We start from the raw sequence: 115,343 nt of genomic DNA on the forward strand, positions 1-115,343 counted from the left end.
TCCGAACCCGGAAGTTAAGCTCTTCAGCGCCGATGGTACTGCACCGGGGACGGTGTGGGAGAGTAGGTCGCCGCCGGACAATCTTTTGTGGGGGGGTCATCCTTTCGGGGTGGCCCCCCTTTTTTTGTTGTTTTTCAGGGGTGCGTGCGTAGGTGGGGTGGCTGGGGGCCGCCCCCCGTTTTTTGTGTGTGGCTGTTGGGGTTGTTTCCTGGGTGTGGGGTGGCGAAGGCCGCCCCTTTTTTGTGTGGGGTTCCCCGCGGGGTTGGTTCTGGGTTCCCTGGGGTTTTTGGTGTGGTGGGGTTGTGTTCCAGGCAGGGCGTGGAGGTGACGGGAGCTGCCCTCCTTTTTTGTGTATGCCTGGCTTTGGGGTGCGTGTGGGTGTTTGAGGGGCGGCGGTAGCTGCCCCTTTTTTTGTTTCAGGAGCGGGGCGGGAGGGCGTGGAGTTCGCCGGACAGGACGGTTACCGCTCGCCCGGCCAGCTCCACCCGGTCTCCCCGTACGGTCGTGCGAACCAGGCCGCCACGCTCGGACAGCTGGGCGCCGAGCAACGTGTCCGAGCCGAGCCGGCTCGACCACCAAGGCGCCAGAGCACAGTGGGCCGAACCGGTCACCGGGTCCTCCGGGATGCCGACCCGGGGGGCGAAAAACCGGGAGACGTAGTCCACGCCAGGCTGCGATGCTTGGGCCGTGACGATGATCCCTCTCGCGTCCACGGCCTCCAGCGCGCGGAGGTCGGGAGAGGCGGCCCGTACCGCCTCCTCGGACTCGACCTCGACCAGATAGTCCCAGACGTTCTTACCGACCCACCGGGGCTCGACCCCGAGTGCCTCCAGTAGCCCTTCGGGAGGGGAGACCTCCTCAAGGGTCTTACCGGGGAAGTCCATGCTGATCAGGCCGTTGTTCTCCCTGGTCGTGGACAGGATTCCGCTCCTGGTGCTGAACCTGAGGGTGTCCGGCGCGGGCCCGGTGGAGTAGAGCACATGCGCCGCGGCCAGCGTCGCGTGACCGCAAAGATCAACCTCGGTCTTCGGCGTGAACCAACGCAGGGAGTACGGCTCGCCGGGCTGCCCGCCGAGCAGGAACGCGGTCTCGGAGTGCCGCATCTCCGCGGCGAGGTCCTGCATCCAGCCGTCCGGCGTGGGGTTATCGAGTATACAGACCCCCGCCGGGTTGCCCTTGAAAAATTGATCAGTAAACGAATCAACTGTGTATATATGCATGGCGTAACTCTAGCCATGTGGGAGATAAGCAGCCCAAAGCGGGTAGAGAGGCCAGACAGGACCGGTGCGCTAGCCGTACAAAGTGGGAATATGCGCTGGGCGTGTCGCGCGGCGAACCTTACTTCGTCGGTTAACGTCCAAGGTTGTAGGGACAGGCCGAGTACGGCGCGGTCCTGTAGGAAAGGACAAGCCGATGGGGGCAGTGCGTAAGGTGGCGAGCTACCTGGGGCTGGGTGGAGCTGAGGACTACGACGAGGCCTACGACTACGAGGACGAGGTCGAGGGCGAGGACTGGCAGCCGGCCTCGGAGCGTGCGGCCAAGCGCTGGCGTGCCGTCGTCGAGCCCTCCCGCATCGTCATGCTCACTCCGCGTAAGTACAACGACGCTCCGATCATCGGCAAGCACTTCCGTGAAGGCCAGACCGTCATCATGGATGTCAATTGCATGAGCACCGCGGAAGCCACAAGAATGGTGGACTTCGCGGCGGGGCTGGCCTACGGCTGCGAGGGGCACATCGAGCGCATCGCGGAGAAAGTCTTCCTGCTGGCCCCCGCGGATGTGGAGATCACCACCGCCTGATCCCCGAAGTCACAGCGGTGCCCCGGGTCGTGTGAGGCCGTACGGCTAGGCGGCCCGGGGGCCCCTGCGCAGCAGGCGGGTGAGTTCCGCCAGGTCGGAGGTGGCTCCCTGGGCGCGTTTGTCGGCCTCACGGGCGTACTCGTGCAGGGCCCACACCGCGCCGTCGGCCAGTTCCCGCAGCTCGGAGAGCTGCTTCGTGACATATTCGGCGTCCGCCCGCTCACGTCGGCGGCGCGACCAGAGCTGGTGCGCCCCTCCCGCGGCCAGCAGTAGCGCCAGCACGGCGGAGGGCAGCGTGGCCGGGGTGACGGCCGCGACGACCAGGGCGGTCACCGCCAGGGCCAGCAGGGAGTAGGCGAGCCAGGGCTTGCCCAGGGTCTGCACGCCTTCCACGGCGATGTGCCGTTCGGCGGCGGCCAGGGATTCGGGGTCGGGACCCGAGGGCCGCAGGATCACCCGGTGACCGAGAAGCGGGATGGAGACCGACTCGGGCGGCGCCACCTGCGTGGCCCTGGTCAGGCTCTCCGCGGCGGTCCGTACGATCGGCGCGGCGACGTGCAGCGCGATGGCCGCGAGGGCCGGGTCGGAGGAGGGTCGCAGGTCGTCCAGCAGGTGCTCGGTGAGCGGCTTCTCCGGCCGCTGCGGCCCCTTCACGACGCGCTCCGGCCGCACCAGGCCACGCAGTACGGTCAGGGTCTCCTCCGCCGACCACAGGGCGCGTGACGTACGGCCCGTGCCGGCGGCCCTGGTCGTGGTGATCTCGGTGCAGCGGCCGAGCAGGCGGGTGAGCTGGGCGGAGGCCTGGACCGGCTGCGCCAACTCGGGGAACTCGGCCAGTTCGGGGAAGTCGACCAGCGAGGGCGGCACGACCATCGACGGTTCGTGCGGGGTCAGCGCGCTCAACCATCTGGCGGGTTCGGATCGTGAGGGTACGGCGACCGCGTCGAGTTTGCGGAGCACGAAGATCTTGCCCGCCGGGCCGTACGCCCCCTGGGCGGCGGCGAGCCAGAGCGCGCGCTGGCCGTGGGACACCGGACGGTCGAGGGACAGTTCGCCGAAGGCGGTGCCCATCCAGGAGGCGTGGATGCGTTCGCCCTGCCCGCACAGGGCCAGGGAGAGACACAGGAACAGGGCGGTGCGCCGATCGTCGAGTTGGGCGGCGCGGCCGAGCGGTTCGACGGCGTCCTGTCCCCGCAGGAGGAGCAGCAGGGCCTCGACGGCGGGGGACAGCCAGTAGCCGGGAACGTTCGTCGAGCTCGTGGGGGCGGGAATCGTGGAGCAGGTGGCGTCGGCGGCCAGGTTCGTCAGGAGCGCCTCGGCGTAGCGGTGCAACTCCGTCTTGGCGTGAGGGTTCGCGGTCAGGTCCATGCTCAAGGCAGAGAACTCTCCGAAGTTGTGACCGATGACCGCGCCAGCGTAGTGCGATTCGGTCATCCCCCTCGGGAGGCGCGCCGAATCGAACTTTGCCGGATGATCACCTCGATTTGCCGAATCGAGGTGATCATCCGGCGGAACGGCTCACATACGGTCGGGTACCGGGACGCCGAGCAGGCCCAGACCGGTGTCCAGGACACGCAGGGTGAGGGCGCACAGGGCGAGCCGGGAGGCGCGCACGGCCGGGTCGACGTCGCTCTTCAGGACGGGGCAGTTCTCGAAGAACGTCGTGAAGGCGCTGGCGGTGTCGAAGAGGTAGGCGGCGAGCTTGTGCGGAGCGGAGCTTTCGGCCATCTCCGCGACGGCGGCACCGAACCCGAGCAGTCGCAGCGCCAGGGCCCGTTCGGCCGGGTGGCCGATGACGATCGGACCGGTCGCCTGCGCCGGGTCGACCTCGCCCTTGCGGAAGATGGAGCGGATCCGCGCCTGGGCGTACTGCAGGTAGGGGCCGGTGTTGCCGGTCAGGGCGAGCATGCGGTCGAAGTCGAAGACGTACTCGCTGTCGTGACTGACCGACAGGTCGGCGTACTTGACCGCGCCTATGCCGACGGCGTGGGCGATCTCCCTGCGCTCCTCGTCGCCGTAGTCGCTGTCGCGGATGACCTCGGCGGCGCGGACCTCTGCCTCGTTGAGGAGTTCGAGGAGTTTGACCGACTCGCCGCTACGGGTCTTGAACATCTTGCCGTCGCTGCCGAGCACGCTGCCGATCTGGACGTGCTCCGCGTGGACGTGGTCGGGCAGCCATCCGGCGATCTTGGCGGAGGCGAACAGCATCGACATGTGCTGGGCCTGGGTCGCGCCGATCACGTAGAGGAGCCGGTCGGCCTTGAGGTCCTGGACGCGGTAGCGGATCGTGGCCATGTCGGTGGTGGCGTAGCCGTACCCGCCGTCGCTCTTGCGGATCATGAAGGGGAGCGGCTGGCCCTCGCGCCCGGTGAAGCCGGGCGGGAAGACGCACAGCGCGCCGTCGCTGACGACGGCGATGCCGCGCTCCTGGAGCTCGTCGCAGACCTGGGCGAGCACGGGGTTGTACATGCTCTCGCCGGCGATGTCGTCGTCGGTCAGCGTGACGCCGAGCTGGGTGTAGACCTTGTTGAAGTAGCGGACGGTGGCGTTCATGAAGATGTGCCACAGCCGCATGGTCTCCGGCTCTTCGGCCTGGAGGGTGACGACCCGGGAGCGGGCGCGCTGGTTGAACTCCGGGTCGGAGTCGAACTTGGCCCTGGCCGCCTGGTAGTAGGCGTTGCCCTCGCCCGCCTCCAGCTGGGCGACGGCGGCCTTCTCGCCGATGTCGAGCAGGTGCTCGATGAGCATGCCGAAGGGGGTGCCCCAGTCACCCAGGTGGTTCTGCCGGACGACCCGGTTGCCGATGTGCTCGTGGACACGGGCCAGCGCGTCGCCGACGATGGTCGTGCGCAGGTGGCCGACGTGCATCTCCTTGGCGGCGTTCGGCGCGGAGTAGTCGATGACCACGGTCTGCGGGGAGCCGGTCAGGGCCACGCCCGTGCGCGGGTCGGCGAGCGACTCGTTGGCCTGGGCGGTGATCCAGTCGTCGGAGAGGGTGATGTTCAGGAAGCCGGGGCCGCTGACCTCGACGGTGCCGGGGAAGTCGGTGAGCCGGTCGGCGATCTCCTGGGCGACCTCCCGCGGGGCTCGTCGCAGTCGCTTGCTCAGACTCATCGCGACGTTCGCCTGGTAGTCGGCGAACTGCGAGGGACGGATCAGCGGGTCTGCGTCGGTGTACTCAGCACCGAAGGCGGCGCCCAGCGCCTGCTGGACGCGCTCGGTGAGCACGAGTTGCGGGTCGGTCATACCTCAAGGGTATCGGTTGGTCTGTCCTGAACCGGCGATTTATCGACCGGTCGCATGACCCGGAAGACGATCGTCAGGGCGAGCGCGGCGACCACGCTGATCGCGATCGAGACCACGTCGTCGGCGGGGTCGCTGAGGGTGAGCGCGAAGAACTCGCGGGTGAACGGTACGGCGAGGGACAGCGCGAACAGCACCATCATGGCCCCGACCAGTGTGACGCGCCACCACAGGTACGGCCTGGCGATCAGGACCAGCGCCCACCAGGTCACCAGGAAGAGGGTGATGACGGCCGCGGTACGGCTCTCCTCCGGGGTCGCGCCGCGGGTCTCGGCCAGGAGGTACGACAGGTGGACGGCCAGCGCGCAGACCACTCCCCAGGGGATCGCCAGGCGGAGCACCCGGGGCACGAACCCCGGTTTGGCCCGTTCGCTGCTCGGCGCGAGCGCGAGGAAGAAGGCGGGGACACCGATGGTCAGCGCGTTGACCAGCGTGGAGTGCCGGGGGGTGAACGGGAAGGCGAGCCCGAAGATTCCTGCGAGCAGCGACAGGACGAGCGCGTAGAAGGTCTTGGTGAGGAAGAGGCTGGAGACGCGTTCGATGTTGGCCAGCACCCGTCTGCCCTCGCCGACCACGGAGGGCAGGCTGGTGAAGTCGTCGTCCATCAACACGATCTGGGCGACCGCCCTGGTCGCGCCGCTGCCGGAGCCCATCGCCACACCGAGGTCGGCGTCCTTGAGGGCCAGGACGTCGTTGACGCCGTCGCCGGTCATCGCGACCGTGTGGCCCCTGGACTGCAGGGCGCTGACGAAGAGCCGTTTCTGGTGCGGGGTCACCCGGCCGAAGACGGTGTTCGTGTCGAGGATCTCGGAGAGTTTGTCCGGGTCGTCCTCCGGCAGAGTGCGGGCGTCGACCGCGTCGCGCCCGCCGGGGACGCCGAGAGCGGTGGCGATGGCGGAGACGGACTCGGGGTTGTCCCCCGAGATGATCTTTATGGCGACACCCTGTTCGGCGAAGTAGCGCAGGGTGTCGGCGGCCTCGGGGCGGATGCGCTGTTCGAGCACGACGAGGGCCCGGGGCTCGACGGAGCCCACGGGGTCGTTCAGGGTGGCGACCCTGCCGAGGGCGAGCACGCGCAGGCCGGTCGCGGCCAGGTCGGCGGCCTGGCCGTACCCGGGGGTCTCGGGGGTGAGCAGGACGTCGGCGGCGCCGAGGACCCAGGCGCCCTTGCCGGCGAACTCCGCTCCGCTCCACTTGCGGGCCGAGGAGAAGGGGACGGTCGTGGTCGCGTGCCAGCCGGACGGGGCGGGGTGGGCGACCCTGATGGCCTGGACGGTCGGGTTGGGGGTCTCCTCCAGGTTGGCGAGCGCGGCCAGGGCCTCAGTGGTGAGCGAGGGGGTGAGCGGGTCGTCGGCGAGGGAACGCACCTCGGCCAGGTTCATGCCGCCCGCGGTGAGGGTGCCGGTCTTGTCGAGGCAGAGCACGTCGACCCGGGCCAGGATCTCGATCGCGGGGAGTTCCTGGACCAGGCAGCGGCGGCGGCCGAGCCGGACGACGCCGACGGCGAAGGCGATGCTCGTCATCAGCACCAGCCCTTCGGGGATCATGGTGACGATGCCCGCGACGGCGCCGGTGACGGCCTGGCCGAAGTCCTCCGCCTTGTTGAGCTGGCTCCAGGTGAGCAGCATGCCGATGGGGACGACCAGCCAGGTGATGTACTTGATGAACCTGGTGACACCCGCGCGCAGTTCGGAGTGCGCCAGGCCGAAGGCGCTGGCCTCCTGGGCGAGTTTGGCGGCGTAGGCGTCGTCACCGACCTTGGTCGCGACATAGGACCCGGTGCCCGCGACCACGAAGCTGCCGGAGAGCACCTGGTCGCCGACGGCCTTGTGCACCGGGTCGGCCTCCCCGGTGAGCAGGGATTCGTCGATCTCCAGGCCGCCGGAGCCCGTGATCTCGCCGTCGACCAGCAGGCGGTCGCCGGGGCAGAGCAGGATCAGGTCGCCGAGCACGACCTTCCTGGGCGGGATCTCGGTCTCCGCGCCGTTCCTTCTGACCCTGACCGGGGCCTCGTTGACGACGGCGAGCCGGTCGAGGGTGCGCTTGGCCCGTAACTCCTGGACGATGCCGATCGCGGAGTTGGCGACGATCACCAGCCCGAAGAGGCCGTCCTGCCACTGTCCGAAGATCATGATCAGGACCCAGAGCGCGGCGATCACCGCGTTGAACAGGGTGAGGACGTTGGCGCGGACGATCGCCGACAGCGACCTGCTCGACCGCCTGCTCACCTCGTTGACCTGTCCCCGGGCCGTGCGTTCGGCGATTTCGGCCGTGGTCAGCCCTCGGTCGGCCAGCTGCTCCACGTGTCGTCCCCCCGAGGTCGGTGCGAATCCCACCATACGGGGATGAGGAACGCCTGGGGCGTCACCACAGACGATGGGGACGGTGCGCGGCCAGGCGTTCGCCGACGCGGCCGACCACGCCGGTTCTGGCCAGCTCCGCCGCCAGCACGCACGCGGCGCTCACGCCGGTGGCCTGGGAGGCGCCGTGCGCGATGACCACCGTGCCGTTCAGGCCGAGCAGTACGGCGCCGCCGTGCACCTCGGGGTCGAGACGGCGCTGCAACCGCTTGATGCGGCCGCGTTGCAGCATGCCGCCGACCCTGGCGACGGGGCTCTCCTGGATCGTCCCGCGCAGTTCGGCGAAGGCGTAGCGGACGCTGCCCTCCATGGTCTTGAGCGCGACGTTGCCGGTGAATCCGTCGGTGACGATGACGTTGACGGTTCCGGTGAGCAGGTCGTGGCCCTCGACGTTGCCGGTGAAGTTCAGGCCGGGGGCGGCGGAGAGCAGTTCGTGGGCCCGTTTGACGAGCTTGTTGCCCTTCTCCGGTTCGCTACCGATGGTCAGCAGGCCGATCCTGGGGTCCTCGATCCGCAGCGCGGTCTCGGCGTAGGCCGCGCCGAGGTGGGCGAACTGCACGAGCATCTCCGGCTTGACCTCGGCGTTCGCCCCGGCGTCCAGCAGGATGGTCGGGAAGGGCAGGGTCGGCAGGGCGACGGCGATGGCCGGTCTGAGCACTCCCTGCTGGCCACGGAGCCTGAGCTTGCCGGTGGCCACGATGCCCGCGGTCGATCCGGCGGAGACCACGGCCGACGCCTCGCCGCGCCGTACGAGGTGGCAGGCGACGGCGATGCTGGAGCGGGGGCGGCGCAGGCTGGCCAGGGCGCCCTCGTCCATGGCGAGCGCCTCCTCGGCGCGGACGATCGGGATCTCGGCGGTCGCGTCGTGGAGGGAGAGCGCCTCCTGGAGGGGGCGCGGCGCGCCGACGAGCACCACGCCGATCCCGTGCTCCCTGACGGCCTGTACGGCTCCCGCCACGATCTCGTGGGGAGCGTGGTCGCCGCCCATCGCGTCGAGGGCTATGGGCGCCATGTCCTGCGAAGCGGCATGTGAGGAGGCGTGCGGGGCGGCCGCTGCGGCGCGGGGAGCCTCGGTTTCGGGCAAGCGGTCACCTCGTGCGGGATGGTTTGTCCGCATCGTAGGCGTGCTCCGTGGTGAACGACGCAGTCGGGGGGACCGGGGCGTGTTTCCCAGGCCTCTCACGGAGGGGCTAGGGCCTGTCCGGGAGGTTCCAGTCGCTTCGCTCCCTGGAGACGATGATCTTACCGAAGGTCGCCTTGCCGGTGACCCTGATGACGGGGCCGTTGCCGGAGCCGACCCCGCCGGAGATGCCGCGCTTGGCGAACAGCGCGCCGACCTCGTCGATGACGTGGGCGTTCTCGGGAACCCTGACGATCAGCTTGCCGAACAGGGAGGTGACCTCCAGGGTGATCTCCCGGCCGGGCAGTACCGCGTCGGACAGGTCGACGATCAGCGCGCCGAAGGTGGAGGACAGCTTCGTGTGGCGGCCCGCGATCCACCGGCCGCTCCTGACGACCTTGCTGAAGACCGCGCTGACCTCCTGGTTCTGGGCGCCCAGACCGCCGGACGGGGTCGTGACCTCCGGCAGGTCGTGGATGATCGGGGCGAGTTCGCCGACCGTGACGGCGGAGTAGGTCGCCTCAAGACGGTCGGCGTGCTCGACGCTGGTGAGGCGCCCCGAGGCGAGGGCCTCGGCCAGTACGGTCGCCACCTGGTCGCGGTCGGCGTCTGAGGCGCGCAGGGTGGGGCCGGCGCCGTTGGCGCCGTTGAGGCCGGGGTCCCGTGACATGGGGGACAGGGGAGCGAACCGAGATGTGGGTTCTGGGGAGGTCATGGGGCGATTGTACGACTATTCGAGATATATCGCGATGGTGGATGGCAAAGAAATGACGAACCGGGGAACCGGCCGCTGAGCTGGTTACGTCCGGGTATATAAGCGCCAACGACGCGCGAGAAGCGGGAGAGGTTTACGTCAAAAGCAACAAAAATCGGAGGTAAAACTTAGTGAGCGTACAAGAGAGCGTGGTGCGCGGGTTTCGCGCCTACACCGCGAAACACCTCGACGGCCTGTTGCGACGGGCCGGACTCGACGAGGAGAGCCGGATCCGGGTCAGGGCGGTCGCGACCGTGCTGCCCTTTCGCACGAACGCCTACGTGGTCGACGAGCTCATCGACTGGGCGGCGGCGCCCGACGACCCCCTCTACCGGCTGGTCTTCCCCCAGCCGGACATGCTGCCCGAGGCCGACGTCTCCCGGCTGGCCACCCTGCTGAGGGAGGAGGCTCCCCAGGGAGAGGTCCAGGCCGCGGCGCACGAGGTCAGGCAGCGGCTCAACCCGCATCCCGCGGGGCAGCTCAACCTCAACGTCCCCCGTGTCGGGAACGACCCGGTGCCTGGAATGCAGCACAAATATCCAGAGACCGTCCTCTTCTTCCCCAAACAAGGACAGACCTGCCACGCCTACTGCACCTACTGCTTCCGATGGGCCCAGTTCATCGGCGAGCCCGACCTGAAGTTCGCCTCGGGTGACGTCGCGAGCCTGGTCGGCTACCTGAAGGAGCACCCCGAGGTGACCGGGGTGCTGATCACCGGCGGCGACCCCATGATCATGGGGGAGCCGGTGCTCAGGCGCTATCTGGAGCCGTTGCTCGACCTTGAGCAGTTGGAGTCGATCCGCATCGGCACCAAGTCGCTGGCCTACTGGCCGCAGCGCTTCGTGTCCGATCCGGACGCCGACGACACGCTGCGCCTGTTCGCCTCCGTGGTCGAGGCCGGCAAGAACCTGGCCTTCATGGCGCACTTCTCGCACCCCCGCGAGATGGAGCCGCCCGTCGTCAGGACCGCCGTCGAGCGGATCCGTGCGACGGGCGCGGTGGTGAGGACCCAGGCCCCGCTGATCAGGTCCATCAACGACCACCCCGAGACCTGGGCGTCCATGTGGCGTGCCCAGCAGACGATGGGCATGGTGCCGTACTACATGTTCGTCGAGCGGGACACGGGGCCCCAGGACTACTTCGCGGTTCCCCTGGCCAGGGGGTACGAGATCTTCAGGGACGCCTACGCGAGCGTCTCGGGGCTGTGCCGTACGGTGCGGGGGCCGTCCATGTCGGCGACGCCGGGCAAGGTGTGCGTGGACGGTGTCACGGAGGTCGAGGGCAGGAAGGTCTTCGTGCTCCACCTCATCCAGGCGCGTGACCCCGGTCTGGTCGGACAGCCCTTCTTCGCGGAGTATGACCCGAAGGCGGTCTGGCTGACCGATCTGCGCCCCGCGTTCGCCGACCGCTTCCCCTTCGAACCCTCACTGGCCGAGCGCGTGCCCCTGGCCCGGCGGTTGACGGCCTGATCGGTCGGCCGGAAGGGGTTTCCGGCCGGTGCGTTTCCCGCAGCCCTCCGTGTTGATCGCTTTCCGCGGTGGATCAGAGGTTCTGCGGGTCCTGGGGGCGCGGGGGGCGGACGGAGGTACGGCGGGCGATCTGGGCCTGGAGCCTGGCCATCTGCCAGTGCAGCTCGATGAGCTGCTCGGCGAGTTGCAGGCGTGGAATCTCGGACGGGTCCTCTGTGGCCAGGTGGTCGATCGCGGCCGACAACTCTCGCATCGCGCGCTCCCACTCCATGACGACTTCCTCGGATCGAAACAACGTTCGAATCATAGCGGAACGTCGATCACGATGTCCGTCAATTGCCGTCCGGTGTGGCTCGTCCCGAGGTGGCGCGCCGCCGACCAGGCGGGACGCCGGCGGTCGTGACGCGACACGCCGGTGCCCGCCTGGGGACGGGTCAGTTCTCGTAGACCGGGGCGATGTAGCCGCGGGCCACGGTGTGGGCGGTGATGTTGAAGCCGACGACCGCGGGCGGGGAGTCGGGGCTCACGTCGAGCTTCTCCACGTCCAGGGCGTGCACCGCGAAGACGTAACGGTGCGGCCAGCCGGGCGGCGGGGCGGCGCCGCCGTAGGCGTTGATGGAGTAGTCGTTGCGGCCGTGCACGCCGAAGGTGGTGTCCGGGCCACCCGCGCCCGCGGGCAGCTCGGTCACGTCGGCGGGGATGTCGAACAGCAGCCAGTGCCAGAACCCGCTGCCGGTGGGGGCGTCGGGGTCGAAACAGGTCACCGCGTAGCTGAGGGTGCCCTCCGGGGCGCCCGACCAGCGCAGGTGCGGAGAGACGTTCTGCCCGTTGGACCCCCACCGGTCGAACACGTGGGTCAGGGACAGGGTCTCGCCGTCGCGGACGTCGTCACTCTCGACGGTCAGCGCGGGAACCTGGGGCAGGAACTCATAAGGAATCGGTGGCCGCGAGGACACGGATTCACCTCCGATGGGAGCGTAGTTCTTGGTCGCTCCTCATCCTGCCCTGTCAGGTGATCACATAGGTGTCTCAGGCGTTGTAGGCGGCGAGGACCGTCTTGGGGTCGCCGTCCATCTTGATCTTGCCCTTGTGCAGCCAGATGACGCGGTTGCAGGTCTCCTCGATCACGTCGAGGTTGTGGGCGACGAGGAAGACGGTGCCCGCCTCCTCGCGCATCTGCATGATGCGCTCCTGGCTCTTGCGCTTGAACTCGCGGTCGCCGGTCGCCAGGGCCTCGTCGATGAGCAGCACGTCGTGGGCCTTGGCCGAGGCGATGGCGAAGCGGAGCCTGGCGCCCATGCCCGAGGAGTAGGTGGACATGGGGAACTGGACGAACTCTCCGATGCCGGAGAAGTCGACGATGTCGTCGTACCTCTCCTTGACCTGGGAGGGGGTCATGCCCATGGCGTAGCAGCCGAGGACGATGTTGCGCTCGCCGGTCAGTTCGCGCATCAACGCGGCGTTGACGCCGAGCAGGGAGGGCTGGCCGTCGGTGTAGACCGCGCCCGAGTGCGGCGGCAGCAGTCCGGCGATGGCGCGCAGCAGTGTCGACTTGCCCGAGCCGTTGCGGCCGATGATGCCGATGGCGTCGCCGTGGTAGGAGACGAAGGACACTCCCCGTACGGCGTGCACCTCCTTCATCTCCGGCCTTCCCTGGCGCTTGACCAGGCGCATCAGGGCGTTGGCGGCGTTGCCCTTCTCGCTGTCCGAGGCCGCGCCGTACACGCGGTAGATGATGTGCAGGTCGTCCACGATGACCGTCGGGGTGCCCGCGCGGGGGTGTGGAGCCTTCTCCGGAGCGGGATGCACTCTGACGTCCGTGCTGGGGACGGCAGGCTTGTCGGCCTTCACTTGGGGCAGCTCCTCGGTCAACTCAGCCACGGCCGTACTTCTCCTCGGCTCGCCAGAAGTACCAGAAGCCACCGATCAGGGCGAACAGTGCCCAGAATATGCAGGTGAACCACACCCAGGGGCGGGTGGGGTGGAACTGGATGAGCAGGTCGCGCATCAGTTCGATGTAGGAGGCCGCCGGGTTGAAGTACATGAGGTCGGCGATCCACTGGGGCATGTGTCCTTGGGCGACGACCCTGTCCTGGATGGAGAAGAACACCCCGGAGGCGTAGAGCCAGGTGCGCGTGATGAAGGGCAGCAGCTGGTTCAGGTCACGTGCGGTCGAGCCGACCCTGGCCAGGACCATGCTGGCGCCGATGTTGAACATCGTCTGCAGCAGCAGGGCGACCGGGATCAGCAGCCACATCCAGGTGATCGGCTGGCCGGTGACCAGCACGAGCACCATCAGCACGCCCATGGAGATCAGGACCTGCTGGAACTCCTGGATCGTGTAGGCCAGGGGAAGCGCGGCCCTGGGGAAGTGCAGGGCACGGATGAGCGACAGGTTTCCGGAGATCGACTTCGCACCGCTGGTCACCGAGCGCTGGGTGTAGGTGAAGACGAACACCCCGGTGACGAGGAAGGCGATGTAGACGTTGGGGTCCATGTTGCCCCGGGCGCCCAGGATCACGCCGAACATCAGCCAGTAGATCGCCGCGTTGAGCAGGGGCGTCAGGACCTGCCAGAGTTGGCCCAGGGCTGAGGTGCTGTACTTCGAGACGTTGCGCGAGGTCGCGTACGTCATGACGAAGTGCCGTCGTTCCCACAGTTGGCGTAGGTAGACGGTCAGACGAGGGCGTGCGATGGCACGCCGAAGTCCGTAACGCTCGGCGAGCTTGGCCAGCGGCTCCTGCGGCTTGGCAGGGGTGCCGTTACTCGGGCCGCCCGCCTGGGCGTCCGCGATCGCGGATTCCGGCTGGCTCATGGCAAGGACTCTATTGGATGCGGGTGGATGGGGTGCCTGCGGCGGTGGTCCGCCGCACACATTGGACGGGATCTCCGAGAAAGAGGTTCCAGGGCAATTGTGCGGTTCGCCGCCGGAGCCTCGAACCCCCCGCGACCTCGCCAACGTTAGCCCAGCCGCGGCCCACCCGTGGGCGATGAACGCGAGCATCCTGGACGCGAGGGTATTTTTGCGTGACCCTTCCCGTATCGCATATGACTCTATGTCGGCTTTATATCCTGCTGTGAAGTTGGGCTGGGCCAGTTGGCGGCCGTACGGCATCCGCCGGACGTGTACGTGACCGAACTGCAACATCACAGAGACAACTCGGTGTGGAGCGGTACGGGATAGTCGCGTCCGACCGGTGTGACGTCGGCGCGTCAGCCGGGACGGCGGGAGCGGAGGGCACGAGATCCTCCGCCGGTCGCGCGGGCTTCGGTAGTCCGCGGCGGCGCCGCCTGCAAAGGGAGGAAACACCGTAATGCGCGTTACTAAGGGCGCACAGGTCATCGCTGGTATCGCGCTGCTCGCTCTCGGCCTGGCCGCGTGTGGCGGACAGGGGGCGACGGGCACGGCGGCGGGCGATCCGCCGGTACGTATGCGGATCGCCGAGCCACAGAAACCGTTCTACCCGGGCGACACCATCGAGACCGAGGGCGCCGAGGTGCTCGGCGCGGTCTTCGCCCCGCTGGTGAGCTACAACGACGACAAGCAGGTCGTCAACAACGTCGCCGACTCCATCAAGACCAGCGACAGCCGGGTCTGGAAGATCGTGCTCAAGTCGGGCTACACCTGGCACAACGGCGAACCGCTGATCGCCGAGAACTACGTCGACGCGTGGAACTACGCCGCCAACCGCGACAACGCCCAGGGCGCCAACAGCTTCTTCAGCCGCATCGAGGGCTGGGAGGACCTGAACCCGCCGGAGGGCAAGCCGGTCACCGTCAAGGCGATGCGGGGCCTCAAGGCCCTTGACGAGCACACCCTCCAGGTCACGCTGAGCAAGCCGTTCTCCCAGTTCAAGACGATGCTCGGCTACGTCGCCTTCTACCCGTTGCCCAAGGCCGCCTTCGACGACAAGGGCAAGGTCACCGAGACCTACGCCAAGCAGCCGATCGGCCAGGGCTACTTCAAGATGGACCGGCCGTACAACAAGGGCGTCGACCAGACGATCGACCTGACCCGCTACGACAGCTTCCCCGGCACGAAGCCCAAGTTCGACAAGCTCCAGTTCAAGATCTACGCGGACTCGGAGACGGCCTTCAACGACCTGCGCTCCGGCGGGCTGGACATCCACGACGCGCTGCCGCCCGCGGCGATCGCCAGCGCCAAGGCCGAGCTGGGTGAGCGCTACATCGACCAGGCGGACGCCGGTATCGGCTACATCGGCTTCCCGCTGCAGTTCAACAGCACCTACTCCAACATCAAGGTCCGCGAGGCCATCTCGATGGCGATCGACCGCAAGACGATCACCGAGACGGTCTTCGCCGGGACGCGCTCCCCGGCCGACGACTTCATCAACCCCCTCCTGGACGGCTACCGCCCCGGCATCTGCGCGGCCTGCACCTACGACCCCGCCAGGGCCAAGATCCAGTACGAGGAGAACAACGGCCCCAAGCTGATCGAGCTGGGCTACAACACCGACGGCGCGCACAAGGAGTGGATCGAGGCCATCGCCAACAACCTCCGCGCCAACCTCGACGTCGAGGTCAAGGTCAAGACGTTCGAGAAGTTCGCCATCCTCCTCGACGGCCTGGTCAAGAAGGACTACGGCGGCATGTTCCGGATGGGCTGGTTCATCGACTACCCCTCGGTCGAGAACTACCTGACCCCGGTCTTCTCCACCAACGCCATCAAGACCGGTTCCAACTACGCGGGCTGGTCGAACAAGGAGTTCGACGACCTGCTGACCCAGGGCGACGGCGCGACCTCGCTGAAGGACGGCCTGAGGTACTACCAGCAGGCCGACGACATCCTGGTCAGGGAACTGCCGTACATCCCGATCTTCTACTACCGCACCAACGCGGCCTACTCCCAGCGCATCAGGGGACTGAAGATCAACCTGATCAACCTGGTCGAGTGGAACAAGATCGAGAAGGTCGGCTGAGAGAGGGCGGGGCCGTTCCCCGGCGCCGGGAGCGGCCCTGACGGGTCCCGGCGCCGTGTGAGCGACCGGCCCGGGAAGAGCGTCCCCGACGTGGTACGTACCGGAGGCTGAATGGGCCGCTACATCATCAGGCGCCTGGTCCAGGCGATCCCTGTCCTGCTTGGCGCGACCCTGCTCGTCTACGCCGTGGTCTTCGCGCTGCCCGGTGACCCCGTGGAGGTGCTCGCCGGGGACAAGCGGATGGACCCGCACATCGCCGCCGTCCTGCGGGAGAGGTACCACCTGGACGACCCGTTCCTGCTGCAGTACTGGCACTACCTCACCGGCCTGTTCCACGGCGACCTGGGCGTCACGGTCTCCGGCGGGTCGGTCTCCGACATCCTGGCGGGCCGGTTCCAGGTGACCGCCAACCTGGCGATGACGGCCCTGGTCATGGAGGCGCTCGCCGGGGTGGGCCTCGGCCTGTACGCCGCGCTGCGCCACGGCAGGGCGCAGGACTCGCTGGTCCTGGCCGCCACGCTGATACTGATCTCCATCCCGCCCCTGGTCACCGGCTTCGTGCTGCAACTGCTGCTGGGCGTCAGGCTCAAGCAGGCCGGGCTCGACCTCTTCCCCGTCGCGGGCCTGGCCGAGGGGTGGCGCGGCTACCTGCTGCCCGGCCTCGTGCTCGCCGGGACCTCGATCGCCTACCTGACCAGGCTCACCAGGACCAGCCTCGTGGAGACGCTGCGCGCCGACTACATCCGCACCGCGACCGCCAAGGGGCTGCCCCGGCGCCGGGTCGTCGGCAGGCACGCGCTGCGCAACGCGCTGATCCCGCTGATCACCTATCTCGGCGCCGACTTCGGCACGCTGATGGGCGGCGCGGTGATCACCGAGACGGTCTTCAACCTGCCCGGCATCGGTCAGCAGCTGTTCACCTCGGTCTCCCTGCGCGAACAGCCCGTCGTCGTGGGCGTGGTGACGCTCCTGGTGCTGATCTACGTCCTGGCGAACCTGGTCGTCGACCTGCTCTACGCCGTGCTCGACCCGAGGATCCGCTATGAGTGAGACCGCGGCCGGGCGCAGGGGGCGAGGCGGGTCGACCGGCGGCAGGCACGCCAGGGACACACCCACGGGGCCGGCGGGCGGGCCGTCCAAGCCCGCGAGCCTGTGGAGCGACGCCTGGCAGGACCTGCGGCGGCGGCCGATGTTCGTCGGCGCGGCCTTCGTCATCGCCGCCTTCCTCCTGATGGCGGCCTTCCCCTGGCTGTTCACCTCGATCGACCCGCACAACGCCGCGACCTGCCACCTGTCGGACGCCAGGCAGGGGGTGGGCGACCTGCACTGGTTCGGCACCGACAACCAGGGCTGCGACGTCTACGCCCGCAGTGTGTACGGCGCCCGCAACTCGGTGGTGATCGGCGCGACGACCGCCGCCCTGACCGCGCTGGTCGGCGGCCTGCTCGGCCTGCTGGCCGGGTTCGCGGGAGGGGCGCTCGACGCCCTGCTGTCCCGGGTCACCGAGATCTTCTTCGCGATCCCCTCGGTCCTCGGCGCCCTGCTCATCCTGTCGGTCTTCCGCACGGGAAGCGTCTGGACGGTCGTCCTGGCGCTGGCCGTACTGGCCTGGCCGATGACGTTCCGCATCACCCGGGCGGCGGTGATCACGGTGAAGGGGCAGGAGTACGTGCTCGCCGCGCGGGCGCTCGGCGCCTCCGCGGGGCGGATCATGTTCCGGCACATCATGCCCAACGCGATCGCCCCCGTGATCGTGGTCGCCACGATCAACCTCGGGACGTTCGTCGCGGCCGAGGCCGGGCTCTCCTTCATCGGGGTCGGGCTCCAGTCGCCCGACATCTCCTGGGGGCTCATGATCTCCGACGCCAGGAGGCGCTTCCTTGAGGCCCCGGAGCCGTTGCTGTTCCCGGCGCTGTTCCTGAGCCTGACCGTGCTGGCCTTCGTCATGCTGGGCGACGCCGTACGCGACGCCCTCGATCCGAAACTGAGGTAGGGAAGCCGTGTGGAGGTCCTCGACGGCCGAGCGGGACGGGCACGTCCCCGGCGGGGAGGCGCTGCTGGCCGTGGACGGCCTGCAGGTGGAGTTCGTCACCAGGCAGGGCGTGGTCAAGGCGGTCAACGGCGTCAGCTACCGGATCGATGCGGGGGAGACGCTCGCCGTACTCGGTGAGTCGGGCTCGGGCAAGTCGGTCACCGCGCACGCGATCATGGGGCTTCTCGACACGCCGTCCGTCCGTGTCCCAGCCGGAACGATCCGTTTCCACGGCACCGACCTGCTCGCGCTGCGGGAGGACGACCGGGCCAGGATCAGGGGACGGCGGATCGCGATGGTCTTCCAGGACGCCCTGTCCGCGCTGAACCCGGTCTTCACCGTGGGCGCGCAGATCGGGGAGATGTTCCGGGTGCACGAGGGCGTGTCGTGGCGGGAGTCGGAGCGCAGGGCCGTCGAACTGATGGACCGGGTCCGCATCCCCGCCGCCGCGCAGCGGGTGCACGACTACCCGCACCAGTTCTCCGGCGGCATGCGCCAGCGCATCATGATCGCGATGGCGATCGCGCTCGGTCCCGAACTGCTCATCGCCGACGAGCCGACCACGGCGCTCGACGTGACGGTCCAGGCCCAGATCATGGACCTGCTGGCCGAGCTGCGGCGGGAGAGCGGCATGGCGATGATCCTGATCACCCACGACCTCGGCGTGGTCGCCGACACCGCCGACAGGATCGTCGTCATGTACGGCGGTCGCGTCGTCGAGACCGCTCCCGTGCACGAGGTCTACCAGGCGCCCGCGCACCCCTACACCAGGGGCCTGCTGGAGTCGATCCCCCGCCTCGCCCGCAAGGGCAGGGCGTTGCCGGCGATCGAGGGCACCCCGCCGGACCCGCTGGCCATGCCCTCCGGCTGCGCCTTCCACCCCCGGTGCTCCTACCGTCAGGACAACTGCGTCACCGACGCGCCGCCGCGCTACCGGATCGGGCCGACACGCGACAGCGCCTGCCACTACTGGAGAGAGGTCCTCGATGGCAGCCACGGGTGAACCGATCCTGGAGGTCGGCGGCCTGGTCAAGCACTTCCCGATGTACCAGGGCGTCGTCATGCGGCGGCGGATCGGGGAGATCAGGGCGGTCGACGGGGTGTCCTTCACGCTCAGGCGCGGCGAGACGCTCGGCATCGTCGGTGAGTCGGGCTGCGGCAAGTCCACCCTGGCCAGGCTCCTGATGGCCCTGGAGAGGCCGACCTCGGGCTCGGTGCGGATCAACGGACGCGAGATCACCCGGGCCAGGGGCTCCGAGCTCAGGCAGGTCCGCCGCAACATCCAGATGGTCATGCAGGACCCCTACACCTCGCTCAACCCCAGGATGACCGTCGGCGACATCGTGGGAGAGCCGTACGAGGTCCACAGGAAGGTCGTCCCCAAGCGTGAGCGGCGCCGCATGGTGCAGGAACTGCTTGAGGTGGTCGGTCTCAACCCCGACCACGTGGACCGCTACCCGCACCAGTTCTCCGGCGGTCAGCGGCAGCGCGTCGGCATCGCCAGAGGGCTGGCGCTCAGGCCGGAGATCATCATCTGTGACGAGCCGGTCTCCGCACTCGACGTCTCGATCCAGGCCCAGGTCGTCAACCTGCTCGAACGGTTGCAGGACGAGTTCGGCCTGGCCTACGTCTTCATCGCCCACGACCTGTCGGTCGTCCGTCACGTCTCCGACCGGATCGGCGTGATGTATCTCGGCAAACTGGTCGAACTCGGCGCGGAGGCCGACGTCTGCGAGCGGCCGGCCCACCCCTACACCCAGGCGCTGCTGTCGGCGGTGCCGGTGCCCGACCCCCGGGGCCGCGAGACACGGGGGCGGATCGTCCTGCAGGGCGACCCGCCCTCACCCGCGAACCCGCCGTCGGGCTGCCGCTTCCGCACCCGGTGCTGGAAGGCCAGGGACGTGTGCGCGGAGCAGGAGCCGCCGTTGCAGGCGCGGTTCAGCACCGGGCACGCCGTCGCCTGCCACTTCGTCTGACCCCTCCTCAGAGGGATTCGAGAGGGGTACGGCGGGGGCCCGAGGACAGGCGCACGTGCGCGCCCGGCGGCAGCGCGAGCCGCTGGGAGGCGTCCCCGGCGTTGACCGCGAGCGCGACCAGCCCCGCCGAGTCGGTGAAGGCGACCAGCTCGCCGGGAGACACCGCGGCGAAGGTCTCCCTGAACGGCACGGCGGCGTGCCTTCTGCCCAGCCAGACCACCAGGGAGCCGCCGGGCCGTACGCCCACGACCGCCAGGTCGGCCGCGCTGACCGACAGCTGGACGTTGCCGTGGCCGTCGACCGAGAGGACCTCGCCCTCGACCTCGTCGTCACGCACCAGCGACGTCGGCGCGCGCAGCGCGACCAGCCGCTCCGGCGGGATCGGCGGTCCCAGCTCCGCGAGGGGCAGTCCGGTCGCCACCCGCGCCGCCACGGGGGCGAAGACGTCACGGCCGTGGAAGGTCGGGGAGACCGGCTTCCTGAACAGGTCCTCGTTGGTGAGCTCGTAGGCCGTCCGCGCCCCGCCCGCGGCGGAGACCGCCCATGAGAGCACCCCGTTGTCGGGGCCGAGGAAGACGTGTTCGCCGGCCTCGATCGCCACGGCTCTGCGCGAGGCGCCGACCGGGCTCACCGCGGCGACGTGGACGCCGGGCGGGAGATGGGGGATCGTCTGGGCCAGGATCGCCGCGGCGCGCCGTACGTCTCCGGTGGGGACCAGGTGGCACACGTCGATGATCCGGGCCTGCGGCGCCGTCAGGACGATCACACCGTGGCAGGCGGCGACGTAGCCGTCCGCCAGCCCGTAGTCGGTGAGAAGGGTGATCACTGGAGTCACATCTGGTGACTGTACGTCTCCGAACCGGCCATGAACAGCAGGAAATTCCCGACTATCCTGGCATCGCGCGGAGCCGTACGGCCTGCGGGGGCGCGACGGGAGGCGACAGCGATGGACGATGTGCCACCTCCCGGCGAGGGGACGGGACCGGAGAACGCTCCCAGGCCCCTCACCGAGAAGGAACGGGAACTGCTGGCCTTCGAGCGCCGCTGGTGGCGCCGTCCCGGGGCCAAGGAGCAGGCGGTGCGGGAGGCCTTCGGCATCTCGGCGACCCGCTACTACCAGCTGCTCGCCGAGCTGATCGACCGGCCGGAGGCGCTCGCCCACGACCCGATGCTGATCAAGCGCCTGCGCAGGCTCCGCGAGACGCGCAGACGCGAACGCGCGGCCAGGAGGCGGGGACTACGTCCCTGACGTCCGGGGTAGAGCCGGTCATGCGCGCCTGACGCCGCGCCGTACGATCCTGGCCTGACGACGAGCGGGAGAACACCCCATGGAGACCCCCGAAGGACTGCGCGCGATCCTGGCCGACCCCGCCGGAGCGGTGATCGGCCTCGACTTCGACGGCACGCTCTCCCCGATCGTGCCCGACCCCGACGCGGCCAGGATCCACCCGCGCGGCCCGGAGCTGCTGGCCAGGCTGGGCGGACGGGTCCGCGCCGTGGCGGTCGTGACGGGCCGTCCCGCCGCGACGGCCGTCGAGTACGGCTCGCTGGCCGAGGTGCCCGGGGTGGTCGTGCTCGGCCACTACGGTCTCGAACGCTGGGAGGCGGGCACGCTCACCGCCCCGCCCGTCCACCCCGGCCTGGACAGGGCCAGGGCCGAGCTGCCCCGGCTGATCGAGGGTGTCGCGGGCGCCAGGTTCGAGGACAAGGAGCGCTCGGTCGCCGTGCACACCCGGGGGACCGCCGAACCGCAGGCCACGCTTGAGGCGCTGCGCGACCCGGTCGCCAAGCTCGCGGCCGAGGTGGGGCTGGCGGTCGAGCCGGGCAAGTTCGTGCTGGAGCTGCGGCCTCCGGGGACGGACAAGGGGGCGGCGCTCGGCGCCTTCCTCGCCGAACGCGGGGCGCGCTCGGTGCTGTTCGCCGGTGACGACCTGGGGGACCTGGCGGCCTTCGCCGCCGTACGGGCCTCGGGGTTGCCCGGCGTGACGGTGTTCAGTGGTTCGGCCGAGGCGAGCGCGGAGGTCGCCGCCCAGGCCGACATCGTCGTGGACGGCCCGGAGGGGGTGATGGACCTGCTGGCGTCGATCGCCGATGCCATTGAACGTTAAGTGACCGACAAGTGGGGACGGTTAACGTCCCCGGCATGAGAAAACTCGCCTTCGCCGCCGCCGTGCTCGCCGGCGCCACCCTGTTCACCGTTCCCCAGGCGGCCTCGGCCTCGACCGCGCAGGCCTCGGGAACCCTCACCTTCCGCGGCATGACCCTCAAGCTTCCCTCGGGCTGGCGGGTCTACGGCGGCGCCGACGGCGTCAAGGTGGTCACGGGAAGGTGTGCGAAGCCGCACTCGGCGTATTTCACCCCGAACTGTGAGGCGTTCTGGGTCTTCGGCCCCAAGCAGATCAAGTACGGGCGTGAGCTGTTCTCCGCCTACCGGGGGGACCAGCCGTACTACCCCGCCACCGACGTGCAGCGCTGCCCGTTCGACGCCAAGAGCGGCCAGACGTTCGGCAACGCGTACGCCTCGGGGCTGCGGCAGGTGGGACGCGGGCACAAGGCCGCCTTCAAGGGCTGGCGCGGCGAGTGCTACAGCTACAACGGCAGCAAGCGGACCGGGACCTTCCACCAGCGTGAGTGGTTCCTGCCCACCTCGAAGATCCTCGTCGTGGACGTGTGGGACAACCCGCGCCTGGCGTCGGTGCTCGCGGCGGCTACCTGGAGCTGACCAGGATGCCGCCGACGGCCAGCACGATCATCACGGGCACCATGAGGAAGGCCTGCTGGGTGCCGGACACGTCGGCGAGCGCTCCCAGCAGGAAGGGCCCGACACCTGTCGCCGAACTCGAATAGAGGGAGGCGACGCCCGTCGCCCGCTCGGGATGTCCGGCCGTGGCCGTCAGCACCCGTGAGAGCGCGAGCGGGAAGTGCAGCGAGACCCCGACTCCTGAGACGAGCAGCCCCGCGTAGGCCGCCGGCGGGGCCGTACTCGTCCAGAACAGCAGCCAGCCGACGAAGGTGAGCCCCAGCGCGCCGATGAGCAGCGGGGAGGGCGGGATCCGCAACGCCAGCCTGGCCCCGCCGAAGCGCCCGAGCGCCAGCCCGGCGGTGAAGGCGGTCAGCGCGCTCGCCGCGACCGCCGCGGACAGGCCCGTGTTGTCGCTGACCAGCTTGGCCGCCCAGAGGTTGAACGAGAACTCAAGCCCGACGCAGCAGAACAGCACCGCCCCCGCCAGGTGGAAGCGCATGCCGAGCCCCGGGGAACCCGCGCTCCCGGAGGGCGCCGCCTGCTCCTCCCGGGCGGGCGTGGGAACCCACACGCGGCCCATGGCGAGCGCGAGCAGCACGGTCAGCAGCGGGGTGAGCAGCAGCGCCGTCCGCCAGCCGAGCGCGCTCTGCGCCGCGAGACTGACGACGAACGGGGCGAACAGGCCGATGGTCCCGCCGACCGCGTTGGCCTCACTGATCGCCGACGGCCCCGCGGGACCGTGGTGCCGGCCGAGGACGGACATGCTCGTGTAGAGACTGATCGAGCCCATCCCGCCCGCCAGGCAGTACGCGAGGAGCGTGACCTGCGGTGTGTGGCCGAGGACGACCAGCAGCACCCCCACGTTCATCCCGGTCAGGCCCGTCCAGACGGTGACGCGCGTGCCGAGGCGGCGGGTCAGCCGGGGCAGCGCGAGGCCGGTCAGGACGCCGCCGACGGCCATCATGGTGCCGTGCAGCCCGGCGACCGTCTGCGAGAGGCCCAGTTCGGCGCGGAGCATGGGCAGGGCGGCGCTGAGGCCGTACAGGTAGGTGGCGAAGACACCGAGCTGCAGGTAGACGAGCCAGGTCGGACGGTCACGGGTGAGCCTGGCGGTCACGGGTTCCCCCGAACGTCAATGAAGCGCGAAGTCCCCTGAACTATCTCATATCAGGGCAAAATCTCAGCCGAGTGCGGCGAGCTGGTCAGCGAACCAGCGCTGCGGGGGAAGGGCGGTCGCCAGACGGGCCAGCCTGTCCCCCCGGACGGCGCGCTCGTGCTCGGGCATGACGAGGCCCTCGTGGATGGCCCGCGCCGTGGCCGAGACGTCGTAGGGGTTCACCAGCAGCGCGTCCGCGCCCAGCTCGGCCGCGGCCCCCGCCTCGCGCGACAGGACCAGCGCGCTGTTCGGGGACAGCACCGGCCCCTCCTTGGCCACCAGGTTCATCCCGTCGCGGATCGGGTTGACCAGCATCACGTCGGCCAGCCGGTAGGCGGCCAGCGACCGGGGATAGTCGTCCTGGACGTTGAGGATCAGCGGATCCCAGTCCTCGGTGGCGTACTCGTCCTCGATCTCCGAGGCGCAACGCTGCACCGCCGCGGTGTACTCACGGTATTCGGGCAGGTCGTGGCGGGAGGGGTAGGCGAAGGCCAGGTGCACGACCCTGCCGTGCCACTCGGGGTGCGCCGCGAGGAACTCCCGGTAGGCGATCAGGCCCCTGACGATGTTCTTCGACAGCTCGGTCCTGTCGATGCGCACGATCAGCCTGCGGTCGCCGACCAGCTCGCGCAGGGCGGCCATGTGGGACTCGACGTCGGGCTCGCGGGCGCGTTCCCACAGCGCCCGGCCGTCCACGCCCAGGCCGTGCACGCCGATCCGGGTGGTCCGGCCCGCGTGGGTCACCGTACGGCCCGCGCGCTCGACCCGCGCGTCCAGGACGCTCTCGCAGCAGTCCATGAAGGCCCCGGCCCAGCGGTCGGTCAGGAAACCCGCCTGGTCGGCGCCCAGGATGCCCTCAAGCAACTCGGCGGCGACCTCGTCGGGCAGCAGGCCGAAGTACTCGGGAGGGGCCCAGGGCGTGTGGGAGAAGTGGGAGACGCGCAGGTCGGGCCGTTCGCTCCTGAGCATCGCCGGGACCAGGGCCAGGTGGTAGTCCTGCACCATGACCTTGGCGCCGTGCGAGGCCTCCTCGGCCAGCGCCATCGCGAACGCCTCGTTGTAGGCCTGGTAGGACTCCCACTCCCTGCCGAACCTGGCGTCGAAGTGCGGCCTGTTCGGGGTGTCGTAGAGCAGGTGGTGGACGAACCACAGGGTCGAGTTGGCGACCGCGTTGTAGGCCCGCTGGAAGGTCGCCGGGGGGATGTCGAGCATCCGCAGCGCCCCGGTCTCGTATCCCGCCTGGTCGAGCCGCCCCCCGGGAGCGAGCCGTACGGCACCGCGGTCGCCGTCGGACAGGGCGGCGCAGACCCACAGGACGTCGAGCTCCTTGGACACCTCGGACAGGCCGGAGACCAGGCCGCCGCCGCCCCTGCGCATGCTCAGCGCGCCGCCCTCCGACATGGTGAAGGAGACCGGGCCGCGGTTCGAGGCCACCAAAATCCCACTCATCTGACCTCCTCGCCCGGGAGGACGTGGCTTGTCCCGAAGGTTAACCAAACGATAACCGGCGACCATAGGATGTCGAGCGACCGTGACCGTTGATGGGAACCCGTGATGGCGCTGGACGAGACGACCGAGGAACTTGCCCGTGCGGCCGCCGGAGGCGACCACCGGGCACTGGGCGAACTGCTGAAGCGGATCGAGCCCGAGGTGCTACGGCACTGCGGGCGGATCCTCCCCTACCGGCAGGACGCCGAGGAGGCCTGTCAGGACACCCTGCTCGCCGTGGCCCGCAACATCGCCAGGTTCGAGGGGCGGGCGCGGTTCAGCACGTGGCTGCACATCGTGACCGCCAACTGCGCGCGCACCACCTACCGCTCGCTCAAACGGCGTTCCGCCGAGCAGAGCTCGGAGGAGTTGCCGCTGCACAACAAGCCCGACGTCGCCAGGGTGAGTGTGATCGCGGGCTCCCGCCTCGACCTGCTCGACGCGATGGAGGCCCTTGAGGCGGACAAGCCCGACCTGGCCCAGGCGCTGGTGCTGCGCGACATCTGCCAGCTCGACTACAACGAGGTCGCCGAGCAGCTCGGCATCCCCCTCGGCACCGCCAAGTCGCGCATCCACCAGGCCCGCAAGTACGTCCAGGGAGCGCTCGGCGACGCCTACGGCTTCTGAGGTTTGTCCGGTTAATGACACACTTCATCTCGTTTGGTGAGACAACTGGTCAGGAGGGGCACAAGGCGAGGTAGAGTGCTTGAGACCTGCATGTCAGGTCCACAACTGAACATTGCTCATCCAGAGGGGTGGAGGGACCGGCCCTGCGAAGCCCCGGCAACCCTCCCGGTTCAAGACTCGCGATCTGGCGAGGGGTCGACCGGGACAGGTGCCAATTCCGGTCTGTGACCAGGGTGGTCGCAGACGAAGATGAGGGAAAGGCCTCGCTTCATGGCGCTCGCGAACACCGCAACCACCACCGCTCTTGACTTCGGTCCCGCCGTCGCTCTCTCCTGTCGTGAGTGTGGTGCCCGCTACGACCTCGGTCCCAGCTTCGCCTGTATCGAGTGTTTCGGGCCCCTTGAGATCGCCTACGACTTCGGGAACGTCACCCGGGAACAGATCTCGCAGGGGCCGGCCAACATCTGGCGCTACCGCTCCCTCCTGCCCGTCCCGGCGGACGTCGCCTCCAAGCCCAACACCGAGCCCGGCTGGACCAGGCTCGTCAAGGCCGACAACCTGGCGCGTGAGCTGGGCCTGCGCTCGCTGCACGTGAAGGACGACTCGGGCAACCCCACGCACTCCTTCAAGGACCGCGTGGTCGCCATCGCCGTCGAGGCGGCCAGGAACTTCGGCTTCCACACCCTGTCCTGCTCCTCGACCGGCAACCTGGCGGGCGCGGTGACCTCCGCCGCCGCCAGGACCGGGCTCGACGCCTGCGTGTTCATCCCCGCCGACCTCGAACAGGGCAAGATCGTCATGGCCTCCGTGTACGGCGGCAAGCTGATCGGCATCGACGGCACCTACGACGACGTCAACCGCTTCTGCTCCGAGCTCATCGGTGACGAGCTCGGCGACAAGTGGGGCTTCGTCAACGTCAACCTCAGGCCCTACTACGCCGAGGGCTCCAAGACCCTGGCCTACGAGATCGCCGAGCAGCTCGGCTGGCGGATCCCCGACCAGATCGTCATCCCGGTCGCCTCCGGCTCCCAGCTCACGAAGATCGACAAGGCGTTCAAGGAGCTGATCGCCCTCGGTCTCGTCGAGGACACGCCGTACAAGATCTTCGGCGCCCAGGCCGAGGGGTGCTCCCCGGTCTCCGCGGCCTACAAGGCGGGCCACGACGTGATCCGCCCCGTCAAGCCCGACACGATCGCCAAGTCGCTGGCCATCGGCAACCCGGCTGACGGGCCCTACGTGCTCGACATCGCCAGGCGCACCGGCGGTGGGGTCGAGGACGTCACCGACCCCGAGATCGTGGACGCCATCCGCCTGCTCGCCAGGACGGAGGGCATCTTCGCCGAGACGGCGGGCGGTGTCACCGTCGGGGTGCTGCGCAAGCTGGTCGAGTCGGGTCGGCTCGACCCCGACGCGGAGACCGTGGTCCTCAACACAGGTGACGGCCTGAAGACCCTTGACGTGGTCGCTGACCAGGCACGTCCCACCGCTGTCATCCGGCCCTCACTCGACGCGTTCCGCGCTGTCGTCGCCTAGAGCTCTGAAAGGTACTGAATTATGAGTGTTTCTGTACGGATTCCGACGATTCTCCGTACGTACACCGGCGGCGCGGCCGAGGTGAACGGCGAGGGCGGGACCCTGCGTGAGGTTCTGCAGAAGCTCGACGCCGACTTCCCCGGGATCGGTGCCCGTATTCTCGATGAAACGGGCAAGATTCGCCGTTTTGTGAACGTCTATGTCGGTGATGAGGATGTCCGTTTCGCCGACAACCTCGACACGGTGACGCCGTCCGGCGTTCAGGTCTCCATCATTCCGGCGGTCGCCGGAGGCTGATCCCGGCGGAGGCCGCGCGGGGCCCTGGGCGGGCCCTGGACGGCCTCCCGGGTCCCGGTGTCGTCCACTGTCATGGAACGGCGCCCCCGGAACACCCTCACGACACCCGCACCGGCCTGGCCGCGTGCGGGTGTCGTCTTTTGTGATGCAAGCTCACATTTTTGTGCGAAGACATAATGTAATATTTAACTAACTAGTAGTGATAGCAAAACTATGTTGGCGTGTTGAATGCGTCCGTAAAGCGGTAGTTTGCTGGTTGACTCTGTTGCCCCACGGGCTCTCACAGGTATGGTCGAGGGCGATCGACGTAGGCGATGTCTCCGCCTCGGAGATTGAGGACCTCGCGAGAGGAATGGGCGACGTCCTCAAGCCCAGTAAGAGGAGTCGGAAGTGGCGCAAGGCACCGTCAAATGGTTCAACGCGGACAAGGGCTACGGCTTCATCGCGGTAGACGGTGGTAAGGATGTTTTCGTCCATTACTCCGCGATCATGATGGATGGCTACCGTGCGCTCGAACAGGGCCAGAGGGTCGAGTTCGAGATCACGCAGGGACAGAAGGGACCTCAGGCGGAATCGGTCCGGACGGTCTGATCTCGTCCTCCGTCAGCTCGTCGGGAACCCGCTGGCGCATCCCGCGGCAGCGCAGTTCGCGCGGATCGCCCTCGGCATGTCGGCCCGGCTCGTCGCTCCCATCGGCGGGCCGGGCCTTCGCCTAAGCTGACACTCAGGTCAAAGGTCCTTGGCTTGCACTCGTCGGGGGAGAGTGCTAAACAGTGGTTAGCACTCCTCATTGGAGAGTGCCAAACCTGGATCGAGACGATGGGGCCCGCCGAACGGAGTCGCGGGCCCGTATGCCGTCGCGGGCGTCGCCTCGGTCTGGTGCAAGCCACCCTGTGTTTGGGAGGTCTAGCCGTATGGCAGCCAAGATGATCTCGTTTGACGAGGACGCCAGGCGCGGTCTCGAGCGTGGCATGAACCAGCTCGCGGACGCTGTCAAGGTGACCCTCGGCCCCAAGGGCCGCAACGTCGTGCTGGAGAAGAAGTGGGGCGCCCCCACGATCACCAACGACGGTGTCTCCATCGCCAAGGAGATCGAGCTTGAGGACCCGTGGGAGAAGATCGGGGCCGAGCTCGTAAAGGAAGTCGCCAAGAAGACCGACGATGTCGCGGGTGACGGCACCACCACGGCCACCGTGCTTGCTCAGGCGCTGGTCCGCGAGGGCCTGCGCAACGTAGCCGCGGGCGCCAACCCCATGTCCCTGAAGAAGGGCATCGAGGCCGCCGTCGAGCGTGTCTCCGAGGAGCTCTCCAAGCTGGCCAAGGACGTGGAGACGAAGGCACAGATCGCCTCCACGGCCTCCATCTCCGCGGGTGACCCGCAGATCGGCGAGATGATCGCCGAGGCGATGGACAAGGTCGGCAAGGAAGGCGTCATCACCGTCGAGGAGAGCAACACCTTCGGCCTTGAGCTTGAGCTCACCGAGGGCATGCGCTTCGACAAGGGTTACATCTCGCCCTACTTCGTGACCGACCCGGAGCGCATGGAGGCCGTCCTCGACGACCCCTACGTCCTCGTCGTCAACTCCAAGATCTCCGCGAACAAGGACCTGCTCCCGGTCCTCGACAAGGTCGTGCAGGCCGGCAAGCCGCTGCTGATCATCGCCGAGGACATCGAGGGCGAGGCGCTGGCGACCCTGGTCGTCAACAAGATCCGCGGCCTGTTCCGCTCGGTCGCCGTCAAGGCTCCGGGCTTCGGCGACCGCCGCAAGGCCATGCTGGGCGACATCGGCATCCTGACCGGCGCCCAGGTCATCAGCGAGGACCTCGGTCTGAAGCTGGAGTCCACCACGCTCGACCAGCTCGGCCGCGCTCGTCAGGTCATCGTCACCAAGGACGAGACGACGATCGTCGACGGTGCCGGTGACGCCGAGCAGATCGCGGGCCGGGTCAACCAGATCCGTGCCGAGATCGACAACACCGACTCCGACTACGACCGCGAGAAGCTGCAGGAGCGCCTGGCCAAGCTGGCCGGTGGCGTGGCGGTCATCAAGGCCGGTGCGGCGACCGAGGTCGAGCTCAAGGAGCGCAAGCACCGCATCGAGGACGCCGTGCGTAACGCCAAGGCGGCCGTCGAGGAGGGCATCGTGCCCGGCGGTGGCGTGGCGCTGCTGCAGGCCGGCGCCAAGGCGTTCGACAAGCTCGAACTGGCCGGGGACGAGGCCACCGGTGCTGCGATCGTGCGCAAGGCTCTTGAGGAGCCGCTGAAGCAGATCGCGGTCAACGCCGGCCTTGAGGGCGGCGTCGTGGTGGAGAAGGTGCGCAACCTGACCCCCGGCGAGGGCCTGAACGCCGCCACGGGCGAGTACGTCAACCTGTTCGAGTCGGGCATCATCGACCCGGCGAAGGTGACCCGTTCGGCGCTGCAGAACGCCGCCTCGATCGCGGCGCTGTTCCTGACGACCGAGGCCGTCATCGCCGAGAAGCCCGAGAAGGCCGGTGCCGCTCCCGCCGTTCCCGGCGGCGGCGACATGGACTTCTAGTCCGGAGCTTTCCCAAAAGAGGCGACCCCGAGGTGTCGGGGTCGCCCCTTTTTGTTTTCCACCCGATTTCTCACCGGCCCGTAAGGCGGGCCTTTCCGGTCGGCCAGGTGTTTTACCCGGGCCGGGCGTGCGTTTCACGGCCGCCGCGTTCGGAGACCGGACGTTTCCGGCTGCCAGGGCCTTCGGGAGGGGTGGCCTTTTCGGCCGGACGGACTTTCACGGCCCGCCGGGGGAACCGGTCAGCGGAGCTGGGCGGGCAGGTCGCCGGTGTGCAGGACGGTCAGCGAGGTCACCGCCCTGGTCAGAACCACGTAGAGACGGGCGAGGCCGCGTGGTTCCGCGGCCACGATGTCGGCGGGCTCGACCACGATGACGTGGTCGTACTCCAGGCCCTTGGCCAGGCTCGCGGGGATCACCAGGAGCCGGTGCTCCTCGATCGCGTCCTGGCTCAGCACCCGGTGCTCCACGGCCTTCAGGATGGCGGAGACCTCGGCCACCGCGGCGTCGGGGGCGATCACGCCGATCGAGCCCTCGCGGGAGAGCGTCTCGCCCACCACCTCCCTCAGGGACGCGGCCAGGTCCGCGGCGGGCCGTACGGTGAGGGAGCCGACGCCGGGTCGCAGCGAGCGGGGCGGGGCGAGGTCGGGGGCGACGGAGGGCAGCAGCCTGGCCGCGTAGTCGAGGACCTCACGGGGAACGCGGAAGCCGAGGGTCAGTTCGGTGACCACGCCCTCCTCGAACCCCAGGTGGGCCAGGACCTCCTTCCACGAACGGGCCGACCAGGGGGTCGTGCCCTGCGCGAGGTCACCCAGGACCGTTGCCGACCCCGTACGGCACCGCCGTCCCAGCGCCCGCAACTGCATGGCCGACAGGTCCTGGGCCTCGTCGACGACCAGGTGACCCAGCGGGGCGGTCCGCTCGATCATGTCGCCGAGCTCGTCCATCAACGCCCCGTCGGCGGCCGACCACTTCGCGGAGCGGAAGGTCTTCGACGGCTTGGCCCACAGCAGCACGGCCTGTTCCTCGGCGGTCAGGTCGTCCCTGGCCGAGTCGGCGAGGAAGGCGGGGTCGCTGAACAGCCGGTGGAGGACCTGCTGCGGGGTCACCTTCGGCCACACCGTGTCCACCAGCTGCTTGACCGGCTTGGACCTGGCGACGGCGTCCTGCACCCGGTCGTCGGGGGACTCGCCGCGCTGTTCCATCCGGACGAGGACCGCGTGGGCCAGCCGCTGGGCCAGGGCCGCGCGGCCCGGGGCGTAGCGGGTGGTGCCGCGCAGGGAGGCGACGATCTCGCGAACCTCGTAGTCGGCCACCCGGTAGCGGTTGACCCCCTTGGTGAACAGCACGCCCTCGGTCGGCTTGACGATGTACGCCCACAACGCGCGGTTGAGCACGGGCACCATCCGGGCGTCGCCCTTGATCGCGCTGACCGCGGGGTCCTCGGGCGTCGCGTGGTCGCCCAGGATGTCGGCGACGGTGGTCTGGTCGACCTTGACCTCGCCGAGCGCCGGAAGCACCGAGGAGATGTAGGACAGGAAGGCCCGGTTGGGGCCGACGATCATCACACCGGACCTGGCCAGCCGTTCCCGGTGGGTGAAGAGCAGGTAGGCGGCCCGGTGCAGGCCGACCGCGGTCTTGCCGGTGCCCGGCGCCCCCTGGACGCACACGGTCGTGCCCAGTTCGGAGCGGACGATCTCGTCCTGGTCGGGCTGGATGGTCGCGACGATGTCGCGCATCGGCCCCGAGCGGGGCCGTTCGATCTCCTCGGTGAGGATCCTGCTGTGCCCGGCGCCACCGTCGGGGGAGTCGCCCTGGTCCAGACGTTCGTCCTCGTAGGCGGTCAGGTCCCCGCCGTGGTAGCCGAACCTGCGGCGACGTCTGACGCCCATCGGCTCGGCCGGGCTGGCCTGGTAGAACGCACGGGAGATCGGCGCCCGCCAGTCGATGACCAGGGGGCGGCTGCGGTCGTCGTGGACGTGCCTGCGGCCGACGTGGACGGTCGCGGGCAGGTCGTCGTCCGTCGCGCGGTCCAGGCGGCCGAAGAACAGCGGGGTGCCCGCATGGTCGGCCAGCGCCGCGACCCGCTGGTCGAGCAGCGCCTGGAGGATCTGCTGGGACACCCAGTCGCCCGCGGCGTCGGAGGACAGGGACTGGGCGTGCTCGCGCATGGCGCGCAGGGCGGTCCGGGAGAGGGCCAGGTGCTCGCGCTCGGCGGCGAGGATCTCGTCGGGGTCCGTGGGTTCCGCGGACCCTGAGGACCCCGAGGATTCTGTGAGGTCGGTGGGCTCTGTGAGGGGGTCCAGGGATATGTCGGGGGACAATGGATGTCCGGACACGGGAAAGCGCCTCCTGTTCGGTAAGCGGTGGTGGCCATCAGGCAGCGAATCCACCAGCCTAGCGACGCGCCTCGACGGCTCAAACCGATTAACGGCCGCATCCCTTGCGTGAGCGCGTTACCACCGTCCGTGTTTGTGCGTCCAAATCGCTAAAAAGGCGGGAAAATCCAGTGACGCGCGCAGATCATGGGGGTATGTCGCCAGTGGCCGTCGAGGCCTAGCGAGGGGGTGGTCGCTTTGGAGAAAGCCTGCGGAATCTCGTGGACCTGACACGAACGACGGCGTGTTCGCCATGGGAACGCTAGTCGTCAGCGAGCACGTCGTCAGCGTCGATGATCTGGTAGGCGTATCCCTGTTCAGCCAGGAAACGCTGCCGGTGCGCGGCGAAGTCCTGGTCCACCGTGTCACGGCTGACCACGGAGTAGAACCGTGCCCCGCCACCGTCGGCCTTCGGGCGCAGCACCCGGCCAAGCCGCTGGGCCTCCTCCTGCCGTGACCCGAAGGTTCCCGACACCTGTACGGCCACCGCCGCCTCGGGCAGGTCGATGGAGAAGTTCGCCACCTTGGAGACGACCAGCACCTGGATCTCCCGGTCGCGGAACGCCTGGAACAGCCGCTCCCGCTCCTTGACCTTGGTCTCCCCCTTGATCACCGGAGCGCCCAGGTGCTCGCCGAGCTCGTCGAGCTGGTCGATGTACTGACCGATGATCAGCACCTGCTCGTCGGGATGGCGCCGGACGAGAGCCTCGGTCACCCGGGTCTTCGACGGGGTGGTCGCGCAGAACCGGTAACGCTCCTCGGCCTCGGCCATCGCGTAGGCGAGCCGTTCCTCGTCGCTCAGGGTGACCCGCACCTCGACGCAGTCGGCCGGGGCGATCCAGCCCTGGTTCTCCATCTCCTTCCACGGCGCGTCGTAGCGCTTGGGGCCGATCAGGGAGAACACGTCGCCCTCCCTGCCGTCCTCGCGCACGAGCGTCGCGGTCAGCCCGACCCGCCGCCTGGCCTGCAGATCCGCGGTCATCCGGAAGATCGGGGCGGGCAGCAGGTGAACCTCGTCGTAGACGATCAGACCCCAGTCACGGGCGTCGAACAGCTCCAGATGGCGGTAGACCCCCTGCCTGCGGGTCGTCATCACCTGGTAGGTGGCGATGGTGACCGGGCGGATCTCCTTCTTCGTCCCGGTGTACTCGCCGATCTCGTCCTCGGTCAGCGAGGTCCGCCTGATCAGCTCCTGCTTCCACTGGTGGGCCGAGACGGTGTTGGTCACCAGGATCAGCGTCGTCGCCTTCGCGTGGGCCATCGCCGCCGCGCCCACGATCGTCTTGCCCGCGCCGCAGGGGAGCACGACCACGCCGGAACCGCCGTGCCAGAACGCCTGCGCGGCCTCCCGCTGGTAGTCGCGCAGCAGCCAGCCGTCCTCCCGCAGCGTGATCGGGTGGTGCTCGCCGTCCACGTATCCGGCGAGGTCCTCGGCGGGCCAGCCCAGCTTGAGCAGATGCTGCTTGATGTTGCCGCGCTCACTCGGGTGGACCGCGACGGCGTCGGCGTCGATGCGCTCACCGAGCAGCGGCTGGATCTTCCTTGAGCGCAGGACCTCCTCAAGGACGGCCCTGTCGGTGCTGGTCAGGACGAGCCCGTGGACGGGGTGCTTGTCGAGCCTGAGCCTGCCGTACCTCGCCATGGTCTCGGCGATGTCCACCAGCAGGGCGTGCGGCACCGGGTAGCGGCTGTAGCCGATCAGCGCGTCGACGACCTGCTCGGCGTCGTGCCCGGCCGCCCGCGCGTTCCACAGCGCCAGCGGGGTCACCCGGTAGGTGTGCACGTGCTCGGGGGCGCGTTCGAGCTCGGCGAACGGCGCGATCGCCTTGCGGCACTCGTCGGCCCTGTCGTGGTCGACCTCAAGCAGCAGGGTCTTGTCCGACTGGACGATCAGCGGTCCGTCACTCACGGCTTCTCCCTCGTTGTACGGCGGGCGAGCCCATGGTCGCACTCCCCCGGGGAACTCGCCCACCGCCTCCCCGACCTCGTATGTCCAACGGCGCCGAGACCCGGGACAATCCCGGAGGGTTCAGTCGAAGGCGCCGTTCACTCCGGCGAGGATGATGGCGCCGACCCCCAGAACGACCAGCCCGACGTTGATGCCGATGCTGATCCAGGTCCATTTGAGCAGTCCCTTCGCCCCCTGGGGGTCGCGCTCGACCTTGCCGAGCGCGACGCCGGCCAGGACGGCTCCGGTGATGCCGCCGATGCTGACGTAGCAGGTCAGGCCCATGAGGATGCCGACGACCAGCGCGATGATCGCGTGTGTCCTGACGCCGTCGACGTTCTGCGGGGGACCCGGGTAGGGGCCGGGGCCGTAGGCCGGGGGGTACTGCCCGTACGGCGACTCGCCGTAACCCTGGACGGGGCCGTAGCCGGGCTGGCCGTAGCCCTGCCCGTAGCCCTGGTCGTAGCCGGGCTGCTGGCCGTAGCCCTGGTCGTAGGAGGGCTGCTGCTGACCCGACCCCTGGCTCGGCTGGGTGTTCTGCAGGCCGTACGCGGGAGGCTGGCCGTAGGCGGGAGGCTGGTTGTACGTGGGGGCGTCGTAGCCGGGGGTCTGCCCGGGGCCGGTGCTGTAGGGGCTCTTCCAGTCGTCGGGGTTCGCGCTGGGGCCTTCGGGGGGACCACTGCTCACGGGAGCCTCTCACTTCCTTCTTTCGTGCGCCAACGATCCCACCGTAGGGGAAACCCGGAAATCCGGGCGTTCACTCGACGTCGGAGATCCCGGTGATCCCGGTGATGCGGTGCAGGGCGAAGCGGTGCACCGCCGCCCGGGTCTCGTCGTAGGCGGTGAGGTAACCCCCCTCCATCCGGGCGGGTTCGAGAATCCTGCTGGTCGCGTTGCCCTGGGAGTCGAGATAGCCGATCCAGACCTGGGACCCCTGCCGGATGGCCTCCCGCAGGGCGTTGATCGTCGCGGTCGCCGGGGAGCGCGGGACCTGCCCGGTCGGGGCGTCGACGGGCGCCCTGCGGGCCAGGTGCGCCGCGTCACCCGCCCTGACCGCCCGTACGGCCGCCGCGACGACCTCGGCCTCCGGGCCGGTGAACGTGACGACCTGACGCGGGAGGGGCTGCCCCTCGGTCCTGCGGACGTCGAGCTGCGCGATGATCACGTCACCGTCGAGCGACTCGGCGGCCGGGGCGTATCCCATCGCGCGCAGCGAGTCGACCAGCGTCCCCCGCGAGGTCTTGGAGGCGATCACGGTGGGGGCGAGCCTGCGCAGCCGCAGCGGGACGGCCCGCCGGTCGGCCATCACCTCGTCGAGCAGGGAGGAGTCGTCACACCTGATGTACGCGCTTGCCGTACCGACGCGCATGCGGCCGTGCCTGCGGGCCACGTCGGTGACCAGGTAACTCAGGGGCTGCGGCACGGGCGTCGTCGAGTGGCGCTCCAGCATGGACAGCATCTCGTCGGCGCCCTGCCCGGCGTCGAGAGCCCGCCTGATGGACTGCTCGCAGAACCGGTAGACCGTCGCGCCGCCGGTCGACTCGACGTCGGCGGCCAGCGCCAGCCAGCGCCTCAGGTCACCGGTGAGGGGACCGGGCGCCACGGCGGTCAGGTCGGCCTGCAGGAGCACGTGGTCGAGCGGCTCGGGCAGCAACGGCGCCAGGGCCAGGGCGACCGCCCCGGAACGGCCGCCGCAGGACAGTAGGGCGCGGCCGTGGCCCGCGAGCGCACCGAGACCGGTCACCCCGATCTGCTCCGCCTCACGCAGCGTGAACTCGACCAGCTGGTCGCGCCTGCCGCCGCGACGGCGCGGCTGCTCCCACGTCAGACGCCCGAGCACCGACTCAAGGCCGGGCGCGACCCCGGGGCCCGCTGCGGCGAGCAGGCCGAGCGTGGTCGCGCGCACCTCGGGGGCCGAGGAACGCCGCAGGTCGGGGTGGAGGGCGTTGAGCAGCCGGTCACGCTCGTCACGCTCGCCGATCACCCCGGGAACCCGGTCCGTGGACAGCCAGCCGGACGCCAGCGCCACCCAGCGGTCCTCGGTGCTCTTGATCCGCCAGGCGTCGTAGAGCGGGGTCGGCAGCCAGTCACCGTCGACCGAACCGCTCGCGGCGATCAGCCCGACCGTGTGGGCCACCTCGATGACCAGCCCCGTCGCCCACTCGGGCAGGTCGAGCAGGCCGGAGGTCCGCTTCAGGTCGCGTACGGCCAGCCCTCCGCCGCGCAGCACGCCGGGCGGGTCGGCGCTCCAGCGCTCGCACAGCTCCTCGACCGCCCGCACGAAGGTGAAGGCCTGCCCCGCCGCGGTGCGGTCGACCAGCGCCTGGTCACGGCCTGCGCCGTCCAGCGGGGGCGGGACGGGCGAGAGGTCACGGTGTATCCGGCCGCCGCGCAGGAACAGGCCCACCTCGCGGGGCAGGGTGACGCTCTCGTCGCCGGTGGCGGCCAGCAGCGCGCGGGAGAGCAGCTCCTCGATCGGGGAGTGGGCGTTCGCGGCGCGCACCTGCCTGCGGGCGTTGGGCACCCGGCCGCTCGGCGGCCCCCAGGCCAGCTCGTTGAGCGCGGACCTGGCCTGCGGCGAGACGCCCTCGACGAGCCGCGCGACGACCTCACGGTCACCGAGCAGCTCGGCCAGGGCCTGCCTGGTGTCGCCGCTCTCACCACCGGCGTCCCGGATCAGCTCGGCCAGCCGCTCGGCGGGATGGTGCCTGAACGCCTCGACCGCGGGCGGGCCGAGCCCGGCGGGCGTCTCCAGGATCTCCCGCACCCCGGGTGCGGGCAGCAGGGCGTTCTGCGGGCCGTACACCAGGGCGAGGGTCCGCAGCCGCTCGACCGTCTCCTTCAGGGCGGCCCGCAGCGCCGTGGCGGTGACCCCCTCGGGCAGCGCGCGGGCCATCTGCTCGCGCAGCGCCCGCTGGTCGGCCGGGGAGGGCAGCACGACGAGCGTCTCGACGACCGAGAGCGTGAACCGGTCGAGCCGGTCGAGCACGCGCCCGACGGCGGAGGGACTGCTCGCCCGCCCCGCCAGGCCCTCGACGTGGGCGGGGACCGGCGTGATGAGTTCGGGGCGCACCGTGACCAGCGCCCGCAGCTGCTCGTCGCTTCGGTCGCGCAGCCACTCGGTGAACTCCGTGCTCATTCCGTCAATGGTAGGAGCCCTGACCGACAAAGCTAGGTTTGGGAAAGTTCGGGTTCACGTGGACATCCTTGGGCCACGGGCAGCAGGCCGAGTGCGAGGGACACCCAGGAGGTGACGAAACGCTCGCGTTCCGTCCGGCCGGGGGGTTCGCCGACGGTCTTCTCGAAGAGGAGACAGTGGACGAGGGAGCCGCCGAGCACCGCGCCGACGGAGGACCGGTCGAGGCCGGCTCCGGCGTACTCGGGCTGGGCGCACAGCCAGGAGCCGATCGCGTCGAACATCGGCTGCAGCAGCCTCGCCCGCACGACCTCGACCAGCTCGGGGAAGCGCCCGAGATCGCGGAAGAAGACGCGGACCAGCTCGTCCTCCTCACGGATCACGGCCAGCCCCGCCTCGCACAGGCCCGTCAGCCGTTCCGTGACGGGGGCCGCGGGGTCGGCGGCGCCCATCGCGGCGACTCTGGCCTCGACCCGCACGACACGTTCGTTCACCGAGGCGGCCAGCACCTCGTACTTGGACCTGAAGTGCCGGTAGAGCCCGCCCGCGCCGGGGGACAGCCCCGCGGCTGACTCGATCTCGGCCACCGAGGTCGCCGCGTAGCCTCGCTCAGCGAACAGGCGCAGGGCCTCTTCGAGGATGCGCTCACGCGTCGATCTGGTCATCTCTGTGCAGACACCTCCACCGCGACCCTATCCAGCGAAAATACGAAGTGCGGGTTCTGCCGGGCGGGGATTTGGCATCCTGCCGGGAGCGCCGCACGGAGGACTCCATAGGGTCTTTCCGCGAGGGCCTTCGGCAGGAGAAGGCCTTTTCGTGAGAGCTCTCACGAGGGCTTCGTGGGCTCCATGGGGCTCTGTGGGGTTTTCGCGGGCGGGAGCGGGCGGGAGAGGAAAGGGCGTGGGCGGGGCGATGGACGCGGTCGGGTTCGACCTGGACATGACACTGGCCGACACGCGCGCGGGCATCGCCGCGGTCTACGACGAACTGGCGTCGCGCGTCGGGGTGCCCATCGACAGCGCCGTCGTGGTCTCCAGGCTCGGGCCGCCCCTGGAGTGGGAGCTGGCCAACTGGCTGCCCGCCGAACGCATCCCCGAGGCCGTCGCGCTCTACCGGGCGCTCTACCCCTCGATCGCCGTCCCGGTGACCACCCCGATGCCCGGAGCCGCCCAGGCCGTCGAGGCCGTACGGCGCGCGGGCGGCAGGGTCATCGTGGTGACGGGCAAGAACCTCCCGGACGCCCAGCGGACGGTCAGAGCCCTGGGACTCGACGTCGACGAGGTCGCCGGATCGGTCTTCGGCCCCGCGAAGGGGCCCGCGCTGGTGGCCTTCGGCGCCGCCGCGTACGTGGGGGACCACGTGGCCGACATCGAGGCGGCGAAGGCGGGCGGGGCGTTCAGCGTCGGGGTCGCGACCGGGCACCATCCGGTGGAGGAACTACGCGGCCACGGGGCGGATGTGGTGCTCGCCGATCTGACCGAGTTCGCCGAGTGGTACGGCGGTTGGCGCAGCCCAACCGTATTCGTGTAATTCAGGGCTGAATACACGGTCGCTCCCAGCCCGCGCTGGGCATAACCTACATCCATTCCTTTTCACGACAGTCTGAACGAGGTCACCCCTGTGCCGAGTGGCAAGGTCAAGTGGTACGACGCCGACAAGGGTTTCGGCTTCCTCACCCGCGACGACGGCGGTGAGGTGTTCGTGCATTCTTCCGCGCTCCCCGGTGGCGTGGAATCCCTCAAGCCGGGACAGAAGGTCGAGTTCGGCGTGGCCGAGGGGCGCCGTGGACAACAGGCGCTCTCGGTGCGTGTGATCGACCAGCCCCCGACTCTCGCCAAGACCGCCAAGCCCAAGGGCAAGCGCAAGAAGCCCGACGAGATGGTGGTCATCGTGGAAGACCTGATCAAGCTGCTGGACTCGGTGTCGATGTCCTACCAGAAGGGCAAGCACCCCGAGGCCGTGCACGCGAAGAAGATCGCCGCGGTGCTGCGCGCCGTGGCCGACGACCTGGAGGACTGACCGCCTCCCGCAGGCCTGTTCCGCCCGCCTCTCCCCGCGTGAGAACCGCCTCTCCCGCGTGTGGAGGGGCGGGCGGCGGTCCATCCGGCGGGGGTCAGCCGTGCGGGTTGGTCAGCGGCTTGGTACGCCTGTCCGGCGGAGGGGCGTCACGCCGGACGACGGTGGTCGTCGTGTGGCCTGAGCCGTTCCCCGCAGGGGAGGCCGGCCGCTCCTCCGGTCGCTGTTCGGTGTGTTCCTCGGGGTCTTTCCCGGGTTCCTGTTCGGGGCGGGGCCGGGCCGCCCTGGCCGCCTCGACCCTGGCGTCCCGGGCGTCCACCCTCCTGCGGCGCCGTACGAGGAGCCAGCCCAGTGAGCCGGCGAGCACGACGGCCATCACGGTCAGTCCGGCCGAGCCTTCGGTGAACAGCGAAAGCAGCAGTCCGACCAGGCCGCCGCCCACCCAGGAGACCTGGAGGAACGCCTCGACCACTCCGAAGGTGGACGAACGCACCTCCTCGCCGATCTCCCGCTGCACGATCGCGTCGAGCGCCAGCTTGCCGAGCCCCTGGGCGAACGCGGCGACCAGCGCCACGGCGACCGCGGCCCACAGGGTGAAGAAGACGGCCGCCACGACCGTGGTCACCAGTGAGAGCGCCAGTGTGAGCAGCACGATCACCTGCGGGGAGCGTCCGCGCGTCCACGAGGCGACGGCCGTACCCGTCAGGCCTCCGACGCCCGCCGCCACGGCCAGCAGGCCGATCGTGACCGGAGGGGCGAGCCCCGGCAGGTTCCTGTCCTGCACCAGGAAGAGCAGATAGAACAGCAGGAATCCCGAGTAGAGACGGACGGCCACGTTGGCCGCCATCGCCTCGGTCACCACCGGCCCGACGTTCAGCAGCGTGCGCCAGCGGGCGGGCCGCTCCTGACCCTCCTCGTCGGGGTCCCCGTCGAGCACGTCGAGGTCGGGGGAGTCGACGTGCCGCGGCAGCCGTACGGCCAGCACGCCCAGCAGCAGGAAGAGGACCAGGGCGGCGCGCAGGGTCCACTCGGCGCCGAGCCAGGCGCTGACACCCGCGCCGACCGGCACCGCCACACCCGCCGTGACCAGGGCGAACAGGGCGACCCTCGCGTTGGCCGTGACCAGCGCGATGTCGGCGGGCAGCACGTTCGGCATGATCGCCGCCCGGGAGACGCTGTAGGCCTTGGACAACACCAGCACCGCCAGCGCCGCCGGGAAGATCGTGAACACGTCACCGGGGACGATCGCGGCGGCCATCGCGAAACAGAGCAGGCCCCGGCCGAACAGGGTGCCCGCCATCACGAAGCGCCTGCCCGAACGGAACCGGTCGAGGACCGGCCCGACGAACGGCGCGACCACCACGAAGGGGATCATCGTGATCAGCAGGTAGAGGGCGACCTGCCCCCTGGCCTCGTTGACCGGCAGTTTGAACAGCGTCCCGGCCAGGGCGGCGGTGACCAGCGCGTCACCGGCGCTCTCCAGCGCGGTCAGCTCGATCAGCTGGCCGAGCCCGGTACGGCCCGCGCCCTGGGCGTGGGTCAGCCGCCGGGAGGCCGCGCCGACCCGGCGGGTCCCGCTCGCCGCCCCCCGCCCGGCGCGGACGGTCATCCGGCCCGCCCCCCGGCCCGCGCGCGCCGTCGCCCGGCCGGCGCCCACCGCGGAGCGTCCGATCCGGCGGGAGACGTCGCCTGCCGTCCTGCGTGCTTGTTCCCAGCCACCTGCCACGCATCCAGTCTTACCCATAGGGCGGATGGGATGTATGTGGCGGTCCGTCCTATCTAAGCCTTGAATGGTCAGTGAACAACGGGACAGGTTGCCGGTCGAGGGGAGAGCGCGTTACGGTCCGTTGGCGGCGACCCGGCGCGACCCCGCCCGGGGCCGGTGAAGGTGCTGTTCGCTCCGGGCATGGGTGAGAATGAACTGTGAGTCAGCGTAGCGAGCTAGGCAGTGGGGACAGCGGCCGTCAGGTCGCGAGGCCTGCGGAGGAGGACTCGTGACCCGTCCGAGAACCCGTGCCGTCGTCGTCGACGAGGCCTGCGCCGCCGCCGTCGACCTGGCCCGCTCCGCGATCGAGGAGAACGTCAGACCGGAGGAGATCGGCGACCACCTCGGCGTCGAACCCGAGGGCGACCGCGTCGTCACCCACTACTTCACCTGCCTCGACCGTGCCTACCGGGGGTGGCGCTGGGCCGTCACCGTCGTCAGGGCCTCCAGGGCGCGCAAGGTGACGGTCAGTGAGGTCGTGCTGCTGCCCGGCACCGGAGCGCTGCTGCCGCCGGAGTGGGTGCCGTGGAGCGAACGGCTGCTCCCCGGCGACCTCGGCGTCGGCGACCTGCTGCCGACCTCCGCGGACGACGTACGCCTCGCGCCCGGCTTCACCCAGACCGAGGACGACGTCGACCGACAGATGATCTTCGAGTACGGCCTCGGCAGGGCCAGGGTGCTCTCCCCGACGGGCAGGGACCGCGCCGTGCGCCGCTGGCACTCGGGTGAGTCGGGGCCGCACACCCCGCTCGCGCACGCCGCGCCCGCCCAGTGCTCGACCTGCGGCTTCTACTGGCCGCTCGCCGGTGCGCTGGGCATCGGTTTCGGGGCGTGCACCAACGAGTACGCCCCCGACGACGGCCGTGTCGTCGCCGCCGACCACGGCTGCGGCGCGCACTCCGAGGCCGCCGTGCTTCCGCACCAGGTCGAGCCGACGTCGCCGATCCTCGACGACCTCGCCTACGACATCGCAGAGGAGTCCTCGGAGACGGACCTCGCCGGCTCCGTGGACGACACCGCCGCCGAGCCGCTGGGTCACTCCTGATCCGACGTCATCACAGGCACGCCGGAAGACCCCGGCGTGCCCCGATGCGACGTGACCTGTGGGGCCCCCGACCTTTGGACTCATCGCTGTGACTGACATCTTCGGCACCGACCGAATGCGCTCCGCCGTACTCGCGGCCTGGACCGCCTCGCCCGCGAGGTTCCGCGAGGACGCCAACGCGGAGGAGGACTTCGCGCTCGGCGGTTACCGGGACCGGCTGATCGTCGAGCTCGCCCAGAACGCCGCCGACGCGGCGCTGCGCGCCGGGGTGCCCGGACGGCTGCGCCTCTCGCTGCGCGAGGGGGTGCTCTCGGCCGCCAACACCGGCGCCCCGGTCGACGCCGCCGGGATCGAGAGCCTGTCCACGCTGCGCGTCTCCAACAAGCGCGACGACTCCGGCGCCGCCGGGCGGTTCGGCGTCGGCTTCGCGGCCGTGGTCTCCGTCTGCGACGAGCCGGTGATCGGCTCACTCGGCTCCGGCGTCGTGCGCTGGTCCCGTGACCAGACCGCCGTGCTCGTGGCCGCCGAGGTCGCCCTCTCCAAGGAGTTCGCCGAGCGTGGCGGGCACGTGCCGCTGCTGCGCCTGCCCTTCCCCGCGGGGCCGGTCGAGGTGCCCGGCGGCTTCGACACCCTCGTACGGCTGCCGCTGCGCGACAAGGCCGCCGTCGACGCCGTGCGCCGCATGCTCCAGGAGACCAGCGCCGCGCTGCTGCTCGGCCTGCCCGCCCTTGAGTCCATCGAGATCGACCTTGAGGGCGAGACGCGGACGATCCTGCCCGACGGCTGGAAGGTGGTCTCCACCTCGGGACGGTTCTCCCCCGAGGAGGCCGCCGAACTGTTCGCCGACCGGCCGACCGAGGAGCGGGCCAGGCCGTACTGGCTGGTCCGCTGGGCGGTTCCTGTCGTCGGCACGGCGACGGGGCAGGAGGAGCCCAGGCCGCTGCCCGCCCGGGTGCCGCCCGTCGTGCACGCGCCGACGCCCAGCGACGAGCCGCTCGACCTGCCCGCGCTGCTGATCGCCTCGTTCCCGATGGCCACCGACCGGCGGCACGTGGCCATGGGGCCGCTGACGGACTTCCTGGTCGAGCGCGCCGCCGACGCCTACGTCGAACTGCTGTCCGGCCTCGCCCGTACCTCCAAGCTGCTCGACCTCGTCCCCGGCCTGATGGGCAAGGGCGAGCTGGACGCCCACATCCGCAGGGCCATCCTGCGCAGGCTGCCCGACGCCGCGCTGCTGCCCGCCCTCTCTCCGCCCGCCGACGCGGAGAGCCGGCAGGACACGGGTGAGGAGTGGGTCGTGACCGGGCGGCAGGCGTCCGTGGTCTCCGCCCCCGGCGAGCTGCTGCGCAAGGTCGCCCCCATGGTCCCCGGCCTGCTGCCCGCGGGATGGCCGTCCAGGCACCCGGCGATCACCTCGCTCGGGGTACGGCGGGTCGAGCTGGCCGACGTGGTGGACATGCTGTCCGGCGACGTCGTCGCCGACCGGGAGCCGTCCTGGTGGCGGTCGCTGTACGAGGTCCTGCCCGCCGACGACCCCGAGGCGCTCGGCGCGCTGCCGGTGCCGCTGGCCGACGGCCGCCTGGTCAGGGGGCCGCGCGGCACGCTGCTGCTGACCGAGGGCTCCTCCCTCGACCCGGCCGTGCTCGCCCCCCTCGGGCTGCGCGTCGTCCACCCGGACGCCGCCCACCCGCTGCTGCTGCGGCTCGGCGCCGCCGAGGCCACGCCGAGGACGGTCCTTGAGGACCCGCTGACCCGTACGGCCGTCGCCGAGTCCCTGGACAGCGCGGACGCCGAGCCGGTCGCCCAGGCGGTGCTCGCCCTGGTCGACGCGGCCGGGCTGGTCGCCGGTGAGGCCCCCTGGCTGTCCAACCTGGCGCTGCGCGGCACCGACGGAGAGCTGTACCCCGCCGGTGAGCTGCTGCTGGCCGACGGCTCGCTGGCCGGGCTGCTCGACCAGGAGACCCACTTCGGCACGGCCGCCCCCGAACTCGTCGACCGGTACGGCCCGCGGGTCCTGGCCGCGGCCGGGGTGCTCGACGGCTTCGCCGTGGTCAACGACACCGACGTGATGATCGACCCCGACGACTGCGACCACGACCTGGACCGCGAGGACGAGTGGCTCGAAGCCGTGCTCGACCTGCTGCCCGAGGTGGACGTGCCGCCGGTCGCCAGGGAGTTCTCCGCGGTCCGCGACCTGGAGTACGTCGCCGACTGGCCCTCCGCGCTGGCCCTGCTCTCCCGCCCGCCGCTGCGCGCCGTACTGAACCCGCTGCGGCTGCTGGTCGCCGGCGAGGTCGTCGAGGTGCCTTCCTACACGGCGTGGTGGCTGTCCACCCACCCGGTCCTCGGCGGGCGCCGTCCCACCCAGCTGCGGTTGCCCAACGCCGACCCGCTGCTGTTCGGCCTGTACGGCGACGCCCCGGCGGTCGTGGACGAGGCGGCGCTGTCCATGATCGGCGTCCGGACGACCCTGACCGACCTGCTGGCCTCGCACGGCGGCCCCGACGAGCTGCTCGAACTGCTCGGCGACCCCTCCGTCGAGGTGGACCGGGCCCAGCTTCGTGCCCTGTGGGTGGCTCTGGCGGGGGTTGACCCGGTTCGCGTCGCCCCGCCTCGGGCGGTGCGGGCCGTGCTTGACGGGGAGATCGTCGTCGCCGACGTCGAGGACGGTCACCTGCTGTCGTCCGGGTCAGAATCGGACTCCGAATCGGATCCGGCGGCGGGGGAGCCGGTGGTCGTCGAGGCGCCCGACCTGCTGCCCCTGGTGGCCGACCGGCCGTTGGTGCTGGCGCCGTTCGACCTGGCCGAGGCGCTGTCCGAGCTGCTCGACCTGCCGCTGGCCGGGGAGGAGGCCGCCGGGGAGGTGACCTCGGAGGGCGCGGTCCGCGAGGTGCCCGCCGCTGTGCGGTCCCTGCTGCCCACGGCGCCGACGACCTACGTGGAGCACGAGAAGCTGCTCGTGGACGGGGTCGCCGCCACCTGGCGCTTCCACGAGGGCACCGTGCACGCCTCGGGGGTCGAGGGCCTGGCACGCGGGCTGGCGTGGGCGTCCGGCCAGTGGGGTGACCGGCTCGCCGTGGCGGCCCTGCTCCGTGACCCGGCCGCCGTCCCGCTGCTGCTGGCCGAGGCCGACCTCGACAGCTGGACCGCCTCGACCTGACCCTTTTCCGGCCGGTCGTCCGGGCCGCTCAGGGTCGTCCAGGAGTGTTCAGGGGCGTTCAGGGTTTCAGGGGAGGGGGGCGGGTTCGTCCTCCTCCCGGGACGCCTTGGAGGCCCGCCGGTCGCGGCGCCGTACGAACCACAGGCCGAAGAAGCCGCCGCAGATGCCGGACACGCAGGTCCACATCCACCACTGTTGCTCGGGGGCGGGCCGTACGACCAGGAGCACGACCAGGGCGACCGCCCACAGGACGGTCCCCACGAGGATCGTGGCCGTGTCGTTGGTCCGCAGCGGTCGCAGGTCCTGCGGGCGAGGCTGGTTCACGGCTCCAGCGTAGGCGACGAGCCCTTCCCCCAGGCAAAGCCGTACGGGGTCATCCTCGACCGAGGTCCCGCAGGGCGCCGGTGGGAAGCGCGATCCACCCCTCGGAACGCGCTGTGGGAGCCTGCTCCTGAGTGGGGGTCGTCACGCGGCCCAGAGCCGCGGCGCGGGCGGTGATCGCGGCGACGACGGCGTCCGTGGCGTCGTCGGAACGTCGGCACAACTGTTCGTGCGTCCCCAGATCCAGCCAGGAGGCCGTCTCCTGGAGCTGGTCGACCAGCAGTCCGAGCGTGCCGAGGTTCGCCGCCCGCTTGTAGCCGTTGGACGTCAGTCCCCAGCACCTGAGCGACGCCGCCGGGTAGACCTCGACGACCACACCGTTCCCGGCGCGGTCGACCGGCCGTCCCCGCCGGGCCAGTTCGGCGAGCAGGGCCGCGCAGCGCATGGCGGTGTGCCCGATACGGTCGGCCGAGACGCTCAACGGCCTCTGGCCGGTCGACTCGACGACCACCCGGTCGGTGACCCGGTAGGTGAGGTCCCCGCGCCAGGTACGGCCCGCCACCTCGGCGGGCACCTCGACGTGTCCGTTCCTGTGGGCCGTGACGAAGTCGACGAACCTGTCCGGCCAGCCGAACGGGCAGTCCACCCCGGCCTTGTCCGCGCCCATGAGCGCCTCGACGATCAGATCGTCGTCCGCGCCGACCACGACCTCACGGACCCGGGCTCCGCCATCGGACCAGTCGAGCCACGCGACCGCCGTACGGACGGCTTCAGCGGCGAGGTCCACCCCAACTGTGATCACTTCCTCACGATAAGGCGCCACCGGCGTGAGGTTCGGCGCACGGCTACCCCGTGGGGCGCAGCCGTATCCGGCCACCGTGGGGCACGTGCGGGAACATGCGGTGAATTCTCATGTCGTACGGCTGTCCGCTCCATGAGACCATGCGAATCTGCCATACAAGAGTCGAAAGGCCTGCAAGCTTGGCGCTCTGCCGTCCACCTGACCATCGGCCGGCGTAGTTTCCCCCCAGGAGTTCAAGGCATGACCCGCTACACCTCTGTCACCGGTGGCGCCGTGGCCTGGAAGGCGTCGCTGTCCGCCGCCTTCGGGGCCCTTCTCGGCCGTCCGCTCGCCGGGTACGACCGCGGTGCCGAGTACGCCGCCTACTACCACGGGCACTTCTTCCACGAGACACGCATCGACAGGGACCCGATCTGGCTGAACCCGGCGATCCTGACCGGAGGCGAGCCGATCGAGGTCGGAGACCTCTACCTGTACGACATGGGGGAGCCACCCCTGCGCTTCGACGCGGGCCGTTCGCTCTTCCAGTTCTCCAGTCACGGCCTGACCGACGCCTTCGCCGCGGACCTGGCACGGGCCTGTCTCGCCCCCGACGTCGTACGGGGCGCCGACCTGGCACCGGTGCTGTGGCGTCATGACCTCGACCTCGCCGACCCGATCCTGGCGGAGAACTGGCACGTCTGCTACGCCAGGATCGCCTCGGACGGCTCGCTCCTGGACGCGATGCGGGTCGCGACCGGCATCGGCGACGGCCCCGGCAGTCTGATCCCCTTCGAGGGCAACGCCGACGAGACGTGGACCCCGGCCCTCGACGCCGTGGCCGACCCCCGGTTGCGCGCCCACCTCAGCCTGGGCTGTTGCGACGTGGCCGAGGCCGAGGGCCTGACCTACCTGGGCGCCGACGCCCCCCTCGGTCCTCTCCTTGAGGAGGGCGGCTGCTCGGTGGTCGCGGGCTGGAAGGACGGCCACGGCCAGGTGGACGTCACGGTCCTCCAACTCGGCGCCGCCGTCGCCGGTCTGTCATGACCACCAATCGATGAGGCAGACACTGACGCTGTCCGAGTCTTCCGATTTGTACTCCGACCAGTCCGCGTCACCCGCGTAACGGGCCCACTCGGCCTTGCTGATCTCCGCGCTGTAACGGTCGCAGGACGCCTGCTTCGGGTCGGCGACGATCTCATCGAGGCCGGTGAGGTTCCAGAAGTAGACCCCGCTGGAACCGGCCATCAGGGCGAGGTGGCCGTCGGTGCCGAGGGCCACCGATTCGACCTCCGGCATGTGCCCGTTCAGCGTGGCCAGCCGGGCCGGTTTGGCGGGGTCGGAGAGGTCCCAGAGGGTGCCGGAACCGCTCGGCCCGGCGACCAGGACGCGCTTCCCGTCGGGAGTCAGGGACATGTCGTATGTGCCGTACAGCTTGTCGAAGGACAGGTCGAGCGTGGTGTGGCGCACCGGGCGCGCTCGGTCGTTGAGATTCCAGATCTCGATCTGCCCTGCCCTCTGGACGAGGACGACGCGCCCGTCCGCGCTCATCGCCGTCCTCGTCGCGCTCTGCGAGAACTTCATGGACAGGTCCAGATCCGCCGCCTTGACCGGGTGCTCGGCGACGGCGGGGTCCCAGACCGCCACCTTGTTGTGATCGTCCACGGTGACGACGGTCCGGCCGTCCGCGCTGAGCGCGAAGTCGCGGATGGGGACGGTGTCCGATCCCGTTGCTGACAGGCGTTTCGGATGGGACCGGTCGGCCAGGTCCCACACGGTCATGACACCGTCGTGGTCGACGATCACCGCCGTACGGCCGTCGTGTGACAACATCACCTTTTTCACGCCGTTGGTGGACTGGGCGGTCCGGTCGGCCTCCATCGTCGCCAGCCGGACCGGTTTGGCCAGGTCGGTGAGATCCCACACGGTCGTGGTATTGCCGTCGTCACCGGTGAGCGCTGTCCTCCCGTCGAAGGACAGCGCGGTCGTGTTCACGGATGCTCCCTTGTGCCCCCTCAAGGTGGGGACTCGGTCGGGCTTTTCGATGACCTTCGGATCGGTCCAGGGTTTGAGGTCCCAGACGTTCGCCTCGCCTCCGTCGTTGCTCAGGGCGACCCGCCCGTCGCCGCTCACCGTCACCTCGCGGGACGCCTCCTGCAGGAGAGGGGAGAGGGCTCTGCCGTATATGTCGACCAGTGTGTCGACCAGCCCGGCCCGGGTCTGCTCGTCGGAGTGGATCCCGACCGCGGCCGTGCCGAGCTTCCTGGCCGCGTCGAAGTCGGTGTCACGTAACTCCGCGGCGTGCAGCGCGAGCCCGTACGCCAGCGCGACGCGCTCCTGGGCCAGCGCCCTGCCGTGTTCATGATTCCACGCGAGTCCGGCCGCGACCAAGGAGCCGGCCAGGAGCACGGCAAACAGAATCGCACGTGTTTTCCAGCGTGTGCTGTCGTGCGCGTCCGTCTGCCGGGCTCCGGCCAGGTCGTTCATCTCGTTCTCCAAACCGTTCGGCTCACAATGGTGCGTACTGCGTTCTCACGACGTGCTCGTTCTTCGGAGAACAATCCTGGCCCGATGAGGTGTATTTCGAGGGGTTCTTGGCCACACAGTTACTGGTCGTGGTGCTCATCTGAAGACCACCCTCCTCGGCGTGTTCCGCGCTTCCGGCGATCGCGGAACTGATCACGTCCTTCCGGATCTCCTCGATGGTGGAACCGATGATTTTCGCCACTCCGCAGACACCCGCGACCTGCGGAACGGCGCCACCGACGGCCGTGCAGACATCGAGTCCGGCGAACACGAACACCATGGTCAGGCCACCACCCTGTTGGACCTTTCCGATGTCCTGCCCGCTGACGTAGCTCACGCATCCGTGGCCTTGTGCGCGCTTCTCGCAGATGGAGTATGTGACGTCCTGCCAGCTTTCGCCCTTGGTGCATTTCTCCCCGTAGGAGCCACGTGAGCCCTGGCATTCCTTGAGGAAGGTATTCCATGCGTCGCCGCAGGTGCTCTTCTTGTCGAAGAACCCTCTGTTCATGCTGTCACGGCAGTGGGCCAACATGTTCGCGCCGAAGGCGCATTCGTTCGCCGAACCTCCTCTGCCCTTCTTGTAGCACGAGAGGAACTTGTCCTCCAGATCGTCACATCGGACGTCGCGGTGCAGCGAGCACTTGTATTTCACCTCGGAGAAGGAACTGCACCCCTGGTCGTCGCCTCGCTTGTCCGCGCGGCACGAGTAGTAGTCGAAGCGCACGTTTCCGCAGGCCCCGGTCGACTCTCCGTATCCCCTCTTATTGCTGTCGAGTTCTCCGTATTGGCAGCGGCGAACCTCTCGACCGGCACCGCTGCAGACGTCGTCGCTCTTTTTGCTTTGGTAGTCGCTTCCCTTCCGGCACACGAGATACTGGTCTGCGAAATCTGAGCAGATGTCGGCGTTGCTCTTGGAGTTCCCGGCCCGCTTCTCGGTTCGGCAGCCGACGTAGTCGTCTTTCATGTCCTGACAGACTCCGTTGCTGTACTTGTCTCCCTTGCACTCCCTGTACTCGCCGGCCGCGTCGCTACAGATTGAGTTGTTGCCCTTCTTGGTGCCCTTGGGGCACTTGATGCTCTTTCCGGGCTTTATGGACGACGTCTTCGTCTTCGTCTTCGACTTTTTCTTCGTAGTCGCTCTGGCGGCGTGGCCGTCCGGGTCGATGTTGGTGAGGGGGTTGTCGTTGGCGTAGATGTAGCGGTTGAGCTGGGCCGAGGGGTCGGGGTTCTGGGTGAGGGTGTCGCGGGAGACGAAGCTGCCGGTGGTCGGTTGGTACCAGCGGGCGGCCATGTTGACCTTGCCCGTGCTCGGGTCGGTGTAGCCGCCCTGGTAGCCGAGCGTGTGGGCGTTTCCGGTACGGGTGATCACTTCGCCGAAGGGGTCATAGGCGGTGGAGTCGATCAGGGAGGTGCCGGTCGCGGTGAAGACGCCGATCAGGTCTCCGTGCAGGTCGGAGAAGGCCAACTGGGCACCGGTGCCGTCGTTGATGCCAAGGGTACGGCCGAGGGCGTCGCGGCCGAAGGCCGCCTTCCTGACGTTGTTGGCGTCGGTGACGGTGACCAGTTGGTTGGTCAGACCGTCGTAGGTGAAATGGGCGGCCTGCTGGCTCTGGGTGCGGGTCTCGACGCGGTCGAGGGCGTCGTAGTCGTACTGGACGGCGTCGTCGTTGATGAGCCGGTCGAAGGCGTCGAACTTGGAGAGGTGGACCTGACCGTTGGTCTGCTCGGCCAGGGTGCCACGCGCGGTGTAGGTGTAGGTGTAGCCGTCACCGGAGGTGAGACGGTTGCGTTCGTCGTAGGTGTAGGTCTTGGTCCCCGCCCGGGTGCGGTTGCCTGAGTCGTCCCACTCGTAGTCGGTCTTGGCGCCGCCGGGGGCGGTCCACGAAGTGAGCCGGTTGGACCAGTCGTAGGTGTAGGTGTTGGTTCCGGCGCCTGCCGTACCCGCGGTGGTCTTGGTGGTCAGGTTGTCGTCGAGGTCGTAGCCGTACTCGATGGAGGCGATCGGACCGTTCGCCGACGTGGTGAGTTCGTCCTTGGTCAGGCGGTTCAGCGGGTCGTAGGTGTAACTGCGCCTGGCTCCTCCGGCTCCGTAGGTCATGCCGGTCAGGCGCGAGGCCTGGTCGTAGGCGTAGTCGATCGTGGTGGCGCTGACGGGGTCCACCGACTGGGTCAGCCGGTCGGCGTTGTCCCAGGTGAAGGCGGAGGTGCCGGTGGCGTCGACGCGCTGGGTGAGCCGCTGGTTGGCGTCGTAGGCGTAGGCGCTGATGTCGCCGCCCGTGCCGGCGGTCTTCAGCAGCAGGCCGCGGTCGTTCAGGGTGAAACTCAGGTCGTTCGCGCTGGTGAGCCTGCCGGCCAGGTCGTAGCCGAAGACCTTGTCCTCCGTCGCGGCCTCCGCTCCGCTTCCGACCTGCTTGACCAGCCGGTTCAGTTCGTCGAAGGTACGGTCGATCCGCACTCCGCCGGGGACGGCGGTGGCGACGGGGTTTCCGCCGGCGTCATAACCGGTGGTCCAGGTCCGGTCCGACAGGTTCGGATGCGCGGCGGTGCTGGGCTCGATCACCGACTCGATCAGGCCGAGGCTGTTGTAGGTCGTGAAGGTGGCATTGCCACGACCGTCGGTCGAGCGGGTCCGGGCCCCGGAGGCGTCGTAGCCGAAGGTGCTGATGATCTTCTTGGTGGCCGAAACCGGTTCCCGGAGCTCGACCAGCCTGTTCGCGGCGTCGAATATCCGAGTGGTGATGTGACCTTCCGCCGAAGTCTGGCTGATCGGGTTACCGGCGAGGTCGTAGTCGACCTTCTCCGTCCGCAGGACGGTTCCGGCGGCGTTCAGCTCCTGTGTCTGGATTCTCCGCCCGGCGAGGTCGTAGCTCGCCGTACTGGAGACGCCCAGCGGGTTGGTCGTCTTGACGGGGCGTCCGGCCAGGTCATAGCCGAACGTCGTTGTGTTGCCCAGAGGGTCGGTCTGCCCGATGAGCGCTCCGGTCGCGTCGTAGGCACGGGTGCTCGACTCTCCGGTCGGCCGGGTGCTCTTGACGAGCCGGTCCGCGTCGTCGTATTCGAGCTTGGTGACGTAGGCGGCCTGGGTGGGTTTGCGTTCGACGGTGGTCAGGGTGATCTGGCGGCCCAGGTCGTCGTAGGTGGATTCGGAACGGGCTCCTGTGGGGTCGGTTGTCCACAGCGCCTCGCCCAGGAGGTCGTAGCCGTAGGTCCAGACTCCGGCCGCGGCCGTACCGATCTTGGGGGCGGTGACCTGTACCTTGCGGCCCAACGCGTCGTAGACCGCGGTGGTGGTCTGGCCGCGCCGGTCGACAGCGCTGATCAACTGGCCTGCGGCGTCGTAGGCGCCGGTGGTCCTGGGAGTGATCGGTTGCCCACCGGGCGGTGTGTAGGCGGGGAAGGTCTGCTCGACGGGCCGACCGGCCTTGTCCAGGGTCGTGGTCGTGGTGCGGCCCTCGGCGTCCACCTGCTGGGTCTGCTCACCGAAGGTGTTGTAGCCCAGCTTGGTCGTGGGACGCTGGCCGGCCGGTGCCGTTCCAGGCCTTTCCACGGTGACCGTGGGCAGCTGAACCTGAGTGGCCAGGCCTGCCGCGTTGTAGGTCATGTTGGAGGTGAAGGCGGCCGGATCGGCTCCGGGGGCGTTTCCGCGCGCGTCGGTCATGGCGGTGACCAGGCCGCGATCGTCCACCGTGAGTGTGGTGATCAAGTCCTCGTCGCCGTTGCGCGTGACCTGGCGAATGGGCTGGTTGTCCGCGTTGTATGCGTATTCACTGATCTCGGTGCGATCGGTGCCGGCCGCGGTCTGAGTGACCTTGGTCACGTTGTTGTTGGCGTCGTAACCGGCGGTGGTGACCACGTTCCGTCCCGCCGGATCCGTGGCCTGCGAGGTGACACGCCCGGCGGCGTCGTATACCGCGTCCACGCGCAGCGTGCCGTTACCGCTGGTCTTGCGGATGGGGTTGCCCGCCGCGTCGTACACCAGCGAGTCCTGCACCACGTCCCGGGCGGTGGCCGAGCCGTTCAGCTTGACGCCCTTGGCGATCCGTTCGAAGAGCAGGTTGTCGGTGTAGTAGGTGTAGGCGGTGGTGCGTCCCATCACGTCCGTCTGGGAGGCCAGCCGCCCGGCGGGGTCATAGGCGGACGACAGCATGACCACGTCCGTGGCCGGCTGCGGGCTGAGCGGACTGCCGGTCCAGCCCTTCAGAGTGGTTTCGGCCAGTTCGCCACGGGTGGTGTAGCCGTAGGTGTAGGTCGTGCCGCGCTCGTCGGTGAAGCTGACCTTCTGGCCCTTGTGGTTGTAGGCGAACCGTTGGACTCCCCCCTCGGGGGCGGTGACGGTCTCCACCCGGCCGTAGGAGTCATAGGTGTAGGTGGTGGTGCGCTGGGGGTCGCCGCCTGTCAGGTCCGCCTGCGACTCGGTCAGCGGCAGGCCGTCCGCGTCGTAGGTATGGGTCGTCTGGGCGGTGTGTGTCACCCCGGTGACGTCGTTCTTGACGCCGCTGTCGGTTCGGGAGACGACCCTGCCCAGTGCGTCGTAGACGATGGCCGTGGCGACTCCGTCCGGGTAGGCGCTGGAGACCACGGTCTCCTTGGAGACCCGTCCCAGCGCGTCATGCTCGTACTTCTTGACCAGACCCGTCGGGCTCGTCTCGGTCGCGCGGTCGCCCGCGGCGGTGTAGGCGTAGGTGGTCTCGTTGCCCTTGAAGTCCTTGGCGGACTTCAGCAGGCCCGCCGGGGTGAGGCCGCCGCCGATCGCGGGTTCGGTGCCGTCGGTGTAGACGTTCGTCGTCGAACGACCCTGTGGGAAGTCAGGGGTGACCGGTGTCGTCTGCTTGGTCTCCTCGCCGAAGGCGTTGAAGGTCCAGGACGTCTGGTAGGTCTCGTCTGTGGGAGAGGCCGACCTCGCGTCACGGTGAGTGACCCTCAGGTCGTTACGCGGGTCGAAGGGGTTGTCGACGTCCAGACGGTAGGTGAAGTACTCGCTGGAGCAACTGCCGGCCGTCCGACAGGTCTTCTTGGCCAGCAGATTGCCACGGACGTTGTACGCCATCTCGATGGCGTTGCCGTTGGGGTCGATGACCTTGGCAGGGAAACCACCGGTGTCGTAGGTGTACTTGGTGGTCTTGCCGAGCTGGTCGGTCTGGGAAACGGCGCGGTTTCCGTGAAGTGAGTCGCTGACGTAGGTCAGAGTGCCCGAGTGGGGGTCCGTGACCGTGACCGTGGCGCTGGTCAGGGTGCTGGACTCCTTGACGTACACGGGCGAGGACAGCGTCCAGGCCCCACCGTTGTTGTCGGTGTGCGTGGTCAGGCGGCCACCGTCGGCGGCGTAGACGTTCTCCGCCACCGTCCGGCCCGACGGGGCGACGACCTTGGTCACCTGCGGTTGCGGGAGCCGCGCCGCGTAGTGCGCCTTCACCACCTGGGCGCCCAGCGGCTTGCCGTACACCGCGACCTCGTCGATGTCACCGGCGAACGGGAAGGCCGCGGTGGAACTGGTCGTGGACGGCCAACTGGGGGAGCCGTAACCGTAGCCGATCCTGGTCTCCCACTGATCGACATGCATGATCGTTCCTGACAGGGTGCCGACCGCCTGGCCGTCCAGGAACAGTGTCTGGGTGTTCTCCGCGCCGGACAACACCACGTGGTGCCAGGCGCCGTTGTTCACGGGTGTGGCCGAGGTGATCGGAGTGGGCTTGCCGTTGTAGAACTGGCCGCGCAGTTTGCCGTCCTTGCCGACGTAGACCACGGGAGTGAAGGCCGAGGGGACGTCGGTGGCCGAGTTCTGGTAGCCGATCACGGTGCCCGAACCGGTCGTCTTGAACCAGGCCTCCACCGCGAGCGAGTTTCCCTGGCCACTGATCATTGTCGACGGCACCGAGACATAGGCCGAGTTCACCGTTCCCTTGAACCGGATGGCCGTGTTCGGAGAGCCGGTGAGTGCTCCGGGAGTCGCGGCGGTGGCGTCAGGAAGGACACCGGCAAGTTTGGCGTCGTCCGTCTCCGTCTTCCAAGCCGTCGCGCTGGGGATCTTCGTACCGAGGGCGGTCGCCGTCTCGTTCAGCCGCCAGTAGCCCACCGGAGCGGCGTCAAGCACCAGACTGCTGTAACGGGAGGCGTCACCGTAGGTGTAGACGGTGCAGGCGCCGCCGGTCGCCGGGGGACAGACCTTCGTCAGCTTGTCGCCGTCATAGGTGTAGTTCCAGGTGATGGGAGTGCCGTTCACCGGATCGGTCGACACACTGGCGATGTGGCCACCGCTCCAGGTGAAGGTGAGGGACCTGCCACCGGTCGCGGTCGCCTTGGCCAGCTTGCCGTCGGTTCCGTAGGTGAGTTCCTGGGTGCGACTCCGGTGATCGGTGATCTTGGTCAGTCGGCCGGAGGAGTCGAACCAGTAGGAAGCGGCGGACTTGTCCATCAGCCGCCAACCGCCCTCGGGAAGTACGGCGAGTGTCGCGTACGTTCCCAGGGGAGCCGCGTAGGTGCCGTCCCCCTTGGCGGCGAACCGTAGCTGCTCTCCGTCGGGATAGGTCACAAGCAGCGTCGCCGTCTGTGGTTCGTTGTCGATCCGCATGTCCCAGCGGGTCGTCCAGCCGGATCCGAACGCGCCGTCGGTACGCGGGTCCAGGCTGTTGTAGGTGCGTGCAACCGTCAGAGGCGGTCCCGCCACGGCGACCGCGAGGTCGGTTTCGGTGTGCGTGTAATTCCCCGACGCGTGGTTGAACTCACGCCCTTCGGTGCCCGAGGTCAACAGCGAACTGAGCGTTCCCTGTTCGGGGACGGGAGTGAAGGCCCGCCACGCTGAGGTGACGGTGGCGCTGCTGGTCGCCGCCTTCGCGTACCACCAGTAGGTCTCACCCCACTTCAGCTTCTGCTCGGGAACCTTCCACGCGCCGGACTTGGTCCACTCAGGGGAACTCTCACACCATGTCCAGTTCGGCTTCGTTCCGGCGCAGACCTGGAACCAGTAGGTGACGGGAGCCTCGTTCATCGGCTGCGCGTGCGTGGACAACGTCGGCGTCAGCGTGCCGACCTGCATGTTGTTGTCCGGAGAGAAGACCGTGAACGGCAGGCCGGCCACAGTGGCGAACTGCCAGTCCGACCACGGACCGTTCACAGCCGTCGTGGTGACACCCCTGACACGCCAGCGGATCTTCCAACCCTCGAACAGTTTTCCCGACGGAACCTGTACCCAGGCGTTGGTTCCCGAGGGGGACGACGCTGTGCCCTTTCCCGCCCAGATCTGTCCGGAGCCCTGGTCGGGCACCGAGGGGTCGTGCTCCATCTCGACGCCCAGATACGACGCCCGGCCCTGCGGATCGGTCACCTTCGCATACAGCCATGGGACCAGTGACGCCGATGTCCACGACACCGATCCCCGCGTCGCGGGGTTCATGCCGACACCCTCGACGGCGGGTTCGTTCAGGTCGACTCTTGCGGTTTGCCAGTCTGACCATGGGCCGTTGGTGCCGGTGGTGGTGACGCCTCTGACGCGCCAGCGGATGAGCCAGCCGTCGGACAGTTTCGCGGTGGGGACCTGTGCCCAGGCGTTGGTTCCCGAGGGGTATGAGGTTGTGCCCTGCCCGGCCCAGATCTGTCCGGAGCCCTGGTCGGGCACCGAGGGGTCGTGCTCCATCTCGACGCCCAGGTACGATGCCCGATTCTCCGGGTCGGTGACCTTTCCATATATCCATGGAGTCAGTGAGACCGTTCTTGACAGTCCCGCGGATATGGTCCCCGGCGTCACTCCCAGAGCGGTCACGGACGGCTTCTTCAGGTCGACTCTCGCGGTTTGCCAGTCTGACCATGGGCCGTTGGTGCCGGTGGTGGTGACGCCTCTGACGCGCCAGCGGATGAGCCAGCCGTCGGACAGTTTCGCGGTGGGGACCTGTGCCCAGGCGTTGGTTCCCGAGGGGTATGAGGTTGTGCCCTGCCCGGCCCAGATCTGTCCGGAGCCCTGGTCGGGCACCGAGGGGTCGTGCTCCATCTCGACGCCCAGATAGGAGGAGGCGCCGCCCGAGGAGGTCACCTTGGTGTAGAGCCACGGTGTCAGGGACGACAGGGTCCACGCCCCGGCCGCCTGCATACCCGGCAGGACACCGAGGCCGGTCCCCGCGGGGTTGTTGATGCTCACCCTCGCCGTCTGCCATTCCGACCATGGGCCGTTCACGGCGGTGGCGCTACCGGTGTAGGTGGTGCCTCTGACGCGCCAGCGGATGAGCCAGCCGTCGGTGAGTGGGTCTGACTGTGCTGTTTGTACGGTGGTGCCTGAGGTGCCTGTCCATCCGGTGCCGTAGCTCCAGATGTATCCCGTGCCTTGTGCGGGTACGGAGGGGTCGTGCTCCACCTGGACGCTCAGTCCGACCTTGCGGCCGTCGGGGTCGGTGACCTTGGCCTCGAACGCCGGTGTCGATGATGAGATCACGGTCAGTCCACCGCCCTGGTACGTCCCGGGGGTGGCGCGCAGCGAGGTCACCGCAGGCCTGCTGACTTCTATCCTTGCCGTCTGCCATTCCGACCATGGGCCGTTCACGGCGGTGCTGCCACCGGTGTAGGTGGTGCCTCTGACGCGCCAGCGGATGAGCCAGCCGTCGGTGAGTGGGTCTGACTGTGCTGTTTGTACGGTGGTGCCTGAGGTGCCTGTCCATCCGGTGCCGTAGCTCCAGATGCGTCCCGTGCCTTGTGCGGGTACGGAGGGGTCGTGCTCCACTTCGACGCTCAGTCCGACCTTGCGGCCGTCGGGGTCGGTGACCTTGGCCTCGAACGCCGGTGTCGATGATGAGATCACGGTCAGTCCACCGCCCTGGTACGTCCCGGGGGTGGCGCGCAGCGAGGTCACCGAGGGTTTGCTGATGTCGACCCTTGCCGTCTGCCATCCTGACCATGGGCCGTTCACGGTGACGCTGCCGGTGGTGTAGGTGGTGCCTCTGACGCGCCAGCGGATGAGCCAGCCGTCGGTGAGTGGGTCTGACTGTGCTGTTTGTACGGTGGTGCCTGAGGTGCCTGTCCATCCGGTGCCGTAGCTCCAGATGCGTCCCGTGCCTTGTGCGGGCACCGAGGGGTCGTGCTCCACCTGGACGTCCAGTCCGACGTTACGGCCTTCGGGATCGGTCACCTTCGCCTCGAACCACGGCCTGGGCGAGGAGAGCGTCCACAGACCCGCCCCCTGGTTGGTCCCGGGTCCGGCGTTCGGAAAGGTCACCGTGGGTTTGCTGATGTCCACTTTCGCCGTCTGCCACAGTGACCATGCGCCGTACAGACTTCCATGGTCGGCTGTCATGACCGATCCCCGGACACGCCAGCGGATCAGCCAGCCGTCCTTCAACTCGTCCGAGGGCATTTCCGCCCAGACGTAGGAGCCAGAAGGATCCGACACCCCGGTTCCGTAACTCCAGATCCGCCCCGTTCCCTGGCCTGCTGCCGAGGGGTCGTGTTCCACCTCGACGCTCAGCCCGACGTTACGGCCGTCGGGGTCGGTCACCTTGGCCTCGAACCACGGCTCCAGCGACGAGAGCGTCCACAGGCCGTCGCCCTCGGTCCCCGGGCCCGCGTCCAGGGACGACACCGAGGGTTTGCTGACGTCGACCTTCGCTGTCTGCCATTCCGACCATGGTCCGTTCACGGTGGTGGCGCTACCGGTGTAGGTGGTGCCTCTGACGCGCCAGCGGATGAGCCAGCCGTCGGTGAGTGGGTCTGACTGTGCTGTTTGTACGGTGGTGCCTGAGGTGCCTGTCCATCCGGTGCCGTAGCTCCAGATGTATCCCGTGCCTTGTGCGGGTACGGAGGGGTCGTGCTCCACCTGGACGTCCAGCCCGACCTTGCGGCCGTCGGGGTCGGTGACCTTGGCCTCGAACCACGGCGTCGGTGAGGAGAGGATCCATACTCCCGAACTCTGCGTACCAGGTCCGGCTCTCAGGGCTGAAACGGTCGGTACCGACGCCGTCGCGGACGTCGTCGGAATTCGCGTTTTCCTCGCACCGGCGGTCAGCGCGCGTACAGGGGATCCAGCGGCTGGAGCGTGTCCTTTCGAGGGCGCTTGCTTCTTGAAGCCGGCACTCTGGGCATGAGTTTCCGACCGTTTCTTACCTTCGGTTTTCCTGCTTTTCTGCTCGGGTGCTTTTGACGCCCACGGCAAGGGCGGTGGGGATTTCAGCCCACCGGTGGCCGGTTCGTCCGTCATTTGATAAGGCTTCTGCACCGGTAGCGCATCCTTGGGGCGCTTCCATTTGCCCGTGGCGGGGCCACGGGCGGCCTTGAGCGGGCGCGTCGCCTCCGGGCCGACAAGATGGGGGAGTCCTTTGGCGGTTCCCGAGGACTGAACGGGAAGCTTGTCAGCTGCGCCTGAGCCTGGTGGGGCGGGAACGCTCAGATGGTGCGGAACGGGGTCCGCCGCCACGGGCCGTCCCTGCAACTGGATGAGTCCCGGGATCGCCGCGATCAGGAAGACCAGTGCCATGCGAACCATCCAGCGACCTGGCCCGGATGCTCCCATGCCGAATCTGCTGCTACGTATTACGCCGGCCTTGCGAATCCGTGCAGCCCGCATCGCCACGCCTGACCACTCCCGCCCGGTTAAGGGCATGCGGGGGAGACCGGCTTGCCCTGGTTATGGATATAAGGAGGAAATAAATATCCTTCGCCATCTAACTCGGCGAGTGATCACTTGGATAGATCGCCTGTGGGGCGACTTTTCTGATGTGATTGGCGGGTTTGTCATAATCTGGTATTCCGTCTGGTTAAGTTGGTATGTTTGAGGCTTTCATTGGCCTATGTGATGCAAGTCATATTTTTCCTTGCTACGGAGCGTGTTATCTGGGTCGCGTTGCGGAGTTGGGATGATCATCCGTGACCGGTCGGTCGGTGTCGCGACCGAGAGCTCTGGCAGGCTCTGTACGGCTCACATCGAGAAAAGTTCGCGCGGAGGGAATCACATGAGCGGGTATATAGTTAGCAAAGGTAATGACTTATGCTAACGAACCCTCCCAGGAAGGACCCCGTCGCGAGCCTGCGCAGCGACGCCGGTCTGGCTTCGGCACTGCGCGTGTCGCTGGCACGCTTGAACAGACGCCTTCGCAGGCAGGCAGGGGGACACTCGTTGACCCCCACCCAGGTCGCGACGCTCGTCGCGGTGGAACGGCATTCCGGGATAACCCCCGGCGAGTTGGCCGAGCACGAGAAGGTGCAACCGCCCTCGATGACGCGCGTGATCGCCGCGCTGGAAGAGCGGGGGCTGGTGTCACGCACACCGCACCCGTCCGACCGGCGGCAGGTGAGCGTGAGCGTGACCGAGCGGGGCTCGGCCCTGCTGAGGGAGGAACGCCGCCGCAAGGAGGCGTGGCTGACGCAGCGGCTGAAGGAGCTGTCACCGGAGGAGAGGGCCGTGCTCAGGCAGGCGGCTCCGATTCTGGAGAAGCTCAGCCGGAACTAGGCGACCCCGAGGAACCCAGGGCCTCGGCCGTCCGGCAGGACGCCGAGGCAGCCCCCGCGGCGACCCCCGAGGTCGCCGCTGAGACCACTCAGGAAGAGGCCGCCGGGACGGTCTCCAGGCCCTCTCCTCGCAGGCGCCTCGTCGGGGTGCTCGCCGTACCCGTGCGGAAGCTCAGCACGCGGGCCCGCCGCGGGCGGATCGCGCGGGCGGCGGCGGCCAGCGAGGTGCAGGCCGTCGAGACCGGGTCCGCGCAGGAGGTCCCCGAGACGCGGGGCGGGATGTTCCGCTCGCTGCGCGTCTACAACTACCGGCTCTTCGCCATGGGCGGCGTGGTCTCCAACGTCGGCGGCTGGATGCAGCGCACCGCGCAGGACTGGCTGGTGCTCGACCTGACGAAGGGCAGTGCCACCGCGCTCGGCGTGACCACCGCGCTGCAGTTCCTGCCGCAGCTGCTGTTCGGGCTGTGGGGCGGGATGATCGCCGACCGCTACCCGAAGCGGCCGGTGCTGATCGCCGCCCAGTCGATCATGGGTCTGCTCGCGCTCACGCTGGGCGTGCTGACCCTGACGGGGAACGCGCAGGTCTGGCACGTCTACGTGATGGCCTTCGCGCTCGGTCTCGTGCTGTGCGTCGAGGTGCCGACCAGGCAGTCGTTCGTGGTCGAGATGGTCGGCCGCAAGGACCTGCCGAACGCCATCGCGCTGAACGCCTCCAGCTTCAACCTGGCCCGCGTGGTCGGCCCCGCCCTCGCGGGTGTGCTGATCTACGCGCTCGGCGGCACCGGCCCGATCTTCGTGCTCAACGCCCTGTCCTTCCTCGCCGTGCTCGGCGGGCTGGCGCTGATGCGGACCTCGGAGCTGACCACGCCGGAACCGGTGGCCAGGGCCAAGGGACAGCTCCGTGAGGGGCTGCGCTACGTCATGGAACGCCCTGACCTGCTGTTGCCCGTTCTGCTCGTCGGGTTCGTCTCGCTGTGCGCGCAGTCGTTCTCGATGTCGATAGCGCTGATGGCCCGCGAGGTCTTCGGCGCCGGTGCCTCGTCCTTCGGACTGGCCTCCAGCATGTTCGCCGTCGGCGCGCTCGTCGGCGCCCTCATGGCGGCCCGGCGCGTACGGCCGAGCAGGAAACTGCTGATCGGCGGCGCGCTGTCGTTCGGCCTGTTCCAGGTCGTCACCGGACTGGCCCCGTGGTACCCGCTCTACCTGCTCCTGCTCGTCCCCGCGGGCGTCGCGCTGATCTCGGTCAACACGACCGCGAACACCAGCGTGCAGCTCGCGGCCTCTCCCGAGATGCGCGGCCGGGTGATGGGCATCTACGTACTGGTGTTCACCGGAGGCGCCCCGATCGGCGCCCCCGTGCTCGGCTGGATCGCCGAACTGGGCGGCCCCCGCACGGGCGTCGCGGTCGGCGGGGTCCTCACGATGCTCGGTGTCGGCGCGGCGATAATGCTGACCAAGGCGATCGGCAGGAGGTCCCGTGCGGTTGTTCGTGGGGGTGCTGCCGCCCCGGCGGGCGTGTGACGAACTGGCCCGCGCGCTGCGTCCCCTCAGGGGGGCGTGGCCCGAGCTGCGCTGGGTCGACCCCGCCAACTGGCACCTGACCCTGGCGTTCCTGGGCGAGGTGCCGCCGGAGGTGCTGCCGGAGCTGGAGACGAGGCTCGCCCGCGCCGCCTCGCGCCACACGTCGATGACGCTGGCGCTGACCGGCGCGGGCGCCTTTCCCTCCGTCCGCCGGGCCAGGATCCTCTGGTCCGGACTGTCCGGCGTCCACCTCCCGCTCACCCGCCTGGCCGACTCCGTGGCGGCGGGGGCGCGGCGGGCGGGAGCCGTACGGGTCGACGACCGCAAGCGCTTCAGAGCGCACCTGACCCTGGCCAGGACACGCGCGGAGACCGACGTGAGCGACCTGGTCGAGGCACTCGGACCCTTCGCCGGAACCCCGTGGGAGGTGGGCACCGTGCACCTGGTGAGAAGCCACCTGGGATCCCCGGTCCGCTACGAGACGCTCGCGGAGTACGCCCTGGCATCCCCGGCACCCGGTGAGCGGAGCTGAGCGCCGGAGCCTGGCTCGTTCCCGTCACCGGTTCCTGCCCGTGGTGCTCGTGCTTCTCGGGACCCCGGTCTTCTGAGGTCCCCGCGTGCCCGGCTCAGCACCCCTGGGAAAGGGGTGCTCCGCCCGCCATGACTAACAGCTCAGGCCCTGAATGAAGCCGTCCGCCTGGCCGACGCCGTGACCGGCGGCCCAGCCGCCGGCGTTCCACCAGTAGTCCAGGTAGAAGCCTCCGCCCGCGGGGACCAGGTAGAGGGCCGTTCGTCCGGGGGCTGAGTAGACCCACGTGTCCTGCTGCACGTGGCAGAGCATCTGCGCGTGCGCCGGTGTGACGCCGACCAGGGTGGCCGCGGCGACGGCGGCCGCGAGAGTGAGGGCGATCCGCTTCGGGGTGGAGATCATCGCGGTGCGCAAGGTGAGAGCCTCCGGGGTTCCGAAAAAGGGGGCCTGGCCAGGGCTTTTATTTAGGAAACTTTCCTGTCTGGAACATACCTGACCAGTCGCGCACGTCAAGGGATCCCGGACCGGTGATCCTTCCGGCACTCCGGGCGTCGACCTCCCGCCGCGCTTCGCCGCCTTCTCCACCGGAATCCCGGGCCCGCGGTCCGCTACGAGACGCGTGAGGTACGCCCTGGCGGCGTCGGCACCCGGTGGGCGGAGCTAAGCTCCAGAGCGTGGACCGTCCCCGTCGCTGGCTCCTGCCCGTGGTGCTCACCCTGCTCGTACTCCTCGTGGTGATCGGCGCCCTCGTCACCTGACCTCGTGCCCTCCTACATGAGGGCCGCTAATGGCTGCCGTAGTTGATGGTGAGGATGGCCACCACCCTGTGCTCGTCGCCGTCGGACGATGTCTTGTAGCTGTCCGAATACTGATAGTCGATGCGACCGGCGCCGCTTATCTCGTAGTGCACGGTCCTGGACCACCCTTCACCCTGCGGCCTCCCGGCCTTGCCTCGCAGGAAACAGGTCGAGGCGATCGGGTCGGACTCGCCAGGGGTCCGGCTCACGTGGTCCCAGAACTGCTGAGCGGCTTTGAGGCCCACGTTCGCCACGAGTTGTTCCCAGTGGCCGAGGAACTTGCGATGGACCAGGACCCTGTACACAGGACGCGCTTCTGGTCTGCCGCCTGGCCGCCTGGCGGGTGTGTACGGCCGGTAGGCGCTACCGCTGCCTGTCATCCACCTGTCCCGGTCTCTGAACCGTTCATGGCGTCCGGGCTCTCGGCTGGAACGTACTCATCGGAATGGTGCGCTCCCAGGAGAACCGATCGGCGTAGGGGGTCCGAGAGCTGACGCGCTGTCGCCTTCCATGCGCGAACGCACTCATCCAGGATCGCTGTGTCCTCATCGGCCTTGGCCGCGACGATGGCGTCCTGTAGTTCGGTCAGGAACTCCTCCATGTCCTCCCGGTCGAGCGACCGTAGCCATGCCAGTTCGCCGAGCTCGGACGTGCTGGGGATGCCTGTGCTTCTCCGTAGAAGAGTGCTGAGTTTGGCGTAGGCTCCGCCCCATTTGGCGAGGGCTTCGAGGCGGGACAGCGTACGCTCCGGCAGCATCACCAGACTTGTGCCGTCCGTGGCCCGTAGACGGGCGCGATCGCGCCGCGCCTCGTTGAGGAATTCCACTCGTTTGCTGCCTGTCAGGTCGGTCGCCTGGTAGATGATCTCGCTCATCGTGATGCACCTGCCTTTTGCGTACCTGCATTCATGCCCACGATCGTACCTACGATCCTACTAGGATGTCGCCTCGGAAGTGGTGGTCTGAGGTAAAGCATGGGGGAACTTCGAGTGCCCGACCGATGGCCTTTCGACGCTCAGGAGATCTATCTCTCCGACCGATCCAAGGAAACAGGTGGATGGCGGACGGTCAGCCTTGTCGTGGCCCTGCGCGAGATGCTGAAGGACGACCGGTTCAGGGGCGTGGCAACCGTGGAGAGGGCCGAGGTCTTCGAAGGGGCCGCACGAGAACTCACCCGACGAGGCCTGGATGCTGTCGCCCTGGTCCGCCATGGGCTGTACAGGGAGGTGGCCGGTGCCCTGATCGCGGGTATCGCCGCGACGAGCCTGGCCTCGGAGCGGTACGAGGGCTTCGATCATGAGTCCTGGGCGGAAGTCCTGAGGCTGCCGAACCGCATCCCGACCATCGCGGGACAGAGCCCGAGCGAAGCGGCCGACGCCTTCGGACACGTGATCGCCCCGCTTTTCCCTCAGATCATCTCCTGGATCTCAACCGCCTCGCTGCGGGACATGGTCGAGCTGAGGGCGCCCGAAACCATACGGGAGATCTCGGACAACGAGATAAATCAGTTCTTCGAGCTCCACACTCCCTATCGGTGGATGATCGACTACTTCTCCAAGACGTTCTACCGTGAGTGGACGACGGAGTCGCTCCACCTGACGCATCGCTGGCTGCAGGGATTCGAAGGACCGCCGTGCTCCCCTGAGCTGATGGACGATCGGCGGATCGATCCCGGGACTCCGGCGTTCGAGATCGCCGATCGTGCCGCTTCCAGGGATGATCGCGGATCTCACAAGGTGTCGCTCCGGAGAGTGTCACCGGCGCGCGGCAAGGAGGCGGCCGCCCTGGTGATGGGGAGCCTCGCGGGGGAGATGAGAAGGCACGCCGTGGGTCTACTGCGCCAGGGACGGACGAAAGAGGCGGCGGCGCTGTTCGAGTTCGGCGTGAAGGGAGCACCTGACAACGCCGAACTGTACAACGACTGGGGTTTCTGTCTTATCCCGGTGGAGCCGCACAGAGCGCTGAAGCTGCTCATCGAGGCGCAGGCGCTGGGGTACTTCTTCAAGCCCCTCAACATCTACAACCAGATGTGCTGCCTGGTTTCGCTTGGACGGCATCAAGCCGCGCTTTCCTTGGCGGCGAACAGCTGGGACTCGGTAAGGGCATGCCCACCGAGGTGCGGAAACATATGGCGCCTGGACGGGTTCTCCTGGGCGTTGGAGCACACGAAGAACGTATGTCGAGAAGTTGCCGATCTCGCCGTCTCGGTCGCCACCCGTCATGGTCGGCACGACCAGGTGAAGATCTGGAGCGAACGGATCGTCGCTCTGGGTGCCTCTTGAGGGGCGGGCGCCGACTGCCGGGGAGGGGTGAGAAAAACCCCTCGCCCGGGGTCAGGGGTTTCTACCAGGCGTAGTCCTCCGGGGCCGTCTTGTGGCCGGGGAAGATCTCGTTGAGGGTGGCCAGGGCCTTGTCGTCGAGGTTGATCTCCAGGGCCCTCGTGGTGCCGTCGAGCTGCTCGTGGGTGCGCGGGCCGATGATCGGGGCGGTGACGACCTTCTGGTGGAGCAGCCAGGCCAGGCCGACGTTGGCCGGGTCCTCGCCGAGCTCCTCGCAGAACGCCTCGTAGCGCTCGATCTTGGCGCGGTGCTTGTTCAGCTCCTCGACCATGCGCTCCGACGCGGAACGGCCCTTGTCGATCTTCTTGAGGATGCCGCCGAGCAGGCCGCCCGCCAGCGGGCTCCACGGGATCAGGCCCAGGCCGTAGTCCTCGCACGCGGGGATGACCTCAAGCTCGGGGGCGCGGACGATCAGGTTGTAGTGCGACTGCTCGGAGACGAGGCCGAGCGTGTTACGGCGGGCGGCGGCCTCCTGGGCCTTGGCGATGTGCCAGCCCGCGAAGTTGGACGACCCGACATACAGGATCTTGCCCTGCTGCTTCAGGACGTCCATCGCCTCCCAGAACTCCTCGAAGGGGGTGTTCCTGTCGATGTGGTGGGCCTGGTAGACGTCGATGTAGTCGGTCTGGAGCCGCTTCAGCGACGCCTCGGCCGCGCGGCGGATGTTCAGCGCGGAGAGCAGGTTCTCGTTGGGCCAGTCGCCCATCGCGCCGTAGAGCTTGGTGGCGATGACCGTCTTCTCACGACGGCCACCTCCCTGGGCGAACCACCGGCCGATGATGTTCTCGGTGATGCCCTCGCCCTGCTTCCAGCCGTAGACGTTGGCTGTGTCGAAGAAGTTGACACCCAGCTCGTGGGCGTGATCCATGATCGCGAAGGAGTCTTCCTCCGAGGTCAGGGGACCGAAGTTCATGGTGCCCAGGCAGAGGCGGCTGACCTTCAGGCCGGTACGGCCAAGCTGCGTGTATTCCATATGTCCACCCTAGGCACCTGGAGTGCGCTCCAGGCGAGACCTTGATCCGTGTCTCCCCCCGATCCGGTGCCCCACAGGGCATGATGGCGGGATGGGGAGTAGACCGGGGTATGTCGTGATTCGCGTGCTGGCCGCCGCCGTCCTGGCCGGGGCGACGCTGGCGCCGGGACTCGCGGCGGCGGACACGGACGAGGAGGGGCACCGGCTGTTCACCTTCAAGGACAGCCGGATCACCGAGTCGAGCGGGCTGGCCGTCTCGCCGACGCACCCGGACATCTACTACACCCACAACGACAGCTCCGACGGGCCGATCTTCTTCGCGGTCGGCCCGGACGGGCGCACCAGGGCGAAGTTCACCCTCCAGGGAGGGTCGGCCCGTGACTGGGAGGCGATGGCGGCCTCCAAGGACCCGAAGACCGGGCGGGGGGTGCTCTGGTTCGCCGACATCGGCGACAACTTCGACGGGGCGTGGCCCGACGTCTCGGTGTACCGGGTCCCCGAGCCGGCCACGATGCGCGACGCGGTGATCCCCGCGACGCGCTACCGGTTCAAGTACGAGGACGGCGGCCACAACGCGGAAGGGATCATGGTCAATCCGGCCACCGGCCGCCTGTACGTGGTGAGCAAGGCGTTCGTCGGGGCGGTCTACGCGGCGCCGAAACGGCTGCGCACCGACAGGACCAACGTGCTGCGCAAGGTCGGCTCCGCCCCCATCATGGCCACCGACGCCGCCTACGCGCCCGACGGGTCGAGCTACGTGATCCGCACCTACTTCTCGGCGACCGTGTACCGCCCGTCGGGGGACCAGATCGCCCGGTTGTCGATGCCGCAGCTCGAACAGGCCGAGTCGATCACCTACACGCCGGACGGCAAGGCGGTGCTGACCGGCAGCGAGGGCAGGAACAGCCCTGTCTACCGGGTACCGCTGCCCGAACGTGTCCTGCGGGAGACAGCACCCTCCCCGGCGCCGACCCCGACCGGTCAGGCCGCTCAGGCTGTGAGGCCCACGCTCGTCGCCGACGCGCGGGAGGCCGACGACCGTGAGGCGGGGGTGCCGGGCACGGCCGTGGCGCTCTGGCTGGCGGCGGCGGCCGGCGCGACCGGTCTGATCACCTTCATCGCGCGCCGCGTCCGATAAGTACCTAAACGAGATTGAGTACGGCTCCGCAAGCGGTTCGCAACCTGGGCTGGGCATCCTTCGTGTCATGCACGACCAGACAAGGCCCGGCTGCCCCGGGTGCGGCCTGCCCGTCACGGGAGCCTTCGAGCGCTGCCCGCGCTGCGCGCTGACGCTGAAAGGGCCCGCGGCGGCCGAACTGTGGCGGCTCGATGTGGAGCTGGCCGGGCTGCGGGCCAGGCAGACGACCCTGCTGGCCCGCAGGAACCACCTGCTCACCCTGCTGCGCGCGGAGAGCGCCCGCCCCGCGGCTCCGGTGGGACCCGGGGCCCCGGCGGGGCCCGCCGCTCCTGTGGAGCCCGCGGCTCCCGTGGGGCTCGCGGGGGAGGCCGCTCCCCGCAGGGACTTCTCCCCCAAGGCGGTGCAGAACCTGCTGCTCACCCTCGGTGGGCTGCTGCTGATCGTCGCGGCCGTGGTGTTCACCGTGGTCAGCTGGGGGCACATCGGCATCGGCGGACGAGCCGCCATCCTGGCCGGGGTCACCGCCCTCACCCTCGCCGCGCCGAGGTTCCTCACGAGCAGGAAACTGGACGCGACCGCGGAGACGATCGCGATGTTCGGCGTCGCGCTGCTCCTGCTGGACGGCTACGCGGCCCGGCAGGCGGGGCTGTTCGGCGCGGACGGCCCGCAGGCGCGCCACTACGCCGCCGCGCTGGTCGGACTGGTCGCGTTGTCCATGGCGGGATACTCCCGGCTGCTGCCGTTGCGGCTGCCGCTCCCCGTGGCCGTCGTGTTCGCCCAGATCCCGCTGCCGTTGCTCGCGTTCGACACGACGGCGCCGTGGTTCACCGCCTCCCTGGCGGCGGACGCCGCACTCGACGCCGCCCTCCTGCTGCTGCTCAGGACATCGGAGGGGAAGACGAAGAACGGGTGGGCGACGGCCAGGGTCTGCTTCGGAGTGACGTGGACGCTGGGCGTGCTCTACGGACTCCTGGACTCGGTGCTGGAGTTCACCGGTGGGGGACCGGCCGTCGCCCTGGTCAGGGGCGTGCTGCTCGTCGCCCTGGCCGCCCTCGGGCTCGTCGTCGCCGGACGGGCCGGGCGGGTCGCGCTCGGGTTCCTCACCGCCGGGTCGGCGCTCGCGCTGACCATGGGCCTGGCCGCCCCGGTCTGGCCGTCGCTGCCCTCCGGGTGGCGGGGCGTGCCGTACACCCTGGGGGCGCTCGTGGCCGTCGCGGTCGCGCTGTACCTGCCGGGCCTGAACGCGCGGATCCGCCGGGCCGGAGCCGTCTCGGCGGGGGCCGTGGCAGGGCTCACGGCGCTGCCCGTCGTGCCCTGGGTCGCCGCCGAGGTGCTCATGCCGTTCGGGCTGCTGGAGCGGGTGTGGGCGTGGCCCGCCGTCCTCGACGACGGGTGGGCCGGACCGCTCGCCTCCGCCGCGGTCGTTCCCGCCCTGCTGGCCACGGCCCTGGCGGTCGCGGCCGTGCGGTGGCCGGTCACCGGTCCTCGCGGGGAGAGCACCCGGCGGTCGCTGGGCCTGTCCGCCGTGGTGACGGGTGCGGTCGCGGTGCTCGCCGTTCCCGGTGCCTTCGCGCTCGGCCGCCCGGCCGCCCTCGTCGTCCCGTCGGCCCTGGCCGTGGCGCTCGTGGCCCGCATGACCCTGACGGGCGGGGTGTGGTGGGCGCGGACCCTCGCGGCGACAGCCGTACCGGTGACGCTGATCGGGGTCGTCACCGCGCTCGCCGGGCGGACCGAGACGTACGCCGCGCTGGCCGTGGCGCTGGTGGCGTGGGTCGTGGCGACGGTCGCGGGCCGGGAGCCGGGGGTACGGGCTGTCGCGCTGGTCATGGCGGTGCTCTCGGCGACCGGCCTGATCTGGGCGGTCGCGGTGGGGACGGGCCTGCAGCCGGCGGCCGAGGGCCTCGCGCTCGCCCTGGCGGCCGGCTCCGTGCTCGCGGTGGCCGCCTGCCTGGTGTACGGCGTCGCCGTCACTCCGGAGGCTGTCATCCCGGAGGCCGCCACTTCGGAAGCCGTCGAGGAGGCGCCTTCCGACTCCGAGGAGGACGGCGCCAAGGAGGAGCCCAAGGGCGGGAGTCCGGTGGTCCGGCGTGACCCCAGGTGGGGGGCCGGGCTGGGGCTGGGGGCGACACTCGGCGCGTGCGCGGTGTCGTCGATCGCCGTTCCCCTCGCCGGGATCGTCGGCTTCTACCGCCCGTTGTTCTTCCCGTGGACGGGGCAGCGGTTCCTGCCGGCTCACCTTCCGATCCTCGTGGTGGTCGCGGCCCTGCTCACGGTCACGGCGGTCACGGTCTCCTGGCAGGTGGCGGGGCGCGGGACGGCGTCCAAGGCGGCCCTGGTCGCACTACCGGTGCTCCTGGCGACGCTGCCGCTCTCGGTCGGCCTGCCGTACCCGGTGGAGGTCGGGCTGTTCGTCGTGGGGCTGGGGCCCGCGGCGTGGGCGGCGGCGCGTGGCCGTACCGGGTGGAGGTTCGGCGCGGTGACCGGACTGTGGACGGCGTCGCTGGCGCTCTCCTGGTCGCTCGTCGCGCAGACCGCCACGCTGGTCACACTGCCGGTCGTGGCACTGGTCGCGGCGGCGACCGCGTTCCTCGGGCGGGAGCGATGGGTGCGGGCCGGGGGCGCCTGTACGGCGACGCTGCTCGCCGGGGCGCAGGCGCTGGCCGTGGGCCTGGCGCTCGACTGGCCCGCGCGGACGGCGGCGTTCGGCGTGCTCGCCCTGGCCTGCGTCGCGGCGGCCGTCGCGGGCCGCTTCAGAAAGGAGACGTTCGCGGCCGGGACGGAGGCGGCCGGATACGCCCTGGCCCTGGCCGGTCTGGCGCTCGCCGCCGACGGCCTCGCGACGGCCTCGCTGGCCTGCGCCGTCGCCGGGGTGATGATGACCGGTACGGCGTTGCGTCCCGACCGGCGCCGGGCGGGATACGTGGGGACGGCCCTGCTGCTCACGGCCTCCTGGCTGCGGCTGCTGGCCTCGGACATCACGGTGGTCGAGGCCTACACGGTGCCGTTCTCGCTGGTCCTGCTGGGGTTCGGCTGGTGGCGGGCGCGTGGGAGGGCCCGTTCCTCCTGGCTCTCGTACGGCCCGGCCCTCGGCTCAAGCCTGCTGCCCAGCGCGGTCGCGACGCTCAACGGGACGGGATGGGTCAGGCCGTTGCTGCTCGGCACGGTCTGCCTGGTCGTTCTGCTGGTCGGGGCGCGGGCACGGCTGCAGGCTCCCGCGCTGCTCGGCGGCCTCACCCTGGCCGTCGTCGTCCTGCACGAACTCTCGCCGTGGATCGCGCGGGCCATGGTGACCGTGCCGCGCTGGGTGCCGATGGCGCTGGGCGGGCTGCTGCTCGTGGTGGTCGGCGCGACCTACGAGGCACGGCTACGGGACGTGCGCAGGCTGCGGGCGATGGTCGGCCGGATGCGTTGACCCGGCCGACCGTCGATCACCCTCCGGCGGGGGGTACGGCGAGCGTGGCCGGGGCCGTGACGGTGTCAGCGGTGGCGGCCTGGGTGATTCCGGTGGCCTCGGTGGTCTCGGCGCGCTCGGCTGGATCGCCGGTGGTCTCGGGGGCCGAAGCGGCCGGGGCCGTGGAGGCCGGAGTCGTGGCGGTGCCAGTGGTGGCAGGGGTGGTCGAGGTCGTGGAGGCGGGAGTGGAGACGGCCGGAGCGGAGATGGCAGGGGTGGCCGGGGCGGAGATGACCGCGACGATCCGGCCCTTCGTGCACGAACCGTCCCGGTCACAGGCCTTGACCGGCACCTCCCAGATCGCCGGGGCCGTCGGCCTGAGCGTCACCCGGCCCTCCGAGGTGATCGACACCTGGGGGCTCGCGGCGCCGTCCAGGAGGTAGGTGATCTCGCCGCCCTCCGGGTCGGAGGAGGAGAGGCCGCCGGTCAGTTCGCTGTTCGCCGGGCCGGTCAGCAACAGGTAGGGCGAGGTCGGCGGCACGTTTCGCACGCACGGGGGCTCGCACGAGATCTCCACCGAGTCGAGAAGATTGCCCTGGTCCGGCTGGTCGCCGGCCGTGGAGATGGAGACGAACTCGAACCGGGTGACGGTCTGGCCCGGCGGGACCGAGTACTTGCCCGTGTAGTGACCCCACCCCGCGTTGTCGTCGGCTATGTCCGAGGTGTTCTGGCCCATGGGGACCTGGGTGACCCCGCCGATCCTGAGCTGGAGGACGTCCTCGCCCGCGGAACGCCCCCGGTGCGCGAGGTGCCAGGTCAGCGTCGCGCCGGGCACGGTCCTGACGTCCTGGGAGAGGGTGGCGGTCGCCGTACCGTTGACCTCGGCGAACTGCCTGCCCGTGTCGGGCCGTACGGAGGGCACGTCCGGGCCCCAGATCTCGATGAGACCGTCATCGGCCGAGGTGCTCCACCCGGGCAGACCGGAGCGCAGGTTGCCCTGTCCGTGCAGACTGCCGGGCTCCTCGAACCCACCGTTGACCAGCTTGCACGCGGGAGCGGACCCCGGTTCCGGGGCCGGAGTCGATCCCGGGGCCGGAGCCGCTGAGCCCGGTCCCGGAACTGGGCCTGCGGCCGAATCCGAGGCGGGGACCGAGGCCGGAGTCGGGACGGGCGCCGGGGACGCCGAGGCCGGGGGGACGTCGACGGCGGCCCAGGCGGTCGCACAGGTCCATGTGGTCACGCAGAGGAGGGCGGCACTCAGGCACGCCCGGGAACGCGGTCTCTCCATCTGTTCTCCCCCGATCCGAAGGACACCTGGCCGGGGGGATCAGGCGCTGAGCGGGGAAAATGCTACAGCGATCACCGCGGCCTCCCACTGAGGGACGCGCGGGTCGCGGTGCCCCGAGTGGAGCGCCGCGAACGTATGGTTACGATCCCCAGCAAGGCCCAATAAGGCGCGGTAAGTCCTTCACGTCAGGAGAAGGATGGCGCTAGCTTTCGCACATGGGCGTTCCGGCGGCGATCAGGGAGGTAGGGACGTGAAGGTCGGGGTCGTCGGTGCGGGGATCGTTGGCCTGGCCGTCGCCAGGGAGCTGGCGCTGACGCACGGGGCCACGGTGACCGTCCTCGAAAAGGAGGACCGCGTCGGGGCGCACCAGACCGGCCACAACAGCGGAGTGGTCCACGCGGGCATCTACTACAAGCCGGGCTCGCTCAAGGCCGAACTCTGCCGGGACGGGATGGCCCTGCTCAGGGAGTACTGCGCCGAGCACGCCATCGCCTACGACGAGGTCGGCAAGCTCGTGATCGCCTCGACCCCCTCGGAACGCGCCGGGCTGAACGCCATCGCCGAACGGGCCCGCGAGAACGGGGTCCCCGGAATCGCCGAACTGGACGCGCTCGGGCTGCGCGAGATCGAGCCGCACGCCGTCGGGGTGGCCGCGGTGCACTCCCCGCGCACCGCCATCGCCGACTTCCCCGCGGTCGCCCGCCGTCTGGCCAAGGACGTGGAGGAGACGGGCGGCTCGGTGCTGCTGTCCCACCCGGTGCGCGCGCTGCGGGAGACCGCCCGGGGCGTCGAGGTGATCGCGGGACGGCGCAGGCTCGCCTTCGACCGCCTGGTCGTCTGCGCCGGGCTCGGCACCGACAACGTCGCCAGGATGGCGAAGGCGACGGGGAACGTGCGGATCGTGCCCTTCCGCGGTGAGTACTACGCGCTGGCCGGGGCCTCGAAGGACCTGGTCAGGGGCCTGATCTATCCGGTTCCCGACCCCCGCTACCCCTTCCTGGGCGTGCACCTGACCCGCAGGATCGACGGTGAGGTGCTGGTCGGCCCCAACGCGGTCATGGCGCTGGCGCTTGAGGGTTACTCCTGGCGTGACATCGATCTCACCGACCTGCGCAGGATCCTGACCTGGAAGGGCACCAGGAAACTGGCCGCCCGCCACTGGCGCACCGGGGTCCGGGAGGTGACCGGCTCGATGCTCAAGAGCTCGTTCCTGACGGCGGCGCGCCGCTACGTCCCCGAACTGACCGGTTCCGACCTGGTCAGGACGACCGGCGGCGTACGGGCCCAGGCCGTGGCAGGGGACGGGAGCATGCTGGACGACTTCGCCGTCGACGTGCACGGCCGGGTGGCGCTGGTGAGAAACGCCCCCTCACCGGCCGCGACCTCCAGTCTTGCGATCGCCAGGCACATCGTGGGGTTAACCTCAGTATTGACCAATTAACTCCTTTTTCATGTGGGCGAGTGAAGATAAACCCGTGACCGATTCTCCCGAGGCTCGCCTCCTGATCGTCGAGGACGAGCCCAACATCCTCGAACTGCTGGCCGCCAGCCTGCGGTTCGCCGGATTCGGGGTGAACACGGCGGGCAGCGGCACCGAGGCCGTCGCCGCGGTTCAGCGTTATCGTCCCGACCTCATCGTGCTCGACGTCATGCTTCCCGACATGGACGGCTTCGACGTCGTACGGCGGTTGCGCGGCGGCGGCAGCGACACGCCCGTGCTCTTCCTGACCGCTCGCGACGCCACCGAGGACAAGATCCGTGGGCTGACGGCGGGCGGGGACGACTACGTGACCAAGCCGTTCAGCCTTGAGGAGGTCGTGGCACGCATCAGGGCGGTGCTGCGCCGTACGGGGGCGGGGGACCTGTTCGCCAGGCCGCCCCGGCTCACCTTCGCCGACATCGAGCTCGACGAGGAGAGCCACGAGGTGTGGCGCGGAGGCAAGCCGGTCTCGCTGTCGCCGACGGAGTTCAAACTGCTGCGCTACTTCATGGTCAACGCGGGACGGGTGCTGTCGAAGGCGCAGATCCTGGACCACGTGTGGGACTACGACTTCCGGGGGGACGTCGGGATCGTCGAGTCCTACGTCTCGGTGCTCCGCAGGAAGATCGACAACGCCGATCCCCGGCTGATCCACACCCTGCGCGGCGTCGGGTACGTGCTCCGCCTGCCCCCGGGACACTGATGAGGCCGATGATCGGAGCCGCTCCGCTCAGGGTCAAACTGATCGCCGTCGTCCTCGTCCTGCTCACCATCGCGCTGGCGTTGATCGGCTTCGGCAGTGTCTCGATCATGCGGGGCTATCTCATCGACCGGGTGGACAGCCAGGCGCAGCTGAACGCGGACAGCGTGATACGCCGTCTGCACCGCAACGGCCCCTCCACACTGGTCGGCAGGCCGGTGCCGTCCGACACCCGGGTGGAGATCCGCGACCCGCACGGTGAGATCGACCTGCTGCTCCAGGGCACCGACGTGGAGAACAAACGGGGCCCCCGCCTGCCGGCCTTCGTGAGGAGCTACCCGTTCGAGATCGACGAGTGGCGGGTCCACCGCTTCCCCCTCGACGACGGCGGAAGCGTCGTGGTGGCCGTGGACATGTCCGAGGTCAGGCAGATCGTCGGCCAGCTCGCCCTGGTCGAACTGCTCGGCGGGGGCGGCCTCATGCTGATGCTCGCCGGGGTCGGCGTGGTGATCATCAGGCGGAGCATGCGCCCGCTTGAGGAGATCGAGCGCACCGCCCAGGCCATCGCGGCCGGTGACCTGAGCCGTCGTGTCCCCGCGGCCAACCCGGCGACCGAGGTCGGCAGGCTCGGCCAGTCGCTGAACAGCATGCTCGCCCAGATCGAGTCCGCCTTCGAGGCCAGGTCGGAGTCGGAGCTGTCGGCCCGCCGCTCGGAGGAGCGCATGCGCAGGTTCGTCGCCGACGCCTCCCACGAGCTCCGCACGCCGCTGACGTCGATCAGGGGGTTCGCCGAGTTCTACCGGCAGGCCCCCGAGGTCGATCCCGCGCCGCTGATGCGCCGGGTCGAGTCGGAGGCGGTCAGGATGGGCCTGCTCGTGGACGACCTGTTGATGCTGGCCAGACTCGACCAGCAGCGGCCCATGGCCATGCGCCCCGTCGACCTGCTCGCCATCGCCGCCGACGCCACCCACGACGCCCGCATCCTCGCGCCCTCCCGTGAGGTCACGCTCACCGTGGACGGCGCCGCCCTCATCGTCTCCGGCGACGAGGTACGGCTGCGCCAGGTCGTCGGCAACCTGATGAACAACGCCCTGACCCACACTCCGGACGGCACCCCGGTCCGCATGACGCTGTCGGCGCAGGGTTCCATGGCGGTCGTCGAGGTGACCGACGAGGGGCCCGGGCTCAGCGCGGAGCAGTGCGAGCGGGTCTTCGAACGGTTCTACCGGGTCGACTCCTCCCGGGGCCGCCGAGCCCCGGAGGACGGCGGCAGCGGCCTCGGCCTGGCCATCGTGGCCGCCATCGTGGACGCCCACGGTGGCGCCGTCGCCGTGGACTCCGACCTCGGCAAGGGCTCGACCTTCCGGGTGACCCTCCCCCTCGCCCCCGACTCGGCCTGACCACCCCGACGGCCGGACGGAAAGCCGGACACGTCGGGCTGGACGGGGCGGTACGGGATGAGCCGGCGGCCGGACGGTGAGACAGCACGGTCCCTCCGCCCGGCCGGGGCGGGTTACGAGAGGCCGCCGGGCCAGGTGCCGTCGGGGAAGCCGTCGGCGGTGGCTCCGGTGGGCAGGACCACCCGGTCGTTCTCCGCGAGACCCGAGGTGATCTCGACGTACTGGTCGCTCCGCACGCCCGTCGTCACCACACGCTCGCCGCCGCCCTGCACGGTGACCCGCGAGACGCCGTCCTTGGTCCGTACGGCCTGCGCGGGCAGGTAGAGGGCGGCCTGGGACTGGGCGACGGTGACGGTGACGGTGGCGGTCTGGCCCACCAGGAGGTCGGCGGGGGCCTCGTCGAAGGCGATCGTGACGCCGTACCTCACGAGCTGGCCGGTGGTCGTCGCGGTCGGCGCGATGTGGGTGACCGTGCCGTCGTACTTCTTGCCGTCCCGGGTGGCCAGGGTGATCGTGGCGCGCTGCCCCAGCTTGAGGCTGCCGATGTCCGACTCGGTGAACAGTGCCTCGATCTGGAGTTCGTCGAGGTCGCCGAGGGTGACGAAGGCGCCGGTGCCCGCCTCGTCCCCGACGGCGCCCGCGACGGACATCACGGTTCCTGCGGCGGGGGCGGTGATCCTGACCCCGTTCAGCTCCTCGCGGGCGTCGGTCAGCTCGGCCTGCGCCCGCTTGACCTGGGCCTGTGCCTGGTCGACGCTGAGCGCCCCCTGCCCGCCGCCGATGCCGTCCGTGCCTTTTGCGCCGCCGTTCCGAAGGCGGGAGGCGTCCTGGCCCTGGGCGTTCTGACCGGTGCCGCGCTTGGCGCCCTGCCCGGTGCCCTGGCCGTTTCCGTTGCCGTTTCCTGTGCCGGCGCACGTGGTGGGGCCGGGGGTGGGCTTTCCTGTGGGCCTCGTGGTGGGCTTTCCACCGGGCTTCTCACCGGGCTTGGCGGTGGGCCTCGGGGTGGGTTTCGCGGTGGGGGTCGCCTCCGGGGCCGTGGGGGTCGGGTTCGAGGGGCCGGAGCGGGTCGGGGTGACCTCGGGGATCGCGGTGACCGTGACCGTCGCGGTGACGGTGACGGTGACGGTGGGGGCGGGCGCGGGGTGGCCCGACCCCCCGCCGTGCCGCCTCGCCCTGGTGGTCGGCGTCGGCGTCGGCACGGTGGTGGGCCCGGTCTTGACGAGGTATCCGGCGGGCACGACCGCACCCGCCCCGGCCCGGCCCGCTCCGCCACTGGGCAGGGCGGTCGGGGTGACGGCAGGGGCCTCGGTGGGGGGCACAGTGGGGGAGGGGGTGCCGCCCGGCACCAGTGTCCGGCCGGGCTCGGCCGTACGGCTGCGCCCGGGTGAGGGGTTCGGCGTGGCCGTACCGGTCGGGGACGGGGCTGGGGAGGCCGGTGGACACTGCGCCCCACCGGCCGTGCCGGAACCGGCCTGGCCCTGACCCTGACTTTGGCCCTGGGACTGCCCTTGGGACTGGCCCTGGCCCTGGGACTGGTTCTGGGGCTGGGTCGGGGTGGGGGAGGCGGCTCTCTCCTCGGCGGCGTCCAGGGCCTCCTGGGCCGCCGCGAGCTGTGCCTTGGCCGCGCTGTACCGTTCGCGGGCCGGTGCCGAGCCGATGGCGGCGAGCACCTCGCCCCTGCGTACCTTGTCCCCGGCCTTGACGTAGACCTTCCTGACCGTTCCCGAACCGCCGAAGGCCAGTTCCCTGGTCCGTTCGTCCACGGTGTTGCCCGCCGCCGAGACCGCGGCGGTCACGGTTCCGCGCCGGGTGGCGACGAGTTCGACCCGGGGTGCCCGCTCGGCGCCGTCGTCGAGGGCGTAGAACACGCCCGCGCCCACGAGGACGAGGGCGGCCAGGGCGAGTCCTCCTACGCGCGCGGGTTTCGGGAGGTTGGTCGGTCTCATGGCGGACCATCTTGGCGTGCCCGATTCACTACCTGCTCACAAAAACCTGAATATTTCCTGTATGTCCATATCGGTAGAAGGCTTGCAGGAAACACTCAGCAAGAGTTGGGTTTAGCCCAAGACTGATACGCCAGGGTCGAGCGCTGTGAAGCTGTCGACCAGGCGTAGGACGCTGCTCGTGAACGGGACCCTGGCGGTCCTGTTGCTGGGCGGCGTGGGAATCGCCTTCTCCTCTCTCGGGGGATCCACCTCCTCCTCCGCGGACGCCACCTCGGCCGCAGGCGGTGCGGCACGGGCCGTCACGGTGACCCGGAGTACGGTGACCGCCTCGGTCTCCGCGTCGGGCGCCGTGGAGAGCGCCCAGGCCCGCTCGCTGGGCTTCGGGACGAACGGCACCGTCAAGAAGATCTACGTCGAGGTGGGGGACAAGGTCAGGAAGGGGCAGATCCTGGCCAGGCTGGACGACAGCGCGGCGCGGGAGAGCCTGGACGCCGCCGCGGCGGCACTCGACTCCGCGGACGACGACACCTCGACCGCCGCCCTCTACGCCCAGTACGTCAACGCCAGGAACACCTACCGGGCGGCCGGACGCACGGTGGCGGCGACCGTCATCAAGGCGCCGTTCGCCGGTACGGTCACCGCCGTCAACGGCACGGTCGGCGGCCCCGCGAGCGGCGGCTCCGCGAGCTCCTCGGGTTCCTCCGGCTCCTCGGGCTCCTCGACGGGCTCCTCGGGAGGTTCGTCGAGGACGGCGAGCGGCTCGACCGGAACGAGTTCGACCGGGTTCGTCGAGCTGGCCGACACCCGAAAACTCCAGCTCGTCGGCACCTTCACCGAGTCGGACATCACCAAGCTCAAGATCGGTCAGAGCGCCGCCGTCACGTTCGACGCGCTGCCCGGCGTCACCGCGACCGGCAAGGTCACCCAGATCCAGCCGACCGCAGCGACCAGCAACAACGTCGTCCAGTATCCGGTGACGATCTCCTTCGTCCAGGTGCCCTCGGAGATCAGGCTCGGCCAGACGGCCACGGTCAAGGTCGCCGTGGGACAGGCGGAGAACGTGCTGGCCGTCCCCTCGACCGTGGTCACCACGACGGGCGGACGCAGCACCGTGACCGTCCTGCGCAACGGCGCTCAGACCTCCGTGCAGGTCGAGGTCGGGGTCAGGGGCGACACGCTCACCGAGATCACCTCCGGACTCGCCGAGGGCGACCAGGTCGTCCGCCCGGCCGCGACCGGGACCAACCAGCAGGGCGGCTTCCCCGGCCTCGGCGGTGGCAACCGCGGCGGCGGTGGGCTCGGGGGCGTCAGATGACCGCCCCCGTCCTGGCCCTCACCGACATCACCAAGGTGTACGGCAGGGGCGACGCCGAGGTCAGGGCTCTGCGCGGGGTCTCGCTCACCGTCGAGCGGGGTGACTACGTGGCCGTCATGGGCGCCTCGGGCTCGGGCAAGTCCACGCTCATGAACATCCTGGGCTGCCTGGACGTCCCCTCCTCCGGCAGCTACCTCATCGACGGCGTGGACGTCGGGAGCCTCGACGAACGCAGGCTCGCCATCCTGCGCAACCGCAAGATCGGGTTCGTCTTCCAGTCGTTCAACCTCATCCCGAGGATGAGCGCGCTGGCCAACGTCGAACTGCCCATGGCCTACGGCGGGGTCACCGCCCAGGAGCGCCGGGCCCGCGCGATGGCCGCCCTGGAGCAGGTCGGCCTGTCCGACCGGGTACGGCACGAGCCCAACGAACTGTCCGGCGGCCAGCAGCAGCGCGTCGCCGTGGCCAGGGCGCTGGTCACCTCCCCGGCCCTGCTGCTCGCCGACGAGCCGACCGGCAACCTCGACACCAAGGCGACCGGGGACGTGCTGGAGATCCTCGACGGGCTGAGCGAGTCCGGCCGTACGATCGTGCTCATCACCCACGAGGACGACGTCGCCGCGCACGCCAAGCGGGTCATCCGCCTGGTGGACGGGCTGATCGTGGACGACCGCCGCCAGGCGCCGGTCGGCGGCCCCCCGCCCCGTTCAGCCGTCAGGCTCCAGTCCACGCCGGGAGGCGCCTCGTGAGCAGGCTGGAGATCCTGCGCTTCGCGCTGCGCGGCCTCGCCGCCAACAAGCTGCGCAGCTTCCTGACCACCCTGGGCATCCTGATCGGGGTCGCCGCGGTGATCCTGCTGGTCGCCTTCGGCGAGGGCGCCTCGCAGAGCATCCAGAAGAGCATCCAGCGGCTCGGGGCCAACACCCTGACCGTCTCCGCCTCCTTCGCCGGGGGCGGGATCGGCGGCCCCGTCGGAGTCGGGTCCTCCCGGCAGGGCAACGGCCCCCGTACCCAGGCCAGGCAGCTCACCCTCGACGACGCCAAGGCGCTGGCCGACCCCGAGCAGGTGCCCTCGGCCAGGAGCGTCTCCCCGGTGGTGAGCACCGGTTCGGCGACCGCCGTACGGGACGGGGCCAGTCACACGATCTCCCAGCTCGTCGGCACCTACCCCAGCTACTTCGAGGCGATGAACAAGCCCGTCGAGACCGGTTCCTACTTCGTCAACGACGACGTGCTCGCGGCGCGGAAGGTCATGGTGATCGGCAAGACGGTCGCCGACGAGCTGTTCGGCACGACCAGCCCGGTCGGCGAGCAGGTCAGCGTCTCCGGGGTGCCGTTCACGGTGATCGGGGTGCTGAAGACGTCGGGTTCCTCCGGCTTCGGCTTCCAGGACGCCGACGACGTGGCCATCGTGCCGCTGCCGGCCGTACAGCAGAGCCTGACGGGCTTCGGCGCGCTCAGCTCGATCGTGGTGCAGGCGACCGGGTCCGACACGACCACCTCGGCGCAGAACGAGGTGACCGCGGTGCTCAACCAGCGCCACGGCATCACCCCGACGGGTAGCGCGGACTACCGCATCCTGAACCAGGCGACCCTGCAGGAGACGGTCAGTTCGACCGTGGGGATCTTCACCAGCCTGCTCGGCGCGGTCGCCGCGATCTCGCTGCTCGTCGGCGGCATCGGCATCACGAACATCATGCTGGTCACCGTGACCGAGCGGACCAGGGAGATCGGCATCAGGAAGGCGATCGGCGCGCCCAGGAGCGCCATCCTCGGCCAGTTCCTGCTTGAGGCGACGGTGCTGAGCCTGCTCGGCGGGCTGACGGGTGTCGCGATCGCCTTCGTCGGCACCCGCTTCACGATCGCCGGCATCGAACCGGTGCTCGTGCCGTCGTCGATCGCGCTGGCCCTGGGTGTCTCCGTGGGCATCGGGCTGTTCTTCGGCGGTTATCCGGCGAACCGGGCGGCCAAGCTCAGGCCCATCGAGGCACTGCGCCACGAGTGAGCCACAGACGACCTGTACGACCTACGCGAGGAGAAGAGATGGGCGACGGCGCGGACGACAGGACCCCGGCGCGGGAGTTGCTTGAGACCTCCCCGTTCAAGGGCGACCTGGACGGCGAGCTCGCGGCCGGGCGTAGGCGCGGGATCTCCAGACTCACGCTGGTGCTCGGCGCGGCCCTCGCGCTCGTCGTCGGGGTGATCGTGGGCATCCAGGCGCAGAAGGCGTTCGGCGGGCCGACCGGCGACCGGACCGCCGCGATGCGGCAGGGCCCCGGTGGTTACGGGGTTCCCGGCGGTTACGGCGGACGCGGTGGGTTCGGCGGCCAAGGCAGTGGCCAAGGCAGTGGCCAAGGCAGCGGCCAAAGCAGTGGCCAGGGGAACGGCCAGGGCGGGTTCGGCAACGGACAGCGGGGCGGTCAGGGGGGTGTGACCGTCGGCACCGTGCAGAAGGTCGAGGGCGGCAAGGTCTACCTTCAGCAGCAGGACGGGACCGTCGTCACCGTGAACACCACCGACCAGACGAACGTGCGGATCTCCAAGCAGGGCAAGGTAGGCGACCTGACCACGGGCGGCACGGTCGTCGTGCAGGGCGCCAAGGGCGCGGACGGCTCCGTGACCGCGACCGCGATCAACGAGGGCGGGGTCCGACGATGACGATCTCCTCTCTCAGGAAACGTTCAGCCGGACCTGAGCTGCGTTCCAGGGGGGTGAGCAAGCCTCGTGATGTGCTGGACAAGGTCGAAGCCAGGTTGCTGATCGTCGACGACGAACCGAACATCCGCGAGCTGCTCTCCGTCAGCCTGCGCAGATCCGGCTTCGAGGTGGTGACGGCGGCGGACGGCAGGGAGGCCGTGCACTTCGCCGAGCGGATCCGCCCCGACCTGGTCGTGCTGGACGTGATGCTGCCGGACATGGACGGGTTCACGGTCGCCGGGCGGCTGCGGGCGATGGGCGGGCAGATCCCCGTCCTCTTCCTGACCGCCAGGGACGCGACCGACGACAAGGTCACCGGCCTGCGGGTCGCCGACGACTACGTGACCAAGCCGTTCAGTCTTGAGGAGGTCCTGGCCCGCATCCGGGCCGTGCTGCGCCGTACGAGGGGGGATCTGGACCTTCCTGTCCGGTTGAAGGTCGCCGACCTTGAGCTGGACGAGGAGGCGCACCAGGTCTGGCGCGCGGGCAAGGCCGTACGGCTCTCGCCGACGGAGTTCAAGCTGCTGCACTACTTCATGGTCAACACGGGCAGGGTGCTGTCCAAGGCGCAGATCCTCGACCACGTCTGGAACTACGACTTCGGGGGAGACGCCGGGGTTGTCGAGTCCTATGTCTCCTATCTCCGTCGAAAGGTGGATATGGCCGAACCGAGGCTCATACACACCTTGCGGGGGGTTGGGTATGTCCTTCGGCCGCCTCAGAGTGGTTGAATATTCAGCGGACATTCAGCTTCGGCTCAAGTGACGCTGAGCTTCGGGTGTTCCAATGAACAGCGAGTGACCCCCGATCACCCCGCGGTCGCGCGGAAGGGTCGGGCTCGCCTCCAGCTGCGGGGGAGACGAGCTCGGACGTAGCCCTCACGCGGACTTCGGGGTTAAGGCCCCACCGCTCTACCGGGTTCGCCCCCGTGATCCGGTCGAGCGGTGGGGCAAAATCATGTCTAGGGGGCATTTACCGGGGAAAACCGCTCCTATGAGCCGGAGCGACGGGTTGCTCGCGGCGCTGCGCGAGCTGCGGCGCCATCTCGACCGCGACCTGTTCCCCCTGGCGGCCGGAGACGCGCGGGCCGGGCGCGCCGCCCAGAAGGAACTGGCCGGTCAGCTCGACGACTACCTGATCCCCCGGCTCACCGCGCTCGACGCCCCGCTGCTGGCCGTCGTCGGCGGCTCGACCGGGGCGGGCAAGTCCACCCTGGTCAACTCCGTCGTCGGCGCCGACGTCACCGAACCCGGCGTGCTGCGGCCGACCACACTCGCGCCCACCCTGGTGACCAGCCCCGCCGACGAGGCGTGGTTCACCGCCCAGCACGTCCTGCCGGGCCTGCCACGGGTGACCGGAGCCCGAGGGCAGCCGGGCACACTGCGCGTGGTCACCGCGCCCTCCCTGCCCGCGGGCCTGGCCCTGCTCGACGCGCCGGACATCGACTCGGTCGTGGCCGCCAACCGCGAACTCGCCGCCCAACTGCTCGCCGCGGCCGACCTGTGGCTGTTCACGACCACCGCCGCCCGCTACGCGGACGAGGTGCCGTGGGGCTTCCTGCGCGCTGCCAGGGAACGCAGCACCGCGCTCGCGGTCGTGCTGTCACGGGTGCCCCCCGAGGCCATGGGCGTCGTCAGGAAGGACCTGGCCAGGCTCCTCGAAGAGAACGGCCTCGGCGGGACCCGGCTGTTCGAGGTGCCCGAGCTGACCCTGCCCGAGGAGAACGGCCGCCTGCCGCGCCCCGCCGTACGGGAGGTCGCCGACTGGCTGACCGGTATCGCCGCCGACTCGCGGGCCCGCGCCGAGGTGGTGCGCCAGACCCTGTCCGGGGCGCTGGAGAGCCTCGCCGTACGGGTGCCCGCCCTGGCCGACGCCGTCGACCACCAGCACGCCGCCGCCAGGGAACTGCGCTCGCTGACGGCCGACGCCTACACCTTCGGCCTGGCCGCCTTCGACGAGGGCATGCTCGACGGGTCGCTGCTGCGCGGTGAGGTGCTGGCCCGCTGGCAGGACTTCATCGGCACCGGAGACCTGATGCGCTCCCTGGAGAGCAGGGTCGGCCGGTTCAGGGACCGCCTGGTCGCACTGGTCACCGGCCGTCCCGCTCCGGAGAACGACCTGCGGATCGCGTTGGAGAGCGGGGTCGAGGCACTGATCAGGGCCTCGGCCGACGGCGCGGCGGAACGCGCGCTCGACGCCTGGACCGCGCGTCCCACGGGCCGTGCCCTGCTTGAGGAGGCGGGGGTCGTGACGGCGGGACGCCTTGGCAGGGCCTCGGCCGACCTGCCCGCCAGGGCCGAGGCGGCGGTCAGGGGCTGGCAGGGGTACGTGCTCGACCTGGTCCGTGAGGAGGGCGCCGACCGGCGGAGCGTGGCGAGGTTCACCTCCTACGGAGTCAACGGCGCCGGGCTGCTGCTGATGCTCGCGGTGTTCGCCTCGACGGGCGGCCTGACCGGGATCGAGGTCGGCATCGCCGGAGGCACCAGCGTGCTCAGCCAGAAGCTCCTTGAGGCGGTCTTCGGGGACCAGGCCGTGCGCACCCTCACCGTCAAGGCCCGCACCGACCTGCGTGCCAGGGTGGCCATCCTGCTCAACGAGGAGGCCGACCGGTTCACCGGCCTCCTGGACGCGGTCGAACCACCGGGGGAGGCCGGCCCCGCGCTACGGGAGGTGGCGCGGGCCGTACAGGACCGCCGAGGGGAGCTTCCCGCGACCGGGGACGGACTCGGAGACGGATCGCGTTCCGGGGGTGGCCCCGGAGACGGGCCGCCGCGTGAGGTTTCCGGGGGCGGGCCGAGGGAGGTTCCCGGGGGCGGACCTGGGGAGGTGGAGGGGTGGTGAAGCTGCTGCGCCGTAAGGAGTCCGCCTCCCTCGACGACCGGCTCGACGCGCTGGCCAGGGCGGCGGACCTGGCCGACGGGCGACTGGACGAGGACGCGGTCGCCGGGGCGCGTTCCGTGGTCACCCGCGCGGGCGTACGGCGTGGCCTGTCGGTCGGGCACACGGTGGTCGCGCTGGCCGGGGCCACGGGAAGCGGCAAGTCGTCGCTGTTCAACGCGCTGTCCGGTACCGACCTGGCCACGGTCGGGGTGACCAGGCCGACCACCTCGACCGCGCAGGCCGCGCTCTGGGAGGGCGAGGGGGCGGCGCCGCTGCTCGACTGGCTCCGGGTGCCCCGCCGCCACGAGGTGCCGCACGTCGAAAGCGAGGCGGCCGGGCTGATCCTGCTCGACCTGCCCGACCACGACTCGATCGAGCCGTCGCACCGCGTCGAGGTCGATCGGCTGGTCGAGATGGTCGACCTGCTGGTGTGGGTGCTCGACCCGCAGAAGTACGCCGACGCGGCCGTCCACGACCGCTACCTGCGCCCGCTCTCCGGGCACCGGGACGTGACGGTCGTCGTGCTCAACCAGGTCGACCGGCTCAGCCGGGACGCCGCCCGGCGCTGTCTCGACGACCTGCGGCGGCTGCTCGGTGAGGACGGCCTCGGCGGGGTGCCGCTGCTCGGGGTCTCCGCGCGCACCGGGGAGGGCATGCGCGAACTCGGCGCCCTGCTGGCCGCCCGGGTCACCGACCGGCGCTCGTGGGCCGCCCGCCTCGCCGCCGACGTCGGTACGGCCGCCGCCCGCCTCGACACCGCCTCGGGAACCGGCTCCGGCCCCCGGGAGAACGTCGAAGGCCTGGCCGGACCGTTGACCGCCGCGTTGTCCGAGGCGGCCGGGGTACCGGTCGTTGTCAGGGCGGTGGCCACCTCGCACCGGCACCGTTCGATCGTCGCGACCGGCTGGCCGCCGACCCGGTGGCTGCGCCGCCTCCGCCCCGACCCGCTGCGCCGCCTGCGTCTCGCCGTCCAGGCGGAAACCGCCCGGACCGGGACCGCCCAGGCAGGAGGGCTGGTCGGCCGTACGTCGATGCCCGTCGCGTCCACCGTGCAGCGCTCCAGGATGGACACCGCGATCCGCAGGACCGCCGACACCGCCGCCGAGGGGCTGCCCGAGCCGTGGGCGACGGCCGTACGGCGGGCGGCCAGGGCGCACGGGGACGAGCTTGAGGACGGCCTCGACCGGGCGATCGCCGCCACGTCGCTCGGCTCGGCCCGGCGGCCCGTGTGGTGGCGGGTGGTCGGGGCGGCGCAGTGGCTGGTGTTCGCGGTCACGCTGGCGGGCGGCCTGTGGCTGCTCGGCCTGGCGGGCCTGGACTACCTCAGGCTGCCCCGGCCGGACCTGCCGACGGCGGGGGAGGTGCCCTGGCCGACGGCGCTGCTGGTCGGCGGCGCCCTGCTGGGGCTGCTGATCGCCGGACTCTCACGGCTGGCGGCCTGGGCGGGCGGCCGTCGCAGGGCGCGCAGGGCGGAACGGGCGCTGCGGGCGAACGTGGACCAGGTGGCCAGGGACCTCGTGCTGGATCCGATCGGCGACGAGGTCACCCGCTACCGGGACTTCACCGAGGCCGTCGCCTGCGCCCGTTCCGAGAACAGGAACGAGAAACGCTGAAGCGGGAAATTCCGGGGAGGCGTCCGTCGCGGAAGGTTCCCCGCGTCAGCATTGGGCGGCGTGGCCGGCGTTGTAACCGTCCACCCAGCCTTTCCTGTCCCAGCTGTCCGATTCCTCGTAGGAGAAGCTCGCGGCCTTGTCACACATGTGGGCCGAGTCGGCATACCCCTTCTCGTAGGCCTGCTGGTAGGCCGGTGGCTTGTCACCGGGGGGCGTCACCTGCGCCGATGCGGTGGTGGCGGGGAGGAACGCGACGCCGGAGAGGGCGAGGGCGGCGAGAAGCGCCGGGCTGGGACGATGCCTGCGGTCCATGGACTCCTCCTCTGACCAGGCCCCCGGAACATTCGCCGGAGGACGCGATCGACAAGCCCAGAATACGAAGCGATTTATCCGTTAAGTCGGATTTATGGATTTATTTGGAAGGCCTTTTCCAGCCCATATCCGGCAGCGCGGAAGCCCCGAACCCGGGCCTCGGAAAGATTGCCGTTCACGGGGGTTGGGCACGCCAGACGGGTTGACGGCGGCGGCCGGAGGTGATGGAATCCCGCCTCAGCGTCGCAGTGCACCCGGCAAGGAGATCGCCGAGGGCATGGAGGCGCCGAAACATGGGACGACCATGGAAACCCCCACCAACCCGGGCGATCGCCTCGCGGCGTTCGGCAACCAGCTGATCGAGGTGCACGACTGGCTCCGCGAGGAGCTGACCAGGCTCGGCGACGACGTCGACACCTACCTCGAAGGCCGCATGGAGCGGCCACGGCGGCTGCGGGCGCACTGCCTGGCCTTCTGCTCCGCGCTGACCCTGCACCACACCGGCGAGGACGCCGGAGCCTTCCCCGCCCTCGCCGGGCGCTTCCCCGAACTGCGCCCCGTCATCGAGCAGCTCGAACACGACCACCAGCTCGTCGCCGGCATCCTGCGTGACCTGGAGAACCTGGTCGAGGGCCTGGTCGAGGACTTTGGCGACCGGCCTCCCGGCCCCGAGGAGGCACGGCGGGTGCGCGACACCCTCGACGGCCTGACCGCCATCCTTGAGTCGCACTTCACCTACGAGGAGAGGAAGATCGTCGCGGCCCTCGACGCGCTCGGTTCCCCCGGCGACCCCGACTTCAGGCCGCCCGCCTGGCTCCAATCCCTCGGGAACGACTAGTCAGGAAGACCGTTTCCTGCAAGACGCGTGCCGTACGGCCTGGCGACGATGGGGGCCATGAGCGTTGATCTCGCCACGGCGACGTCCTTCATGGCCACCCACGCGCGTGTCCTCGACCGCCGTCGTTTCGAACTGTTGACGGGCCGGGCCGACCCCGGTGCCGTGCTGGCCGCGCTCGACGGCTACCGCAACGCCGACGGTGGTTACGGCTGGGGTCTTGAAGCCGACCTGCGCTCGCCGGAGAGCCAGCCGGGCGCCGCGTTGCACGCCTTCGAGGTGTTCGGGGACGTCGCCCCGGTCACCACCGGGCGGGCCGTCGAGCTGTGCGACTGGCTTGGGACGGTCACGCTGCCGGACGGCGGGCTGCCCTTCGCCCTGCCGTTGACCGTCCGGGAGGGAACCGCCCCCTGGTGGGCGGCCGGGGCCACGACCCCGGGCTCGTCGTTGCAGATCACCGCCGTGACGGCGGCCGCCGCGCACCGCGTCGCCGTACACGACCGGGGGGTGGCCGGGCACCCGTGGCTGGCCCGTGCCACCCGCCACTGCCTGGACGTGATCGGGGCGATCGAGGAACGGCCCACCGCCTACGTGCTGCTCTTCGCCGTACTGTTCCTCGACGCCGTGCACGACACCCACCCCGAGGCGGCCGGGCTCCTGCGGCGGCTGGGGGAGCACGTCCCCGCGGACGGTGTGGTGGCCGTCGAGGGCGGCACAGAGAACGAGGTGCTGCGCCCGCTGGACTTCGCGCCCCTGCCGGGCCGTCCCGCACGTGCCCTCTTCACGCCGGAGGTGATCGCCGCCGACCTGGAGCGCCTGGCCGGGGAGCAGCGGGACGACGGCGGATGGACCGTCGAGTACGCCAGGATCTCCCCGGCCGGTGTGCTCGACTGGCGTGGACACGCCACCGTCCACGCCGTCGAACTCCTGCACCGCAACGGAACCCTGGCCCTCAGCGAACCGGCCTGAGCCGCCACAGTGAGGTGACCTCGGCGGCGCGGGCCGCGTGCAGCGGGTCCTTCGGATCGGTCGCCCTCGGGTGCCGGGGCCGTACCTCCAGCCTGTCCGCCACCCGCAGCCCCGCCGACCCGAAGGCGGCCAGTAGCTCGGCACGGGTCCGCAGGGCCAGGTGTTCGGCCAGGTCGGACAGGATCAGCCAGCCCTCACCCTCCGGTTCGAGACGCTCGGCGAGCCCGTTCAGGAAACCCCGGAGCACACGACCGCCCGGATCGTAGACCGCGTGGTCGAACGGGGAGCACGGCTCGGCGGGCAGCCACGGCGGGTTGCAGACGACGAGCGGCGCGCGCCCCGGGGGGAAGAGGTCGGCGCGCACGACGTCGATCCGGCCGGTCAGTCCCAGCCGTTCGACGTTGTCGCGGGCGCACGCCACGGCACGCGGGTCCTGGTCGGTCGCCACCAGCCGTTCGACACCCCGGCGGGCGAGGATCGCGGCGAGCACGCCGGTCCCGGTGCCGACGTCGAACGCCAGTGACCGCGACGGGAGCGGCGCGCGGGCGACCAGGTCGGCGTACTCCCCTCTGACCGGGGAGAAGACGCCGTAGTGCGGGTGGATCCGCCCGCCGAGCGCGGGCACCTCGACCCCCCTGCCGCGCCACTCGCAGGCGCCGACGACGCCGAGCAACTCGGGCAGCGAGACCACCGAGGGCCCTCGCGCGGGGCCGTACACCTGAGTGCAGGCCCGCCGTACGTCCGGGGCACGCCGCAGGGGTACGGCGTGCTCGTGGTCGAGTGGCACCAGTAGCCTGCCCAGGACGACGGCACGCCGGGAACGGGCCTGACGGTGCAGGTGGAAGGCCCGCGCCGGGGACGCCGGAGAGACAGCCGCCTCGGACGGCGCCCGTTCCACGCGTCGCGCCATGGCGCGCATGAGCTGTCGGGCGTTGTGGAAGTCGCCGCGCCACAGCAGTCCTACGCCCTGGCGGGCCAGCCGGTACGCGGCGTCGGCGGTGAGCCGGTCGTCGGCGACCAGCACGCGGGCGGGCGGTGGCGAGCCGTTCTCGGAACGCCAGAGAGCGGACCGGGGCGCGCCGCCCTCGGTCCAGTGAATCGTGAGCACTCGGGGCTCCTCATGATCGAACCAGTGATGGTCATGAAGAGCGCCTCGTCGCGGTGTGGACGGTCTCCCGCCTGATGACGGCGGGTTCTCGGCTCAGCGGGTGACGGCCTCCCGCGAGGAAGCGCGCGACGGGACGTCACCGAGCACCATGCCGGGCGGTGGGAAGGACACGATCGACCTCCTCGTGGGGACGGGAACAACAAGGTATGACAAACAATGGCACCCCGCCGGGGAGCATGGGGCCGGAGCCAGGTGGTTCCGGCCCCCACCTCCACACGCGAGCAGGTCACCCCCAGCGCTTGGCGGCGTCCTCCTCGGTGAGGCCGGCCAGGGCGACGAGGAGCCGGTGGAGCTGGTCGTCGCCCTGTGACCTCGCCTTCTTCGCCGCGAGATAGGCCTTGGGCTCGAACTCGTGGTTCGCCTGGGCGGTCTTCAGCACCTCGACGAGGATGTCCCGGACGGTGCGCTCACCCTTGATGGTGTAGCGGGTCAGCAGGTGCTCCACGTGGTCGGCGTAGCTGAGGAGCACCCGGGGGGCGGCGCCCGCCGAGACCACGACGGTGTCGCTGGGGCCGGCGATGTGGCACCTGGCGTGCTCGTAGAAGACCCTGGTGTGCGCCGCGCCGAGGTGGTCGAGCGCGCCCAGGACGCTCTGGACCGAGCTGCCCCTGCCGGTCAGCGTGTCCTCGGCGGTGAACAGGACGACGCTCAGCTCGCCGGGCGTGCTGAGAACGGCCCCGGCCTTGATCACGTCGGTGAAGAACTCCGTGACGCGCTCGGCGATCCGCTCCGGGGGCGTGCTCGAATCGGCGTGGGACAGGTAGGAGATGCCCGCCGTACGGCTCCACATGGCCAGCGCGGTGCAGGTGTGGATGCGCGTGGTCCACGCCCGCTCGGGGCCGACGTAGTAGTAGAGCTGCCTGGCCGGGAAGTCGGACTTGTCCTCGGCGTCCTGCTCGATCGAGATGCCCAGGTCGGACAGGTCGGCGGGGGCGCTCTCCGTCAGGTCCACGAGGTCGGTCCGGCGGGCCGGGGTGCCGATGACGAGTCCGAGGGCGGCCACCCTGCTCACCTCGTCGGGGGTGCCGTAGAACCGGACGCGGGTGCGCTCTGGGTAGGCGTCCCGTAACGCGGGGCTCAGCGGGATGAGCCTTCCGGCCTCGTCGTCGACGGCGTTCCCGGCGATGGTCATGCCGACCAGGCCCTGGGTGATGGAGCCGACGGTCCTGGGGCCGGCGAGGGTGTAGGTCACCAGACTCCCCACGGGGTGGTTCCTGAGGTCGGCCGGGATGTCGTAGGTCGCCTCGGTCTTGAGGTCGCGCAGAACCCCTGGGGTCATGAAGATGCAGCCGCTCGGCATGTAACGCTCCAAAGTGGGGGTGACCCGTTGCCGGGAATCCGAATGGTCCAGACGGGAAGGATGGGGTCGGCCCCGGACCCCAGGGAAATCCACGCTGGCGAAAGCGGACCGAAGAGGCGAATACGGACCCGCTAATTATGGATGACCGGGACTCTCGCAGCGTAACACCGGCAAGCCTCGCAGAACAGTGAGCGCTTTTCCTCCTCTGATGGCCTGTCTTGCCGGGGTCGTGGCGTGGTTTTCCGGGGGCCTCGGTCGGGTGCTCCAGATACAGGCGATGGGCATTTTCCGATAATTCGCCCCATATCCGGGGGATTGTCCCGCCTGGCGACATATACCGTCACGCGAGGGCCGTGCATGGTCACGGCGGCGCGATGGCGCCGCCGCGGCCCGTCCGTCATATTGGAGGCGGGGGGTCGAGCCGCCGTGAAACCTGATGAGGAACGTCACTCACTCGACGACTACGTCGGCATGGCCGTCATCGGCGTGGTCGCCCTGGTCCTCCTGGCCGGGTACGGCTGGATCGTCTCCGGCAACACGCATCAGGCGATGGAGAATCTCCACATGGCCCAACGCCAGGTGCGGGAAGCGGCGGCCGAGTTTTTCCGGGGTTTCACCGCCTTACCGGCGACGGCCCAGGAAAGCGCCTTCCAGGACGTCATGAAGGAACACGCCGCCGAGATCACGGCGTTCGACGTCCGTGCCGGTCGCACCGAGGTCTCGGTCCGCATTCACAAGTACTACGACACGCAGGTGGACCATGGTGGCCACCTGCGGTACTGCTTCGCCTACACCCTGACGCCCCCGGACGTGGGCAGGTCGACGTACCGGGAAATGGAATGCGCGCCCGGATGGAGCGTCTGGGACCTGGCGTTCTGACGCCCCTCTTTCCGGCCGCCCGGAATGGTCGCCCCGGCGTTTCTCCTTGCTGCCGCCGTCCGTTCGCCGCGGTCTGTCCGGACGGATAATCCCTGAAAAGCACAACGCTGAGTGAGAGATTATCCGCCCGCCGGATTCCGGTTTCCCGGCCCCGGTCACCCGGAGAGTCCCGGCGCCGGTACGGCGTGCTCGGCCGCCCGGCTGACCTCCTCCCAGCTCTCCCACGTCTCCATCCGCCGTCGGCAGACGTCGAAGGCCAGGTCGTAGACCATGCTCCCGAGCAGCAACCGCAGCGGCGGGTCCGCGCTGTCGACCAGCTTCAGCACCGCCTCCGCGGCCAACTGCGGCTCGCTGTCGATCGAACCCTCCGCCCACTGCTTCTCCAGCTCGGCGCGGAGCGGGCCGTACGGCTCCGCGGGGGTGGTCATGGCCGGGTTGGTGTACAGGTCGGTCCAGTAACCGCCGGGTTCGACGATGGTGACCTTGACGCCGAAGCCCGCGACCTCCATGGCCAGCGCCTCACTCATGCCTTCGAGCGCGAACTTGCTCGCGCTGTACATCCCGGTGCTCGGGAAGCCGCCGAGGGCGGCGATGCTGGAGACCTGCAGGATGTGCCCGGCCCCCCGCTCCCGGAGATGGGGCAGTACGGCCTGGCAGACCCACATCGCCCCGAAGAGGTTGACCTCCAACTGGGCGCGGGCCTCGGCCTCGGTGAACTCCTCGACCATGCCCATGGACAGGGTGCCGGCGTTGTTGACGACGATGTCGAGGTGGCCGAAGTGCTCGACGGCGCCGGCCACGGCGGCGAACACGGCCTCCCGGTCGGTCACGTCCAGGGACAACGTCAGCAGGCGGTCGCCGTACCGGTCGCCGAAGTCGTGCGGGGTGACGGTGCGGGAGACGGCGGCGACCCGGTCGCCGCGTTCCAGGGCGGCCAGGGCGAAGGCGCGGCCCAGGCCCCGGCTCGCGCCGGTGATGAACCAGGTACGTGGGGAGGTGCGCATACGGGAACTCCTCTTTAAGTGAACCGAGACGGTTCGTCTCGCTTGATGTCGGCAACCATAGGAGGATCGTGTGGGTATGTCAAGACGGTCCGTCTCGTCTTGTGTTTTGCTAGGTTGGGCGCGTGACCACGCGACGTCAGAGCACGCCCAACTCCTCCCGGCGCAGCGACGCCTCCCGCCGGGCCATCCTCACCGCGGCCTTCGACCTGGTCGGCGAGGTCGGATACGCCAAGCTGAGCATCGAGGGCATCGCCGCGCGGGCCGGGGTCGGCAAGCAGACGATCTACCGCTGGTGGCCGTCGAAGGGGGCGGTGCTCTTCGACGCCTTCCTCGCGCTCAGCGAGGGGGAGGAAGGCGAGGCAGCGCTGCCCGACACCGGTGACCTGGAGGCCGACCTCAAGACGGTCATGCGCGCCACGGTCGTGGAGCTGAGCGATCCGCGCTACGACGAGCCGATGCGCGCGCTCACCACCGAGATCGCGCACGATCCCGGCCTGGCCGCCGTCTACCGCGAACGACTCGACGAGCCGATGAGGGAGATCAAGAAGCGAAGGCTCGCGGTCGCCCAGCGGGCCGGGCAGCTGGCCGGGGACCTCGACCTCGACCTGGCCGTGGACGTGCTCTGGGGCCCCCTGCTCAACCGCTGGCTCCAGCGCACGGGCCCACTGACCCCCGAATACGCCGACAACCTCGTGAAAACCGCCCTGAACGGCCTACGCCCCCGGGGCTGACCCACGAAGTCTGGTGGGGCCTCGATATCGATGGAAGAGTCTTACTTTTTGTGTTTGGGTAAACGCGAGGAGTTATAACGAATGTGAGAGAGGGGAGGCGACGTGAGCCGACGGGAGCTCAGGGGGCGCCGGATGAACGAGCCGGACGCAGCCGAGGTCTACGAGGCGGCGCGTCTCGCCTACGAGCTGGGCAAGGTCGTCCGCGCGATGCGTGAGGAGCGGGGCTGGAGTCAGGACGACCTGGCCCGCGCGGCCAGGATGACCCGGACGGCGGTGACCCGCTTCGAGGCGGGAGTGAGCATCCCCACGCTGCCGATCCTGGACCGGCTGGCCCGCGCGCTGGACGCCGAGCTTGAGATTCGTCTGGCCCCTCGGGCACCCGCCGCCTGAGGGGCCAGTGAAAGCCGGTTCAGCCGAGGGCGTCGGCCTTGAGGACGCCGACGAGGTTGGTCCATGCAGCCGGGGTGAGGATGAGAGCGGGGCCGGTGCGGTTCTTGGTGTCGCGGAGGGCGTGGTGCCCACCGGGCAGGGCGGCGACCTCCACGCAGTCGCTTCCGTCGTCTCCGGACAGGCTGGACTTGTGCCACCGGGCGGTGGAGAGGTGCCTGGTCAGGTCGTCCATCTGCGCATCGTCTCCTTGATCAGGTTGAGGGACTCGCGCCGGGGGAGGGCGTCGGCGCGGATCGCCTCGTAGCGGAACGCCAGGTTCTTCATGTCGGTCGCCCGGTCGGTGACGCGGTCGTCCAGGCTCTGCGAGTCGATGTAGGCCACTGGACAGGTCTCCCTCGGCAGGTCCGCCAGGGTGAAGCTTCCCAGCAAGCCAAGCACGTTCCGCGCGGTGTAGGGAAGGATCTGTAGGGATACGCGCAGTTGCTCCCCGGCCTCAAGCAGTCGCTCGCACTGCCCCCGCATCACCTCGGGGTCGGCGATGGGGCGGTACAGCACGCCCTCGTCCAACACGATCCACAGCATCGGCGGCATCCGTCGCTTCAGGATCTCCTGCCGCTCCATCCTGGCCGCCACCTTGTCCTCGACCTGCTCGGTGGTGGCGCCGGGCTTGCGACTCAGGATGGCCCGCGCGTAGTCCTCGGTCTGCAACAGGCCGGGCACGATCAGCGCCCCCCAGATGCGCAGGGTCTCGGCCTCGCGCTCGAACTCCAGCCAGGGACGGAACCAGCGGGGGAGCTGGGCCTCGGCCCGGTTCAGCCGGTCGAGCAGGCCGGCGAGGGTCGTGCCGATGTTGAGGGCCTTGTCCACCCTCCTGGCCAGGGCGAGGGTCGGTGCGCGGTGGCCGTTCTCGATCATGCTGAGCTGACTGACCGACAGGTGGATGACGTTGCCGAGTTCTCGCTGGCTGAACCCCGCGGCGAGGCGGAATTTGCGGAGTTCCGTCCCGAATCTAATTCGCGGGGAAATGTAGGGATCGATGGGGTCTGTCGGTTCTGTTGCCGACTCCTGTTCCTGCTCCTGTTCCGGGGGGACGACCATCTGCAGCTCCTCTCGGCTTCGCGGATCGGTACCAGGCCATTGTGTAGGTGGATTTAGGAGGTTCGGCAGGCGTTCGCGGAACTGTGAAGGCAATGCGAACGGCTTTATGGCCCCCTCGGCTCATGGCTTTGCGACCGTATGAGTGCCGCCCTGGAGCAGGACGGCGCCTTGGTCAACGAACCGAGTGAAACGGAAATCCAGCCCAATTCGGCTGGGGAAGGCGTCCCATGAGACCGGAGAAAAACAGCGAAACCAGCTTTCCCGATCACCCAGAGTCCGCTTCACGGGCGCGCGACGAAGTCCGTGAATGGCTGGGGACGGACCATCCCGCCTACGAGAACGTCCGGCTCGCCGTGTCGGAACTGGTCACCGACGCCGTGCTGCACGCGGGCGGCGAGCCGGGGGACGGCTCGCTGACGCTGCGACTGCTCGCGCTGGGTGACCTGCTGCGGATCGAGGTCGTGGACCAGGGCTGTCCCATGACGTCGCCGGAGAGCTCCCTCCTGTCGGAGAGGGGACGCGGCCTGGTCCTCGTCGGGTTGCTCTCCGGCGGAACCTGGGGCTGCCGCTCCCTTGAGCGGGGCCGTACGGTCTGGTGCGAGATCCCCGCGATCCCACGGGACCCTTTCCCCGGGCTTGAGAACTTTTTCGACCCGCCGAAATCCCTCGGCCTCCCCGAGGCGGGCGGGCCCGCCTTTCTCTCCTAGCCCGAGTGCGGCGGTCGCCGTATCTCCTGGAGTGCGACGGCATTCCCGGCCGGAACGGAATTCCGGCTTGGCGGTTCCCCCGTTCTCCGGTCGCCTCCACGCGCGCCGCCTTCGCCGTACCCGTCGTCCGGTGTTCGCCTTCCGAAACCGGGCGGCGAACCGCCTGCGGAAAGGAAACGGGCGTGTGCCGGGGGCCGGAGAGCCGGGACGCGGTGAATGGGTGTGAATGGAGAATGGGTTCGATCGCCCGTACGGTCCCGGTCGGCCGAGAGGGTGTTTCGGTCGGAATGATAATGACGTTTTGTGCAAGCCTCGCGTTAATTCACGAATGACGAAATATCCTGAAAAAAGGGGGTTGCGGGGTCGCGATGAGCGGCCTCCGGTTCCGGTCAGCACGGACACGAACGGTAGGAAAATCAGTGACCTCATAAGGAGGACGACAGCGCGCACGGCGATTCACACCGATGCCGGGCGGTTCGAACACCGGCGGCATCTGGTCGCCCAGGCGCTGCCGCCACGCCCTCGCCGGGGACCATCGTGGCGGCGCACAACATCTCCGTCCGGGCCCCGCACCGGCTCTTCCTGACCGAGACGCACGGTCCCCGCCTGGATCCGCGCTCTACGGCTGGACCACTGCCGCCGTGACCTGGCCAATCTCCAGCTCGAAGGCCGGCAGGCCCCCGCCGTCGCGGCCCGGTGGGGACTCACCGACGCCTTCCGTACCGCCTGCGGCATCACCCCCAGGAGTACCGGCGCCTGCACATCTCCGGTCGCACAGGGGCCTGACGCATATAAGCAATAACCTGGCGCATATCCACAATGCCGCGGGAACGCATGTGGGTCATTCTTGTCTCACGGCGGGCACCACGGATGACCAGGCCAAAGGTCTCCGGCCCCCGTGACACGTCACGCCTTCCCCGTTGGGTTCTCCCGAACGTGGCCATGTGGAACGTCATCACGCAGACGGCCGAGGAGCCTCCCGTGGAAGGCGTCGAGGACCTCTCCACCGACGAAAGGACGAACGTCCATGCGTGCGAAGGGCATCACCATCACATCGGCAAGGCGTACGGCGCGGCCTCTGGCCGTACTGTCGGGCGCCGCGCTGGCACTGTTCCTCACCGCCCAGGGCGCCGGGGCCGTGACCTCGCCCGACGACCCCGCGAACGTGGCCCCTTCCGGGGACTCCAAGAGCCTGGTCGCGCCCGAGAGCTTCGCGAACGCGACCTCGCCCGAGGCGCAGGCGGCCTTCGCCGAGCAGGGCAGGGCCGCGGGGCTGACCGAGGAGCAGATCACCACGCTGCAGAACAGCGCGAACCTCTACCTGTTCACCATGGGGGGCAGGCAGGTGGCCCTCAACAAGGTCGTCATCGAGGGGAGGGCGGACGTGCTTATCGCCCTTCCGGACGAGGACGCTCCCCGACAGCTGTCTCCGGAGACCGGCCTCGTCGCCGGTTGCTCCACCAGTGGAGCGGCCTACCATCACTTCTGCGCCTACAGCCGTCCCAATTTCAGGGGCAGCTACATCGACATGTACCGCTGCGCCAGGTACACGATTCCTTACACCGGTGCCGGCTCTTGGGACAACAACCAGACGAAGGGGACGACAGCGCGGATGTACGACCGGAGCGGCAAACTGGTCTACATCACTCCGCCGGCCCCCAGCGAGGACCGCAACGCTGACTGGACCTACGTGCACACCGTCAAGAACTGCTAGGTGAACCGGCGCCGTCAGGCCGGGTGACGTAGGGCCGTCGCGACGTCCCGTAGGGCGTCCAGAAGGGGGACGAGCAGGGGGTGGTGCTCCGCGCCTCGCCGTACGGCGGCGAAGACACGGCGTTCGGGGCCCGAGACCGGGCGGACCGCCACCCCCGACAGGTCGGGGCCGCGCAGCGCCAGGCGCGGCACCATCGCCACCCCCGCCCCGGCGGCGGCCAGCGCCACGACGGCGCTGAAATCGTCCGAGGAGTGCGCGAACTCGGGGGTGAAACCCGCGTGCTCACAGGCCAGCGCGATCACGTCGTGGCAGGGGTTGCCGGGGTAGGGGCCGATCCAGGTCTCGCCGTGCAGGTCGGCCACCGTCACCTCCTGCCCCGCCAGCGGGTGCTCGCGGGGCAGGACCACGTCGAACGGCTCCGAGTAGAGCGGGATGCGTGAGAGCCTGCGGTCGGTTTCCGCCGGGGCACCCCGGTACTCGACCGCGACCGCGAGATCGACCGCGCCGTCCAGGACCATGGTGAGGCTCTGGTCCCCCTCCGCGTCCAGGACGCGCACCCGGATGCCGGGCTCCTTGTCCTTGAGCCTGCCGACGGCCGGGGCGACGAGCAGGCCGATGGCGGTGGCGAAGGAGGCCACCGTCACCTCCCCGGCCGTGCCCGCGGTGTAGGCGGCGATGTCGGCGTCCGCCCGCTCCAGCTGGGCGAGCACCTCGTTGGCGTGACCCAGCAGGATGCGGCCGACGGCGGTCAGTCGTACGCCCCGGCCGTCGCGTTCCAGCAGTCGGTGGCCGACCTCGTGTTCGAGGGCGATGAGCTGCTGGGAGACGGCCGAGGGGGTGAGGTGCAGCGCGGCGGCAGCGGCGGTGACCGTCCGGTGGTCGGCCACCGCACGCAGGGTCCTGAGCCGTCGCGTGTCTATCACCTGCCCATTTTCGCCGGAATTATTTACAGACGGGTACAAACAGGGGTTGTTTCCGGCCCGATGGAGGTTATCCACAGGTTGACTTTCGGCGATGGGAGCACCCTCCGGGGGTGGATAACGTTGCCGGGATGGCTACGGGGACAGGGGGAAAGACGCTCACGGCGGTGCTGCTGTGGGCGTCGTTGGCCGTGCCGGTGCTGCTGGCCGGGTTCACCTCAAGGACGGCCCATCCCCTCGCGTGGTGGGGGGCGTTCACCTGCCTGGCGGTGATCGGCGCCGGGGTGGCGCTCGGCCGTGCCCGGCCGCTGGCGGCGATGCTGCTGGGGTCGGGGCTGTGGCTGGTCGAGGCGACACGCGGCAACCCGTTCACGGTGCTGGCGGCGATGGCGGTGTTCGCCTACCTCGCCGGGGTCCGGATGGACAGGGCCGGTCAGGCGGTGGCCGCGCTCGGCGGGCTGCTGGTCCTGGCGGGGACGGTGACACCGCTGGTCAGCGACGCGGGAGCCGGGTTCGTCGCGGTCTCGGGCGCCGTGCTGGGCGCGGTCGTGCCGTGGCTGGCGGGACGCGCCCGCAGGCAGTACCTACTGTTGGCGAGGGAGGGCTGGGAACGGGCCGAGGAGCTCGAACGCGCCCAGCGGCTCATCGCCGAGCAGGCCAGGGCCCGCGAGCGCACCCGCATCGCCGGTGACATGCACGACCTGCTCGGGCACGAACTCGGGCTGGTCGCGCTGCGGATCGGTGGGCTTGAGGTGGCTCCCGGCCTCGACGAGCGCTACCGGCTGGCGGCGGGCGAGGCGCGCAGGGCGGTCACGGCCGCCTCGGAGCGGCTGCAGGAGATCGTGGACATGCTGCACCACGACACCGGGACCGCCCAGGAGGAGGGCGTCCCCGAGCTGGTCGAGCGGGCTCGGGCCGCGGGCATGCGGGTCGAGCTGAGGACCGTGGGTGAGGGCCCCTTGCCCAACGGCTCCCGCCCGGACGGCCCTCCCTCAGGCGGCCCTCCCTCAGGCGGCCCTCTCTCCGGCGGCTCTCTCTCCGGCGGCTCTCTCCCGTCGGCCATGGCCGAGCGGGCGTTGCGGCGGGTGGTGCAGGAGGGCCTGACCAACTCCGCCAAGCACGCCCCCGGTGCCCCGGTCATCGTGACGGTCGAGCACCTGGCCACGGAGACCGTGGTCACGGTGACCACGGGTCCGGCACGCCGCCCCCAGGACCGCGCGTCCGGTGGACACGGGCTCGAAGGGCTCAGGGAGCGGGTCCGGCTGTGCGGCGGCTCCCTGCGGGCGGGGCCGAAGAACGAGGGGTTCGGGAGGTTCGGGGAGCCGGCAAGGGGCGCGGGGCTCGGGAGAGGGGCCGGCCGGGAGCCCGGAGAGGGAGCGGGCATCGAACCGGCCGGGGAACCCGGCGAGGGGTTCGAGCTGAGCGCGCGCCTGCCCCACGCACCGGGACAGATCGCCGAGCCGGGGCCGGTCTCGGTCTCGGCGACCCATCTGGCCAGGGCACGGCTCAGGGCACGCCGCACGCGCGTCACCGCGGTCGTCACCGCCGTCACCGCCGTCACGGTGGTCACCCTGGTGGTGGTGGCCTTCATGATCTACGACGCCGCGTCCTCGGTGCTGGTCCCCGAAGATTTCCAGCGACTGCGTCCCGGCCAGGACCAGACGGCCGTGGCGCGGGTGCTGCCCGGCCGTTCCCGCATCGACGGGCCGGTGCCCGGCGAACCGGCCAGGCCACGGGGGGCGGACTGCCGTTACTACGGCACCCACGCCAACCCCTTCGACGCCTCGCACCGTGAGCTGTTCCGGCTGTGTTTCGCGGGCGGTCGCCTGGTGAGCAAGGATTTCCTGCCCGCGAACCGGAGCCCGTAGAAGCCACACGAGGGTTCCGCAGGGCCGTGTGAGGGTCCTGCGGGGACACGTGTGATGTTCGTGGGCTCGAACGGGGGTTCCGCGGGGCCGTGTGAGATCCGTGGGCCGGCGTGAGGGTTCCGCGGGGTCATGTGAGGTGAAGAGGCCCACGGGTTCTCGTACGGGAGTTCGGCAGGGCCGGGTGAGAGGGGGACGACGGTGGTGCGAGTGGTGCTGGCCGACGACGAGGCGGTGGTCCGCGCCGGGGTGCGGATGATCCTGTCGGCCGATCCGGAGATCGAGGTGGTCGCCGAGGCCGCCGACGGGCGGGAGCTGGTCGAGGCGGTGCGTGCCCACCGGCCGGACGTGGCGCTGGTCGACATCCGCATGCCGCGCCTGGACGGCCTGGCCGCCACCGCCGAACTGCGTGCCGTGGCACCCGCGACGGCGGTGCTGATCATGACCACGTTCAGCAAGGACTCCTACGTCTCCCGCGCCCTCGCCGACGGCGCCACCGGATTCCTGCTCAAGACCGGAGACCCGAGGGAGTTCCTGCTCGGGGTCCGGGCGGTGGCCGGGGGCGGCGCCTACCTCTCACCCAGCGTGGCGGCCCGGGTCATCAGGGAGCTGACCGGCGACGACCTGTCCAGGACGGCGCAGGCCCGTGACCGGGTCGCGGTGCTGACCAACCGTGAACGGGAGGTGCTCGCGCTGATCGGCGCCGGGCTGTCCAACGCGGAGATCGCCCGCCGTCTCCACCTGGCCGAGGGCAGCGTCAAGACCTACACCAGCACGATCCTGGGCCGCCTGGGCGTGCGCAACCGAGTCCAGGCCGCGGTCGTCGCCCACGACGCCCGGCTGGTGCGCCGCGAGTGAGAGCGACCCAGGTCAGAAGCGTGATCATCCGGCCGGGTGTGGGCGACCCGGGCCGGAAGCGTGACCACCGGCTGGGTGATGGCGACCCCAGCGGGAAGTGGGCCTCGGGTGTGGTCATCCGGTACGGCGGGCGGCCCGCGAGTGAGCGCGACCCGGGCCGGAGTGAGCCTCAGGTGTGAGACCGCCGGGGGCGAGCAGCAGCGGGCGCAGCGCCGCCAGTCCGCGCAGCCGTTCGACCAGCGCGGTCGCGGGACCGCTGAGCGCGAGCACCACGACCGGCGCCAGCACCCCGCCGAGCAGCAGCCCCACCACCACGTCATGCGGATAGTGCGCGCCGACGAAAACCCGTGACGCCCCGCCCAGCAGCGCCAGCACCACCACGTACGGCGCCAGCGCCCGCCAGGCGAGCACCAGCCCGGCCGCCGCTCCGGCCGCGAGCGTCGCGTGGTTGCTCGGCAGGGACCAGTCCCCGTACGGCGGGCACGGCACGATCGTGGACACCCCACGCAGCGCCCGGCACGGCCGATCCTCCCGCAGCACCACCTTGACGACCTCGCTGACCACGTAGGCGGCCACCGTACCCACCGGGCCGAGCAACGCCAGCGCCATCATCCCGGCGGAGCCTCTCCTGGCCCGCCACCACGCCCACAGGTACAGCACGGCGAACACCACGAGCATCCCGTCGGTGCCCGTCTCCGCCAGCCCCCGAAACCACTCCGGCGTTCTCGCCGCGAGTTCCACGACGTCCCGATACAGTCCGTCATCCATGGCCCCTCCGCATATCCCCTGGTCAACGACCTTACGAAGGTAGGAATCAGGGGATATGGCACACAGCCGCCGATCGTCGCCGGTGTGCGTTGACTTTCGTCAACCGTCAGGAACTTGCGGCAACCGTCGGTCAACCGTCAGGGCCGGGAGAGGTCACCTCCTGGCCGCGACGAACGCCTCCACGGCACGGTCCACGTCGTCGAGCGAGTGGGCCGCGGACAACTGGACCCGGATGCGGGCCTTGCCGTGCGGTACGACGGGGTAGGAGAAGCCGATCACGTAGACGCCCTGTTCGAGTAGCCGCTCGGCCATGGCGCCCGCCTCGGCCGCGTCGCCGATCATCACTGGGACGATGGGGTGGTCGCCGGGTAGCAGGTCGAACCCGGCCTCGGTCATCCGGGTACGGAACCGCTCGGTGTTGGCGCGCAGCCGTACCCGGGCGTCGTCGGAGGTGCTGATCAGGTCGAGGACGCGCAACGAGGCGGCGGCGATGGCCGGGGCGAGCGAGTTGGAGAACAGGTAGGGGCGGGACCGCTGGCGCAGCAGCTCGCAGATCTCCCTGCGCGCCGAGACGTAGCCGCCGCTGGCGCCGCCGAGCGCCTTGCCGAGGGTGCCGGTGATGATGTCCACGCGGTCCATGACGCCGTGCAGCTCGGGGGTGCCCCGGCCGCCGGCGCCGACGAAGCCGACCGCGTGCGAGTCGTCGACCATCACCATGGCCTCGTACCGCTCGGCCAGCTCGCAGATCTCACGCAGCGGCGCGACGTAGCCGTCCATGGAGAACACACCGTCGGTGACGACCAGCCTGCGCCGGGCGTCCGAGGCCTCCTTGAGCCTGGCTTCGAGGTCGGCCATGTCACGGTTGGCGTAGCGCAGGCGGCGGGCCTTGCTCAATCGGATGCCGTCGATGATGCTCGCGTGGTTGAGCGCGTCGGAGATCACCGCGTCCCGTTCGTCGAGCAGCGTCTCGAAGACCCCGCCGTTGGCGTCGAAACAGGAGCTGTACAGGACCGTGTCCTCCTGGCCGAGGAAGTCGGCCAGCCGTGCCTCAAGCTGCTTGTGCACCTCCTGGGTGCCGCAGATGAAACGTACCGAGGCCATGCCGAAGCCCCAGCGGTCGAGTGCCTCCCTGGCCGCGTTGACCACTTCGGGGTGGTCGGCCAGGCCGAGGTAGTTGTTGGCGCAGAAGTTCAGCACCTCGCCGCCTCCGGCGACGGCGATGTCCGCCCGCTGGGGGGTGGTGATGACCCGCTCGGGCTTGAGCAGCCCGGCGGCGGCGATCTCGTCGAGGGTGTCACGCAGGTCGGCGCGGACGTTGTCGAACATCAGGCGGTCCAATCCATGATGACTTTTCCGGTCTTGCCACTCGCCGCGGTGTCGAAGGCCGCGTCGAAGTCGCGGTGGGAGAAGCGGTCGGTGATGACGGGGGACAGGTCAAGCCCCTTCTCCAGGAGAACCGACATGGAGTACCACGTCTCGTACATCTCTCTGCCGTAGATGCCCTTGATGGTGAGCATCGAGGTGACGACGGTCGAGAAGTCGACCGCGAACTCCTCGGCGGGCAGGCCGAGCATGGCGATCCTGCCGCCGTGCGTCATGTTGGCGATCATGTCACGGAGCGCCCTCGGGTTCCCGGACATCTCCAGGCCGACGTCGAAGCCCTCGCGCAGGCCCAGTTCGTGCATGCCGTCCGCGATGGAACGTTCCGCCACGTTCAGCGCCAGGTTCACCCCCAGCTTGCCCGCCAGCTCCAGCCGTTCGGGGCTGACGTCGGTGACGACCACGTTGCGGGCCCCGATGTGCGTGGCGACCGCGGCGGCCATCAGCCCGATCGGCCCGGCCCCGGTGATCAGCACGTCCTCGCCGACCATCGGGAAGGTCAACGCGGTGTGTACGGCGTTGCCGAACGGATCGAAGATCGCCGCCACATCCGGGTCGACCGGGGTCCTGTGCACCCAGACGTTGGACGCGGGAAGCGTCAGGTACTCGGCGAAGGCGCCGTCACGGTTGACCCCGAGGCCGACCGTGTTGCGGCACAGGTGCCGCCGCCCGGCCATGCAGTTGCGGCACTTGCCGCAGACCAGGTGCCCCTCCCCGCTGACCAGGTCGCCGACCGCGACGTCCTCGACGCCGGGCGCCACCTCGACGACCTCGCCGCAGAACTCGTGCCCGACGATCAGCGGGGGCCGCAGGGTGTGCCTTGCCCAGGCGTCGAAATCACGGATGTGCAGGTCGGTGCCGCAGATGCCGGTGCGCAGCACCCTGATCAGCACCTCACCCGCGCCCATGACCGGCTCGGGCACATCGGCCAGCCGAAGTCCGGGCTCCGCCCTCTCCTTGACCAGCGCTTTCATAGAAGATCCCCCCTCAGCTTCCGACCCTACGCACTGTGCCGGGCCGGTTCTTGAGGTGTCCATCGCGGTTTTCTTAACCCGTCCCACAGCATTGCTTCATGCTTGTGCCGAGCTGGGCTTTTCCTCCGCGGCCGAGGGGATCTTCCAGGGATCTAGCGTTCGGCTCTGTCCCGGTTCCTCGTCTCCAGGGGGTCGGGCATCGCAGGCGCGCCGGGGCCGATCTGGCGGGGGCCGATGTCGCTCTCCGCGGCCTCGGCGACCGCCTCCGCGGCGGCCTGCTCGGCCTGGGCGGTCTCCCTCTCGGTCGCCTCCTTGGCGGCCTCGTCGATCGCGGGGGTCTCCCTGGTCGCGCTCGACCGGGGCAGCGACTCGGTGAAGGCCTTCGACACACCCTGGAGCGCGGAGGTGACCTCGCTGGGAATCACCCAGAACGTGTTGCCCTGGCCCTTGGCCAGCTCGGGCAGCACCTGGAGGTACTGGTAGGCCAGCAGCTTGGGGTCGGGGTCGTTGCGGTGGACGGCCTGGAAGACCTCGTCGATCGCCTGGGACTGGCCCTGGGCCTTGAGGATCGCGGCGCTGCGCTCACCCTCGGCGCGCAGGATCGCGCTCTGCTTGTCACCCTCGGCGGTGAGGATCTGGGACTGGCGCTGTCCCTCGGCGGTGAGGATCGCGGCGCGCTTGTCCCGTTCGGCGCGCATCTGCTTCTCCATCGCCTCCTTGATGGTCTTGGGCGGGTCGATCGCCTTGATCTCGACCCGGTTCACCCGGATGCCCCACTTGCCGGTCGCCTCGTCCAGCACGCCGCGCAACTGGCTGTTGATCGTGTCGCGGGAGGTGAGCGTCATCTCCAGGTCGAGTGAGCCGACGACGTTGCGCAGGGTGGTGACCGTGAGCTGCTCGACGGCCTGGATGTAGTCGGCGATCTCGTAGGCGGCCGCCCTCGGGTCGGTCACCTGGAAGTACAGCACCGTGTCGATCTCGACGACGAGGTTGTCCTCGGTGATCACCGGCTGCGGGCGGAAGGAGACCACCTGCTCACGCAGGTCGATCATCGGGTAGACGCGGTCGATGTAGGGGATCACGAAGTTCAGGCCGGGCTTGAGCGTGGTCTGGTAGCGGCCGAGCCGCTCCACGTTGCGTGCCCGGGACTGGGGGACGATGCGCACCGCGCGCAACACCGTGAACACGGCGAACAGCACGACGAGCAGTCCGGCGATCAGCAGCGGGTCCATGTGGTCACCTGTCGTCTACGAGTTGGAGGTCTCGTCCTTCGGGGCGGGAAGGGAGGCTGGAACGGCAGGGCATGCCGTTGTCGCGCGGGGAGGCTCGCCGTCGGGCGGGCCTGAGAACCGTGAACCTCAATGTGACCTCCTTTTCGTGGAGTCTCCCGCTTCGTGGCGGGGAGGATGTCAATCCCGGGGATAGACGAGCGCTGTGGCGCCTTCGATCTCGATGACGTCGACGACGGCTCCCGCCGGGATCACCAGCGTCTCGTCGTACGCTCTGGCGGACCATTCCTCGCCGCCGATCCTGACCCGGCCGTCCCTGCCGGTCACCTCGCTCAGGGCGTAGGCGGACTTGCCGACCAGGGCCTGGACGCCGAACCGCCTGTCGGCGGGCGGCGGTTTGAGGTGGCGTCTGGCGATGGGCCGTACCACGACCATTCCCGCCACCGTGGTGACCGCGAACACCAGGAACTGAAGGGGAAGCGGCAGGCCGAGGGCGGCGGTGACGGAGGTGATCAGCGCGGCGCCGCCGAGCAGCCCGAGGGCGGTGGTCAGCGTGAAGATCTCAGCGACGCCGAGCGCCACCGCGAGAATCAACCAGATGACCCAGTAATCCATCTCCGGCCCTCCTTAATAATGAACGGCTCGGATGTCCAGGAGGTTCCCTTCCCTACGGTATGCCGATATTTGAAACCCGGTAGTCATTCTGCGGGGGTGTTTCGCCGCATCTCGATGCCGTCGAGCAGAAAGTCAAGTCCGATGGTGAAGGCCGTGTCCCAGTCCTTGCCGATCGGCGGGCCGTACTCGGCGAGGGTGGGGTAACGCTCACGACGCGTCCGCAGGTGCTCCTCGGCCGCCTCCCGCGCCGCCCTCTCGTCCCGCGCGAGCCAGGTGGCCTGCATCAGCGCCGAGCCGATGACGTAGTTGGACAGGCCGTACGCCGCGGCGGACAGGTGGGGTTCGGTGAAGCCCGCGGCGACCAGTGTGGCGTGCAGGAACTCGGCGCGGTCCAGGACGTTCGGCCCCATGAGGGGGCGGCCGAGCAGGGCCGCCGACCAGGGATGGCGTAGCAGCGCGGCACGCCACCCGCCGATCAGGGCCGTGACGTCCGCGCGCCACCGGTCCGCCCCGCCGCCCGAGGGCAGCCCGACGTCGCCGAAGATCGCGTCGAGGGCGAGGTCGAGCACGTCGTCCTTGGTCTTGACGTGCCAGTACAGCGTGGTCGAGCCGGTGCCGAGGCGCTCGGCGAGCCGCCGCATGGTCAGCCGCTCCGCCCCCTCCTCGTCCAGCAGCGCGACCGCCTCGGCCACGATGCGCTCCCTGCTGAGCGGAGGAGCCTCCCTCCTGGCCCGCGACGGCCGGAACCACACCTCCCCGGCCCCCTGCCGAGCCGTACGGGATGCCCTCACCTCTTCGTCGTCCACACGACCAAGTCTAGTATGGTGATCGACCACCGGATCAACGGTCCAGTAGCTCGATCGTTGGTCCAGTGGGGAGGGGAGGGGCCGTGGGGCATGTCGAGGTTGAGCGGGTCGGGTACCGGTTGCCGGATGGGCGGGTGTTGCTCGACGAGGTGTCCTTCCGGGTCGGTGAGGGCGTCAAGGCCGGGCTCGTCGGCCCCAACGGAGCGGGGAAGACCACGCTGTTGAAGCTGGTCGCCGGTGACCTGCGGCCCGACTCCGGGCGGGTGGTCCACTCGGGTGGCCTGGGGGTGATGCGACAGTTCATCGGTGGGGTCGGGGACGACAGGACGGTGGGCGACCTCCTGCTGTCCGTCGCCCCCGACCCGATCCGTACGGCCGTCGCCACCCTGCGGGACGCCGAGGCCGTACTGGCCGCGCGGGACGACGAGCCCGCCCAACTCGGCTACGCGCAGGCGCTCGCCGACTACGGCGACGCGGGTGGCTACGACATGGAGGTCGTCTGGGACGCCTGCGCGACGGAGGCCGTCGGCGTGCCGTACGAGGAGCTTCGCGACCGGCCGGTGAACACCCTGTCGGGCGGCGAGCAGAAAAGGCTCGTCCTTGAGGCGCTGCTGCGCGGTCCCGACCAGGTCCTGCTGCTCGACGAGCCGGACAACTACCTGGACGTTCCGGCCAAGCAGTGGCTGGAACGGCGCCTGCTGGAGACCGCCAAGACCGTCCTGCTCGTCTCGCACGACCGGCGGCTGCTGGCCACCGTCACCGACCGGGTCGTCACCGTCGAGTCGCGCCGGGTCTGGGTGCACGGCGGCGGGTTCGCCACCTACGCCCAGGGGCGTTCCGCCCGGGTCGAGCGGCTCGACGAACTGCGCCGCCGCTGGGACGAGGAGCACACCAGGCTCAGGCACACCGTGCACACCCTGCGGCAGGGCGCGACCGCCAACGACGCGCTCGCCTCCGCCTACCGGGCCGCCCGCACGCGGCTCGTCAGGTTCGAGGAGGCGGGGCCACCGGAGGCGGCGCCCAGGGCGCAGAACATCCGGATGAGACTGCGGGGCGGACGCACCGGCAAACGGGCGGTCCTGTGCGAGAACCTCGAACTGACCGGCCTGATGCGGTCCTTCGACGCCGAGATCTGGTACGGCGAGCGCGTGGCCGTCCTGGGTTCGAACGGCTCGGGCAAGTCCCACTTCCTCAGGCTCCTGGCCCAGGCGGCGGACGGGGCGACCCCCTCCGTGCGCCACACGGGGACGGTGCGGCTGGGGGCGCGGGTCGTTCCCGGGCATTTCACCCAGACCGACGTCCGTCCCGACCTCTACGGCCGTACGCCCGCGGAACTGATCACCACCGGGCACGCGCTGACCCTGAACGAGGCCATGGCCGCCCTCGCCCGCTATGAACTGGCCCCGGCGGGTGCCAGGCCGTTCGAGACGCTCTCCGGCGGGCAGCAGGCCAGGCTGCAGATCCTGCTGCTCGAACTGTCGGGGGCGACCCTGCTGCTGCTCGACGAGCCGACCGACAACCTCGACCTGGCCAGTGCCGAGGCGCTCCAGGAGGGGCTCGACGCCTTCGACGGGACCGTGCTGGCCGTCACCCACGACCGCTGGTTCGCCGACGACTTCGACCGCTACCTGGTCTTCGGCGCGGACGGGCGGGTCCGCGAGTCGGCGGAGCCGGTGTGGGACGAGGGACGGGTCCGCTGAACCCGGCCCCTCGGACGGCTCGGCCGGGCCTCCGGAAGTGGAGGCTCCTGGTTTCTCGACCCCCCTTCAATTACTCTTTGTGGCCAGTCAACAACAAGGAGTGATCAGCTTGCGACGTGCAATGTCCACTACTCTGGGCGCTCTTGCCGCCTGTGCCGCACTCGTCCTGGCCACCCCGGGCCTGGCCTCCGCCGCGTCCGGAACCTTCGAGTACACCTCCGCCGGACTCCCGAACTCCTTGCTCACGCCGAAGGACAACCTCTGCTACGGCGTCGGTTACTCCGCCGGGGCCACCAACAAGACCAACCGTGACGCGCTGCTGTACGAGGGAAACAGCTGCCACGGCAGGGTCATCAAGGAACTCTCCCCGGGAAGCTCGACGGACACCCGGTTCGAGAGCGTGAAGTTCGTACACTGACCCGGCTGATGCCCGTGCCGTGCTCGTCGGAGCCGGTGTGGTTCGAGGGACGGATCCGCTGACCCGTCCCTCGAACCAGGAGTGACTCAGCGGGCGGGCAGGACGGTGCCGGAGACCTCGCCGAGGGTGATCACGGTGCCGCCGGGGCCGGGGGCCGTCGCGGTGATCGTGACCGTGTCGCCGTCCTCAAGGAAGGTCTTCGACGAGCCGTCGGGCAGCTTGAGCGGTTCCGTGCCGTTCCAGGTCAGCTCGATCAGCGATCCCCGCTGGTCGGGGTCGGCGCCGGAGACCGTGCCGCTGGCGTACAGGTCGCCGGTGCGCAGGCTCGCGCCGTTGACCGTCATGTGGGCGAGCATCTGGTCGGGCGTCCAGTACATCCCCCGGTACGGCGGTCGCGAGACGACCTCCCCGTTCAGCGCGACCTCCAGCGTCAGGTCCAGCCCCCACGGCTCGTCCCTGCGCAGGTAGTCAAGCGGCTCGGGATCCTGCGCGACACCGGGGGTCCGCGCCTCCGACAGCGCGTCCAGCGGCGTGATCCACGGGGAGATCGAGGTGGCGAAGGACTTGCCGAGGAAGGGGCCGAGCGGGACGTACTCCCAGGCCTGGATGTCCCTGGCGCTCCAGTCGTTGACCAGCGTCACCCCGAAGACGTGGTCGGCGAACCGGCCCGACCGCTCGCCGAGGGCGGTCGGCGTGCCGACGACGAACCCCAGCTCCGCCTCGATGTCCAGCTTCGCCGACGGCCCGAACACCCCCGCGCCACGCTGTCCCGACGGCCTGACGACCGGGGTGCCGGAGACGACGACGGTTCCCGCCCTGCCGTGGTAGCCGACGGGCAGGTGGCGCCAGTTCGGCTTCAGCGGCTCCTCGTTCGGCCGGAACATCCGGCCCAGGTTGGAGGCGTGTTCGAGGGAGCAGTAGAAGTCGACGTAGTCGGCCACCTCGAACGGCAGGTGCAGTCTGACCTGGTCGAGCGGGACCAGGTGCGCCTCGACGGCGCCGGGGTCGGTGCGCAGCTTGTTCTGGAGCACCGTCCTGGTGTCCCGCCACGCGGCCGAGCCCCTGGCCATGAAGGCGTTGAGCGAGCCGGTGGCGAACACCTCGTCGTGCAGGACTCCGGCGAGATCCACGACGTGCTCGCCGTAGCGCACTCCGACGCGCGGGGTCTCCCCCTCGTGCCGGGAGAAGACCCCGTAGGGCAGGTGTTCGACACCCCAGGACATCACACGTTCTCCTCTACTGCGTTCTCGATGAGCCCCAAGGCTCGCAGGTCCTCGATCGGCGTGCTCGTGCTGCACGAACCGTAGGAGACCAGCAGCTGCCTGGCGCGGGTCGCGACGTCCTCGGAGACCTCGCGGGCCAGCCGTACCAGCTCGCCCACGTCCGTCGAGCCCAGCACGGCGGCCGGGTCACGGCCGTCGACGGCGGCGCAGACCGCCAGGACCAGGTTGAGGAAGCCGTGCCGGTCGACGCCGAGCGCCGGGTCGAAGTGGCGCACCGCGTTGTGCAGTCCGGCCGTGGCCTTGAACGGGATGCCGCGTTCGACGCAGTGGGAGATGAACGCGCCCAGATCCTGGGCGGAGGGGAAGGCGGTGGCGACCGTCCCGCCGCACCTGACCTTGAGCCCCACCCCCTGTGGCGGGTCGAAGGGCAGCTGGGCCGGGGTGACCTCGACGAACAGCCGGGCCTTGAGGTCACCGAGGTCCACGACCCTCCCGGGGACCTCGACCAGCTCGACGTCGAGACCGTCGAGCGGCGGCAGGTCGGGGGTGTCCAGGACGAGACCGAGCCTGATCGGGTGGTCCAGGTGCTCGCGCAGCTCGCCGATCCGGCTGGCCGCGCACAGGAAACGGTGGGTCAGCACCGGGCTGCCCGCCGCGAGGTCCGCCCGGTGCCTGGCCAGGGCCCTGGCCATGGGCAGCGCGGTCGGCGGGAAGAGCCCGGCGTCGTCGACCAGGGCGTCGAAGAGCGTCACCGGGCCCACGTCCAGGCGTAGGCGGGGTCCTCGACGGACAGGCCGGTCGAGCCGAGGTCGAGGGGCCGGAAGGTGTCCACCATCACGGCCAGTTCGCTCGTCTGCGTGTGGCCCTGCCGTACGGCCTCGACGGAGGCCTCGACGGCGCCGGGCTGGGGGCCGTGGGTGAACCCGGCGGGGTGCAGCGAGATCGAGCCGACGTCGATGCCCGAGCCCTTGCGCGCGGTGTAGTCGCCGCCCGCGTAGAACATCAGCTCGTCGGAGTCCACGTTGTGGTGGTTGTAGGGGATCGGGATGGCCTCGGGGTGGAAGTCGAGGGGCCGGGGGCAGAACGAGCAGACCACGAAGTTCGGTCCCTCGAAGGTCTGGTGCACCGGCGGCGGGGCGTGGGTGCGCTTCACGACGGGTTCGAAGTCGCTGATGTTGAAGGCGTAGGGGTACAGGCAGCCGTCCCAGCCGACCACGTCGAAGGGGTGGTTGCGGTAGACGAGCCGGGTCAGCCCGCCACGCGTGCGGACCAGCACCGGGACCTCCTCGCCCTCGGCGAGCATCGGCTCCTGCGGGGTGCGCAGGTCGCGCTCGGAGTAGGGGGCGTGTTCGAGGAACTGGCCGTACTTCGACAGGTAGCGCTTGGGCGGCCTGATGTGCCCGGCGGCCTCGATGACGAAGGCCGTGACGCGACCCTGGGGGACCCAGCGGTGGATCGTCCCGGTCGGCACGACGACGTAGTCGCCCTCCCCGGCTTCGAGCGCGCCGTAGGTGGACTCGAACGTGACCCGTCCCGAGGCGATGTAGACGCACTCGTCGCCCATGGAGTTGCGGTACAGCTCGCTGGGGGCCTCGGTCGCGGCGTACGACATGCGGACGTCGGCGTTGCCCGCCAGCAGGCCGCGCCCGGAGACCAGGTCACCGCCGGTCGGGAGGTCCTGGGTGCGGAAGTGCCTGGGGGAGAGCGGAAGGTTGGGGGTGAGCGTGGCGGAGGGGGAGGCCTCGACCGCCTCCGCCTTGATGATCGCCGTGGGCAGGTACCGGTGGTAGAGAAGTGAGGAGTCGCTGGAGAAGCCCTCCTCACCCATCAGCTCCTCGGCGTACAGCCCGCCGTCGGGCCGCCGGAACTGCACGTGTCGCTTGCGGGGAATCTCACCCACGACGCGGTAGTACGGCATCCGCTTCTCCAAGCTCGTCCGTTTATCGGACATTGTTGTCCTTTATACGTACAACCTTCCGTCAACGAGTGAGCCGATGTCAAACATGGACTCCCGTGTCGAGGTGAAGTATCTTGATATCGAGATACTTAGGGGGTTGTGATGATTCACCACGTGCAGCTCGCCTGTCCTCCCGGGAGCGAGCAACTGTCCCGCGACTTCTACGAGGGGGTGCTCGGCCTGACCGAGATCCCCAAGCCTCCCCTTCTCGCGGCCCGTGGCGGATGCTGGTTCAGGGGACACGGCATCGAACTCCACCTGGGTGTCGAGGCCGACTTCCGCCCGGCCCGCAAGGCGCACCCCGGCCTCATGGTCGAGGACCTCGACCACTGGGCCCGGCGCCTGGGCGAGGCCGGTTACCCGGTCGACTTCGCCGACGACTTCCCGGGGATGCGCCGCTTCCACAGCGCCGACCCGCACGGCAACCGCCTGGAGTTCCTCTCACCTGAGGACGGGCGTCCGTGAACGCCCGAGGGTGAGCGCGGCGACCGCGCAGAGCAGGGCGGGCACCAGGAGGGCGCGGGCCGTGCCGGCGGGGGCCGGGGTGAGCAGGGCGCCCATCACGGCGACACCGAGGGTGGCGCCGACCTGCCTGGCCGCGTTGAGCAGGCCGCCCGCGGTGCCTGCCATACCGGTGGGGGCCGCCGCGACGACCGTGGTGACCAGCGCGGGCAGCGCGAAGGAGACCCCGAAACCGGTGCAGAGCAGACCGGCGACCAGGAGCGGGTAGGCCGACCCGGTCGTGACCGCGACCGCGAAGATCACACCGCCCGCGGTCAGCAGGGCCAGTCCTGCGGTCACCGGCCCGCGCGGCCCCGACCTGGCGACGATCCTGCCGGTGACCAGCGGGTTGACGGCGAACGGCAGCGTCATCGGCAGGAAGGCCACCCCGGTTTCGAGCGGGGACAGCTCCAGGGTCCGCTGGAAGAGCAGCGGCAGCACGAACAACACCCCGGCCATCGTGAAGTTGACCGCAGCACCGGCCAGCAGCGCGGGCGTCATACCGGGAGCCCGCAGTACGGCGGGCGCCAGGACCGGCTCGGTGCCGCGCCTCTCAAGCGCCGCGAAGGCGACCCCGGCGGCGACGGCGGCGGCACCGGACCCCAGCGCGTGGACCGGCTCGCCCGAGCCGAGCGCGATGAGCGCGTCGGTGCCCAACCCGAGGGCCACGCAGACCGCGAGCTGGGCGGGCCAGCCGATCCCGCGGTCGCCGCGCGGACAGCGCACCGCGCGCCCCGCCGTCAGCGCCAGTACGGCCGCCGCCAGCGGGACGTTGATCAGGAACACGGCCCGCCAGCCGGACAGGCCGACCAGCAGCCCTCCGGCGATCGGCCCGGCGGCAAGCGCGGCCCCGCTGACGGCCGCCCACACCGACAGTGCCCTGGCGCGTTCTGCGGGAACCGGGTAGAGCGTGCTGATCATCGCCATGGAGGCGGGCACGCAGGCCGCCGCCGCGGCGCCGAGCAGCGCCCGCGCCGCCACCAGCGTCCACAGGTCGGGTGACAGCGCGCTCAGCAGCGAGCCGACCCCGAAGAAGGCGACGCCCGCCCGGAAGACCCGGTGCGCGCCGAACCTGTCGCTGATCGCCCCCGCGGACAGCAACAGGGCGCCGAACACGACGGTGTAGCCGGACACGGCCCACTGCAGGCCCGCGACCGAGCCGCCGAGCGAGCGTGCCAGATCAGGTTCGGCCACCGAGAGCACGGTCATGTCGAGCAGGACCGTGAAGTAGCCGAGGGAGATGCCGAACAACGCCAGGGAACGCCTGGTGGAACCGATGGTCATGCGGGTCACTGTCGTGGGCCGGGCCGTACGGCTCCACCGGAGAGAACGCAGGCTCCGTTCGGAATATCCGAACGCTCGCCGGGGGTTCGCCGGACATGGAGCTTCGCCAGTTACAGGTCTTCGAGGCGGTCGCCAGGCACGGGACCGTCACCGACGCCGCCAACGCGCTCGGCAACGCGCCCTCCTCCGTCTCGGCGCAGATCCGCGTGCTGGAGAGGTCCCTGGGAGTGGCGCTGTTCGAACGCGGACCCAGGGGGATGGGCCTGACCCCGGCCGGTGAGCGCATGCGGTCGTGGGCGCGGCGACTCCTCGACCAGGCCGAACAGGCCAGACTCGACGTCGCCGGAGGCGGGCGGGAGCTGCGTCTGGGCGCGCTGGAGACCATCGCCGCGACCCATGTGCCCGCGATCCTCACCCGGCTGGCCGTGCGGCGCCCCGAACTGCGGGTCGAGGTGAGCTCCGACGCCGCCAGGGACCGGCTGCTGGCCGACGTCGCCGAGGGCGACCTGGACGCGGCGCTGCTGCTGGACGCGGGGGAGGGGCTCGGCGGGCTCGGCTTCGGCCTGCCGTCGGCGCCGCTCGACTTCCTCGACCTGGAGACCGTACGGCTCGTGCTCGTCGCAGCCCCGGGGCACCCGCTCTCCGGGAGGCGAGAGGTGACCAGAGGGGACCTGCGCGGCCAGGACCTGCTGGTCAACGTGCCCGCCTGCTCGTTCTGGCTGGCCGGGGAGCGCCTGTTCGGGCAGGACATGCGCCGGGTCAGGGCGGGCGGGGTCTCCGTCATGCGCGCCTGGGCCGAACGCGGTCTCGGCGTCACCCTGCTGCCCGACTTCGCGGTCTCCGCCCAGCTCGACGAGGGCACCCTCGTACGGCTCGCCGTCGAAACCACCCCGCTGGCGCTGCGGCTCGTCTGGCGCGCCGACCGGGAGGACGTCCCCGGCCTGCGCGAGGTCCTGTACGCCGTGGCGGACCCAGGCCGTAGGTTGGGCGGGTGAGCACGTGGAGCGCGGAGCGGCGGATCTCCTCGGCGACCGGTTACCTGCTCCTGCGCCTGGGCGGTCTCGTCCGCGACCGGGTCGAGGACGAACTGCGGCGGTGGG

Annotated in this window: 96 protein-coding genes, 1 rRNA gene and 1 riboswitch (1 of these 98 running past the window's edge); of the genes, 51 read left to right on the forward strand and 46 right to left on the reverse strand. The window is 69.9% G+C overall.

Annotation, left to right across the window (positions count from 1 at the left end; all coding sequences use genetic code 11):
* Positions 1 to 79 (forward strand): 5S ribosomal RNA (gene rrf / locus ABZ470_RS37535); the annotation flags it as partial.
* Between the two features lie 337 nt (positions 80 to 416).
* Here the strand turns inward: rrf and ABZ470_RS37540 are convergent.
* The gene (locus ABZ470_RS37540; RefSeq protein WP_362917533.1) at positions 417 to 1,220 is read right to left on the reverse strand and encodes a PhzF family phenazine biosynthesis protein; all 804 of its coding nucleotides are present in this window, start codon (positions 1,218 to 1,220) and stop codon (positions 417 to 419) included.
* Positions 1,221 to 1,413: 193 nt separating this feature from the next.
* On the opposite strand from ABZ470_RS37540, the gene sepF reads away from it, so the two are divergent.
* Positions 1,414 to 1,800: a cell division protein SepF gene (gene sepF, locus ABZ470_RS37545; protein WP_352014340.1), complete on the forward strand. Its 387-nt coding sequence runs from the start codon at positions 1,414 to 1,416 to the stop codon at positions 1,798 to 1,800.
* 45 nt (positions 1,801 to 1,845) lie between these two features.
* On the opposite strand, the gene ABZ470_RS37550 is transcribed toward sepF, so the two are convergent.
* The 5 genes from ABZ470_RS37550 to ABZ470_RS37570 form a co-directional block, all read right to left on the reverse strand.
* Positions 1,846 to 3,168, reverse strand: coding sequence for a hypothetical protein (locus ABZ470_RS37550; RefSeq protein ID WP_362917708.1), 1,323 nt, complete (start codon positions 3,166 to 3,168; stop codon positions 1,846 to 1,848).
* A gap of 150 nt (positions 3,169 to 3,318) precedes the next feature.
* Positions 3,319 to 5,046 (reverse strand): arginine--tRNA ligase, encoded by a 1,728-nt coding sequence (gene argS / locus ABZ470_RS37555; RefSeq protein ID WP_362779176.1) that lies wholly within the window; start codon positions 5,044 to 5,046, stop codon positions 3,319 to 3,321.
* Positions 5,043 to 7,406: an HAD-IC family P-type ATPase gene (locus ABZ470_RS37560; RefSeq protein ID WP_362917535.1), complete on the reverse strand. Its 2,364-nt coding sequence runs from the start codon at positions 7,404 to 7,406 to the stop codon at positions 5,043 to 5,045. The genes argS and ABZ470_RS37560 overlap by 4 nt, the downstream gene beginning before the upstream one ends.
* A gap of 61 nt (positions 7,407 to 7,467) precedes the next feature.
* Positions 7,468 to 8,475: a phosphate acyltransferase PlsX gene (gene plsX / locus ABZ470_RS37565; RefSeq protein WP_362917710.1), complete on the reverse strand. Its 1,008-nt coding sequence runs from the start codon at positions 8,473 to 8,475 to the stop codon at positions 7,468 to 7,470.
* Between the two features lie 178 nt (positions 8,476 to 8,653).
* The gene (locus tag ABZ470_RS37570) at positions 8,654 to 9,253 is read right to left on the reverse strand and encodes a DUF1707 domain-containing protein (RefSeq protein ID WP_352014337.1); all 600 of its coding nucleotides are present in this window, start codon (positions 9,251 to 9,253) and stop codon (positions 8,654 to 8,656) included.
* Between the two features lie 215 nt (positions 9,254 to 9,468).
* Here ABZ470_RS37570 and ABZ470_RS37575 point away from each other — a divergent pair, with 215 nt between their 5' ends.
* Positions 9,469 to 10,806: a lysine 2,3-aminomutase gene (locus ABZ470_RS37575; protein WP_362917537.1), complete on the forward strand. Its 1,338-nt coding sequence runs from the start codon at positions 9,469 to 9,471 to the stop codon at positions 10,804 to 10,806.
* Positions 10,807 to 10,879: 73 nt separating this feature from the next.
* Here the strand turns inward: ABZ470_RS37575 and ABZ470_RS37580 are convergent, their stop codons facing one another.
* From ABZ470_RS37580 to ABZ470_RS37595, 4 genes are all read right to left on the reverse strand, one after another.
* Positions 10,880 to 11,077 (reverse strand): hypothetical protein, encoded by a 198-nt coding sequence (locus ABZ470_RS37580; RefSeq protein ID WP_352014335.1) that lies wholly within the window; start codon positions 11,075 to 11,077, stop codon positions 10,880 to 10,882.
* Between the two features lie 163 nt (positions 11,078 to 11,240).
* A complete protein-coding gene (locus tag ABZ470_RS37585; RefSeq protein ID WP_352014334.1) occupies positions 11,241 to 11,762 on the reverse strand; it encodes a YbhB/YbcL family Raf kinase inhibitor-like protein in 522 nt (173 codons plus the stop codon).
* Positions 11,763 to 11,835: 73 nt separating this feature from the next.
* Positions 11,836 to 12,687, reverse strand: a complete 852-nt coding sequence (locus ABZ470_RS37590) for an ABC transporter ATP-binding protein (protein ID WP_362917539.1) — start codon at positions 12,685 to 12,687, stop codon at positions 11,836 to 11,838.
* On the reverse strand, positions 12,680 to 13,621 hold the full coding sequence (locus tag ABZ470_RS37595; RefSeq protein ID WP_352014332.1) for an ABC transporter permease: 942 nt from the start codon (positions 13,619 to 13,621) through the stop codon (positions 12,680 to 12,682). The genes ABZ470_RS37590 and ABZ470_RS37595 overlap by 8 nt, the downstream gene beginning before the upstream one ends.
* A 499-nt stretch (positions 13,622 to 14,120) precedes the next feature.
* Here ABZ470_RS37595 and ABZ470_RS37600 point away from each other — a divergent pair, with 499 nt between their 5' ends.
* The 5 genes from ABZ470_RS37600 (at position 14,121) to ABZ470_RS37620 (ending at position 19,754) form a co-directional block, all read left to right on the forward strand.
* The gene (locus tag ABZ470_RS37600; protein ID WP_352014331.1) at positions 14,121 to 15,746 is read left to right on the forward strand and encodes an ABC transporter substrate-binding protein; all 1,626 of its coding nucleotides are present in this window, start codon (positions 14,121 to 14,123) and stop codon (positions 15,744 to 15,746) included.
* 111 nt (positions 15,747 to 15,857) lie between these two features.
* Complete coding sequence (locus ABZ470_RS37605; RefSeq protein ID WP_362917542.1) at positions 15,858 to 16,796, forward strand: ABC transporter permease; 939 nt, start codon at positions 15,858 to 15,860, stop codon at positions 16,794 to 16,796.
* The gene (locus ABZ470_RS37610; protein ID WP_362917544.1) at positions 16,789 to 17,739 is read left to right on the forward strand and encodes an ABC transporter permease; all 951 of its coding nucleotides are present in this window, start codon (positions 16,789 to 16,791) and stop codon (positions 17,737 to 17,739) included. Before ABZ470_RS37605 ends, ABZ470_RS37610 begins: the two co-directional genes overlap by 8 nt.
* Positions 17,740 to 17,746: 7 nt before the next feature.
* Complete coding sequence (locus ABZ470_RS37615) at positions 17,747 to 18,781, forward strand: ABC transporter ATP-binding protein (protein ID WP_362917546.1); 1,035 nt, start codon at positions 17,747 to 17,749, stop codon at positions 18,779 to 18,781.
* Positions 18,765 to 19,754 carry a dipeptide ABC transporter ATP-binding protein gene (locus ABZ470_RS37620; RefSeq protein WP_352014327.1) on the forward strand — a complete coding sequence of 330 codons (990 nt, stop codon included), beginning with the start codon at positions 18,765 to 18,767 and terminating at the stop codon, positions 19,752 to 19,754. The genes ABZ470_RS37615 and ABZ470_RS37620 overlap by 17 nt, the downstream gene beginning before the upstream one ends.
* 7 nt (positions 19,755 to 19,761) lie before the next feature.
* Here ABZ470_RS37620 and ABZ470_RS37625 read toward each other — a convergent pair whose 3' ends face one another.
* Entirely contained in the window at positions 19,762 to 20,589 is an 828-nt protein-coding gene (locus ABZ470_RS37625; protein WP_362917548.1) for an SAM-dependent chlorinase/fluorinase, read from the reverse strand.
* A gap of 111 nt (positions 20,590 to 20,700) precedes the next feature.
* Here ABZ470_RS37625 and ABZ470_RS37630 point away from each other — a divergent pair, with 111 nt between their 5' ends.
* The 3 genes from ABZ470_RS37630 (at position 20,701) to ABZ470_RS37640 (ending at position 22,476) form a co-directional block, all read left to right on the forward strand.
* Entirely contained in the window at positions 20,701 to 21,003 is a 303-nt protein-coding gene (locus ABZ470_RS37630; RefSeq protein ID WP_362779199.1) for a DUF3263 domain-containing protein, read from the forward strand.
* Positions 21,004 to 21,082: 79 nt separating this feature from the next.
* Positions 21,083 to 21,862, forward strand: coding sequence for a trehalose-phosphatase (gene otsB / locus ABZ470_RS37635; RefSeq protein ID WP_352014324.1), 780 nt, complete (start codon positions 21,083 to 21,085; stop codon positions 21,860 to 21,862).
* 35 nt (positions 21,863 to 21,897) lie between these two features.
* Positions 21,898 to 22,476: a hypothetical protein gene (locus tag ABZ470_RS37640; RefSeq protein ID WP_352014323.1), complete on the forward strand. Its 579-nt coding sequence runs from the start codon at positions 21,898 to 21,900 to the stop codon at positions 22,474 to 22,476.
* Here ABZ470_RS37640 and ABZ470_RS37645 read toward each other — a convergent pair.
* The gene (locus tag ABZ470_RS37645) at positions 22,463 to 23,614 is read right to left on the reverse strand and encodes an MFS transporter (protein WP_362917551.1); all 1,152 of its coding nucleotides are present in this window, start codon (positions 23,612 to 23,614) and stop codon (positions 22,463 to 22,465) included. The two genes, ABZ470_RS37640 and ABZ470_RS37645, sit on opposite strands and share 14 nt — an antisense overlap.
* 63 nt (positions 23,615 to 23,677) lie before the next feature.
* Positions 23,678 to 25,102, reverse strand: coding sequence for a trehalose-6-phosphate synthase (locus ABZ470_RS37650; RefSeq protein ID WP_362779206.1), 1,425 nt, complete (start codon positions 25,100 to 25,102; stop codon positions 23,678 to 23,680).
* Positions 25,103 to 25,207: 105 nt separating this feature from the next.
* On the opposite strand from ABZ470_RS37650, the gene ABZ470_RS37655 reads away from it, so the two are divergent.
* The 5 genes from ABZ470_RS37655 to groL all read left to right on the forward strand — a co-directional run bounded on the left by ABZ470_RS37655 (position 25,208) and on the right by groL (position 30,138).
* Positions 25,208 to 25,768: an RNA polymerase sigma factor gene (locus ABZ470_RS37655; protein WP_352014320.1), complete on the forward strand. Its 561-nt coding sequence runs from the start codon at positions 25,208 to 25,210 to the stop codon at positions 25,766 to 25,768.
* A 113-nt stretch (positions 25,769 to 25,881) separates the two neighbouring features.
* A riboswitch (SAM riboswitch) is annotated at positions 25,882 to 26,024 on the forward strand.
* Between the two features lie 14 nt (positions 26,025 to 26,038).
* Positions 26,039 to 27,301: a threonine synthase gene (gene thrC / locus ABZ470_RS37660; protein WP_362917553.1), complete on the forward strand. Its 1,263-nt coding sequence runs from the start codon at positions 26,039 to 26,041 to the stop codon at positions 27,299 to 27,301.
* A gap of 21 nt (positions 27,302 to 27,322) precedes the next feature.
* The gene (locus ABZ470_RS37665) at positions 27,323 to 27,598 is read left to right on the forward strand and encodes a MoaD/ThiS family protein (RefSeq protein WP_362917555.1); all 276 of its coding nucleotides are present in this window, start codon (positions 27,323 to 27,325) and stop codon (positions 27,596 to 27,598) included.
* A gap of 390 nt (positions 27,599 to 27,988) precedes the next feature.
* A complete protein-coding gene (locus ABZ470_RS37670) occupies positions 27,989 to 28,189 on the forward strand; it encodes a cold-shock protein (RefSeq protein WP_113704857.1) in 201 nt (66 codons plus the stop codon).
* Positions 28,190 to 28,512: 323 nt separating this feature from the next.
* Complete coding sequence (groL, locus tag ABZ470_RS37675) at positions 28,513 to 30,138, forward strand: chaperonin GroEL (RefSeq protein ID WP_352014317.1); 1,626 nt, start codon at positions 28,513 to 28,515, stop codon at positions 30,136 to 30,138.
* 239 nt (positions 30,139 to 30,377) lie between these two features.
* Here the strand turns inward: groL and ABZ470_RS37680 are convergent, their stop codons facing one another.
* From ABZ470_RS37680 to ABZ470_RS37700, 5 genes are all read right to left on the reverse strand, one after another.
* The gene (locus ABZ470_RS37680) at positions 30,378 to 32,360 is read right to left on the reverse strand and encodes an AAA family ATPase (protein WP_362917712.1); all 1,983 of its coding nucleotides are present in this window, start codon (positions 32,358 to 32,360) and stop codon (positions 30,378 to 30,380) included.
* A 415-nt stretch (positions 32,361 to 32,775) separates the two neighbouring features.
* On the reverse strand, positions 32,776 to 34,422 hold the full coding sequence (locus ABZ470_RS37685; RefSeq protein WP_352014316.1) for a DNA repair helicase XPB: 1,647 nt from the start codon (positions 34,420 to 34,422) through the stop codon (positions 32,776 to 32,778).
* Positions 34,423 to 34,542: 120 nt separating this feature from the next.
* The gene (locus tag ABZ470_RS37690) at positions 34,543 to 35,148 is read right to left on the reverse strand and encodes a DUF4190 domain-containing protein (RefSeq protein WP_362779211.1); all 606 of its coding nucleotides are present in this window, start codon (positions 35,146 to 35,148) and stop codon (positions 34,543 to 34,545) included.
* Between the two features lie 70 nt (positions 35,149 to 35,218).
* Positions 35,219 to 37,600, reverse strand: coding sequence for a helicase C-terminal domain-containing protein (locus tag ABZ470_RS37695; protein WP_362779214.1), 2,382 nt, complete (start codon positions 37,598 to 37,600; stop codon positions 35,219 to 35,221).
* A 32-nt stretch (positions 37,601 to 37,632) separates the two neighbouring features.
* Entirely contained in the window at positions 37,633 to 38,262 is a 630-nt protein-coding gene (locus ABZ470_RS37700) for a helix-turn-helix domain-containing protein (protein WP_362917557.1), read from the reverse strand.
* Positions 38,263 to 38,497: 235 nt separating this feature from the next.
* On the opposite strand from ABZ470_RS37700, the gene ABZ470_RS37705 reads away from it, so the two are divergent.
* Both ABZ470_RS37705 and ABZ470_RS37710 read left to right on the forward strand, forming a co-directional pair.
* Positions 38,498 to 39,127, forward strand: coding sequence for an HAD family hydrolase (locus ABZ470_RS37705; RefSeq protein WP_352014312.1), 630 nt, complete (start codon positions 38,498 to 38,500; stop codon positions 39,125 to 39,127).
* 90 nt (positions 39,128 to 39,217) lie between these two features.
* Positions 39,218 to 39,616 (forward strand): cold-shock protein, encoded by a 399-nt coding sequence (locus ABZ470_RS37710; protein ID WP_362917559.1) that lies wholly within the window; start codon positions 39,218 to 39,220, stop codon positions 39,614 to 39,616.
* A gap of 94 nt (positions 39,617 to 39,710) precedes the next feature.
* Here ABZ470_RS37710 and ABZ470_RS37715 read toward each other — a convergent pair whose 3' ends face one another.
* Positions 39,711 to 41,339 (reverse strand): MFS transporter, encoded by a 1,629-nt coding sequence (locus ABZ470_RS37715; RefSeq protein WP_362917561.1) that lies wholly within the window; start codon positions 41,337 to 41,339, stop codon positions 39,711 to 39,713.
* A 268-nt stretch (positions 41,340 to 41,607) separates the two neighbouring features.
* On the opposite strand from ABZ470_RS37715, the gene ABZ470_RS37720 reads away from it, so the two are divergent.
* Complete coding sequence (locus ABZ470_RS37720; RefSeq protein WP_352014309.1) at positions 41,608 to 42,423, forward strand: DUF3027 domain-containing protein; 816 nt, start codon at positions 41,608 to 41,610, stop codon at positions 42,421 to 42,423.
* Positions 42,424 to 42,511: 88 nt separating this feature from the next.
* Positions 42,512 to 45,583, forward strand: a complete 3,072-nt coding sequence (locus ABZ470_RS37725; RefSeq protein WP_362917563.1) for a hypothetical protein — start codon at positions 42,512 to 42,514, stop codon at positions 45,581 to 45,583.
* Between the two features lie 66 nt (positions 45,584 to 45,649).
* Here ABZ470_RS37725 and ABZ470_RS37730 read toward each other — a convergent pair whose 3' ends face one another.
* Both ABZ470_RS37730 and ABZ470_RS37735 read right to left on the reverse strand, forming a co-directional pair.
* A complete protein-coding gene (locus tag ABZ470_RS37730; protein WP_352014307.1) occupies positions 45,650 to 45,907 on the reverse strand; it encodes a DUF2530 domain-containing protein in 258 nt (85 codons plus the stop codon).
* A 49-nt stretch (positions 45,908 to 45,956) separates the two neighbouring features.
* The gene (locus ABZ470_RS37735; RefSeq protein WP_362917565.1) at positions 45,957 to 46,706 is read right to left on the reverse strand and encodes a DUF429 domain-containing protein; all 750 of its coding nucleotides are present in this window, start codon (positions 46,704 to 46,706) and stop codon (positions 45,957 to 45,959) included.
* 240 nt (positions 46,707 to 46,946) lie between these two features.
* Here ABZ470_RS37735 and ABZ470_RS37740 point away from each other — a divergent pair, with 240 nt between their 5' ends.
* A complete protein-coding gene (locus ABZ470_RS37740) occupies positions 46,947 to 47,732 on the forward strand; it encodes a hypothetical protein (protein ID WP_352014305.1) in 786 nt (261 codons plus the stop codon).
* Here ABZ470_RS37740 and ABZ470_RS37745 read toward each other — a convergent pair.
* Both ABZ470_RS37745 and ABZ470_RS37750 read right to left on the reverse strand, forming a co-directional pair.
* The gene (locus ABZ470_RS37745) at positions 47,727 to 49,172 is read right to left on the reverse strand and encodes a WD40 repeat domain-containing protein (protein ID WP_362917567.1); all 1,446 of its coding nucleotides are present in this window, start codon (positions 49,170 to 49,172) and stop codon (positions 47,727 to 47,729) included. The two genes, ABZ470_RS37740 and ABZ470_RS37745, sit on opposite strands and share 6 nt — an antisense overlap.
* Before the next feature lie 22 nt (positions 49,173 to 49,194).
* Positions 49,195 to 59,004 carry an RHS repeat-associated core domain-containing protein gene (locus ABZ470_RS37750; protein ID WP_362917569.1) on the reverse strand — a complete coding sequence of 3,270 codons (9,810 nt, stop codon included), beginning with the start codon at positions 59,002 to 59,004 and terminating at the stop codon, positions 49,195 to 49,197.
* 1,167 nt (positions 59,005 to 60,171) lie between these two features.
* Between ABZ470_RS37750 and ABZ470_RS37755 the strand changes: the two genes are divergently transcribed.
* Genes ABZ470_RS37755 through thpR form a run of 3 tightly spaced genes read left to right on the forward strand, consistent with a single transcriptional unit; the run spans position 60,172 to position 62,685 of the window.
* Positions 60,172 to 60,633: a MarR family transcriptional regulator gene (locus ABZ470_RS37755; RefSeq protein WP_352014301.1), complete on the forward strand. Its 462-nt coding sequence runs from the start codon at positions 60,172 to 60,174 to the stop codon at positions 60,631 to 60,633.
* Positions 60,540 to 62,153, forward strand: coding sequence for an MFS transporter (locus ABZ470_RS37760; protein ID WP_362917572.1), 1,614 nt, complete (start codon positions 60,540 to 60,542; stop codon positions 62,151 to 62,153). Before ABZ470_RS37755 ends, ABZ470_RS37760 begins: the two co-directional genes overlap by 94 nt.
* On the forward strand, positions 62,110 to 62,685 hold the full coding sequence (thpR, locus tag ABZ470_RS37765) for an RNA 2',3'-cyclic phosphodiesterase (protein ID WP_362917574.1): 576 nt from the start codon (positions 62,110 to 62,112) through the stop codon (positions 62,683 to 62,685). Before ABZ470_RS37760 ends, thpR begins: the two co-directional genes overlap by 44 nt.
* 132 nt (positions 62,686 to 62,817) lie before the next feature.
* On the opposite strand, the gene ABZ470_RS37770 is transcribed toward thpR, so the two are convergent.
* From ABZ470_RS37770 to ABZ470_RS37780, 3 genes are all read right to left on the reverse strand, one after another.
* Positions 62,818 to 63,096 (reverse strand): hypothetical protein, encoded by a 279-nt coding sequence (locus ABZ470_RS37770; RefSeq protein ID WP_352014298.1) that lies wholly within the window; start codon positions 63,094 to 63,096, stop codon positions 62,818 to 62,820.
* A 370-nt stretch (positions 63,097 to 63,466) separates the two neighbouring features.
* Positions 63,467 to 63,859: a hypothetical protein gene (locus tag ABZ470_RS37775; protein WP_362917576.1), complete on the reverse strand. Its 393-nt coding sequence runs from the start codon at positions 63,857 to 63,859 to the stop codon at positions 63,467 to 63,469.
* Positions 63,856 to 64,353 carry a hypothetical protein gene (locus tag ABZ470_RS37780; RefSeq protein ID WP_362917578.1) on the reverse strand — a complete coding sequence of 166 codons (498 nt, stop codon included), beginning with the start codon at positions 64,351 to 64,353 and terminating at the stop codon, positions 63,856 to 63,858. Before ABZ470_RS37780 ends, ABZ470_RS37775 begins: the two co-directional genes overlap by 4 nt.
* Before the next feature lie 99 nt (positions 64,354 to 64,452).
* Here ABZ470_RS37780 and ABZ470_RS37785 point away from each other — a divergent pair, with 99 nt between their 5' ends.
* Positions 64,453 to 65,760 (forward strand): hypothetical protein, encoded by a 1,308-nt coding sequence (locus tag ABZ470_RS37785; protein ID WP_362917580.1) that lies wholly within the window; start codon positions 64,453 to 64,455, stop codon positions 65,758 to 65,760.
* Between the two features lie 61 nt (positions 65,761 to 65,821).
* Here ABZ470_RS37785 and ABZ470_RS37790 read toward each other — a convergent pair whose 3' ends face one another.
* Positions 65,822 to 66,790 carry an aldo/keto reductase gene (locus ABZ470_RS37790; protein WP_362779241.1) on the reverse strand — a complete coding sequence of 323 codons (969 nt, stop codon included), beginning with the start codon at positions 66,788 to 66,790 and terminating at the stop codon, positions 65,822 to 65,824.
* Between the two features lie 91 nt (positions 66,791 to 66,881).
* Here ABZ470_RS37790 and ABZ470_RS37795 point away from each other — a divergent pair, with 91 nt between their 5' ends.
* Together ABZ470_RS37795 and ABZ470_RS37800 are read left to right on the forward strand one after the other, a co-directional pair.
* A complete protein-coding gene (locus ABZ470_RS37795; protein WP_362917582.1) occupies positions 66,882 to 67,928 on the forward strand; it encodes a hypothetical protein in 1,047 nt (348 codons plus the stop codon).
* A gap of 67 nt (positions 67,929 to 67,995) precedes the next feature.
* Positions 67,996 to 71,340 carry a hypothetical protein gene (locus ABZ470_RS37800; RefSeq protein WP_362917584.1) on the forward strand — a complete coding sequence of 1,115 codons (3,345 nt, stop codon included), beginning with the start codon at positions 67,996 to 67,998 and terminating at the stop codon, positions 71,338 to 71,340.
* Positions 71,341 to 71,356: 16 nt separating this feature from the next.
* On the opposite strand, the gene ABZ470_RS37805 is transcribed toward ABZ470_RS37800, so the two are convergent.
* On the reverse strand, positions 71,357 to 72,559 hold the full coding sequence (locus ABZ470_RS37805) for a hypothetical protein (protein ID WP_362917586.1): 1,203 nt from the start codon (positions 72,557 to 72,559) through the stop codon (positions 71,357 to 71,359).
* Positions 72,560 to 72,857: 298 nt separating this feature from the next.
* Between ABZ470_RS37805 and lhgO the strand changes: the two genes are divergently transcribed.
* From lhgO to ABZ470_RS37820, 3 genes are read left to right on the forward strand one after another with little or no spacing between them, the layout of a single operon-like run.
* The gene (lhgO, locus tag ABZ470_RS37810) at positions 72,858 to 74,048 is read left to right on the forward strand and encodes an L-2-hydroxyglutarate oxidase (protein WP_352014290.1); all 1,191 of its coding nucleotides are present in this window, start codon (positions 72,858 to 72,860) and stop codon (positions 74,046 to 74,048) included.
* Positions 74,049 to 74,082: 34 nt separating this feature from the next.
* Positions 74,083 to 74,790 (forward strand): response regulator transcription factor, encoded by a 708-nt coding sequence (locus ABZ470_RS37815; protein WP_352014289.1) that lies wholly within the window; start codon positions 74,083 to 74,085, stop codon positions 74,788 to 74,790.
* Between the two features lie 8 nt (positions 74,791 to 74,798).
* Positions 74,799 to 76,187: an ATP-binding protein gene (locus tag ABZ470_RS37820; RefSeq protein ID WP_362917589.1), complete on the forward strand. Its 1,389-nt coding sequence runs from the start codon at positions 74,799 to 74,801 to the stop codon at positions 76,185 to 76,187.
* 113 nt (positions 76,188 to 76,300) lie between these two features.
* On the opposite strand, the gene ABZ470_RS37825 is transcribed toward ABZ470_RS37820, so the two are convergent.
* A complete protein-coding gene (locus ABZ470_RS37825; protein ID WP_362917591.1) occupies positions 76,301 to 78,133 on the reverse strand; it encodes an efflux RND transporter periplasmic adaptor subunit in 1,833 nt (610 codons plus the stop codon).
* 178 nt (positions 78,134 to 78,311) lie between these two features.
* Here ABZ470_RS37825 and ABZ470_RS37830 point away from each other — a divergent pair, with 178 nt between their 5' ends.
* The 7 genes from ABZ470_RS37830 (at position 78,312) to ABZ470_RS37860 (ending at position 86,638) form a co-directional block, all read left to right on the forward strand.
* On the forward strand, positions 78,312 to 79,448 hold the full coding sequence (locus ABZ470_RS37830; RefSeq protein ID WP_362917593.1) for a biotin/lipoyl-binding protein: 1,137 nt from the start codon (positions 78,312 to 78,314) through the stop codon (positions 79,446 to 79,448).
* On the forward strand, positions 79,445 to 80,197 hold the full coding sequence (locus tag ABZ470_RS37835; protein ID WP_362917595.1) for an ABC transporter ATP-binding protein: 753 nt from the start codon (positions 79,445 to 79,447) through the stop codon (positions 80,195 to 80,197). Before ABZ470_RS37830 ends, ABZ470_RS37835 begins: the two co-directional genes overlap by 4 nt.
* On the forward strand, positions 80,194 to 81,453 hold the full coding sequence (locus ABZ470_RS37840) for an ABC transporter permease (RefSeq protein ID WP_362917597.1): 1,260 nt from the start codon (positions 80,194 to 80,196) through the stop codon (positions 81,451 to 81,453). The genes ABZ470_RS37835 and ABZ470_RS37840 overlap by 4 nt, the downstream gene beginning before the upstream one ends.
* A 38-nt stretch (positions 81,454 to 81,491) precedes the next feature.
* Positions 81,492 to 82,106 carry a hypothetical protein gene (locus tag ABZ470_RS37845; RefSeq protein ID WP_362917599.1) on the forward strand — a complete coding sequence of 205 codons (615 nt, stop codon included), beginning with the start codon at positions 81,492 to 81,494 and terminating at the stop codon, positions 82,104 to 82,106.
* Between the two features lie 53 nt (positions 82,107 to 82,159).
* Positions 82,160 to 82,876 (forward strand): response regulator transcription factor, encoded by a 717-nt coding sequence (locus tag ABZ470_RS37850; RefSeq protein WP_352014282.1) that lies wholly within the window; start codon positions 82,160 to 82,162, stop codon positions 82,874 to 82,876.
* A gap of 262 nt (positions 82,877 to 83,138) precedes the next feature.
* Positions 83,139 to 84,986, forward strand: coding sequence for an ABC transporter (locus ABZ470_RS37855; RefSeq protein WP_362917601.1), 1,848 nt, complete (start codon positions 83,139 to 83,141; stop codon positions 84,984 to 84,986).
* Positions 84,980 to 86,638: a YfjP family GTPase gene (locus ABZ470_RS37860; RefSeq protein ID WP_362917603.1), complete on the forward strand. Its 1,659-nt coding sequence runs from the start codon at positions 84,980 to 84,982 to the stop codon at positions 86,636 to 86,638. The genes ABZ470_RS37855 and ABZ470_RS37860 overlap by 7 nt, the downstream gene beginning before the upstream one ends.
* 45 nt (positions 86,639 to 86,683) lie before the next feature.
* Here the strand turns inward: ABZ470_RS37860 and ABZ470_RS37865 are convergent, their stop codons facing one another.
* The gene (locus ABZ470_RS37865) at positions 86,684 to 86,950 is read right to left on the reverse strand and encodes a hypothetical protein (protein WP_362917605.1); all 267 of its coding nucleotides are present in this window, start codon (positions 86,948 to 86,950) and stop codon (positions 86,684 to 86,686) included.
* Positions 86,951 to 87,227: 277 nt separating this feature from the next.
* Between ABZ470_RS37865 and ABZ470_RS37870 the strand changes: the two genes are divergently transcribed.
* Positions 87,228 to 87,788: a hemerythrin domain-containing protein gene (locus ABZ470_RS37870; RefSeq protein ID WP_362917607.1), complete on the forward strand. Its 561-nt coding sequence runs from the start codon at positions 87,228 to 87,230 to the stop codon at positions 87,786 to 87,788.
* 57 nt (positions 87,789 to 87,845) lie between these two features.
* On the forward strand, positions 87,846 to 88,754 hold the full coding sequence (locus ABZ470_RS37875; RefSeq protein ID WP_362917608.1) for a hypothetical protein: 909 nt from the start codon (positions 87,846 to 87,848) through the stop codon (positions 88,752 to 88,754).
* Here ABZ470_RS37875 and ABZ470_RS37880 read toward each other — a convergent pair.
* A complete protein-coding gene (locus ABZ470_RS37880; RefSeq protein ID WP_362917610.1) occupies positions 88,738 to 89,862 on the reverse strand; it encodes a class I SAM-dependent methyltransferase in 1,125 nt (374 codons plus the stop codon). The genes ABZ470_RS37875 and ABZ470_RS37880 overlap by 17 nt on opposite strands.
* 286 nt (positions 89,863 to 90,148) lie before the next feature.
* Entirely contained in the window at positions 90,149 to 91,201 is a 1,053-nt protein-coding gene (locus tag ABZ470_RS37885; protein ID WP_362917612.1) for a hypothetical protein, read from the reverse strand.
* A 447-nt stretch (positions 91,202 to 91,648) separates the two neighbouring features.
* Between ABZ470_RS37885 and ABZ470_RS37890 the strand changes: the two genes are divergently transcribed.
* The gene (locus ABZ470_RS37890) at positions 91,649 to 92,101 is read left to right on the forward strand and encodes a hypothetical protein (protein WP_362917614.1); all 453 of its coding nucleotides are present in this window, start codon (positions 91,649 to 91,651) and stop codon (positions 92,099 to 92,101) included.
* A 155-nt stretch (positions 92,102 to 92,256) separates the two neighbouring features.
* On the opposite strand, the gene ABZ470_RS37895 is transcribed toward ABZ470_RS37890, so the two are convergent.
* Positions 92,257 to 93,105, reverse strand: coding sequence for an SDR family oxidoreductase (locus ABZ470_RS37895; protein WP_362917616.1), 849 nt, complete (start codon positions 93,103 to 93,105; stop codon positions 92,257 to 92,259).
* A 122-nt stretch (positions 93,106 to 93,227) separates the two neighbouring features.
* Between ABZ470_RS37895 and ABZ470_RS37900 the strand changes: the two genes are divergently transcribed.
* Entirely contained in the window at positions 93,228 to 93,836 is a 609-nt protein-coding gene (locus tag ABZ470_RS37900; RefSeq protein WP_362917618.1) for a TetR/AcrR family transcriptional regulator, read from the forward strand.
* Between the two features lie 102 nt (positions 93,837 to 93,938).
* Positions 93,939 to 94,226: a helix-turn-helix transcriptional regulator gene (locus ABZ470_RS37905; protein ID WP_362917620.1), complete on the forward strand. Its 288-nt coding sequence runs from the start codon at positions 93,939 to 93,941 to the stop codon at positions 94,224 to 94,226.
* Between the two features lie 19 nt (positions 94,227 to 94,245).
* Here the strand turns inward: ABZ470_RS37905 and ABZ470_RS37910 are convergent, their stop codons facing one another.
* Positions 94,246 to 94,458 (reverse strand): DUF397 domain-containing protein, encoded by a 213-nt coding sequence (locus tag ABZ470_RS37910; RefSeq protein ID WP_362917622.1) that lies wholly within the window; start codon positions 94,456 to 94,458, stop codon positions 94,246 to 94,248.
* A complete protein-coding gene (locus tag ABZ470_RS37915; protein WP_362917624.1) occupies positions 94,446 to 95,324 on the reverse strand; it encodes a helix-turn-helix transcriptional regulator in 879 nt (292 codons plus the stop codon). Before ABZ470_RS37915 ends, ABZ470_RS37910 begins: the two co-directional genes overlap by 13 nt.
* A 227-nt stretch (positions 95,325 to 95,551) precedes the next feature.
* On the opposite strand from ABZ470_RS37915, the gene ABZ470_RS37920 reads away from it, so the two are divergent.
* Complete coding sequence (locus ABZ470_RS37920) at positions 95,552 to 96,031, forward strand: ATP-binding protein (protein ID WP_362917626.1); 480 nt, start codon at positions 95,552 to 95,554, stop codon at positions 96,029 to 96,031.
* 1,027 nt (positions 96,032 to 97,058) lie between these two features.
* A complete protein-coding gene (locus ABZ470_RS37925) occupies positions 97,059 to 97,745 on the forward strand; it encodes a hypothetical protein (RefSeq protein WP_362917628.1) in 687 nt (228 codons plus the stop codon).
* Positions 97,746 to 97,759: 14 nt separating this feature from the next.
* On the opposite strand, the gene ABZ470_RS37930 is transcribed toward ABZ470_RS37925, so the two are convergent.
* The gene (locus tag ABZ470_RS37930; RefSeq protein ID WP_362917630.1) at positions 97,760 to 98,668 is read right to left on the reverse strand and encodes a LysR family transcriptional regulator; all 909 of its coding nucleotides are present in this window, start codon (positions 98,666 to 98,668) and stop codon (positions 97,760 to 97,762) included.
* A 128-nt stretch (positions 98,669 to 98,796) separates the two neighbouring features.
* On the opposite strand from ABZ470_RS37930, the gene ABZ470_RS37935 reads away from it, so the two are divergent.
* A complete protein-coding gene (locus ABZ470_RS37935) occupies positions 98,797 to 100,533 on the forward strand; it encodes a histidine kinase (protein ID WP_362917632.1) in 1,737 nt (578 codons plus the stop codon).
* Positions 100,534 to 100,731: 198 nt separating this feature from the next.
* Positions 100,732 to 101,388: a response regulator transcription factor gene (locus ABZ470_RS37940; protein ID WP_352014263.1), complete on the forward strand. Its 657-nt coding sequence runs from the start codon at positions 100,732 to 100,734 to the stop codon at positions 101,386 to 101,388.
* Positions 101,389 to 101,502: 114 nt separating this feature from the next.
* On the opposite strand, the gene ABZ470_RS37945 is transcribed toward ABZ470_RS37940, so the two are convergent.
* The 6 genes from ABZ470_RS37945 to ABZ470_RS37970 form a co-directional block, all read right to left on the reverse strand.
* Complete coding sequence (locus ABZ470_RS37945; RefSeq protein WP_362917634.1) at positions 101,503 to 102,156, reverse strand: phosphatase PAP2 family protein; 654 nt, start codon at positions 102,154 to 102,156, stop codon at positions 101,503 to 101,505.
* Between the two features lie 153 nt (positions 102,157 to 102,309).
* On the reverse strand, positions 102,310 to 103,482 hold the full coding sequence (locus ABZ470_RS37950) for a glycine C-acetyltransferase (RefSeq protein ID WP_352014261.1): 1,173 nt from the start codon (positions 103,480 to 103,482) through the stop codon (positions 102,310 to 102,312).
* Positions 103,482 to 104,510 (reverse strand): L-threonine 3-dehydrogenase, encoded by a 1,029-nt coding sequence (tdh, locus tag ABZ470_RS37955; RefSeq protein ID WP_352014260.1) that lies wholly within the window; start codon positions 104,508 to 104,510, stop codon positions 103,482 to 103,484. Before tdh ends, ABZ470_RS37950 begins: the two co-directional genes overlap by 1 nt.
* Before the next feature lie 152 nt (positions 104,511 to 104,662).
* The gene (locus ABZ470_RS37960; protein ID WP_352014259.1) at positions 104,663 to 105,742 is read right to left on the reverse strand and encodes an SPFH domain-containing protein; all 1,080 of its coding nucleotides are present in this window, start codon (positions 105,740 to 105,742) and stop codon (positions 104,663 to 104,665) included.
* 177 nt (positions 105,743 to 105,919) lie between these two features.
* A complete protein-coding gene (locus tag ABZ470_RS37965) occupies positions 105,920 to 106,354 on the reverse strand; it encodes an NfeD family protein (protein WP_352014258.1) in 435 nt (144 codons plus the stop codon).
* A gap of 83 nt (positions 106,355 to 106,437) precedes the next feature.
* Positions 106,438 to 107,160, reverse strand: a complete 723-nt coding sequence (locus ABZ470_RS37970) for a TetR/AcrR family transcriptional regulator C-terminal domain-containing protein (protein ID WP_362917636.1) — start codon at positions 107,158 to 107,160, stop codon at positions 106,438 to 106,440.
* Positions 107,161 to 107,243: 83 nt separating this feature from the next.
* Between ABZ470_RS37970 and ABZ470_RS37975 the strand changes: the two genes are divergently transcribed.
* Complete coding sequence (locus tag ABZ470_RS37975) at positions 107,244 to 108,860, forward strand: ATP-binding cassette domain-containing protein (protein WP_362917638.1); 1,617 nt, start codon at positions 107,244 to 107,246, stop codon at positions 108,858 to 108,860.
* A gap of 109 nt (positions 108,861 to 108,969) precedes the next feature.
* Positions 108,970 to 109,278 (forward strand): hypothetical protein, encoded by a 309-nt coding sequence (locus ABZ470_RS37980; protein WP_352014254.1) that lies wholly within the window; start codon positions 108,970 to 108,972, stop codon positions 109,276 to 109,278.
* 86 nt (positions 109,279 to 109,364) lie between these two features.
* Here ABZ470_RS37980 and fahA read toward each other — a convergent pair whose 3' ends face one another.
* From fahA to ABZ470_RS37995, 3 genes are read right to left on the reverse strand one after another with little or no spacing between them, the layout of a single operon-like run.
* Positions 109,365 to 110,501 (reverse strand): fumarylacetoacetase, encoded by a 1,137-nt coding sequence (fahA, locus tag ABZ470_RS37985; RefSeq protein ID WP_362917640.1) that lies wholly within the window; start codon positions 110,499 to 110,501, stop codon positions 109,365 to 109,367.
* A complete protein-coding gene (locus tag ABZ470_RS37990) occupies positions 110,501 to 111,253 on the reverse strand; it encodes a hypothetical protein (RefSeq protein WP_352014252.1) in 753 nt (250 codons plus the stop codon). Before ABZ470_RS37990 ends, fahA begins: the two co-directional genes overlap by 1 nt.
* A complete protein-coding gene (locus tag ABZ470_RS37995; protein ID WP_352014251.1) occupies positions 111,250 to 112,419 on the reverse strand; it encodes a homogentisate 1,2-dioxygenase in 1,170 nt (389 codons plus the stop codon). Before ABZ470_RS37995 ends, ABZ470_RS37990 begins: the two co-directional genes overlap by 4 nt.
* A 141-nt stretch (positions 112,420 to 112,560) precedes the next feature.
* Between ABZ470_RS37995 and ABZ470_RS38000 the strand changes: the two genes are divergently transcribed.
* A complete protein-coding gene (locus ABZ470_RS38000) occupies positions 112,561 to 112,923 on the forward strand; it encodes a VOC family protein (protein ID WP_362917642.1) in 363 nt (120 codons plus the stop codon).
* On the opposite strand, the gene ABZ470_RS38005 is transcribed toward ABZ470_RS38000, so the two are convergent.
* The gene (locus ABZ470_RS38005) at positions 112,900 to 114,243 is read right to left on the reverse strand and encodes an MFS transporter (RefSeq protein WP_362917644.1); all 1,344 of its coding nucleotides are present in this window, start codon (positions 114,241 to 114,243) and stop codon (positions 112,900 to 112,902) included. The two genes, ABZ470_RS38000 and ABZ470_RS38005, sit on opposite strands and share 24 nt — an antisense overlap.
* Positions 114,244 to 114,338: 95 nt before the next feature.
* Between ABZ470_RS38005 and ABZ470_RS38010 the strand changes: the two genes are divergently transcribed.
* Positions 114,339 to 115,238: a LysR family transcriptional regulator gene (locus ABZ470_RS38010; RefSeq protein ID WP_362917646.1), complete on the forward strand. Its 900-nt coding sequence runs from the start codon at positions 114,339 to 114,341 to the stop codon at positions 115,236 to 115,238.
* On the forward strand, positions 115,235 to 115,343 hold the 5' portion of the coding sequence (locus tag ABZ470_RS38015; protein ID WP_362917648.1) for a MarR family transcriptional regulator. Its footprint extends 335 nt past the window's final position; 109 of the gene's 444 nt are visible here — the first part of the coding sequence; it begins with the start codon at positions 115,235 to 115,237; its stop codon lies beyond the right edge, outside the window. The genes ABZ470_RS38010 and ABZ470_RS38015 overlap by 4 nt, the downstream gene beginning before the upstream one ends.

This window comes from Streptosporangium sp. NPDC020072 (assembly GCF_040631445.1).
Lineage (GTDB): Bacteria > Actinomycetota > Actinomycetes > Streptosporangiales > Streptosporangiaceae > Streptosporangium.

Bases quoted from the DNA above. Each gene is read 5' to 3' on its own strand.
- ABZ470_RS37950 (WP_352014261.1), bottom strand. From the start codon at position 103,482: ATGTTCGACAACGTCCGCGCCGACCTGCGTGACACCCTCGACGAGATC.
- ABZ470_RS37925 (WP_362917628.1), top strand. From the start codon at position 97,059: ATGCGTGCGAAGGGCATCACCATCACATCGGCAAGGCGTACGGCGCGG.
- ABZ470_RS37965 (WP_352014258.1), bottom strand. From the start codon at position 106,354: ATGGATTACTGGGTCATCTGGTTGATTCTCGCGGTGGCGCTCGGCGTC.
- plsX (WP_362917710.1), bottom strand. From the start codon at position 8,475: ATGGCGCCCATAGCCCTCGACGCGATGGGCGGCGACCACGCTCCCCAC.
- ABZ470_RS38010 (WP_362917646.1), top strand. From the start codon at position 114,339: ATGGAGCTTCGCCAGTTACAGGTCTTCGAGGCGGTCGCCAGGCACGGG.
- ABZ470_RS37945 (WP_362917634.1), bottom strand. From the start codon at position 102,156: ATGGATGACGGACTGTATCGGGACGTCGTGGAACTCGCGGCGAGAACG.
- ABZ470_RS38005 (WP_362917644.1), bottom strand. From the start codon at position 114,243: ATGACCATCGGTTCCACCAGGCGTTCCCTGGCGTTGTTCGGCATCTCC.
- ABZ470_RS37740 (WP_352014305.1), top strand. From the start codon at position 46,947: ATGACCCGCTACACCTCTGTCACCGGTGGCGCCGTGGCCTGGAAGGCG.
- ABZ470_RS37960 (WP_352014259.1), bottom strand. From the start codon at position 105,742: ATGGACCCGCTGCTGATCGCCGGACTGCTCGTCGTGCTGTTCGCCGTG.
- ABZ470_RS37790 (WP_362779241.1), bottom strand. From the start codon at position 66,790: ATGGAATACACGCAGCTTGGCCGTACCGGCCTGAAGGTCAGCCGCCTC.
- ABZ470_RS37870 (WP_362917607.1), top strand. From the start codon at position 87,228: ATGGAGGCGCCGAAACATGGGACGACCATGGAAACCCCCACCAACCCG.
- ABZ470_RS37620 (WP_352014327.1), top strand. From the start codon at position 18,765: ATGGCAGCCACGGGTGAACCGATCCTGGAGGTCGGCGGCCTGGTCAAG.
- ABZ470_RS37580 (WP_352014335.1), bottom strand. From the start codon at position 11,077: ATGGAGTGGGAGCGCGCGATGCGAGAGTTGTCGGCCGCGATCGACCAC.
- ABZ470_RS37920 (WP_362917626.1), top strand. From the start codon at position 95,552: ATGAGACCGGAGAAAAACAGCGAAACCAGCTTTCCCGATCACCCAGAG.
- ABZ470_RS37835 (WP_362917595.1), top strand. From the start codon at position 79,445: ATGACCGCCCCCGTCCTGGCCCTCACCGACATCACCAAGGTGTACGGC.
- ABZ470_RS37610 (WP_362917544.1), top strand. From the start codon at position 16,789: ATGAGTGAGACCGCGGCCGGGCGCAGGGGGCGAGGCGGGTCGACCGGC.
- ABZ470_RS37820 (WP_362917589.1), top strand. From the start codon at position 74,799: ATGATCGGAGCCGCTCCGCTCAGGGTCAAACTGATCGCCGTCGTCCTC.
- ABZ470_RS37655 (WP_352014320.1), top strand. From the start codon at position 25,208: ATGGCGCTGGACGAGACGACCGAGGAACTTGCCCGTGCGGCCGCCGGA.
- ABZ470_RS37935 (WP_362917632.1), top strand. From the start codon at position 98,797: ATGGCTACGGGGACAGGGGGAAAGACGCTCACGGCGGTGCTGCTGTGG.
- ABZ470_RS37800 (WP_362917584.1), top strand. From the start codon at position 67,996: ATGCACGACCAGACAAGGCCCGGCTGCCCCGGGTGCGGCCTGCCCGTC.
- ABZ470_RS37855 (WP_362917601.1), top strand. From the start codon at position 83,139: ATGAGCCGGAGCGACGGGTTGCTCGCGGCGCTGCGCGAGCTGCGGCGC.
- ABZ470_RS37895 (WP_362917616.1), bottom strand. From the start codon at position 93,105: ATGCGCACCTCCCCACGTACCTGGTTCATCACCGGCGCGAGCCGGGGC.
- ABZ470_RS37550 (WP_362917708.1), bottom strand. From the start codon at position 3,168: ATGGACCTGACCGCGAACCCTCACGCCAAGACGGAGTTGCACCGCTAC.
- ABZ470_RS37780 (WP_362917578.1), bottom strand. From the start codon at position 64,353: ATGAGCGAGATCATCTACCAGGCGACCGACCTGACAGGCAGCAAACGA.
- ABZ470_RS37915 (WP_362917624.1), bottom strand. From the start codon at position 95,324: ATGGTCGTCCCCCCGGAACAGGAGCAGGAACAGGAGTCGGCAACAGAA.
- fahA (WP_362917640.1), bottom strand. From the start codon at position 110,501: ATGTCCTGGGGTGTCGAACACCTGCCCTACGGGGTCTTCTCCCGGCAC.
- ABZ470_RS37570 (WP_352014337.1), bottom strand. From the start codon at position 9,253: ATGTCACGGGACCCCGGCCTCAACGGCGCCAACGGCGCCGGCCCCACC.
- ABZ470_RS37600 (WP_352014331.1), top strand. From the start codon at position 14,121: ATGCGCGTTACTAAGGGCGCACAGGTCATCGCTGGTATCGCGCTGCTC.
- ABZ470_RS37755 (WP_352014301.1), top strand. From the start codon at position 60,172: ATGCTAACGAACCCTCCCAGGAAGGACCCCGTCGCGAGCCTGCGCAGC.
- ABZ470_RS37875 (WP_362917608.1), top strand. From the start codon at position 87,846: ATGAGCGTTGATCTCGCCACGGCGACGTCCTTCATGGCCACCCACGCG.
- thrC (WP_362917553.1), top strand. From the start codon at position 26,039: ATGGCGCTCGCGAACACCGCAACCACCACCGCTCTTGACTTCGGTCCC.
- ABZ470_RS37845 (WP_362917599.1), top strand. From the start codon at position 81,492: ATGGGCGACGGCGCGGACGACAGGACCCCGGCGCGGGAGTTGCTTGAG.
- ABZ470_RS37605 (WP_362917542.1), top strand. From the start codon at position 15,858: ATGGGCCGCTACATCATCAGGCGCCTGGTCCAGGCGATCCCTGTCCTG.
- groL (WP_352014317.1), top strand. From the start codon at position 28,513: ATGGCAGCCAAGATGATCTCGTTTGACGAGGACGCCAGGCGCGGTCTC.
- ABZ470_RS37995 (WP_352014251.1), bottom strand. From the start codon at position 112,419: ATGCCGTACTACCGCGTCGTGGGTGAGATTCCCCGCAAGCGACACGTG.
- ABZ470_RS37700 (WP_362917557.1), bottom strand. From the start codon at position 38,262: ATGACCAGATCGACGCGTGAGCGCATCCTCGAAGAGGCCCTGCGCCTG.
- ABZ470_RS37910 (WP_362917622.1), bottom strand. From the start codon at position 94,458: ATGGACGACCTGACCAGGCACCTCTCCACCGCCCGGTGGCACAAGTCC.
- ABZ470_RS37775 (WP_362917576.1), bottom strand. From the start codon at position 63,859: ATGACAGGCAGCGGTAGCGCCTACCGGCCGTACACACCCGCCAGGCGG.
- ABZ470_RS37650 (WP_362779206.1), bottom strand. From the start codon at position 25,102: ATGAGTGGGATTTTGGTGGCCTCGAACCGCGGCCCGGTCTCCTTCACC.
- ABZ470_RS38000 (WP_362917642.1), top strand. From the start codon at position 112,561: ATGATTCACCACGTGCAGCTCGCCTGTCCTCCCGGGAGCGAGCAACTG.
- ABZ470_RS37540 (WP_362917533.1), bottom strand. From the start codon at position 1,220: ATGCATATATACACAGTTGATTCGTTTACTGATCAATTTTTCAAGGGC.
- ABZ470_RS37785 (WP_362917580.1), top strand. From the start codon at position 64,453: ATGGGGGAACTTCGAGTGCCCGACCGATGGCCTTTCGACGCTCAGGAG.
- ABZ470_RS37695 (WP_362779214.1), bottom strand. From the start codon at position 37,600: ATGAGCACGGAGTTCACCGAGTGGCTGCGCGACCGAAGCGACGAGCAG.
- ABZ470_RS37595 (WP_352014332.1), bottom strand. From the start codon at position 13,621: ATGAGCCAGCCGGAATCCGCGATCGCGGACGCCCAGGCGGGCGGCCCG.
- ABZ470_RS37745 (WP_362917567.1), bottom strand. From the start codon at position 49,172: ATGAACGACCTGGCCGGAGCCCGGCAGACGGACGCGCACGACAGCACA.
- ABZ470_RS37825 (WP_362917591.1), bottom strand. From the start codon at position 78,133: ATGAGACCGACCAACCTCCCGAAACCCGCGCGCGTAGGAGGACTCGCC.
- otsB (WP_352014324.1), top strand. From the start codon at position 21,083: ATGGAGACCCCCGAAGGACTGCGCGCGATCCTGGCCGACCCCGCCGGA.
- ABZ470_RS37630 (WP_362779199.1), top strand. From the start codon at position 20,701: ATGGACGATGTGCCACCTCCCGGCGAGGGGACGGGACCGGAGAACGCT.
- ABZ470_RS37665 (WP_362917555.1), top strand. From the start codon at position 27,323: ATGAGTGTTTCTGTACGGATTCCGACGATTCTCCGTACGTACACCGGC.
- ABZ470_RS37795 (WP_362917582.1), top strand. From the start codon at position 66,882: ATGGGGAGTAGACCGGGGTATGTCGTGATTCGCGTGCTGGCCGCCGCC.
- sepF (WP_352014340.1), top strand. From the start codon at position 1,414: ATGGGGGCAGTGCGTAAGGTGGCGAGCTACCTGGGGCTGGGTGGAGCT.
- ABZ470_RS37640 (WP_352014323.1), top strand. From the start codon at position 21,898: ATGAGAAAACTCGCCTTCGCCGCCGCCGTGCTCGCCGGCGCCACCCTG.
- tdh (WP_352014260.1), bottom strand. From the start codon at position 104,510: ATGAAAGCGCTGGTCAAGGAGAGGGCGGAGCCCGGACTTCGGCTGGCC.
- argS (WP_362779176.1), bottom strand. From the start codon at position 5,046: ATGACCGACCCGCAACTCGTGCTCACCGAGCGCGTCCAGCAGGCGCTG.
- ABZ470_RS37865 (WP_362917605.1), bottom strand. From the start codon at position 86,950: ATGGACCGCAGGCATCGTCCCAGCCCGGCGCTTCTCGCCGCCCTCGCC.
- ABZ470_RS37885 (WP_362917612.1), bottom strand. From the start codon at position 91,201: ATGACCCCAGGGGTTCTGCGCGACCTCAAGACCGAGGCGACCTACGAC.